The organism is Pseudoalteromonas sp. SR45-1, from assembly GCF_014163655.1.
Lineage (GTDB): Bacteria > Pseudomonadota > Gammaproteobacteria > Enterobacterales > Alteromonadaceae > Pseudoalteromonas > Pseudoalteromonas distincta.
In genome coordinates, this window is record NZ_JACJDR010000004.1 from 1 (window position 1) to 115,343 (window position 115,343).

General features: G+C 39.7%; 97 protein-coding genes and 2 pseudogenes (1 of these 99 running past the window's edge). 58 read left to right on the top strand and 41 right to left on the bottom strand.

Annotated elements, in window-relative coordinates:
* Positions 1 to 62 precede the first annotated feature (62 nt).
* The gene (locus H5089_RS05495) at positions 63 to 956 is read right to left on the bottom strand and encodes a cation diffusion facilitator family transporter (RefSeq protein WP_002960617.1); all 894 of its coding nucleotides are present in this window, start codon (positions 954 to 956) and stop codon (positions 63 to 65) included.
* Between the two features lie 197 nt (positions 957 to 1,153).
* Here H5089_RS05495 and H5089_RS05500 point away from each other — a divergent pair, with 197 nt between their 5' ends.
* Positions 1,154 to 2,593 carry a diguanylate cyclase domain-containing protein gene (locus tag H5089_RS05500; RefSeq protein WP_182711681.1) on the top strand — a complete coding sequence of 480 codons (1,440 nt, stop codon included), beginning with the start codon at positions 1,154 to 1,156 and terminating at the stop codon, positions 2,591 to 2,593.
* 239 nt (positions 2,594 to 2,832) lie between these two features.
* Here the strand turns inward: H5089_RS05500 and H5089_RS05505 are convergent, their stop codons facing one another.
* On the bottom strand, positions 2,833 to 3,705 hold the full coding sequence (locus H5089_RS05505) for an SMP-30/gluconolactonase/LRE family protein (protein WP_182711682.1): 873 nt from the start codon (positions 3,703 to 3,705) through the stop codon (positions 2,833 to 2,835).
* A gap of 167 nt (positions 3,706 to 3,872) precedes the next feature.
* On the opposite strand from H5089_RS05505, the gene H5089_RS05510 reads away from it, so the two are divergent.
* Complete coding sequence (locus tag H5089_RS05510) at positions 3,873 to 4,709, top strand: patatin family protein (protein WP_182711683.1); 837 nt, start codon at positions 3,873 to 3,875, stop codon at positions 4,707 to 4,709.
* 9 nt (positions 4,710 to 4,718) lie between these two features.
* Here the strand turns inward: H5089_RS05510 and H5089_RS05515 are convergent, their stop codons facing one another.
* Genes H5089_RS05515 through H5089_RS05525 form a run of 3 tightly spaced genes read right to left on the bottom strand, consistent with a single transcriptional unit; the run spans position 4,719 to position 6,840 of the window.
* Positions 4,719 to 4,964, bottom strand: a complete 246-nt coding sequence (locus H5089_RS05515) for a hypothetical protein (protein ID WP_182711684.1) — start codon at positions 4,962 to 4,964, stop codon at positions 4,719 to 4,721.
* Positions 4,961 to 6,556: a PepSY domain-containing protein gene (locus H5089_RS05520; RefSeq protein ID WP_182711685.1), complete on the bottom strand. Its 1,596-nt coding sequence runs from the start codon at positions 6,554 to 6,556 to the stop codon at positions 4,961 to 4,963. Before H5089_RS05520 ends, H5089_RS05515 begins: the two co-directional genes overlap by 4 nt.
* Positions 6,553 to 6,840 carry a hypothetical protein gene (locus H5089_RS05525; protein ID WP_182711686.1) on the bottom strand — a complete coding sequence of 96 codons (288 nt, stop codon included), beginning with the start codon at positions 6,838 to 6,840 and terminating at the stop codon, positions 6,553 to 6,555. Before H5089_RS05525 ends, H5089_RS05520 begins: the two co-directional genes overlap by 4 nt.
* A gap of 236 nt (positions 6,841 to 7,076) precedes the next feature.
* Here H5089_RS05525 and H5089_RS05530 point away from each other — a divergent pair, with 236 nt between their 5' ends.
* From H5089_RS05530 to H5089_RS05545, 4 genes are all read left to right on the top strand, one after another.
* Positions 7,077 to 7,850 (top strand): undecaprenyl-diphosphate phosphatase, encoded by a 774-nt coding sequence (locus H5089_RS05530; RefSeq protein WP_182711687.1) that lies wholly within the window; start codon positions 7,077 to 7,079, stop codon positions 7,848 to 7,850.
* A gap of 205 nt (positions 7,851 to 8,055) precedes the next feature.
* Positions 8,056 to 8,277 carry a hypothetical protein gene (locus tag H5089_RS05535; protein ID WP_002960604.1) on the top strand — a complete coding sequence of 74 codons (222 nt, stop codon included), beginning with the start codon at positions 8,056 to 8,058 and terminating at the stop codon, positions 8,275 to 8,277.
* A gap of 171 nt (positions 8,278 to 8,448) precedes the next feature.
* Entirely contained in the window at positions 8,449 to 10,467 is a 2,019-nt protein-coding gene (locus H5089_RS05540; RefSeq protein ID WP_182711688.1) for an ATP-binding protein, read from the top strand.
* 58 nt (positions 10,468 to 10,525) lie between these two features.
* Positions 10,526 to 10,783, top strand: coding sequence for a hypothetical protein (locus tag H5089_RS05545; protein WP_182692531.1), 258 nt, complete (start codon positions 10,526 to 10,528; stop codon positions 10,781 to 10,783).
* 117 nt (positions 10,784 to 10,900) lie between these two features.
* Here the strand turns inward: H5089_RS05545 and ahpF are convergent, their stop codons facing one another.
* Together ahpF and ahpC are read right to left on the bottom strand one after the other, a co-directional pair.
* Positions 10,901 to 12,475, bottom strand: a complete 1,575-nt coding sequence (gene ahpF, locus H5089_RS05550; RefSeq protein ID WP_182692532.1) for an alkyl hydroperoxide reductase subunit F — start codon at positions 12,473 to 12,475, stop codon at positions 10,901 to 10,903.
* 155 nt (positions 12,476 to 12,630) lie between these two features.
* On the bottom strand, positions 12,631 to 13,200 hold the full coding sequence (gene ahpC, locus H5089_RS05555; RefSeq protein ID WP_002960601.1) for an alkyl hydroperoxide reductase subunit C: 570 nt from the start codon (positions 13,198 to 13,200) through the stop codon (positions 12,631 to 12,633).
* A 281-nt stretch (positions 13,201 to 13,481) separates the two neighbouring features.
* Between ahpC and H5089_RS05560 the strand changes: the two genes are divergently transcribed.
* The 3 genes from H5089_RS05560 (at position 13,482) to H5089_RS05570 (ending at position 15,189) form a co-directional block, all read left to right on the top strand.
* Complete coding sequence (locus H5089_RS05560; RefSeq protein ID WP_182692533.1) at positions 13,482 to 13,901, top strand: DUF3429 domain-containing protein; 420 nt, start codon at positions 13,482 to 13,484, stop codon at positions 13,899 to 13,901.
* Between the two features lie 67 nt (positions 13,902 to 13,968).
* The gene (locus tag H5089_RS05565) at positions 13,969 to 14,370 is read left to right on the top strand and encodes a hypothetical protein (RefSeq protein ID WP_002960599.1); all 402 of its coding nucleotides are present in this window, start codon (positions 13,969 to 13,971) and stop codon (positions 14,368 to 14,370) included.
* Between the two features lie 3 nt (positions 14,371 to 14,373).
* The gene (locus H5089_RS05570; RefSeq protein ID WP_182711689.1) at positions 14,374 to 15,189 is read left to right on the top strand and encodes a class I SAM-dependent methyltransferase; all 816 of its coding nucleotides are present in this window, start codon (positions 14,374 to 14,376) and stop codon (positions 15,187 to 15,189) included.
* A gap of 27 nt (positions 15,190 to 15,216) precedes the next feature.
* Here H5089_RS05570 and H5089_RS05575 read toward each other — a convergent pair whose 3' ends face one another.
* On the bottom strand, positions 15,217 to 16,821 hold the full coding sequence (locus H5089_RS05575; protein ID WP_182711690.1) for a GMC family oxidoreductase: 1,605 nt from the start codon (positions 16,819 to 16,821) through the stop codon (positions 15,217 to 15,219).
* Positions 16,822 to 16,923: 102 nt separating this feature from the next.
* Here H5089_RS05575 and H5089_RS05580 point away from each other — a divergent pair, with 102 nt between their 5' ends.
* The 4 genes and pseudogenes from H5089_RS05580 to H5089_RS05595 all read left to right on the top strand — a co-directional run bounded on the left by H5089_RS05580 (position 16,924) and on the right by H5089_RS05595 (position 21,225).
* Positions 16,924 to 17,934, top strand: coding sequence for an AraC family transcriptional regulator (locus tag H5089_RS05580; RefSeq protein ID WP_182671069.1), 1,011 nt, complete (start codon positions 16,924 to 16,926; stop codon positions 17,932 to 17,934).
* A 37-nt stretch (positions 17,935 to 17,971) separates the two neighbouring features.
* A pseudogene (locus tag H5089_RS05585) lies at positions 17,972 to 18,958 on the top strand (Gfo/Idh/MocA family protein).
* Positions 18,959 to 19,385: 427 nt separating this feature from the next.
* On the top strand, positions 19,386 to 20,129 hold the full coding sequence (locus tag H5089_RS05590) for a FadR/GntR family transcriptional regulator (protein ID WP_002960591.1): 744 nt from the start codon (positions 19,386 to 19,388) through the stop codon (positions 20,127 to 20,129).
* A 232-nt stretch (positions 20,130 to 20,361) separates the two neighbouring features.
* Positions 20,362 to 21,225 carry a DMT family transporter gene (locus H5089_RS05595; protein ID WP_182694245.1) on the top strand — a complete coding sequence of 288 codons (864 nt, stop codon included), beginning with the start codon at positions 20,362 to 20,364 and terminating at the stop codon, positions 21,223 to 21,225.
* Positions 21,226 to 21,297: 72 nt separating this feature from the next.
* Here the strand turns inward: H5089_RS05595 and H5089_RS05600 are convergent, their stop codons facing one another.
* Together H5089_RS05600 and H5089_RS05605 are read right to left on the bottom strand one after the other, a co-directional pair.
* On the bottom strand, positions 21,298 to 22,494 hold the full coding sequence (locus H5089_RS05600; RefSeq protein WP_182711691.1) for an MFS transporter: 1,197 nt from the start codon (positions 22,492 to 22,494) through the stop codon (positions 21,298 to 21,300).
* Positions 22,495 to 22,568: 74 nt separating this feature from the next.
* Entirely contained in the window at positions 22,569 to 23,663 is a 1,095-nt protein-coding gene (locus H5089_RS05605) for an NADH:flavin oxidoreductase/NADH oxidase (RefSeq protein ID WP_182711692.1), read from the bottom strand.
* Between the two features lie 478 nt (positions 23,664 to 24,141).
* Here H5089_RS05605 and H5089_RS05610 point away from each other — a divergent pair, with 478 nt between their 5' ends.
* From H5089_RS05610 to H5089_RS05640, 7 genes are all read left to right on the top strand, one after another.
* Complete coding sequence (locus tag H5089_RS05610; RefSeq protein WP_182711693.1) at positions 24,142 to 26,559, top strand: TonB-dependent receptor; 2,418 nt, start codon at positions 24,142 to 24,144, stop codon at positions 26,557 to 26,559.
* A gap of 85 nt (positions 26,560 to 26,644) precedes the next feature.
* Positions 26,645 to 28,225 (top strand): sulfotransferase, encoded by a 1,581-nt coding sequence (locus H5089_RS05615; RefSeq protein ID WP_182711694.1) that lies wholly within the window; start codon positions 26,645 to 26,647, stop codon positions 28,223 to 28,225.
* Positions 28,226 to 28,457: 232 nt separating this feature from the next.
* On the top strand, positions 28,458 to 29,417 hold the full coding sequence (locus H5089_RS05620) for a glycoside hydrolase family 19 protein (protein WP_055017448.1): 960 nt from the start codon (positions 28,458 to 28,460) through the stop codon (positions 29,415 to 29,417).
* A 42-nt stretch (positions 29,418 to 29,459) separates the two neighbouring features.
* Positions 29,460 to 30,065 (top strand): hypothetical protein, encoded by a 606-nt coding sequence (locus H5089_RS05625; RefSeq protein ID WP_182711695.1) that lies wholly within the window; start codon positions 29,460 to 29,462, stop codon positions 30,063 to 30,065.
* Positions 30,066 to 30,100: 35 nt separating this feature from the next.
* Positions 30,101 to 30,445, top strand: coding sequence for a sulfotransferase (locus H5089_RS05630; RefSeq protein WP_310735800.1), 345 nt, complete (start codon positions 30,101 to 30,103; stop codon positions 30,443 to 30,445).
* A 310-nt stretch (positions 30,446 to 30,755) separates the two neighbouring features.
* Positions 30,756 to 31,463 (top strand): AraC family transcriptional regulator, encoded by a 708-nt coding sequence (locus H5089_RS05635; RefSeq protein WP_024597340.1) that lies wholly within the window; start codon positions 30,756 to 30,758, stop codon positions 31,461 to 31,463.
* 101 nt (positions 31,464 to 31,564) lie between these two features.
* Positions 31,565 to 32,491 carry a DMT family transporter gene (locus tag H5089_RS05640; RefSeq protein WP_182711696.1) on the top strand — a complete coding sequence of 309 codons (927 nt, stop codon included), beginning with the start codon at positions 31,565 to 31,567 and terminating at the stop codon, positions 32,489 to 32,491.
* Positions 32,492 to 32,853: 362 nt separating this feature from the next.
* Here the strand turns inward: H5089_RS05640 and H5089_RS05645 are convergent, their stop codons facing one another.
* Positions 32,854 to 33,831, bottom strand: a complete 978-nt coding sequence (locus H5089_RS05645; RefSeq protein ID WP_182711697.1) for a helix-turn-helix domain-containing protein — start codon at positions 33,829 to 33,831, stop codon at positions 32,854 to 32,856.
* A gap of 1,052 nt (positions 33,832 to 34,883) precedes the next feature.
* On the opposite strand from H5089_RS05645, the gene H5089_RS05650 reads away from it, so the two are divergent.
* From H5089_RS05650 to H5089_RS05660, 3 genes are read left to right on the top strand one after another with little or no spacing between them, the layout of a single operon-like run.
* Positions 34,884 to 36,737: a CIA30 family protein gene (locus H5089_RS05650; RefSeq protein WP_182711698.1), complete on the top strand. Its 1,854-nt coding sequence runs from the start codon at positions 34,884 to 34,886 to the stop codon at positions 36,735 to 36,737.
* Between the two features lie 28 nt (positions 36,738 to 36,765).
* Complete coding sequence (locus H5089_RS05655; RefSeq protein WP_182711699.1) at positions 36,766 to 37,806, top strand: sensor histidine kinase; 1,041 nt, start codon at positions 36,766 to 36,768, stop codon at positions 37,804 to 37,806.
* A complete protein-coding gene (locus H5089_RS05660; RefSeq protein ID WP_182711700.1) occupies positions 37,803 to 38,591 on the top strand; it encodes a LytTR family DNA-binding domain-containing protein in 789 nt (262 codons plus the stop codon). Before H5089_RS05655 ends, H5089_RS05660 begins: the two co-directional genes overlap by 4 nt.
* Positions 38,592 to 38,604: 13 nt before the next feature.
* Here the strand turns inward: H5089_RS05660 and H5089_RS05665 are convergent, their stop codons facing one another.
* Positions 38,605 to 39,009, bottom strand: coding sequence for a hypothetical protein (locus H5089_RS05665; RefSeq protein ID WP_182681542.1), 405 nt, complete (start codon positions 39,007 to 39,009; stop codon positions 38,605 to 38,607).
* 268 nt (positions 39,010 to 39,277) lie between these two features.
* Here H5089_RS05665 and uvrA point away from each other — a divergent pair, with 268 nt between their 5' ends.
* Positions 39,278 to 41,836 carry an excinuclease ABC subunit UvrA gene (gene uvrA / locus H5089_RS05670; RefSeq protein ID WP_182711701.1) on the top strand — a complete coding sequence of 853 codons (2,559 nt, stop codon included), beginning with the start codon at positions 39,278 to 39,280 and terminating at the stop codon, positions 41,834 to 41,836.
* Positions 41,837 to 41,888: 52 nt separating this feature from the next.
* Here uvrA and H5089_RS05675 read toward each other — a convergent pair whose 3' ends face one another.
* The 3 genes from H5089_RS05675 to H5089_RS05685 all read right to left on the bottom strand — a co-directional run bounded on the left by H5089_RS05675 (position 41,889) and on the right by H5089_RS05685 (position 45,612).
* On the bottom strand, positions 41,889 to 42,380 hold the full coding sequence (locus H5089_RS05675) for a DUF2798 domain-containing protein (protein WP_182692473.1): 492 nt from the start codon (positions 42,378 to 42,380) through the stop codon (positions 41,889 to 41,891).
* An 80-nt stretch (positions 42,381 to 42,460) separates the two neighbouring features.
* Complete coding sequence (locus tag H5089_RS05680; protein ID WP_024595057.1) at positions 42,461 to 43,078, bottom strand: LysE family translocator; 618 nt, start codon at positions 43,076 to 43,078, stop codon at positions 42,461 to 42,463.
* A gap of 71 nt (positions 43,079 to 43,149) precedes the next feature.
* Positions 43,150 to 45,612, bottom strand: a complete 2,463-nt coding sequence (locus H5089_RS05685) for a prolyl oligopeptidase family serine peptidase (protein ID WP_182711702.1) — start codon at positions 45,610 to 45,612, stop codon at positions 43,150 to 43,152.
* 166 nt (positions 45,613 to 45,778) lie between these two features.
* Between H5089_RS05685 and H5089_RS05690 the strand changes: the two genes are divergently transcribed.
* The 3 genes from H5089_RS05690 to H5089_RS05700 all read left to right on the top strand — a co-directional run bounded on the left by H5089_RS05690 (position 45,779) and on the right by H5089_RS05700 (position 49,343).
* On the top strand, positions 45,779 to 46,774 hold the full coding sequence (locus H5089_RS05690; RefSeq protein WP_182711703.1) for a LacI family DNA-binding transcriptional regulator: 996 nt from the start codon (positions 45,779 to 45,781) through the stop codon (positions 46,772 to 46,774).
* Complete coding sequence (locus H5089_RS05695) at positions 46,771 to 48,000, top strand: glycosyltransferase (RefSeq protein ID WP_182711704.1); 1,230 nt, start codon at positions 46,771 to 46,773, stop codon at positions 47,998 to 48,000. The genes H5089_RS05690 and H5089_RS05695 overlap by 4 nt, the downstream gene beginning before the upstream one ends.
* 116 nt (positions 48,001 to 48,116) lie before the next feature.
* A complete protein-coding gene (locus H5089_RS05700; RefSeq protein WP_002960134.1) occupies positions 48,117 to 49,343 on the top strand; it encodes a threonine/serine exporter ThrE family protein in 1,227 nt (408 codons plus the stop codon).
* Between the two features lie 554 nt (positions 49,344 to 49,897).
* Here the strand turns inward: H5089_RS05700 and poxB are convergent.
* On the bottom strand, positions 49,898 to 51,622 hold the full coding sequence (gene poxB, locus H5089_RS05705; protein WP_182711705.1) for a ubiquinone-dependent pyruvate dehydrogenase: 1,725 nt from the start codon (positions 51,620 to 51,622) through the stop codon (positions 49,898 to 49,900).
* Positions 51,623 to 51,942: 320 nt separating this feature from the next.
* Here poxB and H5089_RS05710 point away from each other — a divergent pair, with 320 nt between their 5' ends.
* Entirely contained in the window at positions 51,943 to 53,598 is a 1,656-nt protein-coding gene (locus tag H5089_RS05710) for an RluA family pseudouridine synthase (RefSeq protein ID WP_182711706.1), read from the top strand.
* A gap of 176 nt (positions 53,599 to 53,774) precedes the next feature.
* Positions 53,775 to 55,694, top strand: a complete 1,920-nt coding sequence (locus H5089_RS05715; RefSeq protein WP_182711707.1) for a GGDEF domain-containing protein — start codon at positions 53,775 to 53,777, stop codon at positions 55,692 to 55,694.
* Between the two features lie 36 nt (positions 55,695 to 55,730).
* Here the strand turns inward: H5089_RS05715 and H5089_RS05720 are convergent, their stop codons facing one another.
* The 3 genes from H5089_RS05720 to H5089_RS05730 are packed head-to-tail and all read right to left on the bottom strand — an operon-like array spanning position 55,731 to position 56,552.
* Positions 55,731 to 55,949 carry a DUF6500 family protein gene (locus H5089_RS05720; protein ID WP_024600489.1) on the bottom strand — a complete coding sequence of 73 codons (219 nt, stop codon included), beginning with the start codon at positions 55,947 to 55,949 and terminating at the stop codon, positions 55,731 to 55,733.
* A gap of 37 nt (positions 55,950 to 55,986) precedes the next feature.
* Complete coding sequence (locus H5089_RS05725) at positions 55,987 to 56,244, bottom strand: hypothetical protein (protein ID WP_182711708.1); 258 nt, start codon at positions 56,242 to 56,244, stop codon at positions 55,987 to 55,989.
* Between the two features lie 50 nt (positions 56,245 to 56,294).
* Positions 56,295 to 56,552 carry a hypothetical protein gene (locus H5089_RS05730; RefSeq protein WP_182711709.1) on the bottom strand — a complete coding sequence of 86 codons (258 nt, stop codon included), beginning with the start codon at positions 56,550 to 56,552 and terminating at the stop codon, positions 56,295 to 56,297.
* A 347-nt stretch (positions 56,553 to 56,899) separates the two neighbouring features.
* Between H5089_RS05730 and H5089_RS05735 the strand changes: the two genes are divergently transcribed.
* The gene (locus H5089_RS05735; protein WP_008134499.1) at positions 56,900 to 57,325 is read left to right on the top strand and encodes a hemerythrin domain-containing protein; all 426 of its coding nucleotides are present in this window, start codon (positions 56,900 to 56,902) and stop codon (positions 57,323 to 57,325) included.
* Positions 57,326 to 57,419: 94 nt separating this feature from the next.
* Here H5089_RS05735 and H5089_RS05740 read toward each other — a convergent pair whose 3' ends face one another.
* Positions 57,420 to 57,833, bottom strand: a complete 414-nt coding sequence (locus H5089_RS05740; protein ID WP_002960120.1) for a hypothetical protein — start codon at positions 57,831 to 57,833, stop codon at positions 57,420 to 57,422.
* 417 nt (positions 57,834 to 58,250) lie between these two features.
* On the opposite strand from H5089_RS05740, the gene H5089_RS05745 reads away from it, so the two are divergent.
* The 10 genes from H5089_RS05745 to H5089_RS05790 all read left to right on the top strand — a co-directional run bounded on the left by H5089_RS05745 (position 58,251) and on the right by H5089_RS05790 (position 74,949).
* On the top strand, positions 58,251 to 60,611 hold the full coding sequence (locus tag H5089_RS05745; protein WP_182711710.1) for a TonB-dependent siderophore receptor: 2,361 nt from the start codon (positions 58,251 to 58,253) through the stop codon (positions 60,609 to 60,611).
* Between the two features lie 10 nt (positions 60,612 to 60,621).
* Positions 60,622 to 62,775, top strand: a complete 2,154-nt coding sequence (locus H5089_RS05750) for an FAD-dependent oxidoreductase (protein ID WP_182711711.1) — start codon at positions 60,622 to 60,624, stop codon at positions 62,773 to 62,775.
* Positions 62,776 to 62,777: 2 nt separating this feature from the next.
* Positions 62,778 to 63,596, top strand: coding sequence for a DUF547 domain-containing protein (locus tag H5089_RS05755; RefSeq protein WP_182711712.1), 819 nt, complete (start codon positions 62,778 to 62,780; stop codon positions 63,594 to 63,596).
* Entirely contained in the window at positions 63,583 to 64,917 is a 1,335-nt protein-coding gene (locus H5089_RS05760; protein WP_182711713.1) for an ABC transporter substrate-binding protein, read from the top strand. Before H5089_RS05755 ends, H5089_RS05760 begins: the two co-directional genes overlap by 14 nt.
* Positions 64,914 to 66,668, top strand: a complete 1,755-nt coding sequence (locus H5089_RS05765; protein ID WP_182711714.1) for an ABC transporter permease — start codon at positions 64,914 to 64,916, stop codon at positions 66,666 to 66,668. Before H5089_RS05760 ends, H5089_RS05765 begins: the two co-directional genes overlap by 4 nt.
* A gap of 55 nt (positions 66,669 to 66,723) precedes the next feature.
* Positions 66,724 to 67,362 carry an ATP-binding cassette domain-containing protein gene (locus H5089_RS05770; RefSeq protein WP_008165767.1) on the top strand — a complete coding sequence of 213 codons (639 nt, stop codon included), beginning with the start codon at positions 66,724 to 66,726 and terminating at the stop codon, positions 67,360 to 67,362.
* Between the two features lie 32 nt (positions 67,363 to 67,394).
* Positions 67,395 to 68,075 (top strand): CDP-alcohol phosphatidyltransferase family protein, encoded by a 681-nt coding sequence (locus H5089_RS05775; RefSeq protein ID WP_182695379.1) that lies wholly within the window; start codon positions 67,395 to 67,397, stop codon positions 68,073 to 68,075.
* Complete coding sequence (locus H5089_RS05780; protein ID WP_182711715.1) at positions 68,068 to 68,859, top strand: sterol desaturase family protein; 792 nt, start codon at positions 68,068 to 68,070, stop codon at positions 68,857 to 68,859. The genes H5089_RS05775 and H5089_RS05780 overlap by 8 nt, the downstream gene beginning before the upstream one ends.
* A 430-nt stretch (positions 68,860 to 69,289) precedes the next feature.
* Positions 69,290 to 71,950 carry a glycoside hydrolase family 16 protein gene (locus H5089_RS05785; protein WP_182711716.1) on the top strand — a complete coding sequence of 887 codons (2,661 nt, stop codon included), beginning with the start codon at positions 69,290 to 69,292 and terminating at the stop codon, positions 71,948 to 71,950.
* A gap of 65 nt (positions 71,951 to 72,015) precedes the next feature.
* Positions 72,016 to 74,949, top strand: coding sequence for a TonB-dependent receptor (locus tag H5089_RS05790; protein ID WP_182711717.1), 2,934 nt, complete (start codon positions 72,016 to 72,018; stop codon positions 74,947 to 74,949).
* Positions 74,950 to 75,459: 510 nt separating this feature from the next.
* On the opposite strand, the gene H5089_RS05795 is transcribed toward H5089_RS05790, so the two are convergent.
* Positions 75,460 to 76,218: an SDR family NAD(P)-dependent oxidoreductase gene (locus H5089_RS05795; RefSeq protein ID WP_182711718.1), complete on the bottom strand. Its 759-nt coding sequence runs from the start codon at positions 76,216 to 76,218 to the stop codon at positions 75,460 to 75,462.
* 130 nt (positions 76,219 to 76,348) lie between these two features.
* Between H5089_RS05795 and H5089_RS05800 the strand changes: the two genes are divergently transcribed.
* The gene (locus H5089_RS05800; protein WP_182711719.1) at positions 76,349 to 77,251 is read left to right on the top strand and encodes a LysR family transcriptional regulator; all 903 of its coding nucleotides are present in this window, start codon (positions 76,349 to 76,351) and stop codon (positions 77,249 to 77,251) included.
* 62 nt (positions 77,252 to 77,313) lie between these two features.
* Positions 77,314 to 77,487 (top strand): annotated as a pseudogene (locus tag H5089_RS20250) (IS110 family transposase); the annotation flags it as partial.
* A gap of 39 nt (positions 77,488 to 77,526) precedes the next feature.
* Here H5089_RS20250 and H5089_RS05805 read toward each other — a convergent pair.
* The 7 genes from H5089_RS05805 to H5089_RS05830 all read right to left on the bottom strand — a co-directional run bounded on the left by H5089_RS05805 (position 77,527) and on the right by H5089_RS05830 (position 82,875).
* Entirely contained in the window at positions 77,527 to 78,081 is a 555-nt protein-coding gene (locus H5089_RS05805) for an SDR family oxidoreductase (RefSeq protein ID WP_259396051.1), read from the bottom strand.
* Between the two features lie 2 nt (positions 78,082 to 78,083).
* Positions 78,084 to 78,332, bottom strand: coding sequence for an SDR family NAD(P)-dependent oxidoreductase (locus H5089_RS20255; protein WP_310735801.1), 249 nt, complete (start codon positions 78,330 to 78,332; stop codon positions 78,084 to 78,086).
* A 60-nt stretch (positions 78,333 to 78,392) separates the two neighbouring features.
* Positions 78,393 to 78,746, bottom strand: a complete 354-nt coding sequence (locus H5089_RS05810; RefSeq protein WP_096794380.1) for a MerR family transcriptional regulator — start codon at positions 78,744 to 78,746, stop codon at positions 78,393 to 78,395.
* 658 nt (positions 78,747 to 79,404) lie between these two features.
* Positions 79,405 to 79,764 carry an AAA family ATPase gene (locus tag H5089_RS05815; protein ID WP_182711720.1) on the bottom strand — a complete coding sequence of 120 codons (360 nt, stop codon included), beginning with the start codon at positions 79,762 to 79,764 and terminating at the stop codon, positions 79,405 to 79,407.
* A gap of 632 nt (positions 79,765 to 80,396) precedes the next feature.
* Positions 80,397 to 80,630, bottom strand: coding sequence for a hypothetical protein (locus tag H5089_RS05820; RefSeq protein WP_182711721.1), 234 nt, complete (start codon positions 80,628 to 80,630; stop codon positions 80,397 to 80,399).
* Complete coding sequence (locus H5089_RS05825; protein WP_033028505.1) at positions 80,627 to 81,004, bottom strand: hypothetical protein; 378 nt, start codon at positions 81,002 to 81,004, stop codon at positions 80,627 to 80,629. Before H5089_RS05825 ends, H5089_RS05820 begins: the two co-directional genes overlap by 4 nt.
* A gap of 350 nt (positions 81,005 to 81,354) precedes the next feature.
* On the bottom strand, positions 81,355 to 82,875 hold the full coding sequence (locus H5089_RS05830) for an aldehyde dehydrogenase family protein (RefSeq protein WP_182695372.1): 1,521 nt from the start codon (positions 82,873 to 82,875) through the stop codon (positions 81,355 to 81,357).
* 171 nt (positions 82,876 to 83,046) lie between these two features.
* Here H5089_RS05830 and H5089_RS05835 point away from each other — a divergent pair, with 171 nt between their 5' ends.
* Together H5089_RS05835 and H5089_RS05840 are read left to right on the top strand one after the other, a co-directional pair.
* The gene (locus H5089_RS05835) at positions 83,047 to 83,940 is read left to right on the top strand and encodes an AraC family transcriptional regulator (protein ID WP_024596981.1); all 894 of its coding nucleotides are present in this window, start codon (positions 83,047 to 83,049) and stop codon (positions 83,938 to 83,940) included.
* Positions 83,941 to 84,020: 80 nt separating this feature from the next.
* A complete protein-coding gene (locus tag H5089_RS05840; RefSeq protein WP_182695370.1) occupies positions 84,021 to 85,052 on the top strand; it encodes a LacI family DNA-binding transcriptional regulator in 1,032 nt (343 codons plus the stop codon).
* 95 nt (positions 85,053 to 85,147) lie between these two features.
* Here H5089_RS05840 and gtfA read toward each other — a convergent pair whose 3' ends face one another.
* Positions 85,148 to 86,620: a sucrose phosphorylase gene (gtfA, locus tag H5089_RS05845; RefSeq protein WP_002960098.1), complete on the bottom strand. Its 1,473-nt coding sequence runs from the start codon at positions 86,618 to 86,620 to the stop codon at positions 85,148 to 85,150.
* 176 nt (positions 86,621 to 86,796) lie between these two features.
* On the opposite strand from gtfA, the gene H5089_RS05850 reads away from it, so the two are divergent.
* The 3 genes from H5089_RS05850 (at position 86,797) to H5089_RS05860 (ending at position 91,655) form a co-directional block, all read left to right on the top strand.
* Positions 86,797 to 88,023 (top strand): sugar MFS transporter, encoded by a 1,227-nt coding sequence (locus tag H5089_RS05850; protein WP_182711722.1) that lies wholly within the window; start codon positions 86,797 to 86,799, stop codon positions 88,021 to 88,023.
* 171 nt (positions 88,024 to 88,194) lie between these two features.
* Entirely contained in the window at positions 88,195 to 90,591 is a 2,397-nt protein-coding gene (locus H5089_RS05855) for a TonB-dependent siderophore receptor (protein WP_182711723.1), read from the top strand.
* 116 nt (positions 90,592 to 90,707) lie between these two features.
* A complete protein-coding gene (locus tag H5089_RS05860; RefSeq protein WP_039488389.1) occupies positions 90,708 to 91,655 on the top strand; it encodes a carbohydrate kinase in 948 nt (315 codons plus the stop codon).
* Between the two features lie 45 nt (positions 91,656 to 91,700).
* Here the strand turns inward: H5089_RS05860 and H5089_RS05865 are convergent, their stop codons facing one another.
* From H5089_RS05865 to H5089_RS05875, 3 genes are all read right to left on the bottom strand, one after another.
* Positions 91,701 to 92,090, bottom strand: a complete 390-nt coding sequence (locus tag H5089_RS05865) for a nuclear transport factor 2 family protein (protein WP_182711724.1) — start codon at positions 92,088 to 92,090, stop codon at positions 91,701 to 91,703.
* 82 nt (positions 92,091 to 92,172) lie between these two features.
* On the bottom strand, positions 92,173 to 92,823 hold the full coding sequence (locus tag H5089_RS05870) for a DsbA family protein (RefSeq protein ID WP_182711725.1): 651 nt from the start codon (positions 92,821 to 92,823) through the stop codon (positions 92,173 to 92,175).
* A gap of 40 nt (positions 92,824 to 92,863) precedes the next feature.
* Positions 92,864 to 93,742 (bottom strand): MBL fold metallo-hydrolase, encoded by an 879-nt coding sequence (locus H5089_RS05875; RefSeq protein ID WP_024595728.1) that lies wholly within the window; start codon positions 93,740 to 93,742, stop codon positions 92,864 to 92,866.
* 119 nt (positions 93,743 to 93,861) lie between these two features.
* On the opposite strand from H5089_RS05875, the gene H5089_RS05880 reads away from it, so the two are divergent.
* Positions 93,862 to 94,749 (top strand): LysR family transcriptional regulator, encoded by an 888-nt coding sequence (locus H5089_RS05880; protein WP_182711726.1) that lies wholly within the window; start codon positions 93,862 to 93,864, stop codon positions 94,747 to 94,749.
* A gap of 95 nt (positions 94,750 to 94,844) precedes the next feature.
* On the opposite strand, the gene H5089_RS05885 is transcribed toward H5089_RS05880, so the two are convergent.
* The 3 genes from H5089_RS05885 to H5089_RS05895 all read right to left on the bottom strand — a co-directional run bounded on the left by H5089_RS05885 (position 94,845) and on the right by H5089_RS05895 (position 96,709).
* Positions 94,845 to 95,225, bottom strand: a complete 381-nt coding sequence (locus H5089_RS05885) for an STAS/SEC14 domain-containing protein (protein WP_002960091.1) — start codon at positions 95,223 to 95,225, stop codon at positions 94,845 to 94,847.
* 121 nt (positions 95,226 to 95,346) lie between these two features.
* The gene (locus H5089_RS05890; RefSeq protein WP_182711727.1) at positions 95,347 to 96,039 is read right to left on the bottom strand and encodes a cupin domain-containing protein; all 693 of its coding nucleotides are present in this window, start codon (positions 96,037 to 96,039) and stop codon (positions 95,347 to 95,349) included.
* Positions 96,040 to 96,088: 49 nt separating this feature from the next.
* Positions 96,089 to 96,709 carry a glutathione S-transferase family protein gene (locus H5089_RS05895; RefSeq protein WP_182711728.1) on the bottom strand — a complete coding sequence of 207 codons (621 nt, stop codon included), beginning with the start codon at positions 96,707 to 96,709 and terminating at the stop codon, positions 96,089 to 96,091.
* Between the two features lie 389 nt (positions 96,710 to 97,098).
* On the opposite strand from H5089_RS05895, the gene H5089_RS05900 reads away from it, so the two are divergent.
* A complete protein-coding gene (locus H5089_RS05900; protein WP_182711729.1) occupies positions 97,099 to 97,617 on the top strand; it encodes a TetR/AcrR family transcriptional regulator in 519 nt (172 codons plus the stop codon).
* An 84-nt stretch (positions 97,618 to 97,701) separates the two neighbouring features.
* Here H5089_RS05900 and H5089_RS05905 read toward each other — a convergent pair whose 3' ends face one another.
* The 5 genes from H5089_RS05905 to H5089_RS05925 all read right to left on the bottom strand — a co-directional run bounded on the left by H5089_RS05905 (position 97,702) and on the right by H5089_RS05925 (position 104,611).
* Complete coding sequence (locus H5089_RS05905; RefSeq protein WP_182711730.1) at positions 97,702 to 99,171, bottom strand: carbon starvation protein A; 1,470 nt, start codon at positions 99,169 to 99,171, stop codon at positions 97,702 to 97,704.
* A 259-nt stretch (positions 99,172 to 99,430) separates the two neighbouring features.
* Positions 99,431 to 100,348, bottom strand: coding sequence for a carbohydrate kinase (locus tag H5089_RS05910; protein ID WP_182711731.1), 918 nt, complete (start codon positions 100,346 to 100,348; stop codon positions 99,431 to 99,433).
* 2 nt (positions 100,349 to 100,350) lie between these two features.
* On the bottom strand, positions 100,351 to 101,874 hold the full coding sequence (locus H5089_RS05915; RefSeq protein ID WP_182711732.1) for a mannitol dehydrogenase family protein: 1,524 nt from the start codon (positions 101,872 to 101,874) through the stop codon (positions 100,351 to 100,353).
* A 60-nt stretch (positions 101,875 to 101,934) separates the two neighbouring features.
* On the bottom strand, positions 101,935 to 103,656 hold the full coding sequence (locus H5089_RS05920; protein WP_165723387.1) for a cytosine permease: 1,722 nt from the start codon (positions 103,654 to 103,656) through the stop codon (positions 101,935 to 101,937).
* 280 nt (positions 103,657 to 103,936) lie between these two features.
* A complete protein-coding gene (locus tag H5089_RS05925) occupies positions 103,937 to 104,611 on the bottom strand; it encodes an HAD family phosphatase (protein ID WP_149593207.1) in 675 nt (224 codons plus the stop codon).
* Between the two features lie 427 nt (positions 104,612 to 105,038).
* Between H5089_RS05925 and H5089_RS05930 the strand changes: the two genes are divergently transcribed.
* Complete coding sequence (locus H5089_RS05930; RefSeq protein ID WP_182711733.1) at positions 105,039 to 106,565, top strand: catalase; 1,527 nt, start codon at positions 105,039 to 105,041, stop codon at positions 106,563 to 106,565.
* 98 nt (positions 106,566 to 106,663) lie between these two features.
* Positions 106,664 to 107,179 carry an ankyrin repeat domain-containing protein gene (locus H5089_RS05935; protein ID WP_182711734.1) on the top strand — a complete coding sequence of 172 codons (516 nt, stop codon included), beginning with the start codon at positions 106,664 to 106,666 and terminating at the stop codon, positions 107,177 to 107,179.
* A gap of 56 nt (positions 107,180 to 107,235) precedes the next feature.
* Here the strand turns inward: H5089_RS05935 and yddG are convergent, their stop codons facing one another.
* Positions 107,236 to 108,156, bottom strand: a complete 921-nt coding sequence (yddG, locus tag H5089_RS05940) for an aromatic amino acid DMT transporter YddG (RefSeq protein WP_182711735.1) — start codon at positions 108,154 to 108,156, stop codon at positions 107,236 to 107,238.
* A 494-nt stretch (positions 108,157 to 108,650) separates the two neighbouring features.
* On the opposite strand from yddG, the gene H5089_RS05945 reads away from it, so the two are divergent.
* From H5089_RS05945 to H5089_RS05975, 7 genes are all read left to right on the top strand, one after another.
* Complete coding sequence (locus H5089_RS05945) at positions 108,651 to 109,304, top strand: TetR/AcrR family transcriptional regulator (RefSeq protein WP_004334664.1); 654 nt, start codon at positions 108,651 to 108,653, stop codon at positions 109,302 to 109,304.
* Positions 109,305 to 109,307: 3 nt separating this feature from the next.
* Positions 109,308 to 109,790, top strand: coding sequence for a putative 4-hydroxy-4-methyl-2-oxoglutarate aldolase (locus tag H5089_RS05950; RefSeq protein ID WP_182711736.1), 483 nt, complete (start codon positions 109,308 to 109,310; stop codon positions 109,788 to 109,790).
* Between the two features lie 409 nt (positions 109,791 to 110,199).
* Positions 110,200 to 111,402, top strand: coding sequence for an amidase family protein (locus H5089_RS05955; RefSeq protein WP_154902964.1), 1,203 nt, complete (start codon positions 110,200 to 110,202; stop codon positions 111,400 to 111,402).
* Positions 111,399 to 112,982, top strand: coding sequence for a gamma-glutamyltransferase family protein (locus H5089_RS05960; RefSeq protein WP_182711737.1), 1,584 nt, complete (start codon positions 111,399 to 111,401; stop codon positions 112,980 to 112,982). Before H5089_RS05955 ends, H5089_RS05960 begins: the two co-directional genes overlap by 4 nt.
* The gene (locus tag H5089_RS05965) at positions 112,970 to 113,794 is read left to right on the top strand and encodes a sulfite exporter TauE/SafE family protein (protein WP_182711738.1); all 825 of its coding nucleotides are present in this window, start codon (positions 112,970 to 112,972) and stop codon (positions 113,792 to 113,794) included. Before H5089_RS05960 ends, H5089_RS05965 begins: the two co-directional genes overlap by 13 nt.
* Positions 113,795 to 113,797: 3 nt before the next feature.
* Positions 113,798 to 115,027, top strand: coding sequence for an alanine--glyoxylate aminotransferase family protein (locus H5089_RS05970; RefSeq protein ID WP_024596152.1), 1,230 nt, complete (start codon positions 113,798 to 113,800; stop codon positions 115,025 to 115,027).
* 14 nt (positions 115,028 to 115,041) lie between these two features.
* On the top strand, positions 115,042 to 115,343 hold the 5' portion of the coding sequence (locus H5089_RS05975; protein WP_182711739.1) for an allantoate amidohydrolase. 982 nt of this gene lie beyond the right edge of the window; 302 of the gene's 1,284 nt are visible here — the first part of the coding sequence; it begins with the start codon at positions 115,042 to 115,044; its stop codon lies off the right edge, out of view.

Here is a 115,343-nt window from a genome sequence, read left to right on the forward strand (position 1 = left end):
TGATTTGAAACATTAAAAGCGTGCTAATCATTATTACACGCTTTTATATTAATTAGATGCTATTAATGGATATGATGGCATTCATGGCTTTCAATTTGTAATACACTATTACGTACATTAAATTTTTCGGCTAATAATTGCTCTACTTTCATACGACACGCTTCATCATGTTTTTCAATCGTACAATGTTGTTTAAGGACAACGTGTGCGCCTACTACAATACCATTATATTTGCGCGTTACAGTGACATTATGGACATTATGAACATGTTCCATATCTGTAATTTTACTTTCAATATCAGTAACTTTAGGAAGTTTCGCTTTATTTAGGCGTAAACCTTTTATACAACTAATTATGACCTTAATACCGGTGAATAATACGAAAGAAGCAATTAACATACTCGATAAAATATCGATTACAACCCAGCCTGTAAAATATATAAGAATACCGGCAACAAATGTCGATACGGTAGAAATCAGATCAAAGAATGAATGTAAAAATACCGCGTACACATTAATACTCGCTTTGCGGCCTTTATATAAAACCCATGCAGCAGCCCCATGAAATAAAAAACCAATAGCAGCAATAACCGACATTAAATAACTATTGATAGCCAGCTCATTTCCTTCATGTTGGTGTATATAGCGCTCACCACCTTCATACAAAATAATTAAACTGATTGCTAGGTATAAAAACCCGTTCACTAGGCCACCAAAAAGCTCTGCTCGTTGATGGCCATCGTTATAGGTTTTGGCAAAATGAATAGCGAGACTTGATGCTATCAGTGCGATGAATAACGAGCTATTGTGAACAAACAAATGCCCCGCATCAGCAAGAACAGCAAGCGAATTAGAATAATAAGCACCTATAACCTGAATTACCATAAACGAACACGTAATTGCTAGCGCAATGAGTAACCGACGACGAGAAGCTTGGTGTGTAGTGATTTCTGTCATGAAATGCTTGAATAACCTATACTTAAAGTGCAAATAAGCCAAAGATGGCTTAGAGTAGAAATGGGTAATGATATACAGTATCAATTATAATACGTACTGCCCGCAAACGCACTAAAAACTTAGTAAATCAAAAAAAATGTGCTAATAGTTAGTAAAGAAAAAGAATTTAATTATGGCTTGGACACATGGAGAGTTGAGTGAGTAATAACCTATCAGAAGAAGCATGGCAAAACTTGGAGTTATTGCCGTTTTGTGTATTACTTTATGATGCCAATGAAGATATATTTAAAGTTAACAGCCAGGCACAGGACTTGTTTGACTTAAAAGACCAATCACATTTTTATAAAACTGATTTTTCACACATCACTTTAACCAATCATCACAGTAAAAAAAATCTGTTGATCGAGGAGCTATTCTTTGATTATTTTACGGCAAATAACCAATGCCAGTTTATTTTATCGAAACAATCATCCAAATTGCTACTCAACGTAAAATTTGCAAATTTACCTAATTCAAACTCCATTATTATTATCGATATATTAAATAACAACGTGGATGAACAATATGATTTTGATAATATTATATCGAACATCTCAACTGACTTAATTGATATTCAAAATGACGATGTTGATAAGCATATTAACTATGCATTAAAAGCAGTCGGTACGGTTTGCAATGCCGATAGGTGTTATCTTTTTAAGTTTGCCGAAGATGGTAAAACTATTAATAACACTCACGAATGGGTCAATGATGGTATCAAAGCTTTTAAAGACGACTTACAAAACCTTTTAAAAAGCGACCTCCCTTATTTTTTTAGTTCGATGGCCCGTACCCATTTATTCAGAGTGAATGATGTATCTTTGCTCCCCATTCAAGCAATGAGCGAAAAAACGATTTTCCAGCGACAAGAAATAAAATCGGTACTTTGCATTGGTTTACGCTATGACAAAGAACTGGTTGGCTTTATTGGCTGTGATTGTGTAATTCAAAAGCAAGACTGGACAGATTTAGACCTTATTCGCCTAAGGTTAGTAGGTGAAATGCTTGCTAATGCTTTCAAAAATTTAAATTATAAGCAAGAGCTTCAACAAACTCAGCAGCAACTCATTAACGCCAACCAAAAACTCAATAAACAAGTCAATACGGATGGCCTTACAAACATTGCTAATAGACGTTGTTTTGATCAGACTTTAAAATGCGAAATTAAGCGTTGTGCACGTAATAAAGAATCTATCAGTTTAATTATGTGTGATATTGATTTTTTTAAGCGTTATAACGATAACTATGGGCATCAGCTTGGCGATGAAGTGCTAAAGCGAGTGGCCAAAGCGCTACACTATATTTGTAAACGCGAAGGTGATCTAGCAGCTCGTTTCGGGGGTGAAGAATTTGCGATAGTTTTACCTGCAGTCGACACAGAACACTGTCAAAGGTTTGCTGTTCTTATTCAGGAAAAAATCGCAGAACTCGCAATTGAACATAATTTTTCAACTGTCAGTAAATACCTCACTTTAAGCATTGGGTTTTATAGTTTCATACCCAATCACAAAACAAAACCCAAAGAGGTTATAACTAACGCCGACATAGCCCTTTATAACGCAAAAGAAACAGGTAGAAATAAAATAGCTAGTTTTTAAAAACCGACTAAGGAGCCGCACTGCAGTGAGTTTTAGTGCTTTAAAGTTTGCTGTAGTGATAGTCCATACACCTGAAATTATAAACAATACAACTACTCAGTGATTTACGCGTAGTAAGTTAAGTAAGGCGTTGAAAGTGAGCAACCAATTATCGCCGGTACTGAGGTTTTAGTAACTAAAAAAGAAGTGGGTGTTATGTGGGTTAGGCCTAAAAGCTAATCATCACTGAAAATTACAAGTTACAGTAAAACGGGCGGCTCAAACTGCCCGTTTTTTATACCGGAGATCTGAAATACAGCGCCTTGTTCACCAACAGTATTATTAATCGCTTCATCAAATGCCGATGTCACAAGTAGTAACTCAGCATTTTCACCACCGAAGGCGGTGCACGTCGGTTTTAATGCACAAAGCTCTATTGTTTTAATTAGCTCACCGCTTGGGGATAAACACATAACACATCCCATTCCCCAAACAGCTAGCCACAAATTGCCTAATTTATCGGTTACGCAGCCATCGGGGTCAACATCAGTATTATTAAATTGATAAAAAACACGTGGCTCAGCGCAAGGCTCACCAGTTTTCTCATCCAAATCTAATACATAAATACAACTCGTTAAAGAGTCGCAGTAATAACCGCGTAAACGGGACTTATCAAAACACAATCCATTTGGGATACTCAAACCACTTACAACGGCTTTAAGCTGGTTTTTATAATAACGGTATATTTTAGCATCCCCTTTTTTAGCATTTACATCCATTGTACTTAACCAAAAGCCACCCCATGGATCAGCACGGCCGTCGTTTGAACGTCGATTTAGCTGTGTATTTTCAATACTAAGGATAAGATGGCGAGTGCTTGAATTAATATGGTATTTGTATATACCAGTACTTGTCCCTAGCAATAAGTGCTGCTCATCAATCCACGCTATTGCACTGAGCGTATCGGGCATATTCACGGTTTTTAGTTGGCTTTCGCTGTGTATATTTTTGCTTAAAAGTAATTTTTTATTTATATCGACCCAAAAAAAAGTGTTCAGCATAGGATGCCAAAGAGGACTTTCTGCAAGCTGACTCTGTGTGCTTTCAAAAATGGTTACGCTAGGATCAAACATAAGTAGTTATTCTTTATTATTAACAAAGCCTTGTAATACTAAACCTTACCAGAAAGCAGTGAGTTCCGCGATGTGTACCCGGCTTTAATTTTTTATCATCTTCAGTAATCTCTATCGCATTTTTTAGACTGAGTTGATAACATCAAATTTCATAAAAAGGATTGGCCATGAACAACAATAATAAAAACACACTCGTCGTTGAAGGCGGTGCAATGCGCGGTATATTTGCCGCAGGTGTGCTTGATGAGTTTTTAAAACAGCAATACCACCCGTTTGAACGCTATTTTGGTGTTTCAGCCGGAGCAACTAATATAGCCGCATTTTTATGCAAACAACCAATGCGAAATTATAAAGTGATTACCGACTATTCATGCCGTCCTGAATTTATTAATTTAGCGCGCTTTATTAAAGGTGGTCATTTATTTGATTTAGATTGGTTATGGCAAGAAACAATTCGCGAAATACGCCTTCATACAGAGGTATTCGAACAAACTCCACAAGAGTTTTATATTGTATCTACGGCGATCGAATCAGGCAAAGCACACTATTTAAAAGCCACCAGCGCCGATATGGTGCATCAATTAAAAGCATCATGCGCTATACCCATTGCATATCGTGACTACCCTATTATTAATGACATAGCGATGACCGATGGCGGTGTTGCTGATTCAATTCCGGTTATAAAAGCTTACGAAATGGGTGCACGCGAAATCACCGTTATTTTGTCTCAATGTTTAGGCTATCGTAAAAAACCAAGTAAGGCACCTTGGCTTACTAAAAAAATGTATAAAAACTATCCAGAATTAATTCAAACGACCTTAAACAGGGCTAATTTTTATAATAAGTCTATCGATTTTATTATGAATCCACCTAGTGACTGCAAAATCAATATTATTGCTCCACCGACTAATTTTAAAGTTGGCCGAACCACTAAAAAGTTTGAAGTACTTAATAGTGGTTACAATATGGGAGTTGATACTGCTAAGGCCTTTTTAGCTAAATAACTGCATTTTTTACCCTAATAATTGCGGCGCTTTACCCACAATAACTGCAGTTATTAACCCTGCTAACATAGCTCCTACAACGGTGCATATTGCACCGCCTAAAATACCATAAACACTCATAAAGCATATCAGCGCTAAACTAAATAGCAGTGTACATAAAAAAGCTTTAGTGGGTATTGTGAGTGTGTTTTTGCGTATATTAAGCATCATTAATAATAGACTTACCATGGCAATTATAATTAGTAGTTCGTTCATGCGGGTTGTACCTCTGCTTGTAATTTTTGTGTGTTTTTTATTTTTAAGGCACCAAAAATACACGCGATACCCACCACCATAAAACTTATATCTACTATCGCGACAAGCGAGCTATTAAGGTTAATAACATTGCTCACGCCAAATATAATATTGAGCGGCAGCACCAAAGCAAGCGAAGCGCCGCATAGCAAAAGAGTCAGCTTAAAATAGTTTTTATAACCTATAGGCAATACACTTAAGAGTAACCATGCCAACCACGTATAAAAAAACACGGGTCCAAAAAAGCTATTTTGCGCCACACCAATAACGGTATAATTAAGTACAACTTGCAAAGGAAATAACACAAAGCTTGCTAATACCAAGCCTCCACAACTACCAATAATAAAACGATTCCAGCGTGCATATGCCTGCACTCTCAGCGACGGGCTACTGCCACGTGTACGCTTTGCTAGCCACATCATCATGCCCGAAATAGGTAAAAGCGCAGTACTTAAGCCAAGCAATACCCAAAGTAATTTTACAAACACCCCTGCAAAGTTCCCAAAGTGCAGCGGAAACATCAACTCAATTACTTTTATCGAAACACCTGAAATATCACCAAAACTACTCATCGACTGCACAAACTCACCATTGCCTTTATAATGCAGTAATTGAGAAGCAACTGCCTCGCCACCTAACAAACGCAAATACACCTGCGCATTCGCATCGTTATGCGCCATTATTGTGACATCCCTAATTATTGCTTCAGGGTAACGACTATGAGCATGCTCTAAAATAGTGTCTATTTTTGTAGGTTGCTTAATGTGGCTAACTACCGGCTCAGGAATTGCGGTAAACGTTTCTATTAACTTATCTTGATCGCCACCAAAGCTCACAAACGCAGCTGCTGGTAATAAAATAACGGTCGCAAGCCCTAAAAATGATCCTGTAAAACCAATTACAATATTAAATACACTGCCCCAAATACCTATGACCTTATGAGCATCGCTTACTGCAATATCTAATCCTTTATCTCGCCTAAACGTAAAGAGCTCTTTTATCAATTTACGATGAATAAACAAGCCTGTCACTGCACTTACTAAAAGTGTTAAACCTAAAAAACCAGTGAGAATTAACCCAATTGGTCGCCCTAAATGCAAATCTGCATGAAACTCACCTATGTAGGTTGGCGCATCTGTTTTTTTATTAGCGTAAAACTCTTTACTAGGCCCATAGTAAGTATTTTCCACCGCCAAAGTATCCGGATGAAACTGGAATACTCTGGCCACCTCTTGGTCATAGTTTTCATCGCCATGGTGGGATTCAAATACCAACGTTAATAAATGAAAATTATGTCCACTTGGTAAAAACACATGAATGTTTTCGCCAAATTCACTAGGCACCTGTTTGTGGTATTCGTTTACTAGTCGATTAATTTGCGCGCTGGCAACGTGTTGGCTAGATTGTAGCTCTGGATTTGCCCATATTTTTAACTCAGGTCGCGACAGCACTGCTAACGCCCCACTAAATGCAACAATAAATAGCAGTACAGCAGTAATAATTCCTACCCAGCTATGTAATAAAAATAGCTTTTTTAAAGTAATCGACTTCATCCCTGCCCCTGCGTTAACGCCCAAAAACTCAATAAACCATGTAATACACACAGTGCAATCATTACAACAAACGGTTGCCATACCTTTTGCGCCAAATACGAATAAATAAACAACGCAGTCCAAATAACAGGAAAGAGTAAAATAGGCAGTAATATTTGTTCATTCATTTGAAACGGTAAATAAGTTGTCATACCCGGAATCATTATTACCGCAGTAATTAGCGCTAACACACATGCAATTAGGTGCCTTCGCCGTGTAGCTGTAAACGTTTTTTTATTATTCATTATTCGCTCATTAAATTTGCCCAAACATATACAAAACAGTATATGCAAATGATAACAATTGTTATTATATTGTGCATTTAACGCTTAATGCAATTTATTAAACACATTAAGTCTAAAAATACTGTTGGTTTGCTTTAAGAGCTTTTATGCTACGCCTCGCAATTTAAGTACGCAGTAATGCGTCATTTCAGTTAAGCCGAGTTCGGGCTTTTTAATTTTTCAGGAAGCAGTAAACCGTGGATATAATTAACGCGATTATTATAGGTATTATTGAAGGTATAACAGAATTTTTACCCATATCATCAACTGGGCACTTAATTGTAGCGTCAAAGTGGTTAGGCATTGAATCAACAGACACTAACCTCGCCTTCGAAGTCATTATCCAACTTGCCGCCATTTTGGCGGTACTAGCCAACTATAAAGACAAGTTTAGCCCTAAATATTTCAATTTATGGGTGAAAGTTGCCATTGCATTTATTCCTTTGGGTATTATTGGTTTTATATTTAGTGATGTAATAAAAACACTGTTTAGCGTACCAGTAGTAGGTGTTATGTTTATTGTAGGCGGTGTGATCTTTTTACTATTAGAGCGCAGTTATAAAGAGGCTCACTGCACAACTACCGATGTAACCCAAGTTACTTATAAACAAGCACTTTGGATTGGCGTAGCACAAGTATTTGCGTTAATTCCGGGGACTAGTCGTGCTGGGAGCTCTATTGTTGGTGCCATGTTGTGTGGTTTAAACCGAAAAACCAGCGCTGAATTTTCATTTTTACTTGGTTTACCTGTACTTGCAGCAGCCTCAGGGTACGACTTACTTAAACATTACCAACTGTTTAGCTTAGATGACCTAACTGCCCTTGCTGTAGGTTTTTTAACGTCTTTTATAGTTGCTTATTTTACTATTAAACTATTCATACGCTTTCTAGAAAATTTCACTTTTGTTAGTTTTGGTCTTTACCGAATCGTATTTGGTGTTATTTTACTAACTAACCTAAATTCTGGTTAAGAGATTTAAAAACACTGTAAATAATAACGATATTTAAGTCTGTCTCTCTCTAGCTAGAAATTTTTGGTGAAAACAAGGCAAATTTACGCGTCAATAGCTGGTCTATTGCAAGGAAATTCAACGCAGTTAGCACTAAAAAAGCTGCTTGAGATAGATTTATTATTCAGAACTCAGGTTAGCTATAGCCTACACATAAGAGAACATTATGAGCGAAAAAATAAACGAAGAAGCACTCCACGCCCTAAAAATAGCTTTTACTTACATGCCTAAAGCGATTGAAGTGACAAAGTATGAATATGGCGAGCGCTACCAAAGCGTACTTGATCACATTGAAGCTGTACGTGAAACACTGCTTATTAACGATGTTGACCCAGAGGAAGTAGACGGCGATATCAACCCTGAGTACACACCAAACTCAACCTACTAATATACACATAAGCTGCGAGCAACTTACTCGCAGTTTGTGTTTAAATCAGTTGTGCTTAATTAGAGAAAGTTTATATAAAGTAATAATTAACTAAATATATTTAATTTTTTTGTTAAACTAGTGCTTTATCAAGCTATAGACTCAGTTCTAAAACCAACAGGATATTTACTATTGAATTTTCTTAGGCAATTTCACGACATAGTATCTAACCAAAGCTTAGACTTTGATGAAAAAACCCATCAGCTACTAGCATTTGGACTTAAAGTGTTTAACCTTGATTTAGCTATTATTAGTAAGGTCGAGAAAAACTGCTATACCGTGCTACATGCCATTACGCCAGATAATGCATTAGAAATAGGTACTCAATTTGATTTAGATGGCACCTATTGTGTACACACTCTTACTGCGGGTTCTGCACTTGCATTTCATAACGTCTCACAAAGCGCAATTGCTGACCATCCTTGCTATGCAAACTTTAAACTTGAGTCATATATTGGGGCACCTATTAAAATAGGTACCGATATATTTGGAACTGTAAATTTTTCTTCTGCCAATCAATCTCCAGTATTTACAGATGCCGCCTACGACTATATTGAGCTATTTGCGCAGTGGTTAGGGGCAGAACTAGCTCGCAGCATCACTAAAGAAAAATTAATAAAAAACAGCAATAGCTTATTAAAACTAGAAAGCATAGCAAATATAGGCACGTGGGAAGTTGACCTTACTAATAATAAAATTTATTGGAGTCAGCAAACTAAACAAATCCATCAAGTTGATGAAAACTATCAGCCTGAAATTGAATCTGCAGTTAACTTTTATAAAGAAGGTACAAGCAGAGACGAAATAAGTAAAGCAGTTGAGCTTGCTATACAACACGGCGAAAAGTGGCATCTAGAGCTTGAAATTATTACAGCCAAAAATCAGACCATTTGGGTATCTACATTTGGTGAAGCCGAATTTGACGGTGATACCTGTGTACGTTTGTTTGGTACCTTTCAAAATATTACCGAAGCAGTGGCTTTAAGAGAAGAGCTTAAAAATAAACAAGAACAAGCCGAGCGATTACTCGAAGATAGAAGCATGCTTTTTGCAAAAATAAGCCACGAACTTAGAACACCGCTAAATGGCATTACGGGCATGCTTACTACGTTAATAGATGAACATAACGAACAAAAGAGAACCGAAAAAATAAAAGTCGCGCTGCGTAGCGCAGATATACTCTTGAGCATAATAAACGAAGTACTCGATTTTTCTAAAATTAACCACGGTGAGTTAAAACTAGAACCCACGGATGTTTTATTAAATACAACATTTACTGATCTCATTTCTTTGTACACCCCGTTATTTAAAAACAGCAATGTAGAACTAGAAGTAAAAAATGAAATTTCTGATAGCTGCTGGGCATATTGCGATAACACACGCCTAAGTCAAATTACCTCCAACTTATTAAGTAATGCGTTAAAATTTACTGAGCGTGGTTGTGTAAAACTGCACACGTCTGTGATTAATAACAATAATAAATTAACGCTAAACATTAAAGTCGCCGATACGGGAAGAGGCATGACTAGCCAATTTCTTGAATCTTTATTCTCCCCTTTTACTCAAGAAGTAGATGCTAAAAACAGTAAAGGAGGCACAGGACTTGGCCTCGCAATAGTTAAAGAACTTGTTGAGTACATGGGTGGAACAATCAAGGTCAGTAGTAAAGTTAATCAGGGAACTACTTTTTCCCTAAGTATCCCTATAGAGCTAGGTAAAGAGCAAAAAGTAGAGCTAAATCCGCTATCAAAAATAAACATTAACGCTTCTAAGCTTTCTGTTTTAGTGGTGGATGACAACGACATAAACAGGCTAGTTCTTGATGCGTCGCTTAATAAACTCAATATAAAGCCAGACTTTGCAGTAGATGGGCAAGATGCCATATTTAAATGCGAGCAAAAGCATTACGATCTTATTTTTATGGATTGTATTATGCCTATACTCGATGGTTTTGAGGCTACAAAACAACTGCGATCAAAAAGTATCTGTCCGCACGATTCAACCTATATTGTTGCCCTTACAGCCAATACTTCATCGCAAGATAAATTAGCGTGCAAACAAGCTGGTATGGATATGTTTATTTCAAAACCGTTTAAAATGCATTCTTTAGAAGTCGCTATTGCGTCAGCGGCGCAATTACTAAAGCTTTAAAAATATTAGCTTTGCACACTTAACCGCGTGCTAAATATAGTTAGATAAGGCATTAACAATGAAAAACATAATTAGAACTATATTACTAACTGTCCTTATTGTTGCAGTATTTAAAGGCGTTTCCACTGGGCAATGGAGCTCATCAATAACAATAGTTATCGTATCAGGCGTATTGCTGTTAGTTACATTTATCAGTGCTAAGTCATCACGTGGATCATCTGCTTATACTGGCAGTGACTCAACAGCTTCCTCTAGCAGTAACTCATCACATTCTTATACAAATTGCGGCGGCGATTCTGGTGGTGGGTGCGATTAAATCGTGTGCTAATTCTTAAGCATTAAAAAAGCCGCCTTTGGAGAAGGGCGGCTTGGGTTAACAAACAGCTATGGGTGTAGCCTTGCTGTTATATCAAGAGAGTTTTTACTAATTACATTAAGCAGCGCTTTGATCAGCTTCTTCAGAGTGACGAATTAAATAATCAAATGCGCCTAAGCTTGCTGTTGCACCGCTGCCCATTGCAATAATAATTTGTTTAAACGGAGTATTGGTTGCATCCCCCGCGCCATAAATGCCTGGTAATGAAGTTGCGCCTTTAGCATCAATTAGTATTTCACCAAATTTGCTTAATTCAAGGTCGCTGTCTTTTAACCACTCGGTATTTGGTATTAAGCCTATTTGTACAAATATACCGGCAAGTTCAAGCTCTTTGCTCTCCCCCGACACTCTATCTGTGTACATTAAGCCAGTTACTTTTTTACCATCACCAAGTACTTCGGTTGTTTGTGCACTTTTTATAATAGTAATATTAGCCATGCTTTTAGCTTTACGAATAAGCACTTCATCGGCTCGTAGTGTGTCTGCAAATTCAAGTACCGTAACGCTTTGCACAATATTAGCTAAATCGATTGCCGCTTCTATACCTGAATTACCACCACCAATTACAGCAACAGGTTTGCCTTTAAATAAAGGGCCGTCGCAATGTGGGCAATATGCCACACCGTGGCCACGATACTCTTGCTCACCTGGTACGTTCATTTCGCGCCAGCGTGCACCAGTTGCAAGTACGAGCGACTTAGCTTTAAGTACTGCGCCATTTTCTAGTGTAATTTCGTAACCATTGTTATAACCAAGTGCCGCTGCACGCTGATTATGCATTACATCTACATCGTATTCTTTAACGTGCTCTTCAAGCTGGGCAACCAATTTAGGCCCTTCAGTCGCTTTAATCGAAATAAAGTTCTCTATTGCTAGTGTATCGGCAACTTGTCCACCAAATCTATCAGCAACAATGCCTGTATTTAACCCTTTTCGTGCTGAGTAAATTGCAGCCGACGCGCCCGCTGGGCCGCCACCAACTACCAGTACATCAAACTCGTCTTTTTCGCTTAGCGCTGCTGCTTGTTTAGCAGCCCCTTTGCTATCTACTTTATTAAGTATGTCAGTAAGGCTTAGTGCACCTTGGCTAAATGGTTCGCCATTTAAATATACAGCCGGAACAGCTAAAATATTTCGTTCTTCTACTTCATCTTGAAATAATGCACCGTCAATCATGGTGGCTTTAATATTACTGTTTGTCGCTGCCATAGTGTTAAGTGCTTGCACTACTTGCGGGCACGTTTGGCAACTTAAACTTATGTATACTTCAAAGTTCAGCTCTTGAGTAAGCGATTGTATTTGCTCAATGTCTTCGCTTTTAGCTTTACTTGCGTGTCCGCCAGTATGCAAAAGTGCTAACACTAAACTTGTGAATTCATGACCCATAGGTACGCCTGCAAACGTAACATGAGTTTTTTTAATAGGCGAATGTACAACCATTGACGGGCGACGTGCGCTTGTATCAGGATTGCTTATTACAGTAAATTTATCGCTTAGTGAGGCTAAATCGTTTGCTAAGCTTTCTACTTCTGCTGATTTTTTGCTGTCATCCAAGGCAATAAGCAGCTCAACAGGTTGAGTAAGCGATTCGAAATGGCTTTTTAATTGATTTTTTATGTTGTTATCTAACATGGCTTAACCCTTTTAGGAAAATTTAAACAGCAAGCCTCCCATGCCAAATAATGCATGTGCTTAAACAAGTATATTGATATAGGAGGCACCAACAAACGAATGTTCGTTGATTTAAGGGCAGTTACCTGCCCTTATAAAAGTGGGTAAACCTATATTTAGATTTTACCAACTAAATCTAGTGAAGGTGCAAGTGTGTCTTCACCTGGCTGCCAAGATGCAGGGCAAACTTCACCATCGTGAGTTGCAATGTATTGTGCAGCTTGTACTTTACGAACTAGTTCTTTAGCGCTTCGGCCAATTCCTAAATCGTGAGTTTCGATTACTTTAATTTCGCCTTCTGGGTTCATTACAAATGTACCGCGAAGTGCTAAACCTTCTTCTTCAATCATTACACCAAAGCTACGTGTAATACGCCCTGTTGGGTCGCCAATCATTGGGTAAGTAATTTTACCGATAGTGTCTGACGTGTCATGCCATGCTTTGTGAGTAAAATGAGTGTCAGTAGATACTGAGTAAACTTCTACGCCCATTTCTTGAAGTTGTGCATAGTAATCTGCAAGGTCACCTAATTCGGTAGGACATACAAATGTAAAGTCTGCTGGGTAAAAGAAGAAGATAGACCATTTACCTAGAACATCTTTTTCAGACAATTCTACAAAGTCACCGTTGTGGTAAGCGGTTGCATTGAATGGTTGTAATTTTGTATTGATTAATGAAGTGCTCATGGTATTTCCTCATCTGTGTTTATGTATTTTAAAAGTAATCAACGCTTTCGTTTTAAACGACCTTCTGCGTTGGCTTGATTAATACAATAAGGCCAATGGGAAATTAAATAAAATTGATTGTTTAGATTAAAACAATCGATTTTTTGGGTTGAACTATATAATCATTGTTATCGTAAGCATTATTTGAATTGTAAACGCTGGCGAATTATTAAGACCGCTAATCGCAATACTGCTACAATAGCCTCGCTTCAAATAAGTCATTAAATATAAGGCACACCGTAATGGAAAAATTTGTTAACCATATACAGCTAGGTTACCTAGGCTTAATCCCGTTTTTAGGGTGTGTAGGTTGGCCGCTCATGTTTGGCAGTAATAGCCTTAACTTGGAGTTTTTTACTTTTTACAGTATCGCCATTTTAGCATTTATGGCGGGTAACTTATGGCGCGCCGGAGAGCAAACTTATAGCAATGCGATAAAAGCTGTTGTTCCTGTAATACCTATACCATTTTTATCATTTTTACCTGTTGAGTGGGCACTCGCTTGTTTAGGTGCTAGTTTTTGGTTAGTACTTATATTTGAAAAAGCCACGCCGCAATGGCAAACCTATCATAAAGATTATCAAAAAATGCGTTTTGTACTTACCTCTGTTGTGTTTGTGTGTCATATCCTTACTATTGGTATGAGTATTTACCCTAAATAACAGCTGTAAACTTAAATATTGCGTGGTAATAAGGTAATATCCGCGCACTGCTATTTGAGGACACACCATGATTGACCAACTACGCCAACAACTCGACGAACTTGGCGAAAACTACGTAGAAAAAAACGCTGCATTTAAAATCAAAGTGATCCCATTTTTTTGTGCTATTCGCATTAAAAAAGATCATAAAAGCGAAGGTCGTTTAAGCTTTTATTCAAGTCAATTACTCGAAATATTTTTAGTCGTCTTATTTTTGCTATTCGGTTTAACACTGTACGATACAGATGCAGGATTTACTCACGGCCCTATTCATATTGCCTTTGCCATTTTAATTACCTTTAATCTTATTATTAAACAAATCGCTATTGAAGGGTTAAAAACCAGACTTGCGTTTCATCGTTTACTAGCAAAAGACTCACAAACAAATAGCGATATAAATAATACTGCTACAAACATAAACGCTAAATAAAATATGTATTTAAATCCTCAATGGCGAATACTCACCGTAGGCGATGGCGATTTATCGTTTTCGAATGCTATTTACACTCATCTATCGCCAAAAGCTTTGGTTGCATCCACTTACGATGACCAAGCTACTATTGAGCAAAAGTATCAGCACAATGCACTTAGCAACCTAAAAGCGCATAACGTTGAGGTACTTAATGGTTTTGATGTAACAAATCCCGCGTGTTGGCAAACTCTAAGTCAAAACCAGCACAGCTTTGACGTGGTTATTTTTCAATTTCCGCTTATACCCGCGTTTGTTGGCCGTGAAGCGTTTGAAAACAACACGCGCCAAACCAGTATGAACGTATTAAACCGCGCTTTGCTGCATCAATTTATTAAATACGCTAACGAATACGCGCTTGATAAAAATGGCCCAATGCTGTGCTACATCACTTCAAAGGATGTAAAACCTTATCGAGAATGGAATATAGAAGGGAGTTTAAATAACGGTTTAAACGCTGATTATTTAGGCCAAATCCCATTTGATATTAGCCATTTTGAAGGTTACAAAATTCGTAATGTTGACCGTGATAAACACGTAAAAGACACCAGCGGTATCACTTACGTTTTCAGCCAAAAAGGTATTAATACACACACTAGCGAATTAAGCTCACGCCTCACAAAGCCAGCATACTTAACACCAAACCACTGCCCTCTTTGCCGCGTTGGACCCTATATGGCAAGCGAGGACGAAATCAAGCATCTAAATGCTAAAAAGCATCAGCAAATGCTACATCTTGAAAGCGATTGGCAACAATGGCTAAATGAGTTTTATCGCTAATTAATAGCCCTGCTATTGTTAATTCAATTATACGTTTTCGTGTTTAATTAAATCAGCCGCTTTTTCAGCAATCGCAATTACCGGCGCATTTGTGTTGCCGGTAATAATAGTAGGCATAATCGACGCATCAACTACGCGTAAGTTACTTACCCCGTGTACTCGTAAATTAGTATCTACCACTGCCATTGAGTCTTGCCCCATTTTACATGTCCCGACCGGGTGATATTCGGTATCTGCAGTTTGGCGTATAAACTCAATTAGCTGCTCATCATTATTTATATCAAGCGGGTAGAGCATTTTACCGCGTATGTTATCAAAAGCGTTGCTTTGCATAATAGCGAGTGTTTTTTTAAGGCTTGCAAGCATTACAGTTAAATCATCTGGGTGGCTTAAGTAATTAGGGTCAATAAGTGGAGCACTACGCGGGTTGTTATCGGCTAATGTAATCGTGCCTCGGCTTTTGGGGCGCATAATACTGCTGTGTATACTGTAACCATGCCCAGTGTGTAATTTACGACTATGATCGTCCACCAGCCCAATTACAAACTCTAGCTGCACATCGGGCGCTGGCGAGCCTTCAAATAATTTAATAAACGCGTGCGACTCTGCAAAATTACTGGTTAATCGCCCTTGTCGTTTTGTAAACCAGTTAACGCATCCTTTTAAAATGCTGGCAATGCCAAGCGGGCTTATACCAAATGTGCCTTTACTTGTTTTTGATTTATAAAGTGGCACTACCGTTAAGTGATCTTGTAAATTAGCGCCAACACCTTCAAGTACGTGCTGAACCTTAATATTATGCGCACTTAACTGCTCTTTTGGGCCAATGCCTGAAAGCATTAATATTTGTGGTGAATTAATAGCGCCAGCACTAAGTATTACCTCTTTTTTAGCACGTAAATTAATAACTTCTTTATTACGCTCTATTTGCACACCTTGCGTTATCTTATTAGCTATATTTATTTTATTAACGTGGCTATGGGTTAATACCGTTAAATTGGGGCGGTTTAAATGCGGTGTTAAATATGCTTTTGCCGCACTACAACGCTCGCCATTGTGCTGAGTTACCTGCGATAAACGCGCACCGCTTTGCTCTTTGCCATTTATATCGTCGCTTAAATTAACGCTCTGCTCAGCACAGGCATTTAAAAAATATTGGTTTACATTGCTTGGGTTACTTAGCTCTTGTACATGTAGCGGGCCTTTTGTTCCGTGCAGCTCATTATTTATAAACGCTTTATTGTTCTCAGATTTAATAAAGTACGGGAGTAAACTCTTAAAATCCCAGCCTTCATTACCAAGCTGTGCCCAATTATCGTAATCGTATTTGTTACCGCGAATATAAACCATTGCATTGGTAGAGCTTGAGCCACCCAATACTTTGCCGCGCGGCACAAAACCACAGCGGTTATTAAGCTCTTTTTGTGGCACCGTATTGTAATGCCAGCTATTTATGCCATAAGGCACACTCGCTGCTATGCCAGCTGGCATTTGCACAAATGCACTTTTATCGCTGCCGCCAGCTTCAATTAAACACACACTGACATTTTTATCCTCAGACAATCGCGATGCCATAACGCAGCCGCCACTGCCTGCGCCAATCACAATGTAATCAAATGTTGTATTGTTCATAGTGTACCTTAATAAAAGTTTTAAACGGCCTTAACAGTAATAGTGCATAGAAAAACCCAATAAAACTTGATATTTTTAGACATCACTTATTTGGGGTTAACCATGAGCAGCCTAATCAGAGCCACGTCATTACAAGGTATAGACACGCTAATTAGCGAATTTGGCGGCGATCCGCATGAAATAATGCAAAGCTGTAATATTAGTAACGTTGACTTTAAAAATCTCGACAACCAATATTTACCTTATCGAGATTACGCTGAGCTTTTAGAATACTGTGCTTGTAAGTTCAATTGCTCTAGTTTTGGCCTTAAGCTCGCAAGTAGACAAAACTTTGATATTTTAGGACATATTGCAATAGCTGCCAAAAGTAGTACTAATTTAGGTGATGCACTTAATTGGGTTATTAAATACCTTCACTTACACAGCCCTGCACTTAGCTTAAATTCGCACCCTTTAGAGAATGATAAAAGCTTGTTTTTATCATTCGAAATTAATTTAAAACCATTACCGCACATAAACCAAGTAATTGAGCTAACTATTGGTTTAGCATTGGCTGTTATTAAAAAGCTGAGTAATAACCGCTGCAAACCAATTAATATATTTTTGCCAAAAAAGTTAAGTACTAATACTCGTGCCTATAACACTTACTTTGGTTGTAACGTTATAGAGCATCGCAACAGCGCTGGCATTGTAATCTCAAAAAGTGATTTAACTCTTGAGCTTGATCACCCTAAACTAAATAAAGTACAAGCAGCGCTAAACTTCTTGGCAAAAAACAAAGAACACACACAACCGTTGCCCAACCAAGTTAGTGCGCTAATTAGGCCTATGCTTCCTATTTATCAATGTAGTAACCAAACTATTTCAGCTGCGCTGGGTATGCACCCGCGTACTCTGCATCGAGAACTTATCAAACATAATACGAGTTTTGTAAAACTAAAAGATGCCACTCGCCGCGCTTTAGCTGCACACTATTTAGCGCAAAACCAATTTACAATCTCAACCATATCTGAGCTTTTAGGATATCAGGAACAAGCAACACTAAGTGTTAATGTTAAACGCTGGTTTGGATGTTCTCCTCGAGCATATAGAACTAAAAAAATGTTAAACTAAATACTCTTATTATTTTTATTTAAGCTAAGGAGTGAGCATGAACTTTGTTATTGTTGGCACCAATTTTATTAGCGACACATTGTTAGCCGCTGCAAATACGTTAAACGATTTTAATTTATATGGGGTGTGCTCGCGCGCAGTATCTAGCGGCGAAGCATTTTTAGCCAAACACCCACAAAATGCACAAGCAAAAATTTTCACCTCAATCGAGCAAGTTTGCCAAGATCAAAATGTCGATGCTGTCTACATAGCCGCCCCTAATAGCTTACACAAACAATATGCCGTTATGTGTCTAGAAGCGGGTAAACATGTCCTTGGCGAAAAACCATCAGCTGCCAATTCTAAAGAGCTTGCAAGCATTATAGCTACAGCAAAAAAGCATCAGCGCCTTTACATGGAAGCCATGATGACCACTCACTTGCCTAACTATGAACAGCTACAATAGGCAATGGTAAAAATTGGCACACCACGTAAATATATTGGCCAGTACAGTCAATACTCATCGCGTTACGATAAGTATAAAAATGGAGAACGCCCAAACACATTTTTACCCGAGTTTGCAAATGGTGCTTTAGTTGATTTAGGGATTTACCCGCTGTATTTATTAATTGCACTTTGGGGGGCACCAAAAAGCGTGAGTGCCAGTGGCGTATTGCTCGATACTGGTGTAGATGGTGCGGGCGATGTATTACTAAACTATGCAGATAAACAAGCCGTTATTAGTTACTCCAAAATATCGCAAGGCGACAACATAACCGAAATACAAGGCGAGCTTGGGCGCATACGTATAGAAGCCGTATCGCAACTTAAAAAAGTGGAATTTATTGCTAATAATGGTGATGTAGAGATTATATCCCAGCCGTTTGATGAGCACTTTATGAAATACGAAGTTGAGCATTTCATGTCATTAGTGAAGCAAAATATCCTTGAGTCACCTGTTAATACGCACATTTTAGCCAGTAACGTAATGAGCGTTCTTGATGAAGCGCGCAAACAGCTTGGGGTTGTGTACCCTAACGACTAATTAAATAAAATATGGGCGTTAACCAACGACAGCTAACGCCCAGAAGAAAGCTTAAATAGCTCTCGTACAACGACACATTTTACAAAACACTTTAAAATAGCGATCCCCATCCATGGGCAATCAAATACTTCTACAACAAACTTAACACTGACAACCCAACTCGGTTTATTACCAATATTTATTACTCAATAACCTTAAATCTAACCTAACACATAAAAACATTACCAATCAAGCTGGCCAATTACATTATTTTAAACTAAATTGGTAATACAAGAATGCAACCGTTGGTGTATAGTGGTTTTTAACCCTAACATCGCGTTAGAATTTTGACATAATAGTGAATTTTAAGGTAACCTCTGATATTAACAGTTGGTTTTGACTTATAGGCCCCAGAGGCCATTATTCCTTAAGGTAATGAAGGTAAAGTATGGGTAATCGTCGCTTATTTTGGCGCATAGTTGATAAAATTGAGTCTTTAATAAATCAAGGCGAATTTTCTGCTGGGAGTCGTTTACCACCTGAACGTGAACTTGCAGAAATGTTTGATGTAAGCCGCCCTACCATTAGAGAAGCTATTATCGCATTAGAAGTACGTGGCCGAGTTGAAGTTAAAACTGGCTCTGGTGTTTACGTAGTAGAACAAAAAAATGCATCTATAAAATCAAAAGAGATCAGTGCATTTGAACTTACTCAAGCTCGCGCATTAATTGAAGGCGAAATTGCCGCTTTAGCTGCTCAAAGCATTACAGAAGAAGAACTAGAGCAACTAAATAAAACATTAATTGCTATGGAAAAAGGCCTATATGTTGAGCAAGCCGATCGTGAGTTCCACGAAATTATAGCTAGAGCAACGCGTAATAAAGCACTTGAATTTGCAGTGTCTAACTTGTGGGATTTACGTTTAACAAATCCACAAATTGTTGCTGACTATGGCAGTGTGTGTAAAAACAATAACGAGTGCGTTATGGATGAACACACCGCTATTTATACAGCCCTAAAGTCGCATGATGCAAATGCAGCGCGCAGTGCAATGCACAAACATTTTAACCGCTTAATTAATGCTTTATTTGACGCTGTAGAATCGCGTGCACTTGAAGAAATTAAACGTAAAAATGATGAAAAACGAGGCCTCTACTCGCTTGATGGCTTAGTTAATAAAAGTGCCCACTAAGGCCTTTTAACCAACTGATTAAAGTTAGCAAACGCCTGTTTGCTAACTTTACCTCTTACTTTATTTACCTTCCCTATTTAATATACTTTTTATTGCGTTATTTTTGGTCGCAAACACTTACCTATAAATTTAAAAAAAGATACTATGCCGCCATTAATATCGGGTGGGTTTAGCTTTTATACTCCCTGCATTACATAACTAATTGATAGAGTTACTCAACTCAAGGATAAAAATGCAAGCATCTTCAAAAAGTTATTTACTGGCTATCGTGTGTGTATTGCTTGCCATGATGACCATTCAAACGGGCGCGTCGTTTGCAAAACAGCTTTTTCCAATTGTTGGCCCTGAGGGTACGACGGCCCTTAGGCTTGGTTTTTCTGCCTTTATACTTTGCTTAGTGTTTAAACCTTGGAAACACTTACCCACTACGGGTAATCGTATTCCTATAATTGTGTATGGTTTAAGTTTAGGCGGCATGAACATTTTGTTTTATTACGCTATTGAACGCATTCCACTAGGCATTGGTGTAGCACTTGAATTTACAGGCCCGCTTACTGTTGCCTTATTTTCATCACGCCGCAAACGTGATTTATTTTGGGTTGCCTGTGCTATTGCTGGTATTTTGCTTCTGCTTCCAGATATGAGCGGGCAAGATAGCCTTGATCCATTAGGTGTAGCGCTTGCTCTTGGTGCCGGTGCATGTTGGGCAGGTTATATATTATTTGGTAAAAAAACCGGCACACAAAGCTCTGGTGGTGCCACTGTCGCACTGGGCATGACTGTTGCCGCTATAGTGCTAGTGCCTTACGGTGGCATTATGCAAAGCGCCGCGTTTACGTGGGAAATTATCCCACTGGGTATTGGTATTGCTATTTTATCAAGCGCACTGCCTTACACACTTGAAATGGTTGCACTGCGTAACATGCCTTCACAAGGGTTTAGCGTAATGATGAGTTTAGAGCCTGCAATAGCTTCGCTCGCAGGGTTTATTATACTGGGTGAATTACTTACTTTATGGCAGTGGCTCGCTATTTTACTTGTGATTATCGCATCTGTTGGTAGCTCGTTTTCAAACGCAAAAAAACAGGCTACTTAATTAACTACCAAATAAGCTAAATAAAGTCACCACACAACATGGTGACTTTATTGTGTTTTATCCGGTAATTTTTTAACTCACAGCCTTACTTCGCTTTTTAGTTGTAAGCAAATAGCCAATCAACGAAATAAGCGGCATACCGGTAGCCACCAGTGCAATACCAGTCCAACCGCCTGCTTCATATAATGGGCTGGCAATAAGCGAGCCTACTGCGCCACCTACAAATATACTAGTCATGTAAATAGCGTTTAAACGCGCACGGCTTTGTGGCTCTATTGCATACACTGCACGTTGACCCAATACCATATTGGCCTGCACAGAAAAATCAATAAACACACCGGTTAATGCCAATACTATAATGCCGTAAGGTAACTCAAATAAGCTTGGTAAAAAGCACAGTGCTGCAATGAGTTTGGCCAGTAACGATAACTGATGCGTATAGCCATTATCAGCCAAACGCCCAACAATAGGAGCTGCTACAGCACCTGCGGCGCCCACTAGTGCAAACAATGCTATTTCTGATTGGGATAAACCATACTCACGGGCAAGCACAACCGGTACGCTCGTCCAAAATAAGCTGAACGATGCAAACATTAACGCTTGAAAAAGTGAACGTTGGCGCAGCACTGGCTGGCTTATCATTAATTGTTTCAGTGATTTTAATAACTTAAAATACGTTGTTTTATGGGTTGGTTGCCTACTTGGAATAGCAAAATAAATTACACCAGCAATAAACACCATACACCCTGCTGCAAAGTAAAATACAGCGCGCCAACCAAAGTGATCGGCTATTAAGCTCGATATAGGTCTTGCTAGCAAAATACCTAACAACAAACCCGCCATAATATTACCAAGAACTTGTCCGCGTTTTTCGTCAGACGATAAATGCGCAGCAAGTGGAATAAGCACCTGAACAGAAACCGAACTTATACCTATCATCAAACACAAAATAAGCATTACATTAGGTGAATTAGCAAGTGCCGTACCCACTAAACTCAAAAACGACACACCAAGAGTGACCAACATAAGCTTTTTATTTTCAACTAAATCAGCTAGTGGTACTAAAAAAAACAACCCCAAAGCGTAGCCTATTTGTGTAAGCGATACGATAAGGCTAGCACTGTGCGCACTTAATCCAACTTCTGGGGCAAGTAACTCAATAATAGGTTGAGCGTAATAAATATTGGCAACAATAAGACCGCAACACAAAGCAATAATAGTAACGAGTGTATTGCTAAGAGGTTGCGCTGAAACGCCTGTTTGGGTCATGTGTGTCTCTACTTTATAAAAATAATAAAACCCAACCCGCAAACGCGGGTTGGGTTTCTACAAAAAACTAAACTTTATTTTATTGGTGATGGCTGCCCATGTGGGCTTGAGCGTAAATACTGTTTAGGTGCAGTTACTGTAGCGCCAAGCTCTGCAGCTGCATGCCACGGCCAGTGCGGGTTATATAAAATGCCACGCGCTAGTGCTACGCCATCGGCTTGCTGCTCACTAATAATATCTTCGGCTTGTTGCGCCTGTGTAATTAAACCCACCGCTATAACAGGCATTTTAACCGCTTCTTTTATGGCTGTTGCAAACGGTACCTGGAAATTAGGTTTAACTGGTATTTGTTGCTCTGGGCTTAGGCCCGCCGTACTTACATGAATAAAATCACAACCTAGTTCATCAAGCGCTTTACTAAGCACTATCGATTGATCTAAATCCCAGCCACCTTCAACCCAATCGGTTGCCGAAATACGCACACCCACTGCTTTATTACTGGGGAATACCGCTCTTACCGCTTTAAACACATCAAGTAATAAGCGCATTCTGTTTTCTAGGCTGCCACCGTAGTTGTCATCTCGCTTGTTTGAAAGTGGCGACAAAAATTGATGTAACAGGTAACCGTGCGCACCATGAAGCTCGATTAAATCAAGGCCGAGTTCATCAGCGCGTTTAGCTGCACTTACAAAATCTTTAATTAGTGAATCTATGTCAGATTGGCTCATTGCTTTTGGCACTGGGCTGTTAGCGTCGTACGCAATTGCCGAAGGTGCGAGCGTTTGCCAGCCATTTACATCATCAGGTGCAATGGCATCGCCACCGTCCCATGGTTTTTCAGTTGATGCTTTGCGTCCAGCATGCGCTAACTGAATACCAATAGGCATAGGGCTGTATTGCCTTACTGCTTTTAGGCTTTTGCCTAGTGCTTGTTGGGTTTCGTTATTCCAAAGCCCCAAATCGCCGTAGCTAATACGCCCTTCAGGGTTTACTGCTGTTGCTTCTAAAAAAAGTAACCCAGCACCGCTTAAACTCAATTGGCCTAAATGAATAGTATGCCAATCGCTAGCAGCGCCATTGTTTGCTGAATACTGGCACATGGGTGCAATAATAATACGGTTATCTAACGTTACTTGCCCAAGTGATAAAGGCGAAAATAGTTGGCTCATTGTTAATCCTTAAAAACACGCACAAAAAAGTGCGGACAAAATAAAAAAGAGAATACGAAGCGGCAATCAAACACGCTCACTCAATAACTTAAACTGTCACTAATAATGGCGACTTAACATCCTTAATGGGGATCAAAATACACTTTAATAGTGCTAATAAAAGTATAAGTAATGACATTATGAAATATTAATTTTAATGTAATAATTTGTTTAACGAGCACGTCATAACACCACCTTTAAAATACGAATGACTATTTACCTTTAAACAAGGGTTTAATTTTTAATCTAACTGTACCTAATTCCACTAAGCTATTGCTTGTATTGCCTATTAACCAAATAAAAACCCCGAAAACAAGCTATATTTATTCTATAAAAGTGAATTAAAATTCAATTTAAATATTCCCAGCTACTTCACTCCCTGATAAACTGCTTAACTTAATTTACTAATGTAAAACATTTGAACTGGGGATCACTTTTTATGTTTAAACCAAGCTTGTTAACCTTGGCTATTTCGAGCGCTGTTTCTAGCGTATTTTTATTGCCTAATGCCGCACTTGCTCAAGAAGAAGTTGCAGCTAAAAACAAATCACTCGAAGTAATTGAAGTTACAGCAACAAGGCGCAGCGGCTCGGTGCAAAATGCACCGCTAAATATTACAGCCCTTGATGCTGATATAATGAAAGATCAAAATATCAGTGAGCTTGCGGATGTAGCGCGCTGGGTACCTGGTTTAACAATTACCGATCAAGGTGGGCGCTCAGGCTCGCCTATTATTGTTCGTGGTTTAAATACAAACTCGTCTGGTCCATCATCAGATGGCGGCACAGTATCTACTTACATTAACGAAATTCCTGTTTCGGTAGATATGCGCCTAGTAGATATTGAGCGTGTTGAAGTATTAATTGGGCCACAAGGCACCCTTTATGGTGCAGGCACATTAGGCGGTGCAATTCGCTACATGCTTAAACAGCCTGAGCTTGATTTTACATCTCTTGAAGTTTACGGCGACCTGTTTCAAACAAAAGAAAGTGACTCTTTAGGTGGCGAAGGCGGTTTTATATTTAACCTTCCTATTATTGAAGATAAATTAGCAGTACGCGCCAGCTTAAACGTATATGAAGACCCCGGTTTTATCGATTACGGTTATGTAGTGCGTGAATCTGGCGTATCACTGCCAGATCCAGATTGGAGCGATAGCTCAGCAGTTAATAACAACCTTAAAAATGTAAAAGACGCCAACGGCGAAACCACCACTACAGGTCGTATTTCTGTTCGCTTTAAACCAAATGAATCGTTTGAAGGTACGCTTAACTACTTTTATCAAAACCAAGACAGTGAAGGCCGCTCGATTGTTCATTACAATAGCCTTAATGCAAACAACGGTTTAAGCGACGTAATAGGTAAATACGAATCGGCTTATCGCTTTGAAGAGCCGCGCGAGAAAAAAGATCAATTACTAAGCCTTGAACTAAAAGCCGATTTAGGTTTTGCAGAGCTAGTATCGGCAACCGGTATTTCGAGCTTTGATGCCGACGGTCAACGCGATCAAACAGACTTACTTATTCGTCTTGATTACGGCTATGAAGAATTCCCTTCGTTTTCAACGTTTACCCGTGAAATAGACGAAGAAGATACCTTCACTCAAGAAATTCGCTTAGTGTCGCAAGGCGACAGCGACTTTAACTGGATTGTGGGTGGCTTTTACAACAAAACAGAAACCGAAGCGTCAAGCCGAGAGTTTACCCCTGGGTTTGACCAATTCGCTATTGATAACTTTGGTGGCGAGCAGCTAAGACCTGACTCATTAGAATACTTAGAGCTTACAAAAAGTAAAGTCACTGAGTCTGCACTATTTGGTGAAGTTGGTTATCAAGTAACCGACAAATTAGATATTACCATTGGTGCCCGTTTTTACGAATACGATGTAGAGTCGCAAGCAGCTTTTGACTTCCCGCTAGCCAATACATTGTATGGTGGAGTAGATCCTGACAAAATCACCGTTGCATACGAAAAAGATGACGCTGGCGATAACGGTAACTTATTTAAATTTAATGCTAAATATCAATTTACTGATTCAGTAATGGGTTATGTAACAGTAAGTGAAGGCTTTAGAATTGGTGGTTCAAACGGTTTAGTGTCTTGTCCTGATCCAATTGTTGAGGATCAACAAACAGGTTGTGGTAAACCTGACGAATTATTATATGAAGCCGACACCACAACAAACTACGAGCTAGGCTTTAAAAGTACATGGTTTAGAAGCCAGCTACACTTTAACGCCGCGTTATTTAACGTAGATTGGGATGATGCGCAAATCACTGGCGCTACAGATATAGGTCAATTAACGTACCTTTCAAACGCAGGCAGCGCTAATGCAAAAGGGGTAGAAATTTCGACCCGTGCCATTTTATCTGACTCGTTTTCAGTTTACGCAACTTATGCCTACACAAAAGCAGAGCTAACATCAGACGCACCATTTTTGTTTAATGCCGATGGTACCGATGGCGCAGAAGACGGCGACCGTTTACCAGGCTCACCTGAAAATCAATTTTCGATGGGTGTAAACTATCAAACAGACGTGTTTAACGACAAAACGCTTGATATTAACTACGGTTTAACTGCGCAAAGCGACGTGCTTTCAAGAGTAGGGCTTCGTGATAACGGCGAAACACTACCAGGTTACAGCTTAAGTAATATATCAGCTAAATTAACAGCTGATGCATGGTCAACTACCCTATATGTTGATAACCTATTCAACAAATACGCGGTTACATCCGTTCGTCGTTCAGATGCCGATATAACATCAGCAAATGGTGCCGATATACAACGTAACTACGGCCATTACATTAATCGCCCGCTTACGGTAGGTGTTAAATTTAACTACAAATTTGAAATATAATTTATAGTAATTTTTAAACAATGTTTTAAGGCTCAAATTTATTTGAGCCTTTTTATTTTCTTTCACAAAATAATTACCAAAAACCATGCAGCCAAATTTAAAGCAACTTCATCAAAGCGCAATACACTCCCTAAACCAAGGTAAAATAGAGCAAGCACACAAAGCCCTAGTGGAGTTAGTTACACTCAAACCAAACTTTGCTGATGGGTATTTTTTGCTGGCAATGGTTAATTTAACTGTTGGGCAAATACACAAAGCAATAAAGCTCATCGAAAAAGCCCTCACCCTTGGCCAAAGTATTGAATACACCGCGCAACTTGCTAAATGTTACGCACTTACTGGCGAATTACAAAAAGCAAAAAACACCGCACTATCGGTGCCATTAAAGCAAATAACTAAAGCACTTGATGCCGACACACTCGGCGTTGCACTTACTCAAGCAGGTATTCACGAGCAAGCACTTAACTACTTTGAGCGCGCTATTACACTGTCTACAGCAGCTAACAAAGCTCAACCTCAGTTTTATTATAACTACGGTGTAAGTGCTAAGTTTTTAGGGCTATTTGATAAAGCCCAACACGCTTTTGAAAATGCCATAGCGCTTAACCAGCTGCACCATCAAAGTTATTTTGCATTAAGTGATTTAACTAAAGTAAGTACACAAAACAATCATATTGAACGCTTAAAAAACGTGTTTGAGCAAGTAACAAACCCCGATGCAAAACTGCATATTGGCCATGCTTTAGCTAAAGAGTATCAAGATATTGGTGAGTTTTCAGACGCTTTTAACGCGTTAGAGCAAGGTAAAGTAGTAAAACGTGCTGTACAGCCGTTTGATCATAAAAGCTCAACTGAGTTATTTGAACATATTAAACTCTTAAGTGAACAGCACACACAAGCGCTGACACAAGGTAACCCAACGGCAGAGCCTATTTTTGTATTAGGCATGCCCCGCTCTGGCACCACATTGGTAGAGCGTATTTTATCGAGCCACAGCGACGTGCAGTCAGCCGGTGAACTGCAAGACTTTGGCTTAAGTGTTAAAAGGCTCAGCCAAACACAAACACCCCATGTGCTTGACACTCAAACGCTCAGTAAAGCCTACGAGCTTGATTTTAATCAGCTTGGGTCAACCTATTTAAACGCAACACGCGTAATAACAGGCAGCCATAAGCACTTTATAGATAAACTCCCGTTTAACTTTTTTTATATAGACTTAATTACCAAAGCCCTGCCAAACGCTAAAATTATTTGCATGCTACGCGACCCAATGGACACCTGCATTGGTAACTATCGCCAGTTATTTACTATAAATAACCCCTACTACGCGTACTCGCTCGATTTACTCGACACTGCCAAATTTTACAGCCGCTTTTACAAACTCATGCAGCACTTTAGCGCCCTGCATAGCAATATAAAATTAGTAAAATACGAAGAACTAGTCGCCCAGCCCGAGCAGCAAATAAAAGAGCTAGTTAGCTTTTGTAATTTAGAGTGGCAAGCACAGTGTATAGACTTTCACTTAAACACCTCACCGGTCTCTACTGCAAGTAAAGTGCAAGTACGCCAACCACTTAACAACAAAGCAATTGGCCGTTGGAAGGCATTTAAGCCCCATACTGATGAGGCTGAGACCTACTTAAAACAACAAGATATTATAGGATGAAATATCACTTCTATTTTATATAAATTCGCTTAATTAATTTATAGTCAGGTAATTACTTTTTAAAATAAATATAAGCACTGTGACGATCAAACTAACACAGTTGCCAATGCTTACTGACAAATATTGATAGAAAAGGAATAATATAAATGGAATAAAATTCAGCTAATGTTCCCTTGAAGGGGCCACATAGTGAGTGGTATAGTTACTAAAGGATAAAAATTAAAGGATTAAAATGTTAATATTTAAAGAACTAAACTTAGTAAATATAACAAGGTTAACTAATAGTGTTGGTCACGGTGCTAGGAATGCCCCACTAGATGTTTTAGTACTACAAAGGCTTTTATTAGGTACCACAAAAAAGTATTTCGGTAAAAAAGTACTAAAGCCCGATGGATATTATGGTAGTAAAACTGAAGAGCAACTAAAGCTATTTCAATCCGCTGCATTGGGTAATAAACACCCAAGTAAAAAAGTTATACCTGATGATTTAACTCACAAAGCACTTGTAGCCTCATTAAGTCAGAACTTTCTAAAAAAGCACAAAGAAGCTGCCCTTTTAAATCAAGTTCAAGTTATTGATTATGAACACTTCATTAAAATATATAAAAAGCAGTTCCCTAATGAGCAAGCATTTAATGATCTAAAAAAACTCTTGATTGAGTGTGTAATGGATCCTCACATTACCGATATCCGATGGATTGCTTACATGTTAGCGACAGTAAAACGTGAGTGCGGACGTACCTGGAAACCAATTAAAGAGTGGGGAAAAGGAAAAGGTAAGCTGTATGGTAGCGTACACGATGTTCCAACTACTTCAACTGTAGAAAAAAACATATATTACGGAAGGGGTTATGTACAATTAACATGGGATTATAATTATAAAAAGGTTGGCGATGCTTTAGGGCTTGGAGATAAGCTCTATATAAATCCAGACCTAGCACTTAATCATAAAATTGCATATGCAATAATGTCTTATGGCATGCGAGAAGGTTTATTTGCTAAAGCGAAGCTAGGCCAATTTATATCAGGTGCAACTTCTAATTATATTGGAGCTAGGAGAATAATTAATGGTCAAGATCACGCTTTAGAGATTGCTAATGACGCTATAATTTTTGAGCGACTATTGAAAGCGTCACGAGGTACATTTGAATTTGAAAAGTTATTATTCTCAACAAATGTAGCGTTAGCTTAATACACATATACTTTTATGGATTAACTCTTGGTGAAATTAAATATGACCTTATTTGTTATGATCTTTTTATTATGCTCGCATGTTAATGCCGCTTCACTCAATGCAGATATTAAGAATAATAAACCCTTAAAAATGCAGATACCCTCTGGTCAAAAGTTGCCTCTAGATTTTGAGCTATTAACTCAAAAAAAGCTTCTTGGCTCACTAAATAAAAACGACAACTGTTCTATCAAAGACGAACATCATAACAATCGATTTGTCTCAGTTTTTAAGCTAAGTTCGGGTGATAAATTGCTTGCATTAGCTTGCAACACTGGAGCATATCAAGACAGTTACTTGACCTATTATGTCAAGACGTTAACTAACATGGCTTACCCCATAACTTGGTCAGAACCTACTTTTATTGATAATAAGTGGGAGCTAAAGCAAACTAATTTAATTACCGGCAGTATTGAAGTTAGTGAAATAGGGAATGAATTAAAGTCTCTGCGCTTATACTCTGCTTTTGGCTCTTGCGGTTATAAGGTCAATTACACCATTTCGTTCCCACAACTGATTAATCTAAAACCTAATTTAATACATGCAGACAACGATTGTGGTAATGGCATTTTAGTTGACGAGTGGCCAGTAATTTCCAATTCAAAATAACATCGCTAGTAATTATATTAAGGTCATATACTAATGTGATAAATGCCCCCAGTATGGGGGATTTATCTTTTTTAAATAGCCGCTTTTATAAACTCATGCAGCACTTTAGCGCCCTGCACAGCAATATAAAATTAGTAAAATACGAAGAATTAGTCGCACAGCCCGAGCAACAAATTAAAGAGTTAGTCAGCTTTTGTAACTTAGAGTGGCAGGAGCAATGTATAGATTTTCACTTAAACACCGCACCGGTCTCTACCGCCAGTAAAGTACAAGTACGCCAACCACTTAACAATAAAGCAATCGGCCGTTGGAAAGCATTTAAGCCACATACTAATAAAACAGTGGAGTACCTTTTAAAGCAAGGTATAAATATTGAGTAAACGCTTTATTTTACCGGTAAGAGACGCCAAATAAGAGGCTTTGTGTACGTGTAGGTCGGATAAGCGAAGCGCCATCCGACACAGTAAAATACCTTGCCAATTATTATCAACATTTTATGTTGTGGAGTGGCGGAGAATGCCAACAGCAGATATTACCTTTCAAAGCCTTTAGTGGGACTGCTAAGCCACCATTGCAGTCATTGAGGTTTAAGTTAAAGAGCCAATAAAACTAACACTTCACTTTGTCATCCATTGCTCTACTATGTATAACCAAAATCAGGATGAAATAAGGCCATACATTTCTGTTATTATGAAAAATCTATTATCCATTCGTTCTTATAGCACAAAACCAACCCGTCACTCACATCACTTTAATCAATTGGTTTTACCTTTACGTGGTGTCATAAATATATGCGTTGGTGATTTCAATGGTAAAGTTGCGCCAAGTGAATGTGTTGTAGTTAAAGCCAATGAAGAGCACTTGTTCACTGCAGATACTGAAGCTAGATTTGTAGTTGTGGACATGAAAAACCTACCCCTAAATATTTCATCTTCTCACTGTATTGTTTTTGCAATTAACTCATCCCTTAAAAGTTACTTAACCTTTATCGAAAACCAATTAGAAAATAAAGTTAATGCTCAATTAGAACAGGCAATGTTTGAAATGTTCAGTTTACTGCTTGCAGAGCAACCTTTATTGCCAAAAGTAGATAACCGTATTGGTACAGCAATATCCTTCATAGAGCAAAATATTGCAGAGCAACTTCACATTAAACGCCTGGCTGAATCTGCTTTTCTAAGCGAAACGCAGTTTAAGAAACTATTTAAGCAACAAACAAATATGACTGTGATGAAATACGTAACCAAACTTCGTATGGAAAAAGCGCAAGCTTTACTAACACACACAGATTATCCACTATCAATCATTGGTGAAAAAGTAGGCTACAAAGAGCCGTCAGCCTTTAGCCGAAAGTTTTCACAATTCTTTGGCCTACCACCTAATAAATTCAAAAAGTAAACTTAGTCTTTATTGTCAACGATAGCGTCTTAATTGTTAAAAACTCCTTTCATCATTAACATACAATTTCTGTATTAAAATAATAAAAAACAGGTATCACTATGCAAAGTCATCACGGAAGTTTTAAAGGTGTAACTGCTATCATTATTGCTAGTTTTTTGTGGGGAACAACAGGCACCGCAGCAAGCTATTCCCCTGATGTGAGTTCGTTTGCAATTGGTGCATTCTCTATGGGAATAGGGGGAGTGCTACTTGTTATTACAGCACGAAAAACGTTATTTATAGATTATAAGCTCATGATTTCACAGCCTAAGGTATTACTTTTAGGTGCCGCTTCTGTCGCTATCTATCCATTAGCATTTTATACTTCAATGCGTTTATCAGGTGTTGCAATTGGCACTGTAGTTTCAATTGCTACGGCACCTTTTTTTGCTGCAATCCTTGAAAGCCTAATTAGTAAAAAAAATATATCACTGGAATGGGTACTGAGTTTTGTTATTGGAGCTATAGGTATTACTTTATTAACGTTAGGTAGAGATCAGAGTAATGATCCTTCATACAGTATTAATCAACAGAGCCTGGGTATTCTTTTGGGGTGTATTGCTGGATTAACCTATGCAGGTTATTCATGGGCAGCAAGGAGTTTAATTGAAAGTGGAGTTCATTCGAAATCGTCAATGTCAGGACTGTTTGGTTGTGCTGCTTTATTGTTACTCCCTTCATTATGGTTTACAGGTGATAACTTATTTTCAAGCGCAACCAATGCATTGGTATCTTTGTATATGGCAGTAATTCCAATGTTTTTAGGATACTTATTATTTGGTTTTGGCTTGAATTATATAAATGCAAGTAAAGCGACATTAATTACCTTAATAGAACCATTAGTTGCAACTTTTTTAGCCGTTTTCGTTATTGGTGAAAGGTTTAAGATAATTGGTTGGATAGGTGTGGCTTTGGTATCACTATGCCTATTAATGCAAACCATCAAACCTCAAAAGCAATTAAGAGTACCTATTAAATCTATGTAGCTTAAGAGCATTGACAATGCTTTTAAAAGCTTACCATAGGGTATAATTCATTTATATAAAGTAAAAAACATGAACGCTCGTAACGAACGTTCATAAAATGTAATAACCAAGGAGACGAGTATTGACTTCATACATCATAATTTCTCACAGTCTGCCTCACGCTCACAGCCGAACTTCGCTAAAGTGCCATTTATAGTATTTGAATTTAGGTCTAGATTGATGATCGTAAATGCCAGCATAGCGGTTGTTCAAGTATTTATATTTAGATGACTTATTTGTATCCCCCTAATCTCTGCCATATTAGAAAGTTACTGGTTAAGATTAGGTTTTTGTATCGCTGATAAAGATGCATATCATGTTCATCACTCTTCTTTATCCAGCAACTCCATTAATCCAACCAGTGCAGCGAAAAGTACAGCCCCTACAGGCCAAATTATCCAAGTTACGCCCCAATCCATAGTCCATAAGCTCCAACCAAGAAAGATAGCGATTAGCAAAGGCCAGTAGAATGCAGCGAGTTTTTCAGCACGTTTTACACGTCTACTCTTTACGGTATCTAGAGGCCCATCTTTTAGAATATTGTTATAAGCCTCGTATTTAGCCGCAACAGGAGACACAATGTATATCCCAGCGGCTATGATGAGCATAAGTACAATTAGCATCATTAGAGTTATACTTGGGCCTCTGAAAAGCATACTAGCAAACATAAGAGGTGCAAAACTGATAATGAACATAAATATACCCAACGATAATCTTCGATTATAGGTAGGTCTGAACTTTGTTAATTTTTCATTGAAAACACCATGTACACCATAGGCTAATTCAAATGCTTCATTATCTATTACCGCTATATCGCTTTCATATTGGTTGGCTCTGAGAAAAAAATTTATTCCCATAGAGACCATAACTACAATACACACAACTCCTATCGCTGCTGCGATATTGCCTGTCAGGTTCAATCGATTGGTTTCAGCCATTGCCAAGAAGAAAAACAAAGGTACTACTGAGCATAAACAAAGTATAACTCCTTTAGTGATTAAGGCTGACACTTCCATCTTATTTTCAATATATTTTGCTGCTTGTTCTAAACTAATTTGAATGATATCAGGCTTTTTATTTTCATCATGAGAATCAAAAGCTTCATTCTCATCTCTTAGTAGAAAGTCAGTAGATACGTCAAAAAGCTCCGCCAACATAATTATCCTATTTAAATCAGGTATGCTATTAGTGCTTTCCCACTTAGACACTGACTGCCTAGAAACATTCATCTTTTCAGCCAATTCTTCCTGCGACCAACCAACTTGTTTTCTTAATCTGACAATCTTTTCTGCTAAAATCATAAAGTTCATTCCTTCATTTGTTGTTGAGCGGTAAGCATAGAAAGTCAGGTAGTTGCAGACCAGCAAGTCAAGTTGTTAATTTGTCAACCAGCGGTTGCAATTAGGCTAAACAGCTAAATTTAAACATTTTATTTGGTGCTAGCAAGTTAGTTTTTCATTTTGAGAGTCGAACCAAATCAGACATCCTAAATATAACTAAGCTGTCAATCTATGGCAAAATTTCCCCATCAGACAGGTCTTCCAGCCCAAAAGCTTAAAAGGTGCCCGTTTGATCCAATTTTGTCACTCGTTTAGGGAAGAGTTTAGTGTTTAATTGCTAAAATCACCTATAGCATAACTAGGGCATCCATAGTTAAACCACCTCAAAAAAAGAATGTTAGGAATGGGTCAATTTTGTTGGCTAACGGTTGCTCGATTTAAGTTGTTAATTTACATTATTATTGATAATTTTCAGTAATTTGACATGATTAATTCATTAGAAATCTGTGTAAAAATTAAATGCTAGCGTCTTCTATACTCACAAAGTGATCTTGAAACCGAATTCATTACTGACTGCTTTAGGCTCAAATGAAGATCAAGTGATGGAAGTTCAAAGGCAGCAACGAGCTTACACTAGCCCCTCAAACATGCAGTATATATTGGTTTGAATTACCAATAATCTGTTTATTCTTTTACAAAAACTAATGTCAGCTTTCGGCTAATAGTTAGCTTTAGTAAAGCAGGTTCGAACGTCAGCTATAGAGAAAAATGGATTCCAATTACAAGATGCTTGAGCGGCTGTTAATCGCTCCTAGCCGCCTTTAAAAGTCATTCAAACAAGATTAAATTTTAAAACCCTGTTTTAAAATAGGCATACCCGCCGAAGGGATCTATCGCTAATTCATAATATTTAGTTCAGTTAATCTGAGCGCACCACTACGTTTATTTACTTTAGTGTCGGTTCAACGGTAAATAATGTCGATTCAGATAAACATTAATGAAGCAGGTTAAAAAACTCGCTAAATTCCTTATCAACAAAACGCCAAATACCTATTTTGATAAGGAATATAGTCATGAACATTATTACAAAAACAGTTATAGCACTGAGTTTAACAAGCCACTTTAGTGCGCATGCCATTGACCTGCGAGTCGACAACATTCGTGTATACCAAAGTAATTCGCAAAGCTTTTCTGCGCCGAGTTCGCTTTATATTGACGATGGTAAAATTGTAAACGTTGCCAAAGCGACCGACCCACTACAAAACGCCGATAAAACTATTGATGCCAACAACCAATATGCAATACCTGGTTTAATTGATTTACATGTACATTTGGGTTCATCAGGCAGTAACTTTACTGAGTTTCAGTATTTGCCGGTTAAATCGCACTTTAATTCTAATTTGTATTTAGGCGTAACTAACATTGTTGATTTGTTTTCGTTTGAGCAAACCCTAAACGAAGCCGCTCAATTAGAAGAAGCCCAACTAACCCCTAACCTTTTTTATGCAGGTACATTGTTTACCAACCCTGGCGGGCATGGCACACAGTTTGGTGGCAACGCTTACGAAATTGCCAAAAATGAAGACATAGCAGCGCTATGGAAAAAACATATAAGCACCCAAGCCCATGTAACTAAAGCGGTTATTGAAACCTTTGGCGGTGTGGGTAAATCGTTGACTGATAGCCAATTAAGCGATCTTGGTAAGCGCTCTAAAGCGGCTAATTTACCGTATTTTGTGCATGTTTCTACACTAGATGATGGCAAACGCGCTATTAAGGCCGGTGCAACGGCTTTAGCCCACGGTATTAATAGCGAAGCGATAGATGATGAGTTTATTACGCTAATGAAACAGCATAATGTAACCTACATTCCTACCCTTGCGGTGTACCACAACCATAGCGATGAAAAGCATAACCATACTATTAGCTCACAAAACGAGTTACTAAAAACCATTCCCGAAAAGCTTCAAGAGTGCTTGTTTGAAAATGTGCCTGCGCCTTCAAAATGGAAAGAACACGCATGGAGTGAACGTAAAACCGCTTATGCAAATATTCAAAAGTTACATAAAGCTAATATCACTATAGGCACCGGCTCTGATGCCGGAAACCCATACACAATCCATGGAACAGGGTTACATAACGAGTTAGATGCACTTAAAAAAGCGGGCCTAACTAATGGTGAAATAATTAATGCGGCAACGGTTAACGGCGCACAAGCGATCAATAAAGCAGATAGTATTGGTAAGCTTGCTAAAGGCTTTGAGGCAAGCTTTATACTGCTTAAGCAAAACCCACTTGATGATATAAACCATATTCACACAATCTCAGAGGTTTATAAAACAGGTATACAAGTAGACCGCCCAGCGCTTATTGCTCAAAACAAAGCCATAAAGCCACAAGGCCCCACTTGTAATGAAGTAATTAAAAGCAGCCAAGCGCAGCATGTTATTGATGATTTTACCGGTGATACACCATGGCAAGCCTTAAGCGACTCGGTAATGGGTGGTCAGTCTGTGGCAACGCTTACCACGCATAAAAATAGCTTAACTATAGATACAACCATTACAAAGCCAACAAGCTTTGGCGCGTGGGCAGGCGCTGAAATAAAATTTACATCACCGGCTGATGCTTCAGCATTTAAAGGTGTGCGCTTAACGTATAAAGGGTCTACCACGCCTTTTGCTTTGTCTGTTTATCATAGTGATGTAAAAGATTGGGATCACTTTAGTGTACTTTTAAAGCCGCGCGATGAATGGACCACGCTTGATATTCCCTTCACTACACTTAAACAATTTGGTTTTGGTAGCCCAGTTACGTGGTCGGCAACAGAATTAACTGGGGTTAACTTAATGTGGCGTAAAATGCCAGGCGCAAGCATTGAGTCATTAAAAAACACACTACAAATCAAAGAGCTAACTTACTTTTAAATGAGTAGCAGTCAAAACACAAAATCATTTGGGTTTTGACTGTTTTTTGTTATGGTTTAATCACTTACAAAAAGAAGCACATACTATGCTCAAACATCCATTTTATAAATACAGCTTTTTTACTCTACTTATTGTAGATATTGCTTATGCCCTTGGGCTAATAATCGCGAACTCCGCCCCCTTTACTACTGGTAGTGCACTCGCTGCATCTGTGTGGTTCGTAACTTTTTACTGGGTTCCTGTTTGGAGTGCGGCAGCAGTTATTTTTTACCTTCGCAATAAACACATTAACAAAATAGCATTTGAATGGTTAATTGCAGTTGTATTTATGGCACTTGGTAATGTGCTTACCGATATATTACTCACACAGCTTTTTGATGGGCATAAATCGATGGGAGTATTTGTTGTATTTAACGGCTTACTTTGGGGATCGTGTATTTACTTTACCAGTATTTTTATTGAAAACAAAAAACGCGCAACAGCCGAAAAACACGCACTTAAACAAGCCCAACTTGCTACATTACGATATCAGCTAAATCCTCATTTTATGTTTAATAGCTTAAATACAATTTCGGCCTATATTCATACAAACCCTGATTTAGCCGATGAAGTACTGCATGAACTTGCTGATATTTTAAGGTACTCCCTTGATACCGCCGAGCAACAGCAAATACCTTTACAGCAAGAGCTTACAATAATAGAAAAATACTTAAATATTGAAAAAGCACGCTTTGGCGATAAACTTCAGGTTAATTACCATATTCCCAATAGGCTTAAAGACATATCGCTACCACCGCTACTTATTCAGCCAATTATTGAAAACGCCATTAAACACAACGCCAACCAAACTTCTCTAATACTTAATATAACCCTGAGTGAGCTTCCAAACGGCGTTAAAATACAAATTAGCGATAATGGTAAGGGTTTTTCGAGCGATGTAATAAAGCACGGGCATGGCAATGGTGTAGGGATGAAAAACATACTCAAGCGCGTCAAACAACTTGGTAAAAGTAAGGTACTACTGAGCAATAATAATGGTGCAGTGGTTACGTTGGAGCTAGCACTATGAACAGCAAAAACCAGCAACATACTATTACTAAAATGCGCGTATTATTTGCCGATGACGAGCTTCCCGCTCGCGAAAAATTAAGCCATCAATTAAGTTTAATGGAGCATGTTGAATTGGTGGCTATGGCTACAAATGGCAAAGAGGCTATTACATTAATCAATGAGCTGACCCCTGATGTGGTATTACTTGATATTCAAATGCCTGAAATTAACGGCCTTGAGCTTATTGATTTACTTAACTACCAGCCCATTATTATTTACACAACCGCGTACGATCAATTTGCTATTGAAGCATTCGAGCACGCCTCAACTGACTACTTACTCAAACCTTTTCCTATTGCTAGGCTAAAAAAAGCTCTCGCCAAAGCGCAGCAGCAACTAGAGCAACAACGTGCACATACCCTAGTCAATCACGAACCCAACGAGCAAACGTTTACATTAACCAAAAACACTATAAATAAGCTCATTAGTAAAAGTGGTGAGCGCATATTTTTACTCTCCCCTAGTAATATTAAATTTATTAAATCGGAGCAGGGCAATAGTTTGGCGTGGAATGGCGATACATTTCATCATTTAAGCGATACACTTGATCAGCTTGAGCATGCTTTAGCAGCACATAACTTTGTACGAATCCACCGCAGTTATTTGGTTAATATTGACCACATTAAAGAAATACAGCGCTGGTTTAATGGCAAACTTATGGTGATTGTAAATGACGATATTAAATCTGAACTAAGCACCAGCAGAGCCGGCGCAGATAAGTTAAAGCAATTGCTGCATATTTAACTTATCCAATATGCTACTGGTCGTTACTCGAATACACACTTAAAATAGGGAATTTATAATCGGCAAACGATACAGTTACCGATTGTGTTTCGTTGCCTTTAAAACCGAGTTTAAATTCCATTGGCATAAATCGGCTGCCGTCAGCAAAAAGTGCAAGTAAGTGCTCCTCGCCTAATTCTCGATTGCCTGACGATAAGTTAGTAAGTGTTATAACAGCCCAGCGTTCGCCCTCTTCATTGCTCATTAATACATAATTAACGATTTTAAAATCCCCTTTTTTAGGGGTTATGTTGCTATCGTTTGCAAACGATAAGTGCATGCTATTTGGTACTGCACGGTCAACATTTAGCGCGTTGATCGAGTCGGCTTGGGTTGCCCACGAAAGCACCAATAAAATGATGACTAAGGCTTTATTCACTGTGAGTTCCTTTTTATTACCTAGTAAAATACCTAGTAAATTACCTAATAAATTACATAACAATAACTGTTTAAATTATATTCGCATTCCATACCTATTATGTAAACAAACAATCATCGTAATTTTATCCAGCGCTTTGGCTGCGCCACTACAGACTAAGCGCTCATTCAGTGTGCTTGCGCTACTTTAAGGTAATAACGAGTGATAAGAGTAAATAATTCAAAGCTAACTTAAAGTAAAAAGCGCGATTAAACAGGAGTATAAACGTATGGCAAGCACACATAAAAACTCAACAACGGATTTATCTGATCCCAGTAATAGCATTCAAGTAAGAGGGGCACGCGTTCACAACTTGAAAAATGTAGACGTTGATTTACCTCGTAACGCATTGGTTGTTTTTACAGGAATATCGGGCTCTGGAAAATCGTCGCTTGCGTTTGGAACGCTGTTTGCTGAGTCGCAGCACCGTTATCTTGATTCAGTATCGCCGTACGCCCGAAGGTTGATAGATCAAGTTGATGAGCCCGATGTTGATTCTATTGAAGGGCTACCGCCTGCCGTTGCTTTGCAGCAGCAACGCGGCGCACCGTCAGTTCGCTCATCAGTTGGCAGCATAACAACTATTTCTAACGCGCTACGCATGCTTTACTCTCGTGCTGGCGAATACCCCAAAGGGCAAGGCATACTTTACGCCGATGCGTTTTCGCCGAATACGCCACAAGGTGCGTGCCCAGAATGCTCAGGAATAGGCCGAGTGTTTGAAGTAACCGAAAAGCTACTTGTGCCAGATGATACAAAAACTATTCGCCAGCGCGCCATTGAAGCGTGGCCACCAGCATGGCAAGGTAAAAACCTAAGCCGTATACTTACCTCGCTTGGTTATGACATAGACACACCTTGGAACAAACTTTCTAAAAAAGCACGGGATTGGATTTTATTTACCGACGAAACACCTAGTGTGCCGGTATACCCAGATTACACCTATGAGCAAACACAAAATGCGATAAAAAATAACGAAGATCCAAGCTACATGGGAACTTTTTCAAGCGCTAAACGCTTTGTTTTACAGTCTTTTGCTACTACCCAAAGCCCGCGTACTAAAAAGCGCGTATCACAGTTTATGCAAATATCGCAGTGCCCTACTTGCCAAGGTAAAAAATTAAAACAAGCATCGTTAAGTGTTAAATTTGCAGGGCTTGATATTGGCGAGCTATCTCAACTTACATTAAACGAGCTTGCTAAAAAACTAAGTAACGCCGCCAATACCAAAGTAAATAAAAATACAAAAAATCCAGAGCAAGCCATTGTTACGCAGCGCATTGCCAGCGATATACTCACCCGTATTGAAGCACTAACCATGCTTGGTTTAGGATACTTGTCGCTTGAGCGTACAACGCCAACGCTCTCACCCGGAGAGCTACAACGGTTGCGACTTGCCACACAAATTCGCTCTAAATTATTTGGGGTAGTTTACGTGTTAGATGAACCTTCAGCGGGTTTACACCCTGCAGACACTCAAGCACTTTTAAAAGCGCTTGATGAGCTAATAGCGGCTGGCAATTCTGTATTTGTTGTTGAACACGATGTTAGCGTTGTTAAACATGCCGATTGGATTGTTGATGTAGGCCCTGATGCAGGTGTCCATGGTGGCAACATTATTTACAGCGGCCCTGTTGAAGGGTTAAGAAAAATAAAAAATTCGCACACCGGTCGCCACCTTTTTGCTAAAGACGCCAGTCAAAAATCTACTCAAAATAGCGCGCAAAAAAAGGAGCAAAGGCAGCCAAAAGCGTGGTTAAAATTGGCAGATATTGAGCGTAACAATCTTAAAAAACTCAATGCAGAATTTCCACTAGGTGTTATGACAACCGTTACTGGTGTTTCGGGCTCTGGTAAATCAAGTTTAGTAAGCCAAGCGTTAGTAGAACTTGTTTACGAAGCACTTGGGCAAAAAATAATAACGGAAGCGCCAACCGACGAAGCCGACTTACTCGAACAAGAGCTGCAAACACACACCAGCGGAAAAATCATTGAAGGTATAAATAATATAAGCCGCCTGATTACCGTAAATCAAAAAGCGATTGGCCGTACCCCTCGTTCAAACTTAGCTACCTATACGGGTTTATTTGATCATGTGCGTAAACTATTTGCTTCTACCCAAAAAGCGAAAGAGCGCCGTTACGATGCCGGTCGCTTTTCGTTTAATGTTGCTAAAGGTCGCTGTAAAAACTGTGAGGGCGTTGGCTTTGTGAGTATAGAGCTACTGTTTTTACCTAGTGTTTATTCACCTTGCCAAGTGTGTCATGGCAAACGTTATAACGAGCAAACACTTGAGGTTACATATCGTGATAAAAACATCAGCGATATCCTCAATTTAACGGTTGAATCGGCGCATACCTTTTTTGAAAATGAACCTGCAATACTAAGAGCACTCGATGCACTTATGCAAGTAGGTCTTGGGTATTTGCGTTTAGGACAACCTGCAACTGAGCTTTCGGGCGGTGAAGCCCAGCGTATTAAATTAGCAACCGAGCTGCAACGTGCACAGCGCGGCAACACTCTTTATATTCTTGATGAGCCAACTACAGGCCTGCATCCATCGGATGTATCAATGTTAATGTCGCAGTTAAATAAATTAGTAGATGCTGGCAATACCGTCATTATGGTTGAACACGATATGCAAGTAGCCCGTAATAGTGACTGGGTAATTGATGTAGGACCCGGTGCTGGCGAAGAAGGCGGCTTAATTGTAGCGCAAGGGAAACCTACAGAGGTAGCCCAATCTAAAATAAGCCGAACAGCACCTTTTTTGAATCGTGCAATTTAAAGAGCAGGTAAACACTAAATAACAAAAAAGAGCCAATGGCTCTTTTTTGTTATTAGCTTTTTAAAAAGCGTTCTATTTTAGGTTTTACCGTAACCGACATTATCAGCATTATAGTTAAACCTATTGGTAATGCGGCTAATAACCCTTCAGCCCATCCAGTTACAAATACACGCATATCTGCATAGCCAATATTATTAGTAGCGGTAACAAACGCCATAACCGACTCCATGATCAGCGCCATAAAAACACTAATCACTAAATTACGTTTTAGCTCGCTACTACTAGGCAATAACTTATTAACTAGCTTATGCATTAAGGTCATCATTACAAAACCAACAGGCGCCATAACCAATACTGCACTTATAAATGAGGTAAACCAATCTGCATAAAAATGCTCTGTAACACCCACATTCACATAAGTCATAATGCCAGTTAGAGTACCGCCAATTAAGGTAATAATACTTACCATAACCAGTATTTTATAAATTACAGGTGTTTTTTTAGGCTCAACCATTACTGGGTTTGCTGATACGGGTGTACTCATTTTTGGGCATGCCTTAAGCGTTAAATAGATGACAAAATCAACTATAACAAATTAATTGACAATATCAACCACTTTTTGAGCTAACCAAAAATAAGCCAAATTCCAACTAACCCCATTAAGCTACCAGCAATACGGTTCATCCATTTAATATTATCACCACGGCTTAAAAATAAACGTAAGCTTTTACCGCCTGTTGCGTAAGCTAACATACTTAAAAACTCGGTGGTCATTATAACACCAAGCAATACTAAAAGCTGAGGGGCTACAGCATGCTCAACACTTATAAAGGGTGGCAGTAGTGAAATCATAAACGCCCACCCTTTAGGGTTAGCAATTGCGGTTACAAAACCTTGCGTAAATAACGACTTCCTACTTACGTCACTTGGTTTTGAGGTATCGACCGACATTTTTCCTTTGGCTCGCCACATGTTAACGCCAATATAAATTAAGTACGCACCGCCTACCCACTTTAAAATAGCGAACGCATCTGGGTAATTTAGCATTACGCTTGCAACGCCTAATACCGCAGCTATAGCAACACTTGCTACACCTAACAGCTCACCTATCATCATCCATAATGTGCGGCGCACGCCAATGCTCATACCGAGTGTCATGGCAAGGGTCATACACATACCTGGCGTTATCGACACAAAAAAGAAGGTAGGAATAAAAACCGCAAGTGCTGCTACATCAATCATTAATTTACTCTCATATTAAAAGCAAAAACGCGGCTATAAGTAGCCGCGCTGTTGCTTACTCATTTTTATTACTATTGCCCAGCACTTACCACGGGGTCAGTAATAACCTCTACTGGCTCTGCTGTATCATTTAACAAATACTTATCTAACCACTGTTCTTGTTCCCACAACACATGTAATAAGCTTTTACGCGCACGGTAACCATGTGCTTCATAAGGGAGCATTACTAAGCGAGCGTCTTTACCTAAGCCTTTAAGCGCTGCGTACATGCGCTCACTTTGCATAGGGAAAGTGCCCGAATTAGGATCTTCTTGGCCGTGGATCATTAGCATTGGCTCGTTAATTTTTTCAGCATGGAAAAACGGCGACATATTAGCGTACACACTTTGTGCTTGCCAAAAATCACGCTCTTCTCCTTGAAAACCAAACGGCGTTAATGTGCGGTTATACGCACCACTGCGGGCAATACCTGTTTTAAATAAATCACTATGAGCCAATAAGTTAGCAACCATAAATGCACCGTATGAGTGCCCTGCTATGGCAATTTTGTTTTTATCGGCAATGCCTTTTTTAACTAATACATCAACAGCTGCTTGCGCACTTGATACTAACTGCTTTCTAAAGTTATCGTTTGGCTCGCTGCCATCAATACCCACTATTGGCATTTTAGGGTCGTCAAACACGGCAATCCCTTTAGCAAGGTAAGGCATTGGGCCCCAATAACCAATGTAGGTAAACGCATAAGGCGATTCGCGAACTTGCGATGCTACGGCTTTATCTTTGTATTCAAGTGGGTAAGCCCACATAAGTACAGGTAACGGGCCTTGTGTTTTATCGTACCCTGGTGGTAAATAAAGCGTACCCGAAAGCTCAACACCGTCGTCGCGTTTATAACGTAATTGCTCTTTAGTTACCCCTTTAAATGCAGGATACGGATGCTCAAATGTCGTTAATTGCGTTAGCGTGTCGTTATCTAAATCACGTATAAAAAAGTTAGGTTGCTCAGTTTTAGATTCGCGAATAGTAATAAAGCGCTCACCTTCGTCATCAAGTAGTGAACGAACACGCTCATAGTATGGCGCTTGTGATTGCCATAAACGCTTGCTGCTATTTGTTTTAACATCGTACCTATCTAAAAACGGCACATTACCTTGCTCTGAAGCACCATTACCGCGCAGGTAAATATAACGCCCGCCTACAATTTTAATTACGTTTGCGCCTAAATCATTGCGCTCGTAAATTGCATTACCTGGGTCTTTGTACGCATCGTTGTAACTACGCTCTGAAAATAGCACGCGGTTTCTGTCGGCATTTCGTGGTTGCACTATGTAAGTACGTACTTGGCGATCGCTAAAGCGCCAGTCTGTCAGCATTGCTACGTTTTCGTTGCCCCACTCCATTCCCGCATAACGGCGCTCTACTTTGGCAAATAATTTGGGCTCGCGTTTAAATGGTGCACGTAAGCTGTAAACATAATCATGATGCTCAACGTCGGTTTTCATGTCGCCGCCATCTTGCGCCTCGGCCCAAATAACTTCAGCGCCTTGATCGGCTCGCCATTCAAAATCACGGCGGCCAGTGCGTACACTGTCGTAACCTTGTGGAATATTATCGGCAAGTGGCTGTTTTGCCAGCTCTGCTAATGCATAGCCGCGCATGCCCCATATTTGCCACGTGCTTGCAAAGCGGCTGTAAGGCACTTGATACGAAAACGGCTCATTAATACCGGCAACTAAAATATTGGTAGAATCAGGTGATACCGAAAACGATTTAAATAAAGAAGGGCTACCTATTGCTTGAGTATTGCCATCAAGCGTTATGTAAGCCAATTGCCCTTGGCCGTAAAACTTAAACTGTGATTCATCAAACGGGCTGGTTAATAAATTTTGGTAAGTACGTGCTGGCGCTTTTTCGCCAGTACTTTGTTGAATAACAGGCACTACATTTTGGCTGTTATTTTCAAGCCTTGGTTTACCAAAATTAACAGCAAGATTTGCAACAATGGCGCTGCTATCTGGCAGCCATTTATATGGCGATGCAGTTAGTACCGAATTTAACGCAGCACTAGTTAACTCTTTTGCTTGTTTGGTTTCAACGCTGTAAAGCCATAAGTTGGCTTGGGTTGGTTGCTCAACAACAAAGGCTAAATATTTACTATTAGATGACCATTTAGGTGAGCGGATAATGCCATTAGGTAAGTTATTAATACTAATAACCGACCCGCTTTGAACATGCTTTAGCTCCACAGCACTAAATTTGGCACTCACACGAGAGCGCGAAAAATTAGCGGGGTTTAGCTTAATACCAGCAAGCTTAAGCTCTTCTTTTGCAAGTTCATCAAGGGTTACTACACGTTTGCGCTCAAAAAGCGCTAGCCACTGGCCATCGCTCGATAAGTAACTAGTGGGTGCTAACTTAGCGTCAACCAATGCTGCAAGTTCGGGTGATGGGGTTTGATAGCCCTGCTCGGCGTAACTTGTTGGCACCAATGCCGCACAACAAATAAAGGCAACTAACAGCCTAAAAGCGCTCATGTTTTTATCCTTTTGTTATTTTTTACTCTTATAGGCGTATATAAACACGTTTTGCTTTGTTCATAAAGTATTAAGGTAAGTTAAACACCTCTAAAAGATGACTTAATAGTGCTGATTAAGCTAAACTACAGCGCTATTTATTCACCACTGCGGTACTTAAAATACAATGCATAACAAAGCCAAATCAGTCACCATTTTTGATGTTGCAGAGCGTGCTGGTGTATCAAAATCAACCGTATCGTTGGTGCTTACCCAAAGCGATAAAGTGGGCAATAAAAGTAAACAAAAAATACTCAAAGCGATAGATGAGCTAGGGTACGTTTATAATCGTGATGCCGCTGCTATGCGCTCAAAACGATCTAACTTAGTGGCCATAGTAATAAATGATTTAACTAACCCAGCTATGGCACACCTTGCTACCAGCTTAGAACTTTTGTTAAACGACAATGGCTTACAAGCCATGATTGTAAGCAGTAATAATAGCCTTGAGCTACAAGCAAACGCAGTTAAAAACTTAAAAGAATACAACGCGGCTGCATTTATTATTTGCCCCGTTGCTAATACTTGCCCCAAATGGCTTGATGCGCTCAGCGCGCAACACAAAGTAATTACCTTAATGAGTGAAGTGCTCTTTAGCGCAGCTCCGTGTGTATTACCCGACTATAAAAAAGCCAGCCACGTAGCCAGTATGCATATACTCGCACAAGGCGTGACAAACATAGCATTTATAGGCAGTGAACTTACTTTAAGTGATTCACAAGCACTGCAAAGTGGCTTTAATACCGCATGCGCGCAGCACAGCATTACACCATTAGCACCCATTGACTGCGCAGTAAACACAGCCTTTAGCGCTAAAAATGCATTTATGGAAGCACATAAACACAAACCCACATTAAACGCAGTGGTGTGTGCAAACGATATTATTGCTCAAGGTGTTATTGCCGCTATTAACTCATTAACTCATCACTCTATTAAAGTAGTGAGTTGCCACCACATTCCCAATAGCGCGGTTATAAATAATCACTTAACCACCGTGGCTATTAGTACAACTGATATAGCTAAGCGGTGCCTTTTAATACTCCAAGAGCTACTACAAAATACAGTCCCGCCAGTAAAAACACTGGTAAATGTAAACTTACAAATTAGAGATTCTAGCCAATGAAAAAAGTGCTGGTAATTGGCTACGTATGGCCAGAGCCAAATTCGTCTGCTGCGGGAACGCACATGATGTCGTTATTAAATGCATTTAGAGCGCAAAACTGGGACGTTGAATTTGCAACGCCCGCGCAGCGCACCGACCACATGGTAAACCTTGACGACTTTGGTATAACCAGCCAAAGCATTGCACTAAACTGCGATAGCTTTGACGAATACGTTAAAGCCTATAACCCAGATATAGTCATGTTTGACCGTTTTATGATGGAAGAACAATTTGGCTGGCGCGTCGATAAACATTGCCCAAATGCCATTAAAATATTAGATACCGAAGATTTACAATGTTTGCGTAACGCTCGTCACGAAGCGTTTAAAGGTGAGCGCGAGTTTACAACCAGCGATTTACACTCAGACATAGCAAAACGAGAAATTGCCGCTATTTTACGCTGCGACCTAAGCTTAATTATTTCAAGTTATGAAATGAGCCTGCTAAACAGCGTATTTAAAATAGAGCCAAGCTTATTACACCATTTACCATTTATGGTCGATTTAAGCTCACTGCCTACAAGTACAAAAACGTTTGAGCAGCGCCAGCACTTTATGACCATAGGTAACTTTAGACACGCACCAAACTGGGATGCTGTACTTTATTTGCAAAAAATATGGCCACTTATTCGCAAGCAACTCCCAAAAGCAGAACTACATATTTATGGCTCCTACCCACCACCAAAAGCCACGGCACTAAATAACCCTAAAACAGGGTTTTTAATAAAAGGCTGGGCCGATAATGCGTTTGATGTAATGCAAAGCGCACGCGTATGTTTAGCACCACTTCGTTTTGGTGCAGGCATTAAAGGTAAATTACTTGAAGCCATGATTATGCAAACACCCAGCGTTACCACCTATATTGGTGCAGAGGGCATGCATAACGATTTACCATGGCCTGGTAAAATAGCCAACACCGCCGACGATTTTGCCAATGCTGCTGTTGAAATGTTCACCAATCAAAGTGACTTTGAACAAGCACAGCAAGATGGCAACACGCTCCTTAATACGCTTTACGATAAAGCACAATTGAGTACGGTGTTAATTAAAAAAATCGATTCAATAAGTAGCGATTTAGAGGCTCATCGCGAAAAAAACTTTACAGGCCAAATGCTCAAACATCATACAATGCGCAGCACTCAATACATGTCGCAATGGATAGCTGAAAAAAATAAAAAATTAGATTAAAAATGACTAGACACACACCAATTAGTGTTTAAAATCGCGCCCATCAAACGTGGGCAGTTTTAGCTGTATTGTCTATATTTTTAGCTTAGTTATCGCAATATTTGGTCCAAAAAGATTTGAAAACTGCAACCTTTACAGAAAAACGCAAATTTATCGTTAAATTGGGTAAAATGCTTCACAAGTATGGTACGCCTGCTTACCGCCTAGAAGCCCACCTAATGGAAGTGGCTACATATTTAGGACTTAAATCGTCGTTTGTTATGTCGCCAACTTCGGTAACGTTTGTTATTTGGACTGATGGCCACGAAGACGAGTACACCCATGTTGCGCGTGTAGACCCTGGCGATCACGATTTAGGCTCACTTGCCGACACCGACGACCTTGTAAACCAAATGCTTGACGACAAGCTAACTTTACAAGAAGTTGACGCCCAGCTAGATGCTATCTACGACATGCCAAACCCATACAATAAACTTGTTACGGGCGTTGCGTTTGCAACTTCTGGTGGTGCGTTTGCAATGTTAATGGGTACTAGCTGGACTGATGTTATTTGGTCATCGCTTCTTACTTTAGTTGTTTATTTGTTTGTGCTTTGGTCGGGACGCTCAAAACGCGTAGCCCATATGCTTGAGCCATTGGTAGCCATAATATCGGCAATACTTGCCTGTGCAGTAAGCGTGTATATAACACCTGAAATAAACATACGCTTGGTGGTACTTTCGGCCATTATTGTATTTATACCAGGTTTAGCACTTGCGCTTGGCTTAGCAGAGCTTGCAGCGCGGCATTTAGTGTCGGGTACAGCAAGAGTCATGGACTCGTTTATGCTGTTATTTAAACTCTATTTTGGCGGTTTTATTGGCATAGGCATTGGCTTTGCACTCTTTGGGCAAGCTGACTTTGTACAACCTGAACCATTACCAAAGTGGACCGCATGGCTGGCTATATTTTTACTTTGTAGCAGCTTAATCGTTATTTTTAGAACCAAACTTAAGCACGCTGTTTGGTCTATTGCATCAGGCTTTATAGCGTATGGCACCAGTATTGGCTCGGCTATGTACCTTGATTACACGTTAGGTACGTTTGTGGGTGCTTTATCGGTAGGTATATTTAGTAACTTGTTTAACCGTGTTGCTAATGCGCCGGCTTCTATTGTGGCCATGCAAGGCTTAATTGTATTAGTACCAGGTAGCAAAACCTATATTGGCTTAAACTCACTCATTGAAGGCCAAGACTTTATATACGCAGAGCATATAGGCCAGCAAACGTTTTTAATATTTATGTCGCTTGTTGCAGGGCTAATATTTGCAAACGTAGCCCTACCGCCTAAAAAGAGTTTGTAACTGATACTGAGCACTCGCTTTACTTTAATTGAGTAAAGCGAGTAAAACATTAAACTAAAAACAACTACCAAGTAGCAATTGAGGCCAATGCTAAATGTTTTAGCTCATTACATTGCACTTGAGTCAAACTCAAAAACCCCATAGTGATTCCAACGTAAAAACAGTTCAGCGCTTTCTAAATAACCTAAACTCTGGATAATAAATCTATCTCAAGCAGCTATTTTCAGCGCTAACTGCGTTGAATTTACTTGCAATAGGCTAGATATTTGCGTATTCACTGGTGCGTAAACTGCTTTGCTGAGCTTGAATAAGCCATAAAACAGCCAGCGACAGTAAAACCGATTTCCATTTCATTATTGCTCCGTTCCCTCTATGAGTAGAGGTATTTTATGCGTGTTTTTATTAATTTAATGATAAACCATATATTATTTTCTATTTCGGTTCAATCACTTACAAACAGCAGCCTTAGCTTATTAATAATAAAAGATGATAGTGAGGATTATTACTTGGCACTTCCCTATTGAGCAAAAGTACTCAATAGGGAAGTAACTCACTTAGCGTGACCAGTTAGTTTTGGCAAGCTCTACAATCTCGTTTCCTTTGCCGTTTATCAGCGCTTTCATCATGTAAACACTAAAGCCTTTTGCTTGCTCTAATTTAATTTGCGGCGGCATTGAAAGCTCTTGTTTTGCGGTATCGACTTCTAAAACAACAGGTCCTGAGTGGTTCATCATCTCATTCATTGCCGATGGTAATTTTTCAGGGTCGTCCACATGAATCCCTTTTAAGCCACAGGCCTCTGCAATTTTAGCAAAACTTGGGTTTTCTAAATCGGTATCGCTTGATAAAAACCCACTGGCTTTCATTTCCATAGCCACAAAACTAAGTGAGTGATTATTATAAACAACAATCTTTATTGGTAAATTAAGCTGCTTAAGTGAGATTAAATCGCCCATTAACATCGAAAAGCCACCATCACCACACATTGCAATGACTTGGCGGTCTCTATCTACAGATTGAACCCCCATTGCCTGCGACATGGCATTTGCCATAGAGCCATGATTAAACGATCCAATTAAGCGGCGCTTTCCATTCATTGACAAATAACGCGCAGCCCACACTGTTGGCGTACCTACATCACAAGTAAAAACAGCATCGTCAGCCGCTTGCTCGTTGAGTAAACGCGTTAGGTATTGCGGGTGAATTAAATTTTGCGAGGTTTTGCCACTGGCTAGTTCATCGAGATCTTGTCGAGACTCTTTGTAGTGTTCAACACTCTTTTCTAAGTGCGAACTGCTCCGTTCACCTTTAATATAATCAAGCAGAGTGGTCACTGAATTTTTTGTATCCCCTAACACGCCAGAGTCAATTTGTACGTGTCGCCCGAGTGACGCGGCCTGATTATCGATTTGCAATATGGTGGTATTTTCGGGATAAAATGCACGATAAGGAAAACTAGTACCAATCATAAGTAACGTATCGGCTTCTTGCATTGCATGATACCCCGACGCAAAACCAATAAATCCGGTCATGCCAACATCGTAAGGGTTATCGTACTCAATAAATTCTTTACCACGCATAGCATGCACTATCGGTGCTTGTAATTTTTCGGCTAGCGCAACAATTTCGTCGTGGGCATCCTTACAACCAGCGCCGCATAACAAGGTTACTTTTTTACTTTTATTAAGATGAGTCGCCATTGCTTCAATATCAGATAAAGCGGGGGTATAAGTTGCTGGTTTTGGCACGTTCCATTTTGGCTTAATAGCTTTAGGCATATCTTTTAATGCAATGTCGCCAGGTAGCACAAGTACACTAACGCCTTTGTTTAATATTGCTTGTCGCATTGCGGTTTCTAGCAGGTACGGCATTTGCTCAGGGCTCGACACCATTTCACAATACACACTGCATTCTTTAAATAATTCTTGCGGATGGGTTTCTTGAAAATAACTACTACCAATTTCAGATGAAGGAATATGTGCGGCAATTGCTAATACTGGTACATTATTTCGCTGACAATCAAATAAGCCATTAATTAAATGAAGATTACCTGGCCCGCAAGAACCCGCACATACCGCAAGCTCGCCTGATAAATGCGCTTCGCCACCGGCTGCAAATGCGGCAACTTCTTCATGTCGCGTTCCTAGCCATTCAATTGTTCCCATTTTTCGCAGACTTTCACTAATGCCGTTAAGTGAATCGCCAGTTACTCCCCAAATACGTTTTACGCCCGCTTGTTCGAGGGTTTTAGTGATAAAACTTGCGATATTTTGACTCATAATATAGAACTCCTAAATATTCAGTTATTCTGTAAATTGATTTCTCGTCTCTGATCTATCAGGTAAGTCATCGTTTCGAAATGCGCTCAATTATTGAGAATCGATAAGCTTAAATATTTTGATAATGATAGATATATTACTACTGAGACTTTACTAACAAACGATACTCCTAGGTTTGCTACGCCTCATACTGATACATAAAACATGAATGTCCGCTTTAAAATGTTTATGAATATGCGGGTGCGAGATTTTTAGTGGCTTAACTATGAATATGTTATTATGCGCTCAATTATTTTACTGAATGCTTTTCTCATACTTCTATGTCAAATTCTGCTTCTTGCTTTACATTATTTTCTCAAAATATTGATGCTCTCGCGCTTCCTGAAAAGTTTACTTTCCCTTTTTATTACGAGCCGCAACCATTAGCTGTAGCAGCCACTAAACAATTACAGCAACAACTTGAAACGTTAGCGCATTTAAAAGCAGAAAATGCAGGTAAAATGTTTGGGGTTTTAGTGGTGCAAAATGCTAAGCAACAATTAGGCTTTTTAAGCGCTTATTCGGGGCAAATTGAAGGTGATAAAGGCAATATTAGCTTTGTGCCGCCTGTTTCTAGCATGCAGCTGCAAGACGATAGCTATTTGGCTCAAAGTAAAATAATTAACGATATTAATGCTCAAATTGAGCAATTAGAAAATAGCGAACAACTGCATGAAGTTAATAGCAAACTTGATGATGCAACACAGAGCTACCAGCAAGCGCTATTAGCTCAACAGGCAGTAATGCAAGCCGGTCGTCAGCAACGAAAAACACAACGTACCGAAGGTGAATTAGAGCTTAGCGAAAGTGATTTTGAGCAGTTAAAAAATAAGCTTGCAGGGCAAAGCATCGTAGAAAAAAAGCAACTGCTGGCACTTAAAGCCTATTGGCAAAATATAATCGAGTCACTGCAGCAAACACACATCAATATTTCTGATGAAATTGCTCATTTAAAAAAGCGCCGTAAAACGCTTTCTAAAAGCTTACAAAAAAAGTTATTTGCTCAGTACCAGTTTTTAAATGCAAATGGTGAAACTACAGACTTAAATGCCATATTCGCAGCATTACCTGAGCACACTCCTCCTTCGGGTGCTGGCGATTGTGCAGCGCCTAAATTATTACAATACGCCTATAAACATGACTTAAAGCCACTTGCTATGGCTGAGTTTTGGTGGGGAGCAGCACCTAAATCAGCAATTAGGCAGCATAAAAACTACTACCCTTCTTGTTACAGTAAATGCCAACCAATACTTGGGCACATGCTAAAGGGTTTAGAAGTTGAAGATAACCCGCTACTTATTAACCCAGCTCAGGGTAAAGATTTAAGTATTGTTTATAAAGATGACGACTTACTTGTGGTAAATAAGCCCGCTGAGTTTTTATCAGTGCCTGGCGTTAATATTGATGACTCAGTTTATATGCGCATAAAAACGCAGTTTCCAGAGGCATCAGGGCCACTAATTGTACACAGATTAGATATGTCGACTTCTGGGTTATTGATGATTGCACTTAATAAACGCGTGCACAAAGCACTGCAAAAGCAGTTTATTGAACGCACCATAGATAAACGTTATGTAGCATTAGTTAATGGTAACGTAGCTGAGGATAGCGGAGTAATTGATTTGCCCTTAGTGCTCGACTTTGATGATAAACCGCGCCAAATGGTGTGTTACACACACGGTAAGCCATCACTTACTACCTGGCAGGTTTTAGAGCGTAACAACAATATTACCCGATTACAGTTATACCCTAAAACAGGGCGAACTCATCAATTAAGAGTGCATTGTGCGCACAGCTTAGGTTTAAACATGCCAATTATAGGCGACACACATTACGGGCAAAAAGCCGAACGATTACATTTACATGCAGAATACTTAGCATTTACTCACCCAATTACGCTTAAACGATTAGAGTTTGAAGTAGCCGCAGATTTTTAATAAGACACTTGGCTATAACAGCTATATTATTCAATGTGTTGGTTTTTATTAATTTAATTGATATTGTTTGTGGTCTTTTTCTTCAATGATGAGTATAAAAAACTGTTCAAACCCAAGTTTATTAAGCACTGTGAATAAGTATTTCAATAATAAAAATAAATCAGCAAAGGATTAACATGGCTAACAATACACAAATAAAGATTTTAGGTAATACTTTATGGGCAAAGTATATTGTTCTCCTTTTATTTTTACTTTTTAGTAAACTTGCCTCTGCTAACGGCGTTTCATTAAATGCAACTTCACATGCGCTAGACTTTGACACGACTCAAACTCTCATCAATAACATAAAACTAAATGAATTAGACTATCTTCAAAATGAAGACAAACTCACTCAAGCGTTTAAAATAAGCAAAGATCAAAATTGGGAAAAGCTTCATCTAGAAGCGGCCGCTTTGTATGCGGAGTTACTTTTTAGACAAGAAAAATACGCAGCATTAAATACTCACTTATCCTATTACTTAAAGAACAAAGAGTTACCAAACCAAAAAAGTGTGTATTTATTATTTCTCGAATCACAACTCAAGTCTCTAGCGAGGGATGCAAACCCAGCTCCAGCACACACGCTAGCCACAAAATTAGAAGAGAGCTTGCAGCAGCATTCATCTAAAGAAAAAATTATTATTTTACGAGCACTTGCTTACTATTACACCGATACAGATGCATTGAAAAAGACCCTAAATGTTGCACTAGAGGGGTTAGAATTAGCATTAAAAGATGACGATTCAGCATCTCAAGGATACTTTTTTAGAAAAATAGCCGATGCATACAATTATCTAAACGAAAAAGACAAAGCCGTATATTATGCAAAAAAAGCGGTTGCGGCATATGAGCAAACACAAGATGGGCTTTTTACCTCAAAAGCATATTGGAGTTTAGGCAATGTATTGCTGGAGATTAAAAAACCTAAAAATGCCTTAATATACCTAGACAAAGCATTGCTCTATTTCAAAAAAGTTAATATGCAAAAAGGCTTAACCTTTGCTCAGTACTCAATTGCTAGCATTGAGTACTTACAAGCCAACTACGATAAAGCTTTAACTTTAACTAAAGAGAACATTGAGCTTGCTCGTTCTGCAGGTGTTTATGATATGCAACTCGCATCGCTCATTTTGTTAGCTGACATATATATAAAACTAGATTTACTTGATCAAGCAAATGAAGCAAACGATGAGGTGTTTTTAAAATTAGATAAATTCAGCCGCAGTATTTATAAAGCCGATTTTTTAAGTAAACGCTATGAGCTAAAACGACGCCTTAACCACACTGACGAGGCTTTTGAAGCAATTGAACAAAAGCTCCTTTATACAAAAAAACACTACGAAGCAACAAGCGAAAATAATATAAAAACACTACAGATACAGTTTGAAGTAAAAGAAAAAGAAGAAAAAATACAGCAACTAGAGTACGCAAAAGATATTAGTGAGCTACAAGCTAAAGAAGAATATCATCAAAAAATAATTTGGCGACTTAGCGCTGCTATTGCGTTTATTTTAGTGATTGCTTCGTTATTTTTATTTTATCGACAAGCTCGACAACGTCAAAAGTATCACGATATTTCATTAACAGATTACCTAACAAATTGCCCTAATCGCAGAGGAATAATGCGCGCAGCAGAAGCAAAACTTGGTGAAGGTAAAATGACTATAGCAATTGTTGACTTAGACTACTTTAAAAAAGTTAACGACCATTTTGGTCACGATGTTGGCGATTTAGTTCTTATTGCCTTTGCAAAAGCTGCAAGAGAAACACTCTGTGATGATCATCAGTTTGGCCGTTACGGCGGCGAAGAATGGTTATTTGCACTAAATACGGCTGATGAACGAATAATTCGCGATATATTTAACCGACTCGCCATTAGCTTCGCCGAGCATTGCAGTAATATAGAAGACTTTCCTACAGATATAAAAATTACTTTTAGTGCAGGAGCCTCTGTAAGTAGCCCTTTAAAAAGCACACTAGATATTCTTATTAAGCATGCAGATAAATTACTTTATAAAGCAAAAGAAAACGGAAGAAACCAAGTCGTGGTTGATTAAATAAACACAGCTAAAAGTATTGGCTCATTTACTTGACTAAAGTTCGTCTAAAACCATTTGCTTAATTTTATGTGCTTTTACAAAATGATCTAATTTATGGGTGTGTATCCACCAAGTAGCAGCCTCCATAAGTAGCTCTGGGTCGTCGTTTTTATTAGCAAAAAATGCATAAAAAGAAAGCCCTACATTTTCTCCTTTAACTGCTATTTTTTTATCGCATACGGTAATTATTTTTGCTCTTAGTTCTTCCCTCATACATACCTTATTTAGTTATATTTTTACTGTATATGTACTATTGAAATACACCATTTAAAAAGCTAACGATTAGCTGCAAAAGGCTTCTATCAACCAAGCCATGATTCTCAAGCTCTTTATTAGGCGTATTTACTTTTGCAGCTTTGCATTCATTATCTAATGTTTCATTTTTACGTGTATCGGTTTCGTATGCAATATCTGCTTGTTCCATACATTTTGCCGAGCCTACGTAAGGCTGTGCCGCACAAGCGCTTAATAATAAAAAAAGTGGAATTACTATCAATAATTGCTTCATAACTAATCCTATTTTTACGCAACTTATTTAATTTACAGCTGCAAGTTAGCCTATTTACTTTCTACCACCATTACAAAAAATTCAAAAAAGAACGTACCGATGGCATCAAAAAAAGAGTCATTTTTATCATCCTTTTTAATTTGTGCGCTAATGCATTGATTATAAACTTCTGAGCTTGTTTGAGCGCCATTTCGATCAACCATTTCAGCCTCTTCAATGCATAAGTTAGGGTCAGAACGCGGGGTTGTACTACAGGCACTTAGTAAAGCGCACAGCAATAATGCGGCGATGGGGCTTTTTATGTTCATCCTTAAACTATCCTATTCAGTTAACGTGCTACCTGCATTTATACCGATTGGTATTATATGTGGGAGTAATACATATAGGTTGTACCTAAATAATGTTGCTACTTTATCACTGCAATAAAATAAACAACCAGTAAATATTTGTAAGGTTCTGTAGGGATTTATACTCCCTTTATAATTGAACTATGTAAAATCCTGAAATTATTGCATTCATATCACTGTAAAATTTACAGTGATATGAGCATAAAAATAAAAAATAAAAATAAAAGCAATAAAATACATCAACTTAATATTTGGCATTTAGTTTGCACATTAGTGATATAAGCAAATAAATTGTAAAAGGACTAGTTATGAATATTTTTGAAGCACTACGTCATGACCATGACAAACAACGAGAATTGGTAGATGCGCTTATTCAAACACACGGCGACACAGAGCAGCGCCACACGCTAATGGATGAGCTAAAAACAGAATTAGAAAATCACGCAAAATTTGAAGAACGTTACTTTTATAACCCACTTATGTTTGATGACTTAACTCATGAAAAAGCGCGCCACAGCGTAGCTGAACATCACGAAATTGATGAATTAATTGAACAACTTGAAGATACCGAAATGAGCTCGTCTGCATGGTTAGTTGCAGCTAAAAAGCTACACCATTTGGTACATCATCATTTAAGTGAAGAAGAACACGAAGTGTTTCAATTAGCGGGTAAAGCACTTACCGAAGGGCAAAAAGAGAGCCTTGCTGAGCAATACAACGACGCAATGCATTAGTTGTAAACACGCAAACCGACTTCCACACACTCCCTGTGTACTTATTGGTTATAAGCCTTATGGCTTATAACCAATTTTTTTTGCATGTACTTTATTACTTTACAGTAAATTTCACGTCTTGGTCGCGTAATAAGTAAAGTGCAAAACACGCAGCCCACATTGGCCATGCAGTAAAGAATAATAAGTTATTAAAGCCATCTATGTACTGGTTGTAAGAAGAAAGCGTAGATAAGCCATGCATTACAAAAATGATACCGTACGTTATACGCTTTTTAATACCTGCTAAAAATGCTAAAACAAGCACTAACTGCACCGCACCAATAATGTAAGCCACTATATCTGTAGAGCCACTAATACCGTAAAAATGTTCAAAAATACGTGCGCTATGCCCAGGATTAACAAACTTATCGAATGTCCACATAACCATTACAATAAACACGCCTAAACGCAAAGATAAAAGTGACCACTGCAAACGGTTTTGCACATCAGAATTCATTGAACCTGTCATAAAATTTCCTTAAATGAATATTAATAAACGTAGAAGTAACCTAGACCGTATAAGTTATTTTTTATTTCAAAAATTTTTAATTAAATTCATTAGTTAAGCCATGCAGTACTAAAAGTGAAGCTTATTTAAGTAATTTAAAAATGCTGCATAAAAGTTAACTCTTTTAAAATGTTAGCAGGTTGAAAGTAGTCTATAATTAAAAATTCTATTAAAAGCATATATTTACATTCAGTCTAGTACAATCGCTGTATTAATATTTTATCAACTAATAAAACAATACTACTTAATTACCATCTTTATAATGCATCTGTTTTGTTATGTTCTAAAAAACAAAAAGAATCAAAATTTTACTGAAAGTTATTTTTAATCCTTTCGGTCTTTATCGCCAACAACATTTTAACCGTAGAGAGAAAACGTTTGAAACACGCATATTTAGCACTTTCCCTAGCCACCATATTAAATACACCACTTAATGCTTTTGCAGCCGAAGAATCAAAAACAGCAAAAGAAGGCGCAATTGAGCGTATTGAGGTGGCAGGCCAAGTTATTAAATCTCAAGGTCTTTCGGTTAAAAATGCCACTGTAGACGGCCCTTTTGGCGACAACTTAGCTCTACGAGATATAGCCCGTTCAGTAACACCAATTTCAAGCGAGTTAATAGAACAACTCAATATTACGACTTTACAAGACGTACTTGCAGTCAGCCCTAATACCTATTCAGCCAGTGGTTTTGGGGCACCAAGTTTACCTACTATTCGTGGGCAACTAGGTGAGCTTTTCCAAGATGGTACACGCCGCCAAGCAGGTAATAATGGCTTTGGCGTGCCGTTATCGTTCAACTCTATAGAACAAATAGATGTAGTAAAAGGCGCGCCACCGGTATTATTTGGTTCAAGCCAACGCAACGGTGGTTTTGTAAACTTACATTCTAAAAAAGCATCAACTGACGACAGTAAAGGCAAAGCAACGGTATCGGCAGGACGATGGGATCAGTACAGCGTTTTAGTTGATTACAGTGCACCTATAGTAAAAGACAAAGTAGGTTTTAGAGTAAGCGCTGAACACATTGATAACGGCAGTTACTACGACTTTTCGGGCACGAAAAGCGACAGCCTATTTGCAGCACTTAGGGTGTTACCTGATGACAAGAGCAGCTGGGATATTAACTTTGAGTTATACCAAGTTGAATTTACCGATAACGCAGGTATTAACCGCCCTACTCAAGCGCTAATAGATAATGGCCTTTATATTACCGGCCAAGGCGTGCAAGTAAATGGCAGTACAGTTCCAGCGGCAGGTTCTATTGTTTCACCTACTGGGCAAGTAAAAATAGACCGTAGTACAGTACTTACCGACCCTGACAATCAAAACGAAGCCACTACTTATTTACTACACAGTATTTATAAGCGTGAACTTTCAAACAACGCATCAATAAAAAACATTACGTATTTTCAGCACTTACAACGCGAAGAAATTGCACAAAATAGCTTTGTTGAAATTATAGATGGTGCCGATACCGCGCAGAACCGTACCGAACTGACTTACCAATGGAGCAACGAACAGCAAACAATTTTTGCTTTTGATGTGCGTTACAACCGCGTGCTAGGCTACAGCCAATTTACAACAGAAGCCGACCTACCTATTGATTTAACTGGCCCAATTTCAAATCGCCGCATTCCTTTAACTGATTCACAACAAGCGCGTTTAATTGAAATTAGCCCAGGTGTATTTGTATCCCCTGGTGGTCAGTACGATATTAATAACGATGGCAGCGGCGACTTTAACTTATCAGACACTACCGATTCGCGCTCATGGCAAACGGGTTTTGCTATTCAGCAAGATTCAGATTGGACAGATAAGTTTCATACAAGTGTTGGCTACCGCATTGATTTTTATGACGTAGACGCGCACGACCCAATAGCACCAGAGGGTGAAATTGCAGCGAGCGATAGCATTAACGATAAGCTACATTCGGGGCAAGTAAGCTTTAATTACCGATTAAATGGTGATTACACCACTTATGGTGCAGCAAGTTACAACGAAGCCACATCAAATAGCATGGCTGGCGGCACGTCTCTTGGTGGTGACAACACGATTAGCGCGCAAAACTTTTCAACCGAAAATACCTTAGTTGAATTCGGTTTAAAATACGCACCAACCGACAGTGATTGGTACGCCGATGGTGCAGTGTTTAGCCAACGTCGTAGTTTACGTAATCGCGATGGTAGTAATACCGGCATTCGTACTACCGGCTTTGAAAGCCAAGTATTCTATGATGCTTACCCTTATTGGTTAAGTGCCGGCTACAGCTATATTGACGCTCGCTACGATAATTCTGCAAGTAGCCAAGATTCAGCGCAAGTAGCAGATGCATTTGACAACTCACGTCCAGATATTATTGCAGGTACCAGTGTTGGCGCACCTAGCTTTACCGCGTTTGCACCTTCAAACCGCCAAGTTCAGGGCATCCCTGAGCAATCTTTCAGCTTTAACGGAAATTATTCAATTAATTCGAAATGGCAAACGGGTTTTTCAGGTCTATATACAAAGAGTTACCCATTAGACTTTTTGGCGACAGTAAAAATTCGTGATCAGTACACCCTAAACGTAAATACTAGCTATGCTTTTACGCCTAATACCAAGTTACGATTAGATGTGAACAACGTGACGAATCAAAAAAACTGGCGCCCAGTATTTGAAGGCGGTTACTTTGGTGCAACTTTAGCTTTTCCTGAGTTGCCAATTAACGCCAAGTTAACCCTTACGCATAGTTTTTAAGAGAGAGAACATGATTAAAAAAATATTTCTATTATTGATTGCAGCGGCCGCCGTCGGCCTGTTCTTTCATTTTGACTTACACCAACTACTTACGCTTGATGGCTTAAAAGGATCGATGGATCAGTTTAACCAATACAAAGAGCAGTCACCGTTACTCGTTATTGGTGGGTTCTTTTTACTATACGTAGTAGTTACTGCTCTCTCTTTACCAGGCGCCGCTATTTTAACACTTGCCGCAGGTGCATTGTTTGGCTTAGTTGAAGGCTTATTGGTTGCATCTTTTGCCTCAACTATTGGCGCAACACTTGCCTTTTTAGTATCGCGTTACTTACTACGTGACACTATTAAACAACGTTTTCCTGAGCGATTAGCCGCCATTGATGCAGGCGTTGAAAAAGAAGGTGGATTTTACTTATTTACGCTTAGATTAGTGCCGGTGTTTCCGTTCTTTTTAATCAACTTACTAATGGGTGTTACTTCAATAAAGTCTTGGACTTACTACTGGGTAAGCCAAGCAGGTATGCTCGCCGGTACATTTGTATTTGTTAACGCAGGTACACAACTGGCGCAAATAGAAAGCTTATCTGGAATTTTATCATTCAACTTAATCTTATCATTCGCTTTATTGGGTATATTCCCATTCATTGCAAAAGGAATCTTAAACGTGTTTAAAAAGCGTCGCGTATACAAAAACTACACTAAGCCTAAAAAATTCGACCGTAACATGATTGTTATTGGCGCAGGCGCAGGTGGTTTGGTAACAAGTTATATAGCCGCAGCTGTTAAAGCAAAAGTAACCCTTATTGAAGCGGGCGAAATGGGCGGTGACTGTTTAAACTATGGTTGTGTTCCAAGTAAAGCAGTCATTAAAAGCGCTAAAATTGCAGAGCAAATTCGCCATGGTGAAAACTACGGCCTAGAAAACGCAACACCGCAGTTTTCGTTCAAAAAAGTAATGGCACGTGTACACAAAGTAATTGCAGATGTAGCACCACACGACAGTGTTGAGCGCTACACCGACTTAGGCGTAGATGTTGTAAAAGGTTACGGTAAATTAATCGACCCGTGGACTGTAGAAATTAAACTTAACGACGGTGGCACGCAAACACTCACCGCTCGTACTATTGTGATTGCAACTGGCGCACGCCCATTTGTACCGCCACTACCTGGTATTGAAGAAACAGGCTATGTAACAAGCGATACATTGTGGAATAAATTTGCAGAGCTGGATGAGGCACCTAAAAAATTGGTAGTACTAGGTGGCGGTCCAATTGGTAGCGAATTAGCACAAAGCTTTGCACGCTTAGGTTCAAGTGTTACGCAAATTGAAATGAGCGAACGCATCATGATCAAAGAAGACCTTGAAGTGTCTACTTTTGCTCACGAAGCGTTAACCGAAAGTGGCGTTAATATTTTAACATCGCACCAAGCACTTCGCTGTGAAACGCGCGATGGTAAAAAATATATTGTTGTTAAGCATGACGACAAAGAAATAGATATTGAATATGACGAGCTATTATGTGCCGTTGGTAGAAGTGCGCGCCTTAAAGGTTATGGCCTTGAAGAGCTGGGCATAGAAACAAACCGTACTGTTGTAACTAACGAATACTTGGAAACGCTATACCCAAATATTTTTGCAGCAGGCGATATTGTAGGTCCATACCAGTTTACACATGTGGCAGCCCACCAGGGTTGGTATGCAGCGGTAAATGGCTTATTTGGTAACCTTAAAAAGTTTAAAGTAGATTACCGTGTTATTCCGTGGACTACGTTTATTGACCCAGAAGTTGCACGTGTTGGCTTAAACGAGCAAGACGCAAAAGACAAAGGCATAGATTACGAAATTACTCGCTTTGAATTTGAAGAGCTAGACCGCGCAATTACCGACAGCGCTACAAAAGGCTTTATTAAAGTGATTACACCCAAAGGCAAAGACAAAATACTCGGTGTTACCGTGGTGTCTGAACACGCTGGCGATTTGATTGCTGAGTTTGTACTGGCAATGAAACACGGCTTAGGCCTTAATAAAATACTCGGTACTATACACAGCTACCCTACTTGGGCTGAAGGTAACAAATACGCAGCAGGCGAGTGGAAACGCGCTCATGCACCTGAAAAAGTGCTTAACATGCTTGAAAAATACCATACTTGGCGTCGAGGTTAATTATGTTTAAAACACCTCTAAAAGCATTACTACTTGGTTCGGCTTTAGTTGTAACATCGTTTACAACGTCATTTTCGGCCCAAGCCCAAAATATGCACGATAGCTGGAATGCATTGTTAAATAAGCATGTTGTCGCTATTAACCATAATCACAGTACTGAGGTTGATTACGCTGCCATAAAACGTGAGCATGCACAGCTAAAAACGTATTTAGATTCGTTAACAGCTGTAACGCAAAGCGAATTTGACGCATGGGAAAAGCCTAAGCAACTCGCTTTTTTAATCAATGCTTATAATGCGTGGACTGTTGAACTTATATTGACAAAGTACCCAGATCTTAAATCAATTAAAGACTTAGGGAGCTTTTTTAGCTCACCATGGAGTAAAGAGTTTGTGCCATTACTTGGCAAAACTCGCAGCCTTGATGATATAGAGCATGGTTTAATACGTGGCAGCGGTAAATACAACGACCCACGTATTCACTTTGCAGTAAATTGCGCGAGTATTGGTTGCCCAGCGCTTCGAGAAGAGGCCTATACAGCCACTGATTTAGAGAGCCAATTGCAAGAGCAAACAGTGCGCTTTTTATCAGATATGACACGCAATATGGCTCAAGAAAATACGCTAAGCGTGTCTTCAATATTTAAATGGTACGGCGATGACTTTGAAAAAGGCTTTAGAGGTGCAAACACGCTACAGCAGTTTTTCTTGCAGTACAGCGATGCGCTTAAACTGATACCCGCTCAGCAAAAAGCACTTGAAAATGATGACATGAAAGTTAAATTTTTAGACTACAACTGGGATTTAAATGTTCGCCATTAAGTTTTGGCAAACACTGGCGCGATACAGCTTTTGCTGTGTCGCGTTTTGCGTTTGTACAATCGCAAATTTAGCTGCTTTTTCGAGCATTGCGTTTGCTAATACCGTTATTAACTCAAATAATAAAAGTAATTTAGTAATAAACACACAACAGGGATCTCGCTGGCAACAAGCTCAAGCACTTGGTAGCAATCAAGATGTGTACTTTTATGCATGGGGTGGCGACGCGCAAATAAATGCTTATATTCAATGGGCAGCGCAGCAAGTTAAAACTAAGTACAACATTAACCTGGTACATGTAAAATTAAGTGACACCAGCGAAGCAGTAAGCCGTGTACTTGCCGAAAAATCAGCAAATAATAACAACCAAGGCAGCGTAGATTTAATGTGGATCAACGGAGCTAACTTTGCCACCATGAGTGAACACTCTCTGCTTTTAAAGCAATGGGCGAATAAACTCCCCTACTTTGCATTAACCGATCCGGCTAATAACCCTGCTGTAACATTTGATTTTGGTTTACCTACCAATGGGATGGAGGCGCCATGGGGGCAAGCGTCACTTACGTTTTATTACGACAGCATTGCAATAAATGGTAAGGCAAACAATAAATTGCCGACGACATTAAACGAATTATTAAACTGGAGCGCACAAAACCCTGGCCGCTTTAGTTACCCAAAGCCGCCTGACTTTTTAGGTATGAGCTTTTTAAAATACGCCTTAGTTGTGCTGCATAAGCACAGCAGCGAAAACATTAAAGCGCAGCTAAACCAACCAGCTACAACTAAAAATACGGCGCAAGTGTTAAATCCACTGTGGGACTTTTTAGATAAACTACACCCAACTCTTTGGCGTGCTGGCACTCATTTTATGCAAAGTGGTGCTCAAATGCGCCGCTTAGTAGACGATACAGAGCTGAGTTTAGCCTTTACTTTTTCAGCACCTGAAGTACCGGCAGCTGTAAAACGCTATGATTTACCAAACAGCATTCGCAGTTACGCAATGAGTGATGGCAGTTTAAGTAATACCCATTTTGTGGCAATCCCTTACAATGCAAGCCACCAGCAAAGTGCGCAATTAGTGGCTAATTTTTTAATGAGCCCTGAGGCGCAAGCTGAAAAACAAAAAGCGCATATATGGGGCGATAAAAGCGTACTTATTCAATCAACGTTAACGCCTGATCAGCAAGCCTTATTTAAAACAGCTAAACCACATCCAAGTGCACTGCCTTTAAACAGTATTAAACGCACATTGAGCGAACCTCATCCAAGCTGGGTAAACGCCATTATGCAAGGTTGGCAAACCCGTTATGGAGTAAGCCAATGAGCGTTATTTCAAAAAGTGTACCTATTAATACCAAAGCAACAACGCAGTGCAGCACCGATATGTTTACGCGCATTGTAAAATTTAGCCCGCGATTTTTACTCGCTTTACTTATACTACCCGTACTTGGTGGCTTAATTAGCGTATTGCTGCCTGCCTTTGGTTATGCGCCCGTACTTGAGCAAACAACGTTTAGCTTGCAAGGTTTTAATGCCCTTTGGCAAACACCCGGCCTTACCCAAATGGTTACCTTAAGCGTTGCAACGGGCTTAATAAGTACTCTGCTTGCATTTATCATTACCTTAATGATTTTAGCTGCGTTTTTTAATAGCCCGTGGCTTAACCAAATTCAGCGTTTATTGAGCCCTATATTAGTTATACCTCATGCCGCCGCGGCTATTGCGGTAGGGTTTTTAATTGCCCCTTCAGGTATGATTTCACGCTTAGCGTCGCCTTGGTTAAGCGGCTGGGAACTTGCGCCAAACGGCATGTTTCCGCATGATTCATTCGGTATTAGTATTATTTTAGGCTTAACACTAAAAGAGCTTCCCTTTTTATTATTAATGGCACTGGGCGTACTTGCTCAACCTGAGCTTGGCAAAAAATTACGCCAACAACATAAGGTTGCGCTTAACTTGGGTTATTGCCCAATGACCGCCTTTTTTAAAGTAATACTGCCAAGTCTTTATCCGCTGCTGCGTTTGCCCCTTTTAGCCGTGCTTGCCTATGCAAGTGCCAGTGTAGAAATGCCACTCATTTTAGGCCCAAATACACCACCCACGTTGGCCGTTGCAATAATGCATTGGTTTAATGATGTTGATTTAAACCTGCGTATTAAAGCCTCAGCAGGTGCTTTATTACAACTGGCTGTTACAGGCGGTTTGTTAGCCCTTTGGCTTGGCTCAGAAAAGGCCGTAAAAGTGCTATTTAGCGACTCACTCACTAATGGAGTGCGCGAATACGGCGGATTTTATTGGCAAAAAATAACGGTCGTACTTACCACATTAGTAATTAGCTTTATACTGTTGTCGCTTATTGGTTTAGTTATGTGGTCGGTTGCAGGCTTTTGGCGCTTTCCAGATGCAATGCCTGAGCAATTTACACTACTGCATTTTGAAAGTGCGCTAATGCAAATGAGCAGCCCGCTTTTTAATACCCTAGCAATCGGTTTAGTAACCACATTATTTGCCATTATTCTTACTTTATTGTGCTTAGAATCAGAGCAATTGAGCGACAAACCGATTTCTCGTTTTACCAGTTTAATTATTTACTTACCGTTATTAGTACCCAGTATTGCCTTTTTGTTTGGGCTAGTATGGATACAACAATTGGTAAATAACCAAGCCGCATTTTTTAATGTGGTACTTACGCATTTACTGTTTGTGTTGCCTTATGTGTTTTTGTCACTTGCGAGCAGTTATAGGCGCTTAGATCCTCGTTTTGCTCATGTTGCAGCAAGCCTAGGCGCAGCGCCATGCAAGGTGTTTTTTAAAGTAAAACTACCTCAGTTGTTTGCCCCTATTTTAATTGCAGCCGCACTGGGCTTAGCAATTAGTTTTGGACAATACCTCCCCACGCTTTTAGCTGGTGGCGGGCGCATAACCACAATAACAACCGAAGCCGTTACGCTTGCCAATGGCGCAAGCAGACGCACCAGTGCCGTGTACGCTATTATGCAAATGGCGTTGCCGCTTATTGGATTTATACTGGCATGGGGTTTACCTAAATATTTTTTCAAAAGTGCACGTATTTAAAAGTGCACATATTTAAAGCACCCATGTTTAACACTATCAGGGTTAAGGTTTTTTAATGCAGTCATCGTTACAGATTAAAAATTGTCAGCTTTATCGCCAAAATGAGCTGTTACTTAGTTTAAACGAGCAAGTTAATGGCGGTGAAATTCTGACTATTATGGGCCCATCAGGCAGTGGTAAATCAAGCTTATTGAATTGGCTTACGGGTACTTTACCAAGTAGCTTTAAGGCCAATGGAGAGGTGTGGCTTAATGGTCAAAATATCGATAACACCCCTCCACACTTGCGCCATATTGGAGTGCTTTATCAAGACGCTTTATTGTTTTCCCATTTAACTGTTGCTGGTAACATTGCCTTTGCAATGCCAAAAGGCAATAAAAAACAACGCCTTGAAAAAATAGAACACGCACTTGAGCAAGTAGGTCTTAAAGATATGGGCAATCGTCACCCCGATAACTTATCGGGCGGGCAGCAAGCCCGTGTTGCATTATTACGTATGCTGCTGAGCGAACCTAAAGCCATTTTACTCGACGAACCCTTTAGCAAACTCGACACCCAACTGCGTGTTGATACACGCGAACTCGTGTTTAGCCAAATACGCGATCATAAGCTACCTGCAATTATGGTAACTCATGACCATAGCGACGCCGACGCTGCAAATGGCAAACTCATTACTTTAAGTAGCGCACTTTAAATACATAGCTTTAAACGCATAAGGCAATAAACATGCTAGACAAATTTATCACCCCTGTCATTAAGCCTCTTTTAACACCTGTGGTTATGCTTATGCATAAACGCGGCATAACCGCCGATCAGCTAACCGTAGTTGGCTTTTTAGTTGGCTTATTAGCCGTGCCATTACTGGCGTTTGAAATGTGGTACGGCGCATTAGTGGCCATTGCTTTAAATCGAATTTTAGATGGACTTGATGGCGCATTAGCACGTTATGCAAACCAAAGCTCAAGCGCGGGTGGCTTTTTAGATATCACACTCGACTTTTTATTTTACGCGGCTATTCCGCTTGGCTTTATTTTGGCAAACCCTGAGCAAAACGCGATAGCGGGATCGTTATTACTTGCCACTTTTATTGGTACGGGCTCAAGCTTTTTAGCTTTTGCGATTGCCGCCGAAAAATTTAAACTCGAAAAACCGCAATTTAAATACAAAAGCTTTTACTACTTAAACGGTTTAACCGAAGGCACTGAAACAATAGCGCTATTTATTGCATTTTGTATTTGGCCGCAGCACTTTGCTGTTATGGCGAGCATTTTTGCTATTGCATGTGGCATAACTATTTTTACCCGTATACATGGCGGTTATCACACGCTTAAGCAACAAGAAGCCGATGCTAACAAAGCAGCTGAAAACGTGCCTAACAGTGCAAATTCTGAGGTAATAGATGACTAATGAAGTATGGTGGCGACTCGGCTGCTTTTTTAGCATTTTAATTATAATGATGCTGCTTGAAGCGCAAAAACCAGCGCGTAAATCACCAATAAAAAGCAGTACACGTTGGTTTGCTAATTTTGGATTAGTGTTTGCTTCATCAGTTATTGCGCGCTTAGTGGTCCCTATTGGGTTAACCGCTGTTGCACTTTACAATCAAGAGCACGGCATTGGCTTATTTAATCAAATAGCCCTACCAAGCAGTTTAATTATTATATTGAGCATACTTTTACTCGATATATTAATTTATTGGCAGCATAGATTATTTCATCAAGTGCCTATTTTATGGCGCTTGCACCGTGTACACCACGCCGATGCACATGTTGATACAAGTACGGGCTTGCGCTTTCACCCTATCGAAATTGTGCTGAGCATACTTATAAAACTCATTGCAGTAACAGCTCTTGGCGTACCTGCCATTGCGGTACTTATATTTGAAATAGCACTTAATGGTTTAGCATTATTTAATCATGCAAATATACGCCTACCTAATGCCATTGAAGAACCACTGCGTTTAATACTAATGACGCAAATTTTGCATCGAATTCACCATAGCCAAGTGGTTAGTGAAACCAACTCAAACTATGGTTTCAGTGTAATTTGGTGGGATAAATTATTTGGTAGCTATAAAGATAAAGCAAAAAAAGCCGACGCAGATATAAATATTGGCTTAAAAGAATACCCAAGCCAAAAGCAAAATGCGTCCCTTTTGAGGTTACTTACAATGCCTTTTAAAAACAAGTAAAAACAAGTAAAAACAAGCATATTTTATCTCTTACAATACCAATCCACTTAAAATTGCTTTTATGTAGATTGGTATAAACAAAATACTCCTTAAATACTATAAATATACCTGTAACTAACCTTTTAATTGTTAAGTCCTTTCCTACTTTTTTGACGTAAAAAATATTCCGCTCACGCTCCCATCAAAAAACACAAACAACATAACTAATTGTATAAATTGCAATTTATATACAATCTAAAATTGGTAAACTGGTCTTACCGTAAACTAATTGTAAATAAAATAAACAAATATGTTGACCATTTGCGTACTCCACAATATCATTTGTAAGCGCTTACAAAACACAATCTAAAATGTAAGCGCTTACAGCATGAAAAACAAAGCTCAAAAAACAATTAATCTGACAATAATCTGTTGAAACCGGGGTTCAGTTATGAACATTGAAACAACGCACATTACACGTTTACTTGCCGCTATCTCTTTAGTTACGTTAGCTGGCTGTGGTGGTGACTCTGCCACTAAATCAAATTTTGAAAATGTAGATGCCTCTGAGCCAGTATCAGATTGGCAAATGGTTTGGAGCGACGAGTTTGAAGGCTCAGCCATTGATACAAACAAATGGAACTATGAATTAAACTGCGATGGCGGTGGTAACAACGAGAAACAGTGTTACACCGACAGTGAGCAAAATGCATTTATTGCAGACGGTGTGTTAAACATTGTTGCCCTACCCGCTGAAGAAGGTGCAGAAAAACCTTACACTTCAGCGCGCTTAAATACGCGTTACAACGCCGACTTTACATATGGTCGCTTTGAAGTGCGCGCCAAACTTCCATCAGGACAAGGTAGCTGGCCAGCATTTTGGATGCTGCCAACTGATGAAGTTTACGGCACTTGGCCTCGTTCTGGCGAAATAGATGTTTTAGAATCAGTAAACCTTAAAACACCAGATGAAGATGGCGGTATAGAGTCTAGTATCCACGGCACACTTCATTACGGACGTGCGTGGCCAGATAACAGCTACACAGGGCAAGAATACAAATTCCCTGAAGATACTAATCCAGCAGATGATTTCCACACGTATGCTGTTGAATGGCAAGAAGGTGAAATTCGCTGGTACGTAGACGGTTACCTTTATGCAACTCAGCGTCAATCAGAAGTTCGTACTAATGCAAGTGGTGAGGCTGTAGGCCTAAAACATCGTGGTTGGTTTGCAGAATACTTTGAACAAGGTTCTGGCGAACTTACAACGCATTGGGATAGCGCACCATTTGATAAAGACTTTCACTTATTGCTAAACCTAGCAGTAGGCGGTGACTGGCCTGAAAACGTAAATGATTTAGGTGTAGACGCTAGCGCATTTGAAAACGGCCAAACCTTTGCTATTGATTACGTACGTGTTTATCAATGTGCATCAAACCCTGAAACAGGTAAAGGCTGTGAAACTATTCGCCCAGGTTACAATAGCTTAGACGATGCTTTGCTTGAAGGCGATGCACCAATTCCTAGCCCACCTTCGACAGGCATTGCAACACCACTAACTATTTTTGGTGAATCATTTAATCCAAATTGGCCTGCATGGGATTGTTGTGGTGGTTCTACTCCCGCTATTGTTGCAGATGAAACCCAAGGTGATGTAGTTGAATTTGTAGTAGGTGCAGAACCCACTGTAATGGGCTTTATTAGCCGTGAAATTTTTATTACTGACGAAGCAGGAAAAGCCAGCCCGTTTGATGCATCTCCAATGTTGGATGAAGGTTACGTTCGCTTTAAAATGAAAGTAACAAATGCACCAGGCACAGCTGATGCAGCTTGGCTTGTAAAACTTGAAAGTAATGAAGGTTCTAGCGCAGTAGAAATGCCGATTACAGACAGTGTTGAAGGCGTAAGCCCTGTTGTTGGCCAATGGCAAACTTATACATTTTTACTAAAAGATTTAGATGCTGCAGATTTAGATATCAGTGCAATTGATGTGATCATGGTGTTTCCAACATGGGGCGCAGGTGAAGGCGCTGTTTATTTAATTGACGATGTTGAGATTACTCAAGATAACTTAGGCGTATCACCTGAACTTACTATTTTTACTGATGAGCAAAATCTAGCATGGCCAATGTGGGATTGTTGTGGTGGCTCAACCCCTGTTGAAGCTATGGATGATGAAGAACATGGTCTAACTGCAGAGTTTAGCATTGGTGCAGAGCCTACTGTGATGGGCTTTAATAGCCGCACATCGTCAGGTGGCGCAGGCGAATCGTTTGACGCTAGTAGCATTTTAGATGAAGGCGTTATTCAATTTGATTTAAAAGTAACCTCTACTCCTAGCGACCCAGCTACACCGTGGTTGTTTAAAGTTGAGTCAAATGGCGGCGACTCTGCAGTAGAGCTTGAGTTAACGGCAAGTGTTGAAGGCGTAGCGCCAGTTACTGGCGAGTGGCAAACATATACATTTAAATTGTCTGATCTTGCAGCTGCTGGCTTAGATGTAAGTACTATAGATGTACTGATGATTTTCCCAGCGTGGGGTGCAGGTGAAGGCTCTGTTTACCGTGTAGATAACGTTAAGATTTATAATCCAAATGCAGCGCCAGCTGCAACGGGTGAGCTTACTGTATTTAAAGATGCAGCTGCCGATCAGTGGAGTATTTGGGATTGTTGTGGTGGCTCTACACCAACAACAGAAACCGATGATGAAGCGCATGGCGCAGTAGCGCAATTTAGCATTGGTTCTACTGCTACAGTAATGGGCTTTATAGCTGATGAAGACGTATCGTTTGATGCCTCTGCAATACTTGAAAATGGTGTAGTTCAATTTGATATGAAAGTTGTATCAGCCCCTTCAGATATTGACGCTCAATGGCTATTTAAAATTGAATCAATTGGTACATCGAGTGCCGTAGAGCTTGCTTTATCTAGCAGTGTTGAAGGCCAAGTACCTGTAACGGGCGAATGGCAAACATACACCTTCCCTCTTCAGCAATTATTTGATGCCGGCTTAGACATTAGTGCATTAAACGTAATTATGGTTTTTCCTAGCTGGGACATGGGCGATGGCGCGCTTTACCGTATAGACAACGTGATTATTGCAAATCCATAAAACACACACCAATAGGCGCTTAGCGCCTATTGCTACACAACAACATTTTATAAAGCAGAGCTATTATGAACACATTCAATTTTAAAAAGAGCCAACTTGCGGCTGCTGTGTCTCTCATCATTGCTGCGAGCACATTAAACACAGCTATTGCGGCAGAAGCAGAAACAAGCGTTTCATCTGATGTAGAAGTTATTGAAGTAAAAGGTATTCGTGGTTCACTTATTCGTTCTATGGATATGAAACGCGACTCTTCAGGTATTGTAGATGCCATTTCGTCTGAAGAAATGGGTAAATTCCCAGATACCAACTTAGCAGAATCATTACAACGTATTACCGGTGTATCGGTTAGTCGCGCAAACGGTGAAGGTAGCCAAATTACAGTACGTGGTTTTGGTCCAGAGTTTAACTTGATTACCTTAAATGGCCGCCAAATGCCGGGCACAGGTTATACACGCTCGTATAATCTTGAAAACGTTGCCTCTGAGGGCGTAAGTGCCCTTGAAGTTTTTAAAACAGCACGTGCAGACGTGCCAAGCGGTGGCTTAGGTGCAACAGTTAATATTTCTACTGCGCGCCCTTTTCAAAAGCCGGGTCAAAACTTTTCAGCAACCGTTAAAGCAAATCACGACTCGTCAAACGAAGCTGGTGATGACGTAACACCAGAGTTTTCTACTGTTTACAGCAATACTTTTGTAGATGACACTTTTGGCTTTGGTTTTTCGTTTTCGCACCAAGAGCGTGACTTTCAAAAACAAAGTGCCAATATTCAAGGCTGGCAGGCAAACGTAGACTTACCTGAATTAGATAGCAGCAACGTCGTTGATAACCGCACAGACCCTGCAGGTAACTACTACTTCCCTAAAGACATGAATTACTCTATTGAAGATGTAGAACGTGAACGTACAAACGGACAAGTTACCTTTCAATACGCACCGGTAGATGGCTTTGTAGCAACACTTGATTACACTGCAAGTAAAGCAGTTACAGGTTCTCAGAGCATTGGTTGGGGTATTTGGAACGACTTTGGTAGCAATATTAATGGCTACGAGCTTGATGAAAATGGTACGGCTGTTTATGCTGATATTAGCGGTAACGATGCCTCGTTTACAGCCAACAAAGGCACTACAGAAGTAAAAGCACGCTCACTTGGTTTAAACCTAGATTGGGAAATTAGCGACACGTGGCACGTAGAGCTTGATTACCACGACTCTAAAAACGAAACTGATAACGGCGCCGACAATGGGCTGGGAAGTGCCGGCCAAGTAATTTTAGGTTCTGATCAGCTAGCTAATAAAATTTATGATTACCGCACAGGCGAAGTACCCAGTGCACAAGTTAATTGGTTAAATGGCACAAGTGAATTAACGCCTGGCGAAATTGATTCAAACTTTAGTCAATTTACTCACTCACCGGGTGAGTCAAACATTGAACAATTACAGCTACATACAACATGGTATAACGAAAGTTATGACATTGGTTTAGTTAAAGTTAAATTTGGCGCATCACGTACAGAACAAAACACCGGTGGTTACACCGCGTGGAGTGGTTTAGTAGGTGGTCCAGGCTTTAACCCATCGTATACAGAAATATTCCCAGACGGCATGTTTACCCGTCACGATACATCGGGCCTTTTAGATCAATTTGAAGGGGGCGGCAGTGACTTACAACCTGGTTACTACTATACCTACGATTTTGACGAAGCTGTTGCGCGCCAAATTGCTTACTTAACAGCTGATGTGACAGGCGGCGATGCATACGCCGCAAATGCATATATGGATGGTATTGACAGCGAAAGCTACGTAGAAGAAATCACTAATAGCTTTTATGTTCAATCAAGCTGGGAATTTGACGTAAGTAACTACTACGTAAAAGTAAATGCAGGCCTACGCTATGAGCAAACAGATGTAACCAGTACTGTGCGCCAACGCGTTGAAGATCAAGTTAATTGGATCAGCGCTTCTGAGTGGATCATGCAATACGCTGCTGGCGGCGATGATAACTTCTTAGAGCAACAAGGTGATTACGATGTTTTACTGCCTTCAATCGACGTAAGTGTTGATTTAACTGAAGACGTAGTAGCCCGCGTATCTTGGGGTAAAACAATGTCGCGTGCACCTCTAGGTAATTTAGCCGGTGGCCGCAGCTTAACAGGCAGCCCAAAACCGGGTTCTCGTACAGGTAGCCAAGGTAATACAAACTTATTGCCGTTTGAATCAACAAACCTTGATTTATCACTTGAGTATTACTACGCAGAAGGCAGCTACGCATCTGTTGGTTACTTTAAAAAAGACGTTGATAACTTTATTCAAACCACCATTACGCAAACTACTATTGATGGCTTGCACGATATTTTAAACGGCCCTCGTTACTTACAAGCCGTAAGCGATATTGAATCACGTGGTGAGCAAGCAACAACCGACGCTATTTTTGCACAAATGATTGCCAGCGGTTACGGCAATGCAAATGGCGTTATTGAACCAAACAGCGACGATCCGCTAATTACATGGAATATTAGCCAACCGCAAAACACCGACAGTAAATCGGTAGATGGTTTTGAAGTTGCAGTACAGCACTTAATTGGTGAAACCGGTTTTGGTGTTGGTGTTAACGCAACATTTGTAGATGGCGACGTTGAATTTGATAGCGAAAGCCTTGATCAACAAGCACCGCTTACAGGCTTAAGTGACTCAGCTAACTTCCAAGGCTTTTACGAAAAAGACGGCCTATCAGTTAAAATTACTTATGCATGGCGCGACTCGTACCTAATTGGTGTTGGCCAAGCGCAAGGTTCAGCTGATGCGCCTCCGCAATATGCTAAAGCGTATGGCCAATGGGATATGAGCGTTAACTACGATGTAAACGAAAACGTAACGGTATTTTTTGATGGCATAAACTTAAATAATGCAACCGAAGAAGGTTACGGACGTTACGAAGAGCAGTTCTTATTTGCTAATCAATACGGTCCTCGTTACTCAATCGGTGCTCGTTACACGTTCTAACTAAATTTCCTTTAGTAAAAAATGCAAAAAACCGCTCACTGAGCGGTTTTTTATTGTCTAAAGTCATAATTTTTTAATAAATGGTACCAATCTGTTTATATATGGGGTCTATTTAACGTTAAGAAAATTACGCTATAACTAGGCAAAAATTTTTGTACCTAGGGTCTGTTGATCTTTGCGGATTAAAATTTGTTCAAACTAGGGGCTATTTAATCGCGGCGCGAGGTTTGTAACCTAGTGGGCTAAGTAAAAACCGAGCAACAAAGAGTAAATAGCCCCTAGAAAGAACCCTTTGGGCAGCGCCTGTTTGGCATTAATGCTACGTTATCGCCCATTTATGGGGAATAACCACACTACATAGGCTCTGCCTTGCCTAAATACCAAACAGACTGCTGCAAATTTAACCTTGAAAGATCAACAGACCCTAGTTGTTCTAAATAAAAATTTCAGCGACGTTATAGTGCAATTTAATTCACTAAATTGCTCAAAGATTCATACCGGTTGGTATGATTACATATACATACCGCCCGATACCTCAAGTCGTTGGCCTGTCATCCAACGGTTTTCGTCCGCTAATAAGTTAGCAATCATAGGCCCTATATCGTCTGTTACACCAACTCTGCCCATTGCCGTTTGTGATGTAATAAACGCATTTACTTCATCGTTATCACGAACGACGCCATTACCAAAGTCGGTTTCAATTGCACCAGGGGCTACAACATTTACCGCAATATTTTTAGGTGCAAGTTCTTGAGCTAAATACCTTGTCATTACTTCTATTGCACCTTTGGTCATTGCATAAGTAATATGACCGGGTAATGAAAAACGCGTTAAACCACTTGATAAATTAATAATACGACCACCGTTTTTTATAAAGGGCAACAATGTTTGGGTAACAAAAAATACCCCCCTTAAGTTAATATTTATTAACGTATCAAAAGTTGATTCACTTGTGTCTGCAAAACTGCTAGTTAGCCCCACCCCTGCATTATTAATTAAGTAATCAAACTCACTTTGTTGCCAATGAGTCTGCAGGACATTTTGTAGTTGTTGTGCAAAATCCTCAAAGCCGAGCATATCACTTACATCTAATTGCAATGCAACCGCTTTAGAGCCTAGCTCCTGTACTTGCTTTACAACCTCTTTTGCTTCTTTTTCATGACGACGGTAAGTAAAGATGCAATCGATATTTTGCTTTGCAAGGCAAAGCACCGTGCTTTTACCAAGCCCACGATTACCACCGGTGATCACTGCAATTCGTTTGTTCATTGTTATATCCTGTTGAAAATAAAAGCGGGGAGTTAAATAACTTCCAAGCCAGTATATTTTTTCAAGCAACAAAGATAAACAGGCTGAAAAGAGTTACACTGTTCAAAATAAACGAACAATAAACAGTGTTATGAAAGACCTAAACGCAATACGTATTTTTATTAAAGTAGCGCAACTCAGTAGTTTTTCTAAAGCAGCAACAAGCTTAAATCTTCCTAAGTCAAGTGTATCGCAAGCAGTAACCATGCTTGAAAGTACATTAAATACGCGTTTATTACACCGTACTACACGCACTGTAAATATGACTTCAGACGGTGAGCTATTTTATCAACGTGCACTAGGAATTATCAGCGACGCTGACGATTTAAAAAATTTATTTGTAAGTGAGGATAAAGGTTTAACAGGCCGAATACATGTAGATATGCCACAAGCTGTTAGTCGAGATACCATCATTCCAAACTTAAGTTCGTTTTTAAAAATGCACCCAAATCTTGAAATAGAACTTGGCAGCTCCGATAGACGAGTAGATGTCATTAAAGAAGGATTTGATTGCGTAGTAAGAGTGGGCGAACTTACCGACTCATCGTTAATTGCACGACGTTTGGGCAGCTTTAAAGTTTTAAATTGCGTAAGCCGTTATTATGTAAAAAATCATGGTTTACCTAAAACTCTTAACGATTTAAAAAATCATTACATTGTTCGCTACAGTCAAACACTTGGTATCCCTGATCCGGGTTTCGAATATTTAGATAGCAATAATCAATTGCAATCAATAACGATGAAAAGCCAGCTTACTGTTAACTCCTCAGAGGCATATTTAAGCGCAGTACTGAGTGGTTTCGGGCTTATTCAATCACCTATTCACGGTATAAGTAAATACCTTGAATCTGGCGAACTTATACAGGTTTTGCCTCAATACGCGATGCCCGACCTACCAATCAATATTTTGTACCCAAATAGGATCCACCTACCCAAGCGCGTAAGTGCATTTATGCTTTGGCTTGAAGAACAATTGAGCGTCTTTACAAAGTAATAATCTGTGCGTTATTCATTTTGCGCTAAAGCATCGTTACTTAGCCACGATAGTTGGCAGCAAGAAGTAAAGGAAAACCCCATAATAGCATCATCAGAACATTAGCATTTAAGTGGATACGAATACTGTTTAGGTGTTTAAAAACACATACGCCCTACGATAAATCAACTTACTTAACTGTATTGAAAAGCAAGGGTTCACCACTATTAAAATTTGCGGTGGAAAGTGAGTTTTAGTGCTTGCTGTCCACCTCAAGGCATGTCCTTATATGAACCTTAAACTAAGCTTTTTCCCAGTACATTGTCCTTAAACATGCTAACAACTATTTTGACTGTCCTTTTACGTGAAAATAATCGAGGTATTAAAGAGACTACGTAATTAATCTTACCCGATACTGTATACATTCTATTTTTTTCGTAAGCCGCGAGCGCAGATTTAACTACCTTGCTTGCAGGAGCCAAGTTCATATTGGATGTATCAGCATTAGCATTTTCCATAAAACGAGACTCTGTAGTACCGGGGCACAAGGCCATGACGCGAATATTCTTATCTAATAATTCTCCGGTAAGAGCCTCTGAAAAACTTAATACAAAAGCTTTAGATGCACCATAAACAGTCTGGTATGGTAAAGGTTGAAAAGAACCAATAGACGCTACATTAATAATTCCGCCGCTATTTTTATTTACCATTGCAGGCAAACATAAATGAGTAAGTTCAACTAATGCATTAACATTTAACATCAACATTTTATGATAAGTTTCAAAACTCTCACCAGAAAACTCACAAAATTTTCCAAAACCAGCATTATTAATCAAATAATCAACTGACAAGCCTAAATTATTTGTTCAAATAATTTTTTAGGGCCATTTAGTTCACTTAAATCGGCGGGAATAGTTTTAATCCAAATGTTCCTATGTTCACGCTCTAACTCTTGCGCTAAGCTTATTAGATCGCTATGCGTTCTGGCTGTTAGGATTAAATTAGCTCCTTTGCTAGCGAGTTGTTTAGCAAACTCTTTCCCGATGCCTGAAGATGCGCCTGTAATTAATATATTTGTGTTTTCTAAATTCAGCTTTTTCACTATAAATCATCCTATGAGTTAATTATCAGTTAACTGTAAGCCTTGCCCTTGAGGGGAAGGTCAAGTGAATTCTTTAACTAAATCTATTTTAAATTGCTTCAAATTCTCATTTTTCAGCAAAATCTCGTCAATCTCTTGTTTTAAAAGTGATATTTTTTTATCTATAAGTAGGTGAATCAAATCAATAGGAAGTTTCTTTTCCTCCGTTTTTTTAGACACTATATCCTTGATTTCACCGAGGCTAAACCCAAGGGTTTTAGCACGACAAATCATACTTATAACCATAACATCATGATTACTATAAATACGGTAGCTACCTTTTCTATTTGGAAGCGTTATCAAACCAATTGACTCATAGTACCGAATAGCTTTTCGAGTTGCTCCAGTCAATTCAGAAACACGACCTATTAACATAGTAATCCTTATGAGTGATGGAATAGATAATCGTCTAATGCTTACATTAAACGGCTAAAGAACGTTGGCTGAAATGTGTGAAGCACGAACAATAGCCAGCTGTTATTAGCCCGTTTGAGAGTAAACTTGGTGAGCAGGCTTCAATGAGTTTTTCCATTGACCTAATCCTCTAAACACGGCCACCCCACTAAAAAGGGTTATAACGCCCACATAAACAGCGGAGCAGGTTGGACGCTTTTTTGCGCCGTGTTTTGCAAAAAACCGGCCTGCTTGCGGAATCAGGTTTGATGCGTTTGGTATATTTTTTTGTAAACGTAAAAACGAAATATTAAGGCTTGAAATAGTGCTGCGAGACCAAACAACAATGAACCTTTATAAAACAAGGACGGTAGAACAAACGCCATTGGTATAGCAGCATAATATAAATAGGAACGATTTGTGTATTTGCTTATTAAAAAATGAAGTGGAAACCCAATTACTAACCAACCTACGATAGAAATAAACAGATAAACACCCACATATAGTAAAAATGTAACAACCAACCCTAAAAGGTCGTTTACTGATGATGGTGCTAAACCAGTAAATAAAGCCGAGACAGCAATGCCTATTCCCACAAATAAGAGGCTTTTGAGTATTGCGTCATCCCACCTTCCAAGACTCAATTTTTTATCCTTAAAATACCCGAATTCATTTTGCAAGTGCACCACTGACCATAACCCACTACAGTAATAATACGACCTTTAAAGCCAAGCCAACTGTTAGCTTCAATTGGCACATTATGATATTCAGCAATAACTTCTACTTCACTTTCATAGGAATAACTTTCTTCTTCCTCATTATATTCTTTAGAATAATCTTCTCTATCAAGGTTTGAGTTTTTGTGAAGGTGGTTTAATGCAGCAAAAACGCTGGATTTACCTGCATTATTTGGTCCGATAAGAAATGTTGTGTCTCTAAATTTAATGCAGCAATTTTTTAGTTTTCTGAAATTATTTATGTGTAACTCATGTAGTCTCATTTAAACATCCATATTTTAAGTCGGCTGAAGCCCTTTAACGAGCCTGTCGATTAACTCGTTTTTTATTTATTTTTATTGATAAATAGACCATAGCTGAGTTCCTATTTTGATTCAATCGATCACTGTATTTTTCATAGAATATAAAAGCTGGTTTGGTATTGTTTTAACTGGCGTTTTGGAAGGATTTACGGGTGTTTGAGTGGCTTTTATTTAGAGTAAAAGGGCTTTCCCTTCTTAATGCATCGTATTTTGCAGTTTTTCTATATTATGAACAAGGCAATACAGTTGCCATTGGGCGTTCACTTTCGCTTGGCTGTGTCATGCCTTTGTTGACGGTAATATTGCACTTTTAACCTAAAGAAAAGCCGGTTCAATACAGCAAAATCGCTTGCCATTCTTTAATAAACAGCTGTCGTCGCCCTATTGGGCAGTCTATTTTTACTTTCATTTTGTCTACATTGCTCAGCTTTTTGCGTAGGGTGGGTGTGTTGCTTATTGTGCTTTGTGATTTATTTATCATTGCGTTCATACGAAAGCTGGTAGCGATCATGAATTTAATGGTGAGAGATGGTGTCATCTGGAACCCTAAATTGGTTTAAAATTAGGTATTGACACCAAACTTACTTTTTAACTTATAACTCATCCCGCGAAAAATCAGTTATACTATCTCCGAACTGATTGATGGCTCTCTCCTTCAAAGGATTTAGTAACAAGCGCAGCTCAATCAAATCATTGCCTACATCAGCAATCTCATCTGAGTCATCTGACGTTTCACATATTTTTGCCATTTCTTGTTCAAGTGCTATGAGACCCTCTAGCACGTATTTTAGCTCTGATCCTGCAAGTTCAAGCTTGAACTGACTCATACAATCTTTCCTTCTTTCTTAAATACTCGAGATGCTTTTAGGGCCATTTCCTCAAGAAGTCCCTTGAACTTGTCAACCGGCATATTCCGAGTGGGCGAAATACAGTAATGGTGTGGCTTATCCTGAACCATCTTCAATCCATGAGGCGGCTGGGTATTCGGTGGAAACCTCCAAACCCAACCAGTCATTGGTGCATTGTTGATACCTTCTATATCGAAAACGCTGATCCCTTTTCCGTTTGCGATAATAACCTTAATTCCATTTACGGTTGTAACATCAACATCACGAGCTCGAACATTCGATAGACGAGGACTTGAAGCATTTCCGAGGCGGAAAAGCTCTTCGGGTAGGATGTAAAATTCTTTTGGGTACATAATGATCTCCATATCGTTGACAAAAAGTTAGTTACTCTCTCTGAGGCCTTTATCGTTTTATAGACCGTAAAGTTTCATAAATTACGATGTATTTATCTTAGCCATCAAATAATCTTATGTAAACAACTAGCTAACTATGAATCAGCTTTTTATAAAACTCATATTATTAAATCACTTTTTTAACGCAGTTAATGAATTATTTAAAGCCCTGAAGTTTCAACATTTTAATTCAATTAGTATCCTATTTATGTATTACAACAAGCAGTAAGTGGTGCAATGGACCCCTTAAAATGAAAAAGCGCCGCAAATATGCAGCGCTCATTACTGAGTGATTGTTGTATTAAAATTTTTTAAAAGAAGCCAAGCGGATCTTCGCTGTAGCTCACTAATAAATTTTTAGTTTGTTGGTAGTGATCAAGTGCCAGTTTGTGCGTTTCGCGCCCTATTCCTGATTTTTTATAACCACCGAATGCAGCATGTGCTGGGTACATGTGATAGCAGTTGGTCCACACTCGCCCTGCTTCTATTTTACGACCCATGCGATAAGCACGGTTCATGTTTCTACTCCACACCCCTGCGCCTAAGCCAAATTCTGAGCTGTTGGCAAGTTCAAGTGCTTCGGCTTCATCTTTAAAGGTCGACATAGAAATAACAGGGCCAAAAATCTCTTCTTGGAACACACGCATGTCATTTGTGCCCTTTAATAAGGTAGGTTGTATGTAGTAACCACCGTTTAAATCGCCACTTAGTTGCTCTACGTTTCCGCCAGTGAGCACTTCTGCACCTTCTTTTTTACCTATTTCAATGTAGCTGAGTATTTTATCAAACTGTGCTTTTGAGGCTTGTGCGCCAACCATAGTTTCGCTGTCGAGTGGGTTTCCGCGTTTAATTTGTTGGGTACGTTCGAGTATGCGCTCAATAAACTGCTCGTATATATCTTCTTGAATAAACAACCTTGATGGGCACGTACACACCTCGCCTTGGTTGAAGTAAGCAAGCACGGCGCCTTCAATAGCTTTGGATAAAAACGCATCGTCTTTTTCCATTACATCATTAAAAAATATATTAGGTGATTTACCACCGAGCTCGACCGTTGAAGGAATAATATTTTCAGCAGCGCATTTCAAAATATGTGAGCCCACAGGCGTTGAACCCGTAAATGCAATTTTAGCGATACGCTTGCTTGTTGCCAGTGCTTCACCCGCTTCTTTACCAAAGCCGTTTACTATATTTAATACGCCTGCAGGGAGTAAATCGCCAATTATCTCCATTAAAACTAAAATAGAAGCTGGTGTTTGCTCAGCCGGTTTTAAAATTACACAGTTACCTGCAGCAAGTGCTGGCGCTAGTTTCCAGGCGGCCATTAAAATAGGGAAATTCCACGGAATAATTTGCCCAACCACACCTAGTGGCTCGTGAAAATGATACGCAACGGTGGTTGCGTCTATTTCACCTATAGTGCCGTCTTGCGATCGTAGGCACCCTGCAAAGTAGCGAAAGTGATCTGCCGCTAGCGGAATATCAGCAGCGAGTGTTTCACGAATTGCTTTACCGTTATCCCATGTTTCGGCAACAGCTAGTAACTCTAGGTTTTGCTCAATTCGGTCGGCTATTTTTAGCAGTATGTTACTTCGGTCGGTCACCGACGTTGTGCCCCATTGCTCTCGCACTGCATGCGCTTTATCGAGAGCCAGCTCTATGTCGTCTTTGTCTGAACGCGGTATTTGGCAAAATACCTTACCGTTTACTGGGCTTATATTATCAAAGTATTGGCCATTTACTGGCTTCACCCACTCTCCGCCAATGTAGTTCCCGTATTGTTGTTTAAAGTTTACGAGTGCGCCATCGCTACCTGGATTTGCATATATCATGTGTGTGCTCTCTTTATTGTTGTTAGCTAAAGGTCGAACATTTATATAAAACAAAATGCTTTATATTTAATCAATGTTGATTGACATTAAACTAACAAGTACCTAAAAACTTGATTAGCTGTCCACAAAAGTTGTCTGTGAGTCCAAACTAATAAAACCTAAAGGATTGATATGCACACATCTCAGTTAAACAAAAAACGCCAACAACTTGATGTATTAATAGAAAATAAAGTCACATTCGCTGCAGATAGCAGTGAGTTGAGTATTTACGACACGTATCAAAGCGCGCAAAAGGTAGCACTGCACTCAAACGAGCTGCTGTTTTGTGCCATGCTAAGCGGCAAAAAGGTAATGCACGTAGAAAGGAGCCAATACCATAAAGTATTTTTACCACACGAGTCGTTTGTATTAGCGCCAGAGCAAGGTGTTTTAATTGATTTTCCACAAGCATCAATGCACGCCCCAACCACCTGTTTAGCCATTGAAATTAGCACAGATAAAATAACGAGCGTGGCGAATGCACTAAACATGCAGCAAAATTTTGCACACGATGGCTTATTTGAATATGTACCTCAGTTAGTGCATACCCAACATAATATTCAAACGCAGCAATTATTAGAGCGCATGGTGCATTTATTTAGTGAGCAAGGCGCACAGCGACATTACTTGATTGATTTGTCGTTGAACGAATTGATCACCCGTTTATTACAACAACAAAGCCGCGAGCTATTGCTAGCTAGCTGCGATAAGCCACGCCTTAAAACAAAAGTGAGCGATGCCCTGCTTTATATTGAAGAACACTTAAGTGAAACGCTCGACATAAATACCTTATGCAAAATAGCATGTATGAGCCGAAGTAAGTTTTATCATCAATTTAAACTCGCATTTGGCACTACCCCAGCCCTTTGGCAGCAACAGTTAAGACTAAAAAAAGCGCGTACTCAATTACTACAAGGCCATGCAATTAGCCAAGTGTGCTTTGATGTTGGATTTAATAGCGCGAGCCACTTTAGTCGCCTATTTAAACAAACCTTTGGCATTGCGCCTAAAGAATGCCGACATTAGCCCTAAAATCTTATTTTTTTACTTTGCTAACGCCCTGAATATGTTAGTTTATTAACATGTGTATTGAGTAAAGAATTGGTATGAGTAAGCAAACCCGCTGGACCCTAAAAAGTATTGCTAAAGAGTTAGGTGTGTCTAACGCGACAGTATCTAATGCGTTTAATCGCCCTGATCAGCTATCGGCTAAACGCCGAGACGATATTCTTGCAGCGTGTAAAACTTTGGGCTATTACGGGCCCAATAAGGCCGCGCAATCGTTGCGTAATGGCACATTTAATATTGTCGCTTTAGTGCTGCCCGATAGTGTGGAATACATGGTGTCTGACCCCGTTGCTAGCAGCTTTATGCGCGGTGTTACCTCGGTGCTTGAAAAAAACGGCATTAATGTTTTATTGTTTTCAGGTAATAGCGGTAACCTTAACAACGTGGTCGACTTGGTAGATGGCTTTATTTGTTATGGCCGCCCTCGTAATAACGCGTTAGTTGAGCAGTTAAAAACAGTGTCTAAACATGTAGTGACAATTGATTTTGATATTGCTCGCAATGCCTCTGTAAATATTAATAACGAGCAAGCAAGTTACGAAATTGCTAAACACGTACTGCATAATCAAAGCGATAAAGTGGCTATATTAGGGCTTAGATTACTTGATGAAAACGTATTATGCCGCGTGTATGAACACCACGAATTTGAAACCGGACAATCTATTTCGCATCAACGTTTACGTGGTTATCAACGCGCTTTAAGCGAGGCAAATATTACGGTAGCTGACGATCGTATTTGGAACATTCCTGAAAGTAGCGAGCGTTTTGCTAATATTGCTGCTAAAGAGGTTTTAAGTGCCTCCCCTCGTCCTAACGTTATTATTTGTATGAGTGATTTAATTGCGCTTGCCACAATGCGAGAAGCAATAAAACAAGGCATAAAAATAGGTGAAGAACTGCGTATTGTGGGCTTTGATGGTATTGATGAAGCAGCCCGGTTTGTGCCTCGCCTCACCACCATTCATCAAAACAGCCAAGAAAAAGGCGTTATAGCCGCCGAATTATTTATTTCTAAAGAAGAAAAAACTCAGGAAGTCAGTTACGAATTAGAGATTGGTGCGAGTAGTTAGCTTACAAACCTTGTAATAGTTTTATGTGTTAAAAAGCCAAGCTACTTAAGCTTGGCTTTTGCTTTACATGGCGTTTGTAAATTACTTTTATAACATTAAGCTAAAAATGAATTTAAGTTAATCGTTGTTTCTTCATCACCATTTACCTGCGTAATAAGTGCATGGCGTAATTTAAAATCAACAGTAAGTGAAATAGTTTGCTCATCTAGTTGCCACGATAAACAACACATACTGCCTTCACCTTGGGCGCTAAATTCACCTGCAAATGCAGGGTGTGAATTGCGAATTTTAATTAATTCAATTAAACCTTTTACTACAGGCTTATTTAAGGCTTTGTCGATTATATTTGCATCTAAATATGGGCGGTTAATATCACGGCCTACATTTGTATTTGTCAGTAATTCCATGTCGTTTTCGCAAGCAAATAGGCCGCCGTAATAAACTTGTGGTACACCTGGAGCAAAAAATTGAATTGCACGCGACAGTAAGTAATCAAAGTCTTTAGCGCCTAATGCGTTGTAGTACGTACAGTTAACTTGATATAAGTCGACATTACTCGCCGCAGCGCCCGTAGCTTGGCGGCTTTGGTTGTTGCTGTTGGCGTGCATTGTTTCTACTAGGTTATCAATCTGCTGTGCATTTAATAGCCCTGGTTTGTCGCCCATTGGACCTGCGTCAATAATGCCAATACCGTCATGTGTATCAAGTACAGTTAAGCAATTACGTGGCGAAATTTGTAACCATTTGAGCAGTGCATCTACATCGTTGTTAAATAAGCTGTGTAAAATAAGCGGTGGTAACGCAAAGTCGTAAACCATATTTACGCGTTTTGCCACTTCTACCTGAGTTTGATAATGGCTATGAATTTCTGCAATGGTTTCCATGCCTAAATCGTTTGCTTGCTTAGATAAGTTATCTAGGTAGCCAAACGTTTCATCAAGCATAAAGCAGTTAGTGCCAGCTTGCTTAATAGCGTAACCCGCCGCATCTAAACGAATAATATTTACATTGTTAGCCGAAAATTTAGTGAGTACGTTATTTAAATACGCAACACCGGCTTCTACTTTTACGTTTATATCAATTTGGTTATCGGTAAAAGTGGTCCAGAAGTCATACGTTTTACCATCACCACATTTCATTGGGGTAAAGCAACTACCAGGACGTGGGCGGTAAATTGCTTTTTGCTCAGCTTCGCTCATACCATTTGGAAATACATCATCTTTGGTTAAAAACAAATCCCAAAATTCTGATTGCTTACCTTTAGCTAATACATCTTGAAACTGAAAAGACTGCGCCGATACATGGTTAACAATTAGGTCAGCCATTAAGTCGAGATCTTTACCTAATACTTGTATGTCTTCCCAAGTGCCTATTCTAGAATCAACTTCACTATGGTCAATAGGGTCAAAGCCAGCATCGCTGCCATCAATAGGATTGTAAAATGGCAATAAGTGCACACCACCAAATACGCCTTTTAAAGGGCCGTTTAAAAGTGTGGTTAGCGCGCCTATATTTTGGCCAGTGATTCGATCAGCATATGTGATCAATTGAACTTTATTCTTCATCATTGTGTGATTACCATGTTGAAACTTAATCGATTAAGATATATCTTTAACTAGCGAGTAAGAATTTACAAGTAATTTTTAATAATTTTACATACAAATTTCGTGTCTCACGTAATACTACAGTAAGCAACTGACTGACTTACGAAGTATTAATAGAGAATTTAACGAGGAATAAACACATGACAAAATCACACACTCACGTAAGCAGCGACCCACTGCAACAAATACGCTGGCTTACATACATGATGTTTTTTATGTTTGCCATGACCTCTGACGCAGTCGGCATGATAATCCCCGAACTTATAAAAGATTTCGGTTTGAGCATGACTCAAGCTAGTGCATTTCATTACGCTCCTATGGCACTCATTGCCTTTAGTGGATTATTTTTAGGCTTTTTAGCTGACAGCCTTGGCCGTAAAAAAACCATTATGCTAGGTCTATTAATATTTTCCGCGAGTTGTTTTTTATTTGCATTTAGCACCAGTTTTACTTTCTTTTTAGTATTGCTTTGCTGCATAGGCCTGGCCATTGGTTTATTTAAAACCGGCGCACTGGCATTGCTTGGCGATATTTCACATAGTAACGACGACCATACTAAAACTATGAACAAGGTTGAGGGCTTTTTTGGCATTGGCGCTATTGTAGGCCCTGCCCTAGTTGGTGTTTTATTAGTGCAAAACGTTAGTTGGACATACCTGTATATTACTGCGGGCGTAATGTGTTTAATCCTTGCTTTATTAGCATGGCGCGCAGACTACCCTGACGTAGTTAAAACAACTGAAAAGCCAGCCTCTTTGGCCACCACCCTAAAAATGGTAAAAAACCCTTATGCACTTGGCTTTTCTTTAGCTATTGCACTTTATGTAGCGACTGAAGTGGCTATTTATGTATGGATGCCAACGCTATTAAAGGACTACACAGGCTCTTGGCCACTCCTTGCCACTTATGCACTTACTATATTTTTTATACTACGTGCTGCAGGTCGTTTTATTGCTGTATGGTTACTAAATCGTTATAGCTGGCAAGGTGTTATGGCTTATTTAAGCTTAGGTATTGCGCTTTGTTATGTGGGTACACTTATTGGTGGCGTTGACTGGGCTGTAGGGTTACTACCTCTTTCAGGTTTATTTATGTCTATGGTTTATCCAACTTTAAACTCTAAAGGTATATCGTGTTTTCCTGCTGAGCGCCATGGAGCCGTAGCCGGCGTTATATTATTTTTTACCGCATTATCGGCTGCTTTAGCTCCTTTATTTATGGGTATGATCAGCGATTACTTTGGCCATGTGCGCTATGGCTTTTACTTAGCAACAGGGTTTGCCGTGATTTTATTTGTAGCTATGTTGTTCAATTATTTACGCGACCCATCAATGAGTGCTTTACAAGAAAATAACCCAACAGCTTAATAAATTTATATCTCAATACAATAAAAAATACTTTTAAAATCAACATATGAATAATAAAAGAGCAAATTAAACACAAAATAATTTGCTTATTGTAAAATATTTGTTATTTTTACTTAATCGATTAAGTGAAAATAACAAATCCTACTGGGTTCAACACAACGAGGCGTTCACATGACAACACACAATACACCTTTATATTTAATCAGCGCTTTAGCACTTGCCGTAAGTCAAGGCGTTAACGCACAAGAAACAGACCAAGCAACACCTGAAGCATCACAAAACAAAGGTCTTGAAACAATTGTTGTAACCGGCGTACCACGTCGAACAACAATCATGGCTTCAAGCGTTTCAGTTAGTAGCGTATCACTTGAACAAGTTCAGGTGTCTACTCCTCGCTCAACAGCCGAGGCTTTTAGAATCATTCCTGGTATCCGTGCAGAATCGACAGGTGGCGAAGGTAATGCAAATATTGCTGTTCGTGGCCTGCCAGTTGCTTCAGGCGGTGCAAAATTTTTACAATTACAAGAAGATGGTTTACCTGTACTGCAATACGGTGATATCGCTTTTGGTAATTCAGATATTTTTATGCGATTAGATAACACTGTGCAAACTATCGAATCGATTCGTGGTGGCTCAGCATCTACTGCCGCAAGTAATGCACCTGGTGGCATTATTAACTTTATCTCTAAAAATGGCGAAAACGAATCTGGCAGTGTATCTACAACACTTGGCTTAGATTACGACAGCGTTCGTACAGACTTTGAATACGGCACTTACTTAACCGATAGCGTGCGTTTTCATGTTGGTGGCTTTGTTCGACAAGGCGAAGGCCCGCGCGAAACAGGTTACACGTCTAATAAAGGTGGCCAAATAAAAGCTAACCTTACAAAAGATTTCGACAACGGTTACGTTCGCCTTTACTACAAACACTTAGACGATAAGAGTGTTGGCTACCTTCCAATGCCAATGTACTCAAATGGTGACTCTATTGCTGGCTTTGATGCGCAATCAGACACACCTCACTCAGCGTTATTTACTAAAACAGTACGTTTAAATGGTGAAAACCAAATCAGTAGCGGCGATATTCGCGATGGTATGAATCCAAAGGTTGACTCTGTTGGTTTTGAAGCTGTATTTGATTTAGATAACGATTGGCGTATCGAAAACCGTTTTCGTAAATCATCAATAAGCGGCAACTTTAACTCGCTTATTCCTGCAGAGGTTGGCAGCGCATCATCTATTGCACAGAGCATTGGTGGTGTAGGCGCAACACTCAGTAACGCAAACACGGGCGCTGCATTTAACGACGACCTTGCTATGCGAATTCATACGTTTGACGTAACAATGAACGACTTCGATTCATTAGTTAACGACTTTAAACTAACTAAATCGTTTGATGATGACACCAGCATTACCTTTGGTTATTACGCGTCAACACAAAACATTGCTATGTCGTGGTTATGGAATTCATACCTTATGGAGCTTAAAGGCGACAATGCTGCATTATTAAATGTTACTGCAGCTGACGGTACTGAATTTTCAGAAAATGGTTTATATGCATATGGCACACCTTACTGGGGAAACTGTTGCCAACGTGATTACGACACAGAGTACGACACCCGTGCACCATACGTTGCATTCTCTACTAAATTAGGCGACGTAAGCATTGATGCAAGTGCCCGTTACGACAGTGGCGAAGCTCGCGGTAACTATGCAGGTGCCGTAACATCAACTGTAGATATGAACCGCGACGGAGAAATATCAATCCCTGAGCAAAACGTTGCAGGTATTGATATTGCCAACGCCAGCCCAGTAAGCTATGACTGGAACTATTCTTCTTATTCAATTGGTGCTAATTATCAAATTGACCCAAGCCTTGCTACGTTTGCACGTATTAGTAAAGGTGGGCGTGCAAATGCTGACCGTCTTTTATTTGGTAAAGTACGCGCCGACGGCTCTGTTGCAAAAGAAGACGCTGTTGATGAAGTAAACCAGTTTGAGTTTGGTGTTAAAAAGCGCTTTGATTCATTATCAGTGTTTGCTACTGCGTTTTTTGCCGAAACTGAAGAGCAAAATTTTGAAGCAACATCACAAACGTTTTTTGACCGTGAATACGAAGCAAAAGGGATTGAAATAGAATCTACTTACTTTATTGATGCATGGGATTTTCGCGGTAATTTAACTTGGACCGATGCAGAAATAGCAAAAGATGCGCTTAACCCAGATGTTGTAGGTAATACGCCACGTCGTCAAGCCGATTTAATTTACTCATTAATGGCACGTTACAACTATGAAAAAGGCGCTGCAGGGGTAAGTTTCATTGGTACTACCGATGCATACGCTCAAGATAATAACGATCTACAATTTGACGGCTACACACAGGTAAATGGCTTTGTAAGCTATGACTTATCTGAAAACCTTAATATTGCGCTTAATGTGAATAACCTATTTGATACAGTAGGTATTACAGAAGCAGAAGAAGGTTCAGTACCTGAAAATAACATTATTCGTGCCCGTACTATTAACGGCCGCACAACATCGGTAACTTTAAAATACGCTTTTAACTAAATGTGTGTATTGCGGCGCTGCGGTGAGTAGTCACTGTAGCGCCTTTTAAAGTATGAATAAATAACACCCTTCACGTTTTTTAGCCTAGCCTTGCTAGGCTTTTTAGGATATTCCAAATGACTAAACTCCTGTGCTTAGGCGAGCTATTAATTGATATGCTGCCACAAGATGCTAATAACTCAGCCTATTTACCTATACCAGGTGGCGCGCCTGCCAATGTAGCTGTTGGCTACGCAAAACTCGGCGCAGAGGCTGCATTTTGTGGTGGTAAAGGGGACGATCATTTTGCCAATCAATTAAGTAATGCATTAGCGCAATACAATGTAAATACAGACTATTTATTTACCATTGCAGGCTCACAAACCGCCATGGTTATAGTAAGCCTTGATGAAACCGGCGAGCGTAGTTTTGGCTTTTATCGCCATAATACAGCCGATGTACTATTAACGCAGGCGCATTTAGCGCATATAAATTGGCAAGAAATAAGCACACTACACTTTTGTTCAAACACATTAACCGAATCAGCAATTGCCAACACAACGGTTAAAGCGCTAGAACTTGCAAAAGCGAATAATAAACTCGTCAGTTTTGATGTAAATTTACGCTACAGCTTGTGGGAAAACACAAACGATATAGCAAGCAATGTAAAAGCCTGTTACACCTATTGTGACATAGTAAAACTCTCGCGTGATGAACTTAATTTTTTAGCCCAGCATAGCGATACAACGAGCGATGATTACATTCAAATGCTATTAAATACCGGAGTAAAACTGGTGTTTTTAACCGATGGACCAGAGCCTGCCACGGTTTACCACAGCGCATTTACACTTAACGAATCGGCACCAAAAATAAATGCCGTAGATACAACAAGCGCAGGTGATGCATTTATAGCGGGGGTTTTATACTACTTAAATAACTTAGGAAGTGATTTACCACTAGCAGATAAACTAAATGATAAAGCGAGCGTAAAAGGCGCCCTGCACTTCGCTCTTAAATGTGGCTCTAAAGCGTGTTTAGCTAAAGGGGCATTTCCGGCATTACCTGTGCTGGCTGATGTACTTTAATAGACCTAATGTTTTTTAGGTTCAAATATATGCAGTAACGCGTTGTTACTGCATAGCATCAAACACCATTTTACTATCCACTATTTGTTCAAAGTGCGTTATTTTTTGATTTTTAAGCTGCCAAATATGCGCGACCCTAGCTTGCATTTTTTTACCCGTTTTAATATAAATACCAGAGTACGTGCCATACACTACAACAGTATCATCTTGGGATAAGTAGTTTTGTGGCGTAAACGTGTAGTTATACCACTCGCTTGCAAGCTTATGAAAAACATGTTCAGTAATGTCATTCATACCATGGTATGTACCAGCATAAGCAAAACCGTCAGCCTCTTTCCAAGTAATAGTATCACTTGCATGAGCAACTAAATTTTGCCCATTCTCTTGTGATGTTTTGCCTTCATACGTACTTTTAATTATGTCTATGTTGCTCATTTTTGCACACCCTTGCACTATAAAAAGGAAGATCAATAAAGCTGTAATATAAACAGCTTTATTATTTAGAAATTTCATCACACTATACTAGCGCAACTGATTGCTGTAAGTAGGTAACCCACTGCTCAGTTTTTCCATAATAATGGGCTATATCGGCTTTTTGCCACTTACCTGTGTCAAATTCAAATGCTGCACTAGGAAAACCTTGCCCATGAATATTGTGCAACAAGCCACGGCTTTGTGCTATATGTTGATCTGTTGCATCGCCTTCTAGCGCATTAAAGTGGCTTTCAAATAAGGCCTTGTTTAAACCCAGCTCCAATGCAATATCAGTCAGTACATGCAGCTGCATAATGTTTTTACCCTGAGCATAATAAGCATGTTGAATACTATTAAGCATTTCCCCACCTGATATACCAAGCTTTTGCGCTGCCAATATAGCGGTAATAGCCGGAGCCGAGTTGAGTATAATATCGTTGGTTTTTAAAAGCCCATCAGTATAGTTACTACCAAATACTTGACCGGTTTTCTTCGCTATGGCACTGTCGTTTTTAAGTGCAAATTCACGCCATGCAGGAGTCACTAATTTTACATTATCACCTGTTAGCATGCCTCCACTGTGTACTTTTACAATTAAACCATCAATATTTTCAGCAGCGGTGATCAAGGGCACGCTGCCGTAAGTCCAACCACATAAAGGGTCAACAATTATATGTAACGTTACGTTTTTCATTAATATTTCCTATCTAAATAATTGCTTAACGCAAGGGCACTTAGTGCCATTGCATCTCACCCATAACCACTTTTGAGCCCAACTCTAAGATGCTTCTTGCACCTAAATCAGGGTAAGCTTGAGTCATTATCTCTACAAATTCAGTTGAGTTTTTTGCATTTTTTGCAGCGCTATCCGCTTTATTTAAGTATCCTTTCATGAATGACACACCAGAAAGGTCTTGTTTACTGCCCTGTAAAAAGTGACCTGGAATAACAGTCTGAGGTTTTAAATTCTCGATGTTATCTAATGTTGACTGCCAAGTTTGACGCTCTGCAGCAGTGCTCGAATCGGCCAACCACACATGCATTTGATCAAATACTACAACCCCACCCAGCACTGTTTTTATAGAAGGGATCCAAAGGTAAGTATGCTTTGGATCATGCTGTAAATTTTTAATAATAATTTCTTTCCCATCTATAGTTAGGCTATTAGATAGCATTACTTCTGGCAAAATAAGTTCTTTAGGTGCATTGCTCTTTAAAATAGGCCCCCAATAATTTAACTTTCCTTGCATTGAGCGTTTAATATTCTCTACTGTTGATTTAGTCGCTAATAACTTTGCTTTTGGAAAAGCAGCTTTAATTACATCTAAACCAAAGTAAAAATCAGGGTCGCTGTGACTAATATAAACAGCTGTTAATGTTTTACCGCTCGCTTTTATTTTTTCAACCAATGCTTGTGCATCATTACGCTGAAATTGGGCATCCACTAATAACACTTCGTTATCACCACTTATAATGCTTGATGAAACAGCAAAAATACTTTTGTCTTGTGGGTTATATACATCAACAACTAATTCACTTTGCGCTAATACCGGTTGCATTAATGTGCTTGCTAATAAAGCTGTTGCTGCTAATACGTGTTTAACTTTTTTCATTCTCAGTAGCCTGTTTGTTATTTCGTTAAGATGAGGCTATTGTATGTTGCAATTTAAGAATGAAAAACTAGGCAGAATGCAACTATCTGTTGCATAAATCGAACATATAGGCAAAGTGAATGGATAGAATTATTGCAGCTGATGTATTTATAAAAATTGTAGAGCAGAAAAGTCTAGCCGGTGCTGCCCGTGCTTTAGATATGTCTAGATCTATGGTTACACGGTATTTGAATCAAATGGAAAAGTGGGCAAATACCCAACTACTCCATCGGTCAACAAGAAAAATAACACTCACGTCAGAGGGTGAAAAAGTACTTAATCATAGCCGAGAGCTCATTGCCATCGCCCAAAACATCAGTGCGCCAATAGAAAGTAATAACAGATTAAACGGGCAAATTAGGTTGTCGTGCTCGCCTTTTTTAGCACATGATGTACTACCAAATATGTTGCAACAATTCTTGCACGCTCATCCCGAAGTCAGTATTGATGTACAAATTAGTAATCACGTTACAAATTTGGTAGAAGAGCGAATAGATTTAGCAATTAGAATTACCAATGACTTAGATCCTAATATAATTGCTCGCCCACTTGGGAAATGCCATTCAGTATTATGTGCAAGCCCAGAATATTTAGAAAAAAACTCTAAGCCTATAACTACGGATGATTTGAGTCGCCATAACTGTTTAAACTATTCACGGTTTGAAAAAAGTATGTGGCATTTTTCACACCCTGAAAAACCCGTATCTGTAGCGATTGCTGGTAACTTCAGTGCTAATGATTCGAGCTTACTGTTAAAAGCTGCTCTTAATAATCAAGGAATAACTCTACAACCTAAGTTTGCTGCGCAGAAATATATAAATAATGGAAAGTTAATACATTTACTACCACACCTTAAACCACAAACTTTGAGCATATACGGTATTTACCGCTCTAGGAAACATCAGTCACTTGCACTTCGTTCATTTATTGATAGCTTAGTAACGTATTTTGATAAAATTGATACTTAACAATAAGCGAAAACTATTAAACGTTCGCTATAAGTCCTTTATTTAAGAGTTGAAATAGCGCTTTGTAAGCGCTATTTTTTGAAAGAAGGGATTTATTATTCGTCTAGCCAATCTATGGCTGCGGTAGCATTTTCAAAGTATTGAACCTCACCCGATATAAACCAGTTACCTATTTTGGCCATTCGAGCTTGCCACTCTTTATTACCGTAAATAGCTACTTTTTTAAATTCTTTAGAGTGCTTAACACCTAACTTGAGGTCGTCCCACGCTGCGCGTAATTCCCAACCTTCAAGCTCGCTACCATCTATTAAGGCGTTTACAACTGGGTGCTTAACTTCGCCAAGAGCTGAATTTATCATTGGGGTAATTATTTTGTAGTCGTCGTGAGTAAGCGTACCAACGGCTTTAAGTTTTAAAAAAAACTCTCTTCCTGCACGTTCAAGACCAATCGATAAACCATGTGTTGTGTGTACCATTACTGCTCTCCTTAAATAGGCTGAGTGGTAAAAGTACACCTTCTAAAATTAATTAGTCCTGAACTAAATCAATAAATAGTTCTGAGCTAGATCATTAAATAGTCTCAAATAAACGACTCAATTACGCATTTTGTACGCGAGATATCTGGTTTTCTACATCAGTTAAATGGCCCGTTTTAAGCCATACTTTTGCACCATTACTTCCCGCTTTAACGTTAACAGAGCTATTAATAGGCACTCTTAACCAACTGTTTTTTACAAGGGTATCGGCTTGCTCATCAAATGAGCCTTCAAGTACTAGCAGCTCAGCTCCGCCTTTTGCGCTTATAACCATGCAGGCGTTGGGCTTAAAGTCCAACAAGCTTACGTCTTCAAAATCGTCTTTGTATAAAGGGGTTACGGCTACATTTTTAAAACTAGGGTGCGCCGTACTTTGCATCAAGTCCGTTTGTAAACGCACGTGGGTTCGATCATCTGGCTGAAACTGCCATAACTTTACAAATATAACGCAGCCATTTTCAGACCCCGGTTTGTGCTTTGATTGCGGTGGGTTACGGATATAAGAACCTGCCACAAAGTCACCATGTTCATCTTGAAATACCCCTTCAAGCACAACAAACTCTTCACCGCCTGTATGAACATGCGGCGAAAATTCACTGCCAGGTGCATAACGAACAATAGTCGTTGCGCGAGCAACTTCGTCGCCCACTCTATCGAGCGCTCGCCTATCAACGCCCACCATCGGCGATGCAACCCACGGTAGCGTTTCGCTATGTACCACAACTCGTTTACTAAAATCGGCAGCAATTTTCATATTTGGCTCCTAAGCGTAACTTCACTTAAATTTTAAACTAACAACCTAATTAAGCCGCAACACTTGGGCGTTTTGCTACTTTTTCTTGCCATGCAACTAAATGGGTTAACTCATTCGGGATTGCTATTTGTGCAAATCCAGCAAATACCAGACCAGTATACAATGTAATATCAGCAATACTAAACTGCTCACCAGCAACAAACGCCGATTGCGCTAGTACATCATTAAAATAGCTAAACCCTTGGCGTGCTTTTTCGCCTTGTTTTTCACCCCAAGCCACATTTTGATACGTTTCAAGCTCTGGACCTAAGCCATCAGTTGCATGATGAAAGTAAGTTGCCACAGCGTCAAGCACCATAGATTCTGCGCGTTTTTGCATCATGTTAATTACTGCACGCTCTTTTGCGGTTTCACCCATTAAAGATGGGCCTTCAAATGCGGTATCAATATACTCAGTAATAGCGGTACTTTCTGATATAAACGTGCCGTCATCTAGCTCTAATACGGGTACACCTGCTAATGGATTTTTAGCTAAAAAAGCTTTTGTTCTGTGTTCACCATTTAATAAATCAACAGGTACAAATTCAACATTTGCAGTGGCATTTTTTTCAGCTAAAGCGATACGAACACGAAGTGGATTTGGAAAGTTTTCTACATCATAAATTTTCATAGCAATCTCTATCTTTATTGTTTAAAAGTGAGCCAATGGCGGAGACTACCTATCGATAGGTAATTTATAATATTAAACTAAATTTAAGTCAACGTTTAAATTTTTCTGATTTATGGGATTTAACTTAATTCATAATAAAATTATGGAGTTGCTTAAAAGTAAAAACACTTGTAAATAACTACCTACTGGTCGATAATTTTGCTGTACCAATTGCATTAAATAAGTGATCTATTATTGCGCTAGGAAAATAGCGCAATAACGAGGCGAAAATCATGACATCTAGTTATTCTGTATGAATAATTTTTAACACAGTTAGTGTGTTATTTAATGCGATACAATGATCATGTTTTTAATAAAACTGGTGTTACTGCAGATAGGAAATATTAAAAATGAGTAAAAAAGAAGCTTTATTAAAAGCAGCTGAAAACAAGGTGCGCCTTGGCGGATACAGTAATTTTAGTTTTAGAGAGCTAGCCTGCGAAGTCGGCATTAAAAGCGCCAGTGTGCACTATCACTTTGCGACTAAGGCCGATTTAGGTGCTGAGCTTGCTCATCAATATACTGATTCTTTTTTAACTGCGTTAGGCGAGCCAAGCGAGCTTAAAGCAAGCGGTAAGAATCCTATTGATGTGTACACTCAGCTTTTTAGACGTGCATTAGTAACCGATAAAAAAATGTGTTTATGTGGGTTACTAGGAGCCGAAAGCGATAGCCTTCCAGATAAAGTACGCCTTGAAGTAAAACGCTTTTTTAATCAAAACCTAACATGGCTTAGCGCTGCACACTTAACTAATGGTGAGCCTAACCCCGCTCAAGCAGCTATTCAAACAGTAAGCCTGCTTGAGGGCGCTATGATGATAAGCAAAACGCTCGACGATAATAGTTACTTTGAACTTGCAACTCAGTAATACCTAAATTTAGTACACAAAAAAAGCGAGCTATTGATTATCAATAGCTCGCTTTTTTAATGCTTGAAATAACTTATGTGATTATTAAGCCGCTGTTGGTTTAACTTTATGCTTAGAGTGCACAATTGCTAAAACAATTAAGCCAATCACTGTTACTACAGCGCCAATAGGTTTACCTAAATCGCTTGATAAGTTAAGACCAATTGCTGCAGTGCCAATATAAGAAACCGTTACCGCTGTTGCTATAACAGCAGGAACACTGGCAATCCAATGGAATGTACCACGGTCAAACAAGTACTTAGTGGCAAGCCATAATACGCTTGTAGAAAGCAGCATGTTTGAAAATGCAAAGTAGCGCCAAATTAATGAGAAATCGAGCTTCGTCATAAAGTACGCTATAGCAAGTATAGGCACCGCCACTAGTAAGCGATTACGTAAGCTTTGTGGAATATTAAACGCATCAACAACAGTTAAACGTAATGAGCGGAACGCTGTATCACCAGAAGTAATTGGGAATACGGCTACTGCAATAATTGCCATTATACCGCCAAATACGCCTAAGTAACTGTTAGCTACATGGTTAACAACTAAGCCTGGACCACCTTGGTCAAGCAATGCTTTTAAGCCCGCGTAACCATCTGGGAACGCTGCAATACCAGCAAGTGCCCATACACAACCTACAATACCTTCACACATCATAGCGCCGTAATAAACTGGACGTACGTATTTTTCGTTAGTTAAACAACGCGCAATAATAGGCGCTTGAGTAGAGTGAAAACCACTAATAGCACCACAGGTAATTGTTATAAATAACAGTGGCCATGTTGGCAATCCATCTGGGTTTGGCTCTAAAAAGTCATGTGCGTGATCAGCTTCAAAGTAAGCTAAAAAGTCACTTGGTACAGGTAAGTGCGGCGCATTAATAAGTAATGAAATAGCAATTGCCACCGTCATTACAATCATTAGCGCACCAAAAATTGGGTAAAACTTAGTGATAATTTTATCAATTGGTAGCAAGGTCGCTAAAAAGTAATACGCTAAAATAGCAAGTACCCAAAAGGTATTATTTGCCAGTATTGTACCTTCAAAAAAATCAAGGTTACTTAGCAAACCTGCAGGGCTCATAATAAATACTACACCTACAAAAAACAGTAGCATGGCAGTAAATACAAGCATAAAGCCTTTAAATACGACGTTGTAATAATGGCCTGCGATTTCTGGTAGGCTTTTACCGTCTTCTTTTATACTCATTACACCTGAGAAGAAGTCGTGTACAGCGCCACCTAAAACATTACCAAGTACAATCCATACTAGTGCAACTGGTCCGTATAAAGCACCTAAAATTGGGCCAAATATTGGACCTACGCCAGCAATGTTTAAAAACTGAATTAAAAATGCTCGTACAGGGTGAATAGCTACGTAATCAACACCTTCGCTAAAGCGTTTTTGTGGTGTGTCAGCAGTTGAATCCAAACCGGCTTGTTTTTCAACAAATGGGCTGTAAAACTTATAGCCCAGTATTAAAATAGTGAGGCAGATAAAAAAGATGATCATAAAGCACGTTTCTCTTTTTGTATTTTAGTTATAGAGCGCATTGTGTGTCGCCCCGCCTTTTCAATCCGTGAATAATCGACGAACGATAACAAAGCTTTAACCCTCAAACAATAAGACGTTTAGCTAATACAATAATCGATATAAGCCACTATTTACGCAACCTGCGCACTTAACACTCACTTATCGCCTATGTCTTATTTTAGGCACAAAAAAAGCGGTTAAACTTTTACGTATAACCGCTTTCACACACAATGTTTTTTTAAAGTGGGTTCATAAACTCACTAATTTGTTGATGCGTTAAAGTAGGTGTTGCACCAGAACTTTCGGCGACCATTGCTCCAACGGCACATGCAAAGTCAACGGCATATTGCGCGTCGTCGTTGCTACAAAGCTGATAAATTAACGAACCAAAAAACGAATCCCCTGCGCCAACAGTGTCAATTACGCTAATTAAATAACCTGAATTATAAAAATTTTCGCCTTTGATTGTTAATAAAGCACCGTGGCTACCTTTAGTTACACATAAGTAATCGGTATTTGTTTGCTGTGCTATAAACGCTAAATTTTGTTCAAGCGAATGAAACTTACAACCCATCGCTTTTGCTATTTCGTATAGCTCTTCATCGTTTAATTTAATAAAGTCTGCTTTATTCATTAAATCTACAAGTGTTTCTAGCTTGTAATGCGGTGCACGTAGGTTTACGTCAAATACTTTAAAGTTTGCTACATCAACGAGTTGATTTAACGTTGCTAAAGACGCTTCGCTTCGCCCAATTAGGCTGCCAAATACAAATACATCGCTACTTTTAACTTTACTAAGTAACTCATCGGTAAGCGCTATATTATCCCACGCAGTATCTGCCACTATTTCATAACTTGCAGAGCCACCACTGTCGAGCGTTACCTCAACCGTGCTAGTTTTTTTATCACTATTGATAGCAATGTATTCGCAGCTTACGCCTTTGCTAGTAATTTCGCCTAGTAGCTCAGCGCCTAACTCGTCGTTACCAACAGCGCTGATCATATCGGCTTTAATGCCTAGTGAGTTAATACGTACACACATGTTAAGTGGCGCGCCACCTAAGCGCTTACCTGAATCAAAACAATCCCACAGCACTTCGCCAAAGCAGCTAACACTTACGTTTTCGCCTGATTTATGATTAATTAAAATGCTCATAATTAGTTACTCTTTTGCTCAAGTACAGCCTGCATAATGGCTTTAATTTTATTATTAGGTGCATACAACGCAGCAATCGACTTTTTATACTCAGCAGTAAACGTTTCGTTATGCTCTAGTTTACCAAACAAGCTCGTTAACTTTAAAAATGCAATCGGGCTAGTTTGAGTCTCTTGCGCGTAAGAATTAAGCTCTTTGTGCATCGCATCTTGAATTTCAAGCTTTTCGCCGTTTTCACTTAAACCTTTATCGCTGTATAAACACCAAGTAGCAATAACAAGCGTTGCCAGTGATACATCTCGACCTTGTACTAGGTTTTCGTTAATTGTGGCAATTAAAAACTTAGGCAGTTTAGCTGAGCTTTCACTACAGATACGCGCTAGGCTGTCTTTAATATTAGGATTAGCAAAACGCTCTATTAACGTATCTTTGTAACTTTCAAGGTCAATGCCTTCAAGTGGTTCAAGATTTGGGGTTACTTCTTTATCCATAAAAGCACGTAGGTATGTGGCAAATAATTCATCCGATACCGTTTCGTCAATAGTGCCATAGCCATGGATTGAACCTAATAAACCAAGCACAGAATGCCCTGCATTAAGTAAACGTATTTTCATGGTTTCATAAGGCGTTACATCAGTAACAAACTGTGCACCAACAACATCCCAATTTGGACGAGAGTCACTAAATGTGTCCTCTATTACCCATTGTGTAAACGACTCACAGGTAATTGGCCACTCGTCGCTAACACCATATGCATCAACCACGTAATCAATATCACTCTTTTTAGATACCGGTGTAATACGGTCAACCATCGCATTTGGAAACGATACGTTTTGCTCAATCCACTCGCTTAGGTCTTTGTCTTGTTCTGTAGCAAAGGCTAAAAGCATTTTGCGTGTTACGTTACCGTTGTGCTGAATGTTATCGCACGACTGTACTGTAAACGCGCCTAGGCCTTGCTCTTTACGAAGTTTTAACGCAGCAGTAATGTAGCCAAACGCTGTAATTGGGTCGTTCGGGTTATTAATGTCGTTAATAATATCTGGATTACTGTAATCAAACTCGCCCGTTGCAGGGTTAAAGTTGTAACCGCCTTCGGTAATAGTAAGCGACACAATTTTAGTATCGCTGCGCGCTAGCTTATTAATTACCGCTTGTTTGTCCTCTGGAGCAAACAAAAAGTCGATCATTGAGCCAATTACTTTGTTATCTATTGTACCGTCTGGGTGTCTAACAGTAAGCGTGTAAAGGTAATCTTGCTGCTTTAAAATATCACGCAGACCACGGTTACCCTCTAAAAGACCAACACCGCATATACCCCATTGCTCAGAGCCCGGAGTTTTTAAAAGCTCGTTAACATACACTGCTTGGTGAGCACGATGAAAACCGCCCACACCAATATGTACAATACCGGCTTTAACTGCGCTACGGTCGTAGGTTGGTGTATCAACATGGCTTGGTAATTGAGCCAAGCTCTGTTGGTTTAGCCCTGTAACTAGAGCGTCAGTGTGTTGGTATTGTGTCATGGTGTGACCTTACTAAACAAAGATAAAATATAAATTACGATACTGTATTACGATAAGTAATTACGATGCTGTATTGAGTACTTTATGGCGTTTTAACGACCAGTACGCAGTAACAAAATAAATAACAGTACAAATAAAACAGGCTATTTCGAATTGCGATTTATTAGCGCTGTACATACTCATAGTTTCACTGAAAAACATCACTTGGCTGGCAAATATGAAAATAATAACCAGTGAAACCGTAGAAACTGCGTTAAGTACTTTTGTAAATACAGAGCTGTCAATTACTGGCTTTGGAATGTCTTTAGCCTCAGCTGCTTGATATTCTTTAATATCACGTTGCTCTTGTTTTTCTGCTGCAATTTCTTGTGTGTAGTCGTCACCAGCGCCGTATTTTTTAGCTAAAAGCGTGTAAACAGCAATCGTGAAAATCCATGTAGGAATAAATAAGTAGTAAAACGACATTACATCAATTGCGTTTAAGCCAAAGCCAAACACAAGTGCTAACGCCCAAGATGCTATAGCCGGTACGCTGCGGGTAATATTTTTATATTTAGCCCAGTAACGTGTTAGGCCAATTTTAGGAAATAACACATGCTCAGCAAACACAATGCCGCCTACTGGTACAACTAATAAGCCTGCGTAAGTAAGTAGCGGAAGCATTTGAGAAAATACAAACGGGAAACATGCAATAATTACGGTTACAACACCTACAATAGCGGTGGTGCGTTCACGTGATTGATTAACAAATATAGATTGCGCTGCAAGGCCTGCACGGTAAAGGTTTGCGTTAGCTGTAGTCCAACCGGCAATAATTACAATAACAAAGCCAGTCCAACCTAATGCATGGTATGCAACATCGCCCGGATCAAGTGATGAAATAGTTGTTTTAAGTAATACCGCAACACCTGCGCCCATAATACCGGCAGAGATCCACGCTAAGTAATGACCAAAAAACATGCCCACACCAGAAAACAAACCATAGCTTTTGCGTTTAGCAAATCTAAAAATAGCCATGTCGATTAAACCAAAGTGAGTTATTGAGTTAGCAGCCCATGCAAAGCCAATCACTTCTAATAGGCCAATGCCCTTTTCACCATCGGCATTGGTGCCCGTCCATATGGAGGAGTCACCTATGGTCATAAAGTCGCTAAAGCTAGTTAAAGAGGTAGAACCTAATACGTGATTTGAAAGCTCAGGGAATAACGCAAACGAGCCTGCAATAAATATAACAAATAGCCACGGCGCACACAGCTTTGAAAAGTCAGCAACCGTAGAAAAGCCATACATCGCAACAAATACAACAATGGAGCCAACAGCTAAAACAATGGCTACAAACCAAAAGCTATTTGGATACCAATCAAGTTGCGCAGGTATATCAAACAAAAACCGCACGGCGGTGGAGGATACCGTGATCATCGCGGCCGATATAACACTAAAAATAACCACGTTAGCCCAGTTATAGAGCTTGGTCATTGAGTTACCAGCAATTTTGTTTAAGTAGTTATATAAACTTAAGCGGGTTTCTACTGCAATGGGTGCAGTAATCAGCCACCAAGAACACATTGCTAACAGGTTACCTATTAATAAACCCAGTAGAATGTCGATGGTTGAAGCGCCTAATGCAACAAACGTTGCACCAATAACAAATTCAGTAGCCGCAACATGTTCGCCGGCGTATAGCCCTGCAAAATGCTTCCAGCCGTGAAGCTTATTATTAGCAACAGGAAGTTGCTCTTCGTTTACATCTTTAAATGTTTGTGTGTGTGGACTCGTTGCCATGGTATTTCCTATTGTTAACAGCAAAGCATTTGATACCAATCTGCATAACTATTTGAATAATTTAACAAGTTAAATCACTCTATATTTAAGCAGATTGGCATAGTACCTACATACTTTGCCTTTTATAATTTGGCTTATAAACGCATGATCTTTTGCCATGTTTTGTTTTATTTTTAGTAAAGCAAAACCATCTACATTTATATTTTGCGTTTGCTTGCCTGTCAGTGTGTAAGGCGAGCAAATCGCGTTTAAAACTTTGTTTATTTAAAAAGCTGCGTGTTTACTGCTTTTTAAGTGCAGGGTATGCACTAAAAAAATCTTGCCAATGCGTTAAATGATCAACATTTGGGTAAGCACTGTGTACATGATTAACAGAGCCTTGCATATGTTGCCCACCGCTGTAATGCAGTACTTGCATATTGGCGTCAATTCCTGCATTTACGCCGGCTTTACTGTCTTCAATTACTAAGCAATGCTCTGGCTTTACACCCATTTGCTTAGCTGCATGTAAAAATAAATCAGGCGCCGGTTTACCACGCTTAACTTCGCTGCTGGTAAAAACCGTATCGCTAAAGTACTTACTTAAACTCACTACGCTCAACGCTTTTGCGGTGCGTGCTGGGCTACTGCTTGTAGCTATACAAATAGGCACAGCTAAATTGTTAAGTACGTCTTCTATACCATCAGTCGTGGTTAGTCCGGTTTCAAATTCGTTTAATAGTGCCTCGCGGTAGTCACCTTCAAAGCTTTCAGGAAGAGTGACATTAAATGCATCCGCTATTTTTTGGCTTACTGTTTTAAAGTTGCAGCCTAAAAAGTGTTGCTGTACATAAGCGCGGTCAATCTCAACGCCTTTTTCAACAAGCATATTAATGAGTACTTGTGCGCTTAAAATTTCGCTATCAATAACAACGCCATCACAATCAAATATCACTAGCTCAATATTAGTATTCATCTTGTCACCTTATTAACACTGTTTGGTTTAGCTAATTTAAGTATAACGAGTTAAGCGCGATTAATATTGTGCAACTTTTTAGTGCAACTCAGTAATGGGCATAAGCTCACTGGTTGAGCATATTCCCTTTATTGTGCGAATATGTCAACACACTGTAAGTATAAAACGCACCAGCTTGGTGAAAATACCGCCAGATAAAACTAAAAACCTTTGTATTTAATAAATTTTATAAAAGCATATTGCGACTAAGGTCGTAGTAAAAAAATTACATTAATGTAAAAAGTGTATCTGCAAATTCATCTCATCTGTTTTACAAATTACATCAATCTAATTAATCAGTTTTACCGAAGTTAATAAAATTAATACTATCGTTAACAGATTAACAGCCTGCACCACTGCCGGCACTTTTAAATAGATGAGGTCGACAATGAATACTCAAATAAACAAAACAAAATTAACACTAACTGCACTGGCACTTGCAATGGCATTACCGGCAAGCGCAGCAACAACTCTTACTAAAGATAACGGCGCAGCTGTTGGCGATAACCAAAATTCAATTACTGCTGGCGAACGTGGCAGTGTATTACTAGAAGACGTGCAACTAATTCAAAAACTGCAACGCTTTGCACGTGAGCGTATTCCTGAGCGTGTTGTGCATGCTCGTGGTACTGGCGCACACGGTGTGTTTGTAGCATCAAAAGAGCTAGATGATTTAACAATTGCAGCACCGTTTGCAAAAGCTGGTAAAGAAACAGACGTATTTGTTCGTTTTTCATCGGTAATTCACTCAAAAGGCAGCCCAGAAACACTGCGTGACCCACGTGGCTTTGCAACTAAGTTTTACACAGACCAAGGTAACTGGGATTTAGTAGGTAACAACTTACCGGTGTTCTTTATTCGCGATGCGATTAAATTTCCAGACATGGTTCACTCTTTAAAACCATCTCCGGTTGATAATATTCAAGATCCTAACCGCGTATTTGACTTTTTCTCGCACGAACCAGGTTCTACACAAATGCTAACGTGGGTTTACAGCGACTACGGTACACCAGCAAGTCTTCGTAAAATGGACGGTTGGGGTGTACATGCATACAAAATGATTAACAAATCGGGCGATGTTAAATACGTTAAGTTTCATTGGGTAAGCCAACAAGGTATTGATAACCTTGACGCAAAAGAAGTAGCTAAAGTGCAAAGCCAAGACTTCCAACACTTAACACGCGACCTTTACAGCGAAATTGGCAAAGGCAATTTCCCTAAATGGGATCTGTACATTAAAACGCTTGATCCATCGCAGCTTGATGACTTTGATTACAACCCGTTAGATGCAACAAAAATGTGGTTAGACATTAAAGAAACTAAAGTAGGAACAATGACCCTAAACCGTATGCCAACTAACTTCTTCCAATCTACGGAACAAGTAGCAATGGCACCGGCAAACATTATTCCAGGTATTGAGCCATCAGAAGACAGACTATTACAAGGTCGTATGTTTTCTTACGCTGATACACAAATGTACCGCCTAGGTGCTAACCACCAGCAACTGCCAATTAACCGTGCAAAAGTTGAAGTGGTTAACTACAACCAAGACGGCGCAATGAATATTGGTAACACTACAAGCAATGTGAACTACCAGCCAAGCCAAGAAAACGTAGCTGAAAACCCAATTGCACGTAGAATTAACACAGAGCTAAAAGGCTTTGTACAACAAGCTGCGATTAAAAAGCAGCAAAACTTCGCGCAAGCAGGTGTTATATACCGTGGTTTTAGCAAGCAAGAACGTACAAACCTAATTAATAACCTAGCAGGCGATTTAGGCAAAGTGCAAAACAGCAGTGTTAAACACAAAATGCTTAGCCACTTTTATAAAGCTGATAGTGAGTACGGTACACGCTTAACTAAAGCTGTAAACGGCGACCTTAAAATGGTTAAACAACTAGCCGCTAACTTATAAGCAACTAGTTAAAAGCAATTAGTCCCAACTAAATAGCTATTTAAACCACAATCATGAGGAAGGAATAAACCCTTCCTCTTTTATAAGAGACAATTGTTATGCGTAATTTATTAATTATAGTCGCTCTATTTCTGAGCTTTACCAGTAGCGTTTACGCTCAAAATACATCAGATACACAAACACCCAGTACGCAATCTGAAACCCAACATTCTGCAAAAACTCAATACGATAGTTTATTTGCTTATTACTTTGCCGCAGCACGCACAAACGACACAGCTGTAATAGAGCAATTTGTAGATGCCGGTATTCCTATCGACAGCTACAACAATAAAGGCTACACCGCGTTAATGATTGCTACTTACCATGGTAATAAAAGCACGGTTAACACACTTTTACACTTAGGCGCTAATGCCTGTCTAGAAGATAACCGTGGCAACACAGCGCTAATGGCCGCTATTTTTAGAGGTGAATTTAGTATAGCTAAAACACTCGTATCACTTGATTGCGACAACGCGCATCAAAACAAAGCCGGTCAAACAGCAGAGCAATTTGCACAAACATTTGGTCAACAAAAAGTTATAGAGTTACTAGCGCAGGTAAATAATGCAAAATAATCTGCACGCAACAAAAAGCCCTAAAATAATAGGGCTTATTTTTAATAAAATTAGCCTTATGTTGCAGACGCTATTTGAGGTTGTTTAGGCTTTTCTCGCGTTACAAAGTAGCAAATTAGCGAGCCCACTGTTACCAGTACAACCCCCTGCCAAAACGAAGCGCTCAGCGTAATAGATAAATACAACGCCGAAATAATAGTAGAAAACACCGGTGTAAAGTACGAAAGTGTTCCCAACAGCATTAAGTTACCGCCAATTATAGCTTGATTCCACAGTGCATAACCGCTCCCCACTACTACACCAGCTAATAGCAATGTTATGCTTGAGCCCAGTGAAAACGTTAATGGCGCTTCATTACTAAAACCATATTGCGCCCACAAACTCATTGCCGTGACAGTAAAAAATAACGTAATAGCATTTTTACCATTACTCAGCTTTTGCGTAACTACGCAATAAATAGCCCATATAAACGCTGCAGCTAATGCCATTAAGTAAGTAGCAGGATTATCAGCAAAGTTAGTAACAAGCGTATCGAGTGACATTTTTTGATCGCCTGTAATACACCAAGCAACGCCTAAAAAAGCAATGATCATGCTTGGGTAAACCCAGAAACTTACTTTTTTACGACCAATAATAATAGAGAGCAGTATAGTCAGCGTGGGCCATAAATAATTAATAACCGCCATTTCCATTGCCTGATGACGGCTGTTTGCCATACCAATAGAAAGCGCCAAGCAAATTTCGTACGATACAAATAATAAAGTACCTATTACCAAGTAACGTTTCGAAAAACCACTAAACTTGGGCACTCCCATAACCAAAATTAAAAATATCGCACTGACAGAATACATAGCCGCCGCACCACCAATGGGGCTAAACAACTCAGAAATATCCCGTAGTAATGCAACTAAGCAACTCCACAGTAATATGGCCGCGACTCCATAAAGCGTGTATTTATTTTTGCTTATAAAATCCATTTGCCAATCCAAAAGTACTACTCGTAAATTTGAAACTAAACTAACAGTAATTATTTAATTAAACAATAAGGGTCTGTTGTTCTTTCAAGGTTGAATTTGCAGCAGTCTGTTTGGTATTTAGGCAAGGCAGAGCCTATATAGTGTGGTTATTCCCCATTAATGGGCGATAACGTAGCATTAATGCCAAACAGGCGCTGCCCAAAGGGTTCTTCCTAGGGGCTACTTACTCTTTGTTGCCTACATGGATGTAGGTAAGGGGCGTGAGCAGGACGCGGAAGCTTTGCTCGGTTTTTACTTAGCCCACTAGGTTACAAATCTCGCGCCGCGATTAAATAGCCCCTAGTTTGAACAAATTTTAATCCGCAAAGATCAACAGACCCTAAAGTTAATAGCTTAAACCTCTCATTTGTTTTTAGCATTCACCCTTTTTAGTAATTGACCTTTTGGTCAGTAAAGCTACAATCAATCAATACGTTAAACACGCAAACTTTATAATGACCACACAAATAAAACCAAATAAAAAAGAAGTCACACGCGAGAAAAACCAAAAACTAATTTTAGATGCCGCCGAGCAATTGTTTTCGCAATTAGGTTACGACGGAGCAAGTATGAGCATGGTTGCTAAAGAAGCGCAGGTGCCAAAAGCTAATATTTTGTATTACTTTAAAAGTAAGGATGGTCTGTACGAGTCTGTGATTGACCGCATAATAGCTAATTGGAACTTAGGGCTCGATAACGTCACAATTAACGACGATCCAGCTACCGTGCTTTATAACTATATTAAAAGCAAAGTAATACTGGCCGTAAATCAGCCAATGCAATCTCGCTTATTTGCCAGTGAAATACTGCGCGGTGCACCCTATTTACAAAACTACTTTAGAACCAATACCCGCCCTTGGGTTAAACAAAAGGTTGATGTACTTCAAGCATGGATGGACGCTGATAAAATGGATAAGGTTGATCCCTACCATTTGCTCTTTACTATTTGGTCTACCACGCAATATTACGCCGACTTTCAGGCTGAGGTTTTACTCGTAATGAACAAATTAGAGTACGACGAAACCGATGTGGCACAAATTACGCAATCAATTGCCCACATAATTTTAAAAGGTATTGGTCTTAAAATACCTGAGCAAAGTGAGACTTAACCCATGACACCCTTTACTACACCCGATTTGTTTGACGATCACCGCGATAACGTGCAAGTAGCAGACAGCGGCCTTTATCACTTTGGTAAAAAAACCACGTTTTATGGCAAAGTAGTTACCGTTACCTGCCCAGAAGACAACTCTTTTGCCGCCGATATATTGCATGAAAATGGTGAAGGTAAAGTATTGGTTATAAACGGGTTTGCGAGCAAACGCTTTGCGTTTATAGGCGATATTATGGCTGAGCGTGCCCTAAATAATGGCTGGGAAGGCGTAATAATAAATGGCTGTTGCCGAGATATAGAAATACTTGCCACGATGAACTTACCTGTAATGGCGCTAGGCTCTACACCGCGTAGTACCTTAAAGCGCGGCTTTGGTGATAAAAACCAAGCTGTTACCATGCTTAGCACCACTATTGAACCTAACAATTGGGTTTACGCCGATATTAACGGTTTAATCATCAGTAAAACGCCCCTTATTTAGCACTCAAAACCATATAAATAGAGACCAACTTGGTGCATCTGCGCACCAAGTTGGTTTGTTTTAGCTCATTTTAATCTCACTATTTCTACAGCCCACATTTACAAATCTCATACAACCCAACAAAACCTGACCAGTTGGACAGGATTTTAATTTATGGCATTCCTCTTGCTTAGTCTAAGCACTATAAAATCAAAACTACCGATTAAAAAGCGGAGCCTTAGCAATTGTATTAAATTAGTGATCTATTATAACGCGAAGAAAATGACGCAGTGAGTGCGCTATTTAATCCGATAAAATGATCATGTTTTTAATAAAATTGGTATTCATAATAATAATAACCAGCCCGCTTTTTAATCACTCTTAACTTAATAAGTAAGTACTTGGTCAGTTTTATAATAATGAGCTGCAAATGAGTGATAAAAAAAACAACAAAGGTATATTTTGCAATCACGGTCCTACCCTGTGGCAAACAAACCACTCTGGAGTGCTTGCAAACAATCGCTTAGCTGTAAAAGATGTATTTGCAGTAAAGGGCGAGCGTAACAGCGCAGGCAACCCACACTGGTTTAAAACAGCTAAACCGGCTCAAAATACGGCAAGCTCGGTTAATAAGCTCATGACCGCTGGTTGTAACTTTATAGGCTTTACCCATACTGACGAGCTGGCTTATAGCTTAGAGGGTAATAATATACATTATGGCGCTGCGCAAAATCCTAAATTAAAAGGGCATGCTTGCGGTGGTTCGAGTATGGGGTCTGCTGCTGCAGTTGCTGCTAACTTAGCTGATATTGGCTTAGGCACCGACACCGGCGGCTCAATTAGAATACCCGCCAGCTATTGTGGTTTATATGGCATAAGGCCAAGCCATAACGTGATTGAAAAAGACGGCCTAATACCGTTGGCTCCGCCTTTTGATACCATAGGTTGGCTTACCCAAAGCGCCGAGCTATTAAGCGATGTAGGTAATGTACTGCTACCAAATCAAGCTATTAATAACGTTGATACCTTAGTTATTTGCGAGCCGTTATTTGAACTCGTTGACCCTGTTTTACAAGCCCCACTTAAACAATTGCTTGAAAAAACCAAGCCTAATTTTAAGCACCATAAAGAATTTGAACTACCTAACAGCAGCTTATTAAATGAACTTGCTGATAGTTTTAGAGTACTGCAAGGGCGAGCAATCGCAAAAACGCATAAAGACTGGCTTCAATTGCCGGGGCAACTTCCCCAGTTTGCTCCAGCAATTGCGGCACGTTTTAATATGGCGCTTGCCCTAACTGTTCAAGAAGAACAAGAAGCACTAAAAGTACAAACCCAATGGCAAACACTAATAGCTAAAAACCTAAATACAAACAGCTGTTTATTTTTGCCAACCACCCCCACAACCGCACCTAAATTAGGCGCCGACACAAGCGCCTTACGCATGCAAATTATTACGCTTTCGGCAATTGCAGGGCTTAGTGGCTCAGCGCAAGTGCATTTACCGCTGGCTGATTTAGCAAATGATCATCCGTATGGTTTTTCATTAATGATGAGCCACGGTAACGATAAAAGCCTACTTGCTTGCGTTAAGCACCTAGCTGCACACTTTAAACAGGACACACCGGCATGACCACACACAACATTGCATTTACCGCGTCTCATTTTTCGGCCACTGAGGCGGGTATAAATATACTAAAACAAGGCGGTACAGCTACCGAGGCTATGGTAGCGGCTGCCGCTGCTATTAGCGTTGTATATCCACATATGAACTCAATTGGTGGCGACAGCTTTTGGCTTATCGATAACCCAAACCAAAAAACGCCTACCGCTATTGACGCCTGCGGCCGTGCAGCAACTAATACAACGCCCTATAACTCGCTCGCGCAAATATCAGAGCGCGGCGGGTTAAGCGCACTGACTCAAGCGGGTACAATTCGCGGTTGGCAAAAGGCGCTTGAACTAGATGAGCACGCAGCACTACCACTGTCACAAATTTTAGCACCCGCTATTGAGCTTGCGCGCGAGGGTTTTACCGTTACAAAAAGCTTGCAAGCAGGCTGCGAAAAGCTAGCCACTGCTAACAATACCAATGAGGCGTTTAAAAGCCTCTACATACCCAATGGCAAGCCCTTGCAAGCAGGTCAACATTTTAAAAACCCTAAACTTGCAGCAACGTTTGAATACCTAGCAAAACATGGCTTAAACGCATTTTATGAAGGCGCACTTGCCAACTCATTTGCCGCCGACTTAGCAAAAGCAGGCAGCTCAATTACCGCAGGTGACATTGCAAATACTAAAGCCGAGGTAGTTACTGCGCTAAATGCAAACCTCAGTGGTATTGATTGCTACAACTTACCCGCGCCAACACAGGGCGTGCATTCACTACAAATAATTGGTGCCGTAAATAAGTTAAAGCATTTAGCTAAAACCGATGCCGACTGGACACATTTAATTGTTGAGGCAACTAAACAAAGCTTTACCCATCGCCCTACCCTTTGGGCTGACCCTGAAGCATTAGGAGACGATTATAAAAACGCACTAACCGATAATCGCTTAAGCGAACTTGCTAACAATATTGATATGGCCAAAGCCAAAAAATGGCCATTTAACGCAGAGCCTGGCGATACTGTGTGGATGGCAGCCAGAGATAAAAACGGGCAATTAGTCAGCTTTATTCAAAGCATTTACTGGGAATTTGGCAGCGGAATATTAATGAGTGAAGGCGGCTTTGTGTGGAATAACCGTGGTTTAAGCTTTAGTTTAAACAATCAAGATACCAACGCCCTTGCCCCAAATAAAAAGCCCGCTCATACACTTAACCCAGCACTGGCAAAGTTTAGCGATGGTCGTCGACTTGCTTACGGAACAATGGGCGGTGAAGGGCAGCCACAAACTCAAGCCGCTGTTTTTGCAGGCTACGCGTGGCGAAATAAATCTATAAAACAAGCAATTAGCGACCCTCGTTGGTTACTTGGACGAACATGGGGCGATACGAGTACAAATTTAAAAATTGAAAAAGAGTTAGTTTTTCATATAGAACATGAATTAAATCAACGTGACCACGATTGGGTAAGCGTTGATAATAATAACGAAATGATGGGGCACGCTGGGGCTATTTTAGATACACCTACAAGCCTTGAAGCTGCAACAGATCCTCGTTCAGATGGACGTGCAACAGTAACTACAGCAGGAACACAATGTCAGAAATAATAAATCAATGGCCAATTATAGTAGCCTTAATAGCAACCGGTATTTTTGCCGGTATTTTAGCAGGACTTTTTGGTGTAGGCGGCGGTATTGTTATCGTCCCTGTGCTGTATTTTTTACTGCAAGGTTTTGGCGTAAGCCCAGAGTCGGCAATGATGATAGCCACCGCTACATCACTTGCAACCATAGTACCTACTTCGCTTTCATCTATTCGCTCGCATCATAGCAAAGGGAATATTGACCTTGCGCTAATAAAATACTGGGCACCATTTATTTTAGTTATGGCCGTTGTAGGCAGCTACTTAGCGCACTCAATACGCGGTAATGCACTGGTACTTATGTTTGCCTGTATTGCTATTTTAGTCAGTTTAAACATGCTATTTAGAGCCGGCGCACCCGCGCTTGTAAAACAACTGCCAGGAAAATTTGGTCAAGGCGTTATGGCAAGTCTTGTAGGTGGTTTGTCGGTAATGATTGGCATAGGTGGCGGCACTATTGGCGTACCTATGCTAAACGCATTTAATGTACGCGCCCATGTTGCAGTAGGTACTGCGGCCGTTTTTGGTTTATTGATTGCACTACCTGGCGTTATTACCTTATTAAGTATTGGCACAACGCCAACCGATGCTCCCCTAGGTACGTGGGGGTTGGTTAACCTCCCTGCCTTTTTTCTTATTATTCCGTTGACTATTTTATTTGCGCCTATTGGCGTAAAAATTGGTAGCAAGCTGGATCAAAAACAACTAAAACGCGCCTTTGCCGTTGTCTTAATGATAACCGGCATACGCATGCTTATTCAGACTCTGGGAGCCTAAAATATGTTTAATAACACGCAAGTTCAAACCTTAAACCCACCACAGCGTTTATTAATGGGACCAGGCCCAATTAATGCCGACCCTCGTGTTTTACGTGCTATGTCGGCGCAGCTTATAGGCCAATACGACCCAGTAATGACCGGTTTTATGAACGAAACCATGGCACGTTACCGCGAAATTTTTAAAACCAAAAACGAATGGACCATGCTAATAGATGGCACATCGCGCGCAGGGATTGAAGCCGTATTATGCTCAATTTTACGCCCAGGCGATAAAGTCCTTGTGCCAATTATGGGGCGCTTTGGCCACCTACTTGCTGAAATAGCAGAACGCGTTGGCGCAAAGGTGCACACAATAGAAGTACCGTGGGGCGAAGTGTTTACGCCAGAACAAATCGAAAAAGCCATTGTTGATGTAAAACCCCATGTACTTGCTATGGTACAAGGCGATACATCCACCACCATGAACCAACCTCTTGAGCATATTGGCGATATTTGCCAAAAGCACGATGTACTATTTTATTGTGATGCTACCGCCTCCATTGTGGGTAACGAACTTCCTGCCGATGAATGGAAACTCGATGCACTTTCTGTTGGTCTGCAAAAGTGTTTAGGCGGACCTTCTGGATCAGCGCCATTAACACTGAGCGACAAATGCGCTGATTGGATCCAAAAACGTAAAAAAGTAGAGGCGGGTATTCGTACAGCGGAGCATACCGACGGCACCGAGCCCTTTGTACGCTCAAACTACTTTGATTTAGGTATGATCATGAATTACTGGGGGGAAGAGCGCCTTAATCATCATACCGAAGCCACCAGCATGCTGTATTGCGCCTCAGAATGCGCCCGCATTGTTATTGAAGAAGGCGTGGATAACTGCGTAGCGCGCCACAAATTACATGGCGATGCCATGCTAACAGGCATTCAAGCACTGGGCTTAAATGTATTTGGCGATTTAACGCATAAAATGAACAACGTACTGGGTGTGTATATACCCGAGGGCATTAATGCCGATCACGTACGCGGGCAAATGCTAACCGATTTTGGAATAGAAATTGGCACCTCGTTTGGCCCGCTGCATGGCAAGATTTGGCGTATTGGCACCATGGGTTACAACGCCCGTAAAGATGCCGTATTACAAACATTGGCAAGCCTAGATGCCTGCTTACATGCCAACGGTTACAAAGGCCCTAAAGGCGAAGCCGCCATTGCCGCCCTTGCTCACTATAAATAAAAAAAGGATTTAGCATGACGATTGTAAGCCCACAACACAGCCCTTTATTAGACAAAGAACTTGCTGATGAATACGCAACACGCGCTTTATCTCGCTGTAAAACCCTCAGCGCACTATCGCAAATGCAAGGCGGTATTCACCGCGTGTACTTATCAAAAGAGCACAAAGAGTGTAACGCCGTTACTGCATCGTGGATGGTTGAGGCAGGCATGCAATCGTGGCAAGACGAAGTGGGCAACCTTTGGGGGCGACTAAAATCATCAAACCCACATGCTAAACGTTTAATTATAGGATCGCACCTCGACACCGTACCAAA

Coding starts and splice junctions, on each gene's coding strand:
- H5089_RS05640 (WP_182711696.1), top strand. CDS start 31,565: ATGCAAAGTCATCACGGAAGTTTTAAAGGTGTAACTGCTATCATTATT.
- H5089_RS05775 (WP_182695379.1), top strand. CDS start 67,395: ATGCTAGACAAATTTATCACCCCTGTCATTAAGCCTCTTTTAACACCT.
- H5089_RS05970 (WP_024596152.1), top strand. CDS start 113,798: ATGTTTAATAACACGCAAGTTCAAACCTTAAACCCACCACAGCGTTTA.
- H5089_RS05660 (WP_182711700.1), top strand. CDS start 37,803: ATGAACAGCAAAAACCAGCAACATACTATTACTAAAATGCGCGTATTA.
- H5089_RS05535 (WP_002960604.1), top strand. CDS start 8,056: ATGAGCGAAAAAATAAACGAAGAAGCACTCCACGCCCTAAAAATAGCT.
- poxB (WP_182711705.1), bottom strand. CDS start 51,622: ATGAGTCAAAATATCGCAAGTTTTATCACTAAAACCCTCGAACAAGCG.
- H5089_RS05680 (WP_024595057.1), bottom strand. CDS start 43,078: ATGATTGATGTAGCAGCACTTGCGGTTTTTATTCCTACCTTCTTTTTT.
- H5089_RS05755 (WP_182711712.1), top strand. CDS start 62,778: ATGTTTAAAACACCTCTAAAAGCATTACTACTTGGTTCGGCTTTAGTT.
- H5089_RS05625 (WP_182711695.1), top strand. CDS start 29,460: ATGACCTTATTTGTTATGATCTTTTTATTATGCTCGCATGTTAATGCC.
- H5089_RS05850 (WP_182711722.1), top strand. CDS start 86,797: ATGACAAAATCACACACTCACGTAAGCAGCGACCCACTGCAACAAATA.
- H5089_RS05750 (WP_182711711.1), top strand. CDS start 60,622: ATGATTAAAAAAATATTTCTATTATTGATTGCAGCGGCCGCCGTCGGC.
- H5089_RS05885 (WP_002960091.1), bottom strand. CDS start 95,225: ATGGTACACACAACACATGGTTTATCGATTGGTCTTGAACGTGCAGGA.
- H5089_RS05520 (WP_182711685.1), bottom strand. CDS start 6,556: ATGAAGTCGATTACTTTAAAAAAGCTATTTTTATTACATAGCTGGGTA.
- H5089_RS05800 (WP_182711719.1), top strand. CDS start 76,349: ATGAAAGACCTAAACGCAATACGTATTTTTATTAAAGTAGCGCAACTC.
- H5089_RS05835 (WP_024596981.1), top strand. CDS start 83,047: ATGCACACATCTCAGTTAAACAAAAAACGCCAACAACTTGATGTATTA.
- H5089_RS05740 (WP_002960120.1), bottom strand. CDS start 57,833: ATGACAGGTTCAATGAATTCTGATGTGCAAAACCGTTTGCAGTGGTCA.
- H5089_RS05955 (WP_154902964.1), top strand. CDS start 110,200: ATGAGTGATAAAAAAAACAACAAAGGTATATTTTGCAATCACGGTCCT.
- H5089_RS05840 (WP_182695370.1), top strand. CDS start 84,021: ATGAGTAAGCAAACCCGCTGGACCCTAAAAAGTATTGCTAAAGAGTTA.
- uvrA (WP_182711701.1), top strand. CDS start 39,278: ATGGCAAGCACACATAAAAACTCAACAACGGATTTATCTGATCCCAGT.
- H5089_RS05925 (WP_149593207.1), bottom strand. CDS start 104,611: ATGAATACTAATATTGAGCTAGTGATATTTGATTGTGATGGCGTTGTT.
- H5089_RS05575 (WP_182711690.1), bottom strand. CDS start 16,821: ATGAACAATACAACATTTGATTACATTGTGATTGGCGCAGGCAGTGGC.
- H5089_RS05855 (WP_182711723.1), top strand. CDS start 88,195: ATGACAACACACAATACACCTTTATATTTAATCAGCGCTTTAGCACTT.
- H5089_RS05900 (WP_182711729.1), top strand. CDS start 97,099: ATGAGTAAAAAAGAAGCTTTATTAAAAGCAGCTGAAAACAAGGTGCGC.
- H5089_RS05910 (WP_182711731.1), bottom strand. CDS start 100,348: ATGAGCATTTTAATTAATCATAAATCAGGCGAAAACGTAAGTGTTAGC.
- H5089_RS05870 (WP_182711725.1), bottom strand. CDS start 92,823: ATGAAAAACGTAACGTTACATATAATTGTTGACCCTTTATGTGGTTGG.
- H5089_RS05890 (WP_182711727.1), bottom strand. CDS start 96,039: ATGAAAATTGCTGCCGATTTTAGTAAACGAGTTGTGGTACATAGCGAA.
- H5089_RS05770 (WP_008165767.1), top strand. CDS start 66,724: ATGCAGTCATCGTTACAGATTAAAAATTGTCAGCTTTATCGCCAAAAT.
- H5089_RS05725 (WP_182711708.1), bottom strand. CDS start 56,244: ATGAAGCAATTATTGATAGTAATTCCACTTTTTTTATTATTAAGCGCT.
- H5089_RS05960 (WP_182711737.1), top strand. CDS start 111,399: ATGACCACACACAACATTGCATTTACCGCGTCTCATTTTTCGGCCACT.
- H5089_RS05915 (WP_182711732.1), bottom strand. CDS start 101,874: ATGACACAATACCAACACACTGACGCTCTAGTTACAGGGCTAAACCAA.
- H5089_RS05580 (WP_182671069.1), top strand. CDS start 16,924: ATGAGCAGCCTAATCAGAGCCACGTCATTACAAGGTATAGACACGCTA.
- H5089_RS05525 (WP_182711686.1), bottom strand. CDS start 6,840: ATGAATAATAAAAAAACGTTTACAGCTACACGGCGAAGGCACCTAATT.
- H5089_RS05785 (WP_182711716.1), top strand. CDS start 69,290: ATGAACATTGAAACAACGCACATTACACGTTTACTTGCCGCTATCTCT.
- H5089_RS05780 (WP_182711715.1), top strand. CDS start 68,068: ATGACTAATGAAGTATGGTGGCGACTCGGCTGCTTTTTTAGCATTTTA.
- H5089_RS05650 (WP_182711698.1), top strand. CDS start 34,884: ATGAACATTATTACAAAAACAGTTATAGCACTGAGTTTAACAAGCCAC.
- H5089_RS05590 (WP_002960591.1), top strand. CDS start 19,386: ATGGGTAATCGTCGCTTATTTTGGCGCATAGTTGATAAAATTGAGTCT.
- H5089_RS05825 (WP_033028505.1), bottom strand. CDS start 81,004: ATGTACCCAAAAGAATTTTACATCCTACCCGAAGAGCTTTTCCGCCTC.
- H5089_RS05605 (WP_182711692.1), bottom strand. CDS start 23,663: ATGAGCCAACTATTTTCGCCTTTATCACTTGGGCAAGTAACGTTAGAT.
- H5089_RS05895 (WP_182711728.1), bottom strand. CDS start 96,709: ATGAAAATTTATGATGTAGAAAACTTTCCAAATCCACTTCGTGTTCGT.
- H5089_RS05815 (WP_182711720.1), bottom strand. CDS start 79,764: ATGAGACTACATGAGTTACACATAAATAATTTCAGAAAACTAAAAAAT.
- H5089_RS05620 (WP_055017448.1), top strand. CDS start 28,458: ATGTTAATATTTAAAGAACTAAACTTAGTAAATATAACAAGGTTAACT.
- H5089_RS05635 (WP_024597340.1), top strand. CDS start 30,756: ATGAAAAATCTATTATCCATTCGTTCTTATAGCACAAAACCAACCCGT.
- H5089_RS05735 (WP_008134499.1), top strand. CDS start 56,900: ATGAATATTTTTGAAGCACTACGTCATGACCATGACAAACAACGAGAA.
- H5089_RS05695 (WP_182711704.1), top strand. CDS start 46,771: ATGAAAAAAGTGCTGGTAATTGGCTACGTATGGCCAGAGCCAAATTCG.
- H5089_RS05690 (WP_182711703.1), top strand. CDS start 45,779: ATGCATAACAAAGCCAAATCAGTCACCATTTTTGATGTTGCAGAGCGT.
- H5089_RS05820 (WP_182711721.1), bottom strand. CDS start 80,630: ATGAGTCAGTTCAAGCTTGAACTTGCAGGATCAGAGCTAAAATACGTG.
- H5089_RS05715 (WP_182711707.1), top strand. CDS start 53,775: ATGGCTAACAATACACAAATAAAGATTTTAGGTAATACTTTATGGGCA.
- H5089_RS05710 (WP_182711706.1), top strand. CDS start 51,943: ATGTCAAATTCTGCTTCTTGCTTTACATTATTTTCTCAAAATATTGAT.
- H5089_RS05685 (WP_182711702.1), bottom strand. CDS start 45,612: ATGAGCGCTTTTAGGCTGTTAGTTGCCTTTATTTGTTGTGCGGCATTG.
- H5089_RS05930 (WP_182711733.1), top strand. CDS start 105,039: ATGAATACTCAAATAAACAAAACAAAATTAACACTAACTGCACTGGCA.
- H5089_RS05880 (WP_182711726.1), top strand. CDS start 93,862: ATGGATAGAATTATTGCAGCTGATGTATTTATAAAAATTGTAGAGCAG.
- H5089_RS05935 (WP_182711734.1), top strand. CDS start 106,664: ATGCGTAATTTATTAATTATAGTCGCTCTATTTCTGAGCTTTACCAGT.
- H5089_RS05505 (WP_182711682.1), bottom strand. CDS start 3,705: ATGTTTGATCCTAGCGTAACCATTTTTGAAAGCACACAGAGTCAGCTT.
- gtfA (WP_002960098.1), bottom strand. CDS start 86,620: ATGATGAAGAATAAAGTTCAATTGATCACATATGCTGATCGAATCACT.
- H5089_RS05945 (WP_004334664.1), top strand. CDS start 108,651: ATGACCACACAAATAAAACCAAATAAAAAAGAAGTCACACGCGAGAAA.
- H5089_RS05905 (WP_182711730.1), bottom strand. CDS start 99,171: ATGATCATCTTTTTTATCTGCCTCACTATTTTAATACTGGGCTATAAG.
- H5089_RS05515 (WP_182711684.1), bottom strand. CDS start 4,964: ATGAACGAACTACTAATTATAATTGCCATGGTAAGTCTATTATTAATG.
- yddG (WP_182711735.1), bottom strand. CDS start 108,156: ATGGATTTTATAAGCAAAAATAAATACACGCTTTATGGAGTCGCGGCC.
- H5089_RS05675 (WP_182692473.1), bottom strand. CDS start 42,380: ATGAGTACACCCGTATCAGCAAACCCAGTAATGGTTGAGCCTAAAAAA.
- H5089_RS05765 (WP_182711714.1), top strand. CDS start 64,914: ATGAGCGTTATTTCAAAAAGTGTACCTATTAATACCAAAGCAACAACG.
- H5089_RS05965 (WP_182711738.1), top strand. CDS start 112,970: ATGTCAGAAATAATAAATCAATGGCCAATTATAGTAGCCTTAATAGCA.
- H5089_RS05510 (WP_182711683.1), top strand. CDS start 3,873: ATGAACAACAATAATAAAAACACACTCGTCGTTGAAGGCGGTGCAATG.
- H5089_RS05720 (WP_024600489.1), bottom strand. CDS start 55,949: ATGAGGGAAGAACTAAGAGCAAAAATAATTACCGTATGCGATAAAAAA.
- H5089_RS05950 (WP_182711736.1), top strand. CDS start 109,308: ATGACACCCTTTACTACACCCGATTTGTTTGACGATCACCGCGATAAC.
- H5089_RS05615 (WP_182711694.1), top strand. CDS start 26,645: ATGCAGCCAAATTTAAAGCAACTTCATCAAAGCGCAATACACTCCCTA.
- H5089_RS05600 (WP_182711691.1), bottom strand. CDS start 22,494: ATGACCCAAACAGGCGTTTCAGCGCAACCTCTTAGCAATACACTCGTT.
- H5089_RS05645 (WP_182711697.1), bottom strand. CDS start 33,831: ATGATTTTAGCAGAAAAGATTGTCAGATTAAGAAAACAAGTTGGTTGG.
- H5089_RS05760 (WP_182711713.1), top strand. CDS start 63,583: ATGTTCGCCATTAAGTTTTGGCAAACACTGGCGCGATACAGCTTTTGC.
- H5089_RS05810 (WP_096794380.1), bottom strand. CDS start 78,746: ATGTTAATAGGTCGTGTTTCTGAATTGACTGGAGCAACTCGAAAAGCT.
- H5089_RS05610 (WP_182711693.1), top strand. CDS start 24,142: ATGTTTAAACCAAGCTTGTTAACCTTGGCTATTTCGAGCGCTGTTTCT.
- H5089_RS05545 (WP_182692531.1), top strand. CDS start 10,526: ATGAAAAACATAATTAGAACTATATTACTAACTGTCCTTATTGTTGCA.
- H5089_RS05565 (WP_002960599.1), top strand. CDS start 13,969: ATGATTGACCAACTACGCCAACAACTCGACGAACTTGGCGAAAACTAC.
- H5089_RS05920 (WP_165723387.1), bottom strand. CDS start 103,656: ATGGCAACGAGTCCACACACACAAACATTTAAAGATGTAAACGAAGAG.
- ahpF (WP_182692532.1), bottom strand. CDS start 12,475: ATGTTAGATAACAACATAAAAAATCAATTAAAAAGCCATTTCGAATCG.
- H5089_RS05560 (WP_182692533.1), top strand. CDS start 13,482: ATGGAAAAATTTGTTAACCATATACAGCTAGGTTACCTAGGCTTAATC.
- ahpC (WP_002960601.1), bottom strand. CDS start 13,200: ATGAGCACTTCATTAATCAATACAAAATTACAACCATTCAATGCAACC.
- H5089_RS05730 (WP_182711709.1), bottom strand. CDS start 56,552: ATGAACATAAAAAGCCCCATCGCCGCATTATTGCTGTGCGCTTTACTA.
- H5089_RS05570 (WP_182711689.1), top strand. CDS start 14,374: ATGTATTTAAATCCTCAATGGCGAATACTCACCGTAGGCGATGGCGAT.
- H5089_RS05495 (WP_002960617.1), bottom strand. CDS start 956: ATGACAGAAATCACTACACACCAAGCTTCTCGTCGTCGGTTACTCATT.
- H5089_RS05865 (WP_182711724.1), bottom strand. CDS start 92,090: ATGAGCAACATAGACATAATTAAAAGTACGTATGAAGGCAAAACATCA.
- H5089_RS05595 (WP_182694245.1), top strand. CDS start 20,362: ATGCAAGCATCTTCAAAAAGTTATTTACTGGCTATCGTGTGTGTATTG.
- H5089_RS05860 (WP_039488389.1), top strand. CDS start 90,708: ATGACTAAACTCCTGTGCTTAGGCGAGCTATTAATTGATATGCTGCCA.
- H5089_RS05790 (WP_182711717.1), top strand. CDS start 72,016: ATGAACACATTCAATTTTAAAAAGAGCCAACTTGCGGCTGCTGTGTCT.
- H5089_RS05875 (WP_024595728.1), bottom strand. CDS start 93,742: ATGAAAAAAGTTAAACACGTATTAGCAGCAACAGCTTTATTAGCAAGC.
- H5089_RS05830 (WP_182695372.1), bottom strand. CDS start 82,875: ATGATATATGCAAATCCAGGTAGCGATGGCGCACTCGTAAACTTTAAA.
- H5089_RS05795 (WP_182711718.1), bottom strand. CDS start 76,218: ATGAACAAACGAATTGCAGTGATCACCGGTGGTAATCGTGGGCTTGGT.